Genomic DNA, 111623 nt, shown 5'->3' with positions numbered 1-111623 from the left:
ATGCATACCACCTTGCGGTATTGTTTCCGGCTCATGAACATTCGGTAATGTGTAGCGATTACTCGCCAAGAATAGATTTGAGCTTCTGCTTCTCGTCGTCCGTCAGCGCTGTCGCTTCCCGTTTTTGTGGCCGCTTGCGAAGCTGGAACGCCAGCACGACGCCACCGATCGCAAGCAGCGCGACCGGCATGCCCCATAACAGAATCGTATGCGCACTGAGACGGGGCTTCAGCAAAACGAACTCGCCATAGCGGGAAACCAGATAGTCGATGACCTGCTCATCGGTATCTCCAGCCTTCAGCCGTTCACGGACCAGGAGCCGCAGATCCTTGGCGAGATCCGCGTTTGAATCATCGATCGACTGGTTCTGGCACACCATGCAGCGAAGCCCGGCCGACAGTGCCCGTGCACGCGCTTCCAGGGCAGGATCGGAAAGAACCTCATCCGGATTGACGGCGAAAGCCGGCAACGCGGCCAGCATCAGGAAAATCGCCGCGATCACCGCTCTCATTCGGCCGCTCCCGCTGCTGTGGCTGAGGTTGCTGAGGCCTTCGTCCGCTTTGCCGGCGCTCCGACGCGCAGGCGCCGGTCGGAAAGGGAAACGAAGCCGCCCGCCATCATCACGAGCGCACCCAGCCAGATGCAAAGAATCCACGGCTTGTACCAGATACGCACGACGAGCTTGCCATCCTCCGTCTTGTCCCCGATCGACAGGTAGAGCTGGGAAAAGCCGAAGGTCATGATGCCTGCTTCAGTCGTCGGCATCTGACGGGCGGTATAAATGCGCTTGGCACTGTTGGTGTCCGCCACCTGCTTCCCGTCCCTGAACACCGTAAAATGCGCGACATCCTCGATATAGTTCGGGCCTTTGCCTTCAGACTCGCGATCGAAGCGGATGACATAGGCACCGTTGACGATTTCCTCGCCAACCTTCATTTCAAGAATGTGTTCGGTTTCCCAGCTGGTGACAATCACAATACCGAGAACCGAGACGCCAAGCCCCAGATGCGCAAGCGCAGTGCCGATTGCCGATCGCGGCAAGCCAACAAGCCGCCTCAGGCCAGTCGCAACGCCTGCCTTTGCAAACCCGCCCCTGAACCACAGGTCCGTCAATGCGCCGAGCACGAGGTACAGACCGGCTGCGATGCCGGCAATCGCCAGCATCGGGCCGTTGTCGCTTGCAATCCACACGACAATCCCCAATGCGAGCGAAACCACCAGCGCGAATCTGAGCTTCCGGGTCACCGCTGACATATCGCCACGCTTCCAGGCCAGCAGCGGCCCGAACGGCAGGACCAGGAACAGCGGCGCCATCAGCCATCCGAAAGCGATATTGAAGAAAGGCGCACCCACGGAAATCTTTTCGCCCGTCAGGGACTCCAGAAGCAGCGGATAAAGCGTACCGGTCAACACCGCCCCTGTCGCCACGACCAGGATCAGATTGTTGAGGACCAACGCGCCTTCACGCGATACCGGCTGAAACAGCCCTCCCGGTGCAAGCGTCGGGGCCCGAAAAGCAAACAGCGCGAATGCACCGCCGATGAACAGTGCGAGAATTCCGAGGATGAACACGCCACGCGATGGATCGCTAGCGAAAGCATGCACCGATGTCAGCACGCCGGACCGGACAAGAAATGTGCCGAGCAGCGACAACGAAAAGGTCATGATCGCCAGCAGCACCGTCCAGATCTTCAGCGCGTTTCGCTTTTCCATCACCAGCGCCGAGTGCAGCAGCGCAGTTCCCGCCAGCCAGGGCATGAAGGACGCGTTTTCCACCGGGTCCCAGAACCACCAGCCGCCCCAGCCGAGCTCGTAATAGGCCCAGTAGGAGCCCATCGCGATACCTGCGGTCAGGAATGTCCATGCCAGCAGCGTCCAGGGACGAACCCACCGGGCCCAGGCCGCATCGATCCGGCCATCGATCAGGGCAGCCACGGCAAAGGAAAAGCAGACCGAGAAGCCGACATAACCGAGGTAAAGCAGTGGCGGATGAATCGCCAACCCGAGATCCTGCAGGACCGGGTTCAGATCGCGCCCCTCGGCCGGCGCCGGCACCAGTTGCGGCATGGAGGCGGAGCGGATGAACGGATTTGAGGTCAGAAGCACGAAAAGCAGGAAGGCGGATGCAATCCAGCCCTGCACGACAAGCACATTGGCCTTCAGGGTCTTGGGAAGATTTTCGCCGAAAAGCGCGACCAGCGCAGAGAAGAACACCAGGATCAGGAGCCAGAGCATCATCGATCCCTCGTGATTGCCCCAGACGCCGGAGATCTTGTAGATCATCGGCATCATCGAATGCGAGTTCTCCCAGACGGTGACGACCGAAAAATCCGAAGTGACATAAGCCCAGGTCAGCGCCAGGTAGGAGAGCGCCACGAGCAGAAAGGTCGCAAATGCTCCTGTGGTGGCAACATCCATCAATCTGGAATCGCGGCGAAGGGTACCTACGATGGGCACAAGTGCCTGCACCAGCGCCGCAGCGAGGGCCAGAGCCAGCAGAAAATGACCGAGCTCGATGATCATTTGATGGTTTCCTTGCCGCTCAGCGTAACACCCTTTTCTTTCAGGCGGTCTGCGACATCCTTGGGCATATAGGTTTCGTCATGCTTGGCAAGCACGCTGTCGGCCTGAAAGACCGGCGGCGTTGACGGCGACAAGACCCCCTCAGTCACGACGCCCTGCCCTTCCCGGAAAAGATCGGGAAGAATTCCGGTATAGGATACTGAAATCGTACCGATCGTATCCGTCACTTCGAAGGTCTCGTGCATTCCCTGCCCGCGCGTCCAGGAGCCCGGCTTGACCAGACCACCCAAACGAATTCGCGTTCCAACTGGAACTTCAGCCTTTTGCAGGTCGGAAGGCACATAAAAATAGGCGACCGACTGACTGAAAGCAAACATGACAAGCAGTACCGCAGCCATCAAGAATGCCACGCCACCGCCAATCAGTGTCAACCGCTTCTGCTTCCGGGTCATTGGCTGGCGCCCTCCGCTGGCAATCCCATTTCCTTGGCAAGCGCGATCAATGCCTTGCCATTTTCGCTATCGGCCGGAAAGACGGCCAGCCCACGTTTCAACGCATCTGCCGCCTTGGCAGGCTCATTGAGCACGCCGTAGGACCGGATCAGCCGTTGCCACCCCTCGAAATTGGCAGGATCGTCCTTGAGGCGCGCATCGAGGCTTTCGACCATGGTGCGAATCATCTGGTTGCGATCTTCGGCGTTCATACCCGACGCGGCCTCGATATCGGCCGCATCCGGATTGCCAGGTGCCTTGTCGCCTTGCACGCCCGAACGCTTGGCGTTCTCCAGTTGAACGCTGACAACCTCGCGCCACGGCGCGTCGGAAGGCGCGTCCTTCAGCAGCGCTTCGAAGCCTGAAATCGCAGCGTCGCGCTTACCGGCCTGCGCATCGGCAAGCGCGATATAGAAGCGCGCGCGCGGATCTTGCGGATCCAGCTCAAGCGCCTGTTTGAATGCCCCCAACGCATCCTTGGTCACCTGTCCCTGAGCCCCGGCTGCCAGCGCCTCGCCGAGGCTGCCGTAACGGGCAGCATCGCCGCCAAGCGCCTTGATGGCATGCTGCCAGGCATTCGCTGCCTCGGCGGCGCGCATCTGGCGCATGTAGATCGGCGCCAGAAGTTCCCAGCCCTTGCCATCGCCGGGCGTCGCCGCAAGATGCGTCTCCATCTTGGCTATCAGGATGTTGATGTCCGGCTCGGCGCTCGTCATCCGTCCGGCAAGCGGTTGATCCGGTTCACCGGGGTTGCCCATCTTGTTGTAGATGAGGCTCCCGCCGAGCGGCAGCAGCAGACAGAGAAACAGCGCAAACAACAGGGCGGCGGGCCGCGGCGCATGGCCGGCAGACGTGCCGGCGCTTTCATCGGTAGCCGCAATCAGCCTGCGGGCTATTTCGCTGCGAGCCTGATTGGCCTCGGATGGACCGATCAGGCCGGCCTTTTCATCGCGGTCCACTTCGCCCAACTGGTCTCTGTAGACTTCGGCATCGTTCCTGCCATCGGCAGATTCGATCTTCCCCGCGCGCAGCAGCGGCGAGGCAATCATTATGGCGGTCAATGCCGCAAGCATCAGGGCAACAATCCAGAACATGGTGTTCGACCCACTAAATGATCGTGTGTCGCATTCCAATGCGCCAGATCAAAGATAACGCAAAATTGAGGCGTTTGGCCGCAACAATCAGCTTAGCGGCGTCCACGAGCCATTCGCGTTGCGGCAGGCAGCCCCGCGCCCCGTCAGCGGCGCAGCGCCCTTGACCGTGATCGTATGGGTATACTGGCGGCAATTCTGCGACCCCACCTGATAGGGAACGGCTGCCATCACCTCTCCGCGGGTGCCGCCGTCACCTTCCCAATTGACCCTCTGACCGCTGGGCGAGGATTCGAGCGCCTTGTACTCCGCCTCGAGCGCGCGACCGCGATTGCTGGCTGAAAGTTTCAGGCCGGGCATGCGCATCGCCAATCCGCCACGCAGCGACTGGATATAATACGCCGCATTCTCGGGCGTTCCACTTGAACCGTCATCGCCTGCAGCATCCGCAATTCGTTCGCCGGTCTCATCAAGACGCGAAGAGCCCGACGTCGTGCTGCAGCCGGCGGCTATGGAGACCAGGAAAAGTGCGCCCAGCAATTTTGTTCGATGCACGATGCCCCCTTCGGATATCATTATTATTCATGTGCTTGCGGCAGCTTCCATGTGATTGCCAGATGGCAGCAATATGGCGGCGCCGCTCACACTCAGTAGCATACAATCTTCTTGTTCGGAGTGACAATAAAACAACTCATGTCGCCAATGCGGGAAGGATGAGTTCCGCTCTCAGACCGCCGCCCACTGCCCGCTCCAGGGTAAACGCCCCCTGGTACTCCGACACAATCTCAGTGACGATCGAGAGCCCCAGCCCCGTACCGGGTTTACTTTCATCGAGGCGCTTGCCGCGTTTCATGGCCTCGGTAATTTGCTCGGGGTCCAGACCCGGTCCGTCGTCTTCGATGATTAGCAGCGCCCAGATCTTGCGGCCCGGATCGGCCCCCTTCGTACCAGCAGGGGCCGGCCCCGCTTCGATCCTGATTTTCCTCTTGGCGAACCGGCTGGCATTTTCAATCAGATTGCCGATCGTTTCCTCCAGATCCTGCGCCTCCATTGCCAGCTTCAGCCCCTTGGGCTCTACACTGAGGTCGAACTGCTTTCCGGGATTGAGCTTGCGCATGACGCGCACCAGACGCTCGAGAACCGGGCCGACTTCGGTTCTTGCCAGAATACTTTCGCGCAGTGCGGCAATTCGTGCCCGGTTCAGGTAGGACTGGACCTGAACCTGCATGGTTTCGGCCTGACTTCGCACCAGTGTTCCATGCGGATGTGCCATCTGGCCGGCGTCGTTGAGCAATACGGCAATCGGCGTCTTCAGCGAGTGGGCGAGGTTACCGACCTGCATGCGGGCACGCTCCATGACGCGCTTGTTGCTTTCGATCAGTGCATTGACTTCATGGGCAAGCGGCTGGATTTCGCGCGGCAGGTCCTCGTCAAGCTTTTCGGCCTGGCCGTTGCGAATTCGGGTCAGGGATTGCCGAACCCGGTCGAGAGGCCTGAGCCCCAGCAGAATGACCAGGGCATTCAGCACGAGGGAGCCCGCGCCGAACAGGCCGAGCGCCAGATAGAGGCTTCGGTCGAAGGCCGCCACATCATCTTCGACAACCGTGTGGTTGCCTATCATCCTGAAGCGCACGACGCGGTAAACCGGATCAGGCGCATTCTCGGGGTCAGTGATCGTATCTTCGTCCGCCGGCTCTTCGTCGAGGCTGATTTCGGCCTCCGCCACCCGGACGGGATTGCCGGAACTATCCTCCGTTGCGTAGTATCGTTCGAAACGGGGATTGAACGGAACCACCGCGTTGGGGACCGTCGGAACCTCCACATTTTCATAACTCGGGGAGGAAAGCGCCTCGGTCTTGTAGTCACCGAGCGGCAGGACCTGCCAGTACCAACCGCTTGCCGGCTGCTGGAAACCCAGTTCGCTGAGTTGAGGAGATCCAGTCAGTTTCTTGGTCGCCGGGTCAATCGAGACCGAGTTTATCGCGGAGAAAAGTTGCGCCCGCAACAGGTCGCGAAGGCTCTTCTCCGCGCTCTTCTCATACAAGGTCGAAATGACGACGGCCATGATGACGACGCCGATTGCCGACCAGATGGTCGTATAGATCAGGACTCGGGCGGTAAGGGAGTTCAGCCTATCCATTTGAAGGCGGCTGGATGCGATAACCGAGGCCACGCACCGTTTCGATCATGTCGACGCCCATTTTCTTCCGCAAACGGCCGACGAAGACTTCGATCGTATTGGAATCCCGATCGAAATCCTGATCATACATGTGCTCGACCAGCTCTGTGCGCGAAACCACCTGACCCATATGATGCATCAGGTAGGAGAGCAGACGGAATTCATGGGAGGTCAGCTTCAGCGTTGAGCCCTCTACGGTTACCTTCGAGCTCTTGGTGTCGAGCCGGACCGGACCGCAGCTGATTTCCGACGTCGCGTGGCCGGCAGCACGGCGGATCAACGCCCGCAACCGTGCCTGAACTTCTTCCATATGGAAGGGCTTGGTGACGTAGTCGTCGGCGCCCGCGTCGATACCGGCAACCTTGTCGCTCCAGCGATCGCGCGCGGTGAGGATCAGCACGGGCATTTTCTTGCCCGCTTCGCGCCATTTCTCCAGTACCGTGATGCCGTCCATCTCTGGCAGACCGATATCGAGTACGACAGCATCGTAGGGTTCGCATTCGCCGAGATAGTGGCCTTCCTCGCCGTTAAAGGCCTGATCGACCACATAGCCTGCTTCCTTCAACGTATCCGTGAGCTGACGGTTGAGGTTTTGATCGTCTTCGACAACGAGTATGCGCATATGTCTGCCTTGCCTGCCTCTAACTATTGACGGTTCAGAAATCCATCGGGATACGAAGTCGTACCTTCTTTGGGCGTCCCTTGGCATTGATGACGAGCACCGTTACCGCGCATACCGGGCGGCCATTGCGGGCCGGTCGGACGGAAAGCAACTCGCCACCGGTCATTTCCACGGCCTGGCGGGCGGCCGTATTGCAGCCGCCGCGCACCTCATGGTACGCCGCCTCGGGCGCATAGTCATCGACCGACAGCGATTGCCCGGTTGCCGGGGAAACAAGCAGACCGACCGCAATCAGCGATGTTATCAATCTTGATGCCATTTCAGTATCACGAATCCCGTGAGGTAGCCTAACTTGGGGCCATCTTTAGACAAGCGACCCTGAATGGCAAATGAATGTCCGGCAATCCCTTAACATTTCGGTCTACGGGAGGCTCCCCCTCCAGCAAAATCAGCCGAGCCTCCGGTCCGCCGTCATGCGACCGTAAATCGCGATGAGGCCGCCGGTCGCACCCGATAGGGCAACCAGAATGTCTGCGAGTTGCGTCTGGCTTTCGCTTCCCAGTTCAATGCCGCCGGCTTGCAAAACGCCCGCGGCAATGGCGATGAGTGAGCCCCACACGGTTTTAGACTGATACCAGTATTTGGTCGTGTCCATGAAATGAGCCTTTCCTGAAAATACCCTCGAAAATCATGCCTTGAAAAATGCTCCCTTCTGCAGGCCTCGCATGGTGTTGAAAGCAACGATGCACCAGATAAGGCCAAGCGCCGTCACCAGAATTGCACCCAGGACGGCAATCGGAGGGAAGGAAAATGCGTGTCCGAGCCGCAGCGTGGCGACCGAAAAGACGCCAAGCGGGAAGGTGAAGCCCCACCAGCCGAGATTGAAGGGCATGCCACGTTTGATATAGCGGGCTGTGAAGGCAGCGGCGAGCGAGAACCACCACAGGCCGTAGCCCCACAGAAGAACCCCGCCGAGCAGTGCTGCGCCCGAAAATGCCGCCGCCACCGCAGCCAATCCGTTGGAAGACAGAACGGCCGGCGATACGTCGCTGAAAACCAGCAGCGCCAGCGCGCCGGTTCCGATCGGCCCGAGAGACAGCCAGCAGGAGGCCGCCATGGTGGCCTCCGGCAATTTGTGCAGTGCCAGGCGCACGAACAGGATGACCAGGATGCCGAGCGCAATCGGAACACTCAACGACCAGAGCAGCAGACACAGCATCAGAATGGTCATCTGCATGGCCGGATCGGCGATATGGGGAATGAGCAAGCCGCCACTGACCGCCGCCACTTCGCTTGCCACGAGCGGCAGCAGCCAGACCGCGGTCATCTGCTCCATGCTGTGGGACTGACGCGTAAACATCGCATAGGGAACGATCAGGCCACAGGCGAGCGACAGGCCGACATCCAGCCACCACAAGGCATGGGCAATATCGATCGCGACCTCGCCAATGCCCGGCAGGCCAAAGATCATGAAACCATTGACGATGGTTGCGAGGCCCATCGGAATGCAGCCGAAGAACATCGACATGACGGGATGATGCAGGAGCTGCTTTGCTTCGTCAAAGTGCCGGAACCAACGTGCGCAAAACAGCAGATAACAGAGAGAAAACAGGGCAATATTGAAAAGCCAGAGATATTTTCCAACCTGCCAGGCCAGAGGCATTTCGGGAAATTGCGAAAGCGCGATCGACAGGATGCCGGTGCCCATGGTCGCCGCAAACCAGTTTGGTGTGAAATACCTGATCACCGCCGGCAGACCTAGCCTTGCAGGCTTCCAGGTGGCAGTGAGCGTAGCGGACAGGCGATGCATCATGGGACAACTCATTGGGGTTGATATGCCCTGATGCTACCGCCTCCTTTCGTTCATCTCCATCGCATAATTTACATCATTTCATTCGACAAAATCGAACGATTATGACATCAATCCATTGACCTTTACCTGGAGGATCCATGACCCTCGATCAGTTGCGCATATTTGTCGAAGTTGCGGCGCGCCAGCACATCACCAAAGCCGCAGCCGCACTCAATATGACGCAATCGGCGGTGAGTTCGGCGATCACGACGCTCGAAAACCGGCATGGCGTCAAGCTGTTTGACCGCATCGGGCGCTCCATCGTCCTGAACCAGACCGGTCGGCAATTCCTGAAGGAGGCGGAGGCGGTGCTCGCCCAGGCGCGCGTCGCTCAGGCGATGCTCGACGATTTCAGCGGCCTGATGCGTGGCGAACTGTCCATCATGGCGAGCCAGACCGTTGGTGGGTACTGGCTGCCGCCCCGTCTCGTGCACTTTCATAAAACCTATCCCGAAATCACGCTCGACATCCAGATCCGCAACACCGAGGAAACTGCAGATGCCGTCGAAGCCGGCCACAGCGAAGTGGGCATCGTCGAGGGACTCGTCGACAGGCCCGCCCTCGCCTCCAAGATTATCGCCACCGACGAGATGGTGATCGTCGTCGCTCCCGGTCATCCCTGGGCAACGGCGCTCTTTCCGTCGATCGATCTGACTGATAGCGCCTGGGTGCTTCGCGAAGTCGGCTCCGGAACCCGCCTCGCGTTCGACAGATTGATCGAGCGCCACATGATCGACCGGGCCGTGCTCGATATCGCGCTCGTGCTGCCGAGCAACGAGGCTGTTCTGGTTGCCGTCGAAGCCGGTATCGGCGCCACCCTTGTTTCCCGCAGCGCCGCGTCGGCGCCATTGCGCGGTGGCCTGCTGTGCATCGTCGACTGGCCGGCCATTCCACGGCCCTACTACCTGCTCCGGCATAAGGAGCGCTATCGTAGCAAGGCGGCTTCGGCTTTCGAAACCATCGCCGTGGAGATGCCAGAATTCGAGGGCTTTGCCGTCAAAGGATGACTGTCCTTTCCGCCGCAATACCCAGGGCGACCCTTGCCCCTTTCTGCCGCACCCTGAAAGACACCGACGCCTGCATGCCGCCGAAATCCGCATGCTCCATGCCCTGCGTGTAGAGAACGTTGCTGGAGGCAACCGAAACGGTCCGCACAACCGCGCCACCGCCGAGCAGTTCCAGCCGATAGGTTTCGTTGGGCTCATCGAGAGCAATCTCGTCGCCCTCCCAGGCATCCGCGCCGATACGCGCCCTTCTCACCCAACTCAAGGCGATATCGCCTGTCGGTTTTCGGACAGCGTCGAGATGGGCTGGTGCGAGCGGCATCTCGGCTCTCATTCCGCCGGCAAAGGCTATTGGCCCAACTTTGCCGCCTGCAGAACCAAACGCTTCGGCAATCCAGTTGAGCGTCAGACCGGCTTCGCTGGTTTCAAGACCAAGCGGGGTAATAGACTGATCGAGCACAACCAAGGGCGCCCCGGCCACGGTGCCAGCCGCCATCGCATCTTCCGTTCCCGCAATGCCGCGCAACAATCCGCTCAGGTTCCAGACATTGGCGGACACTTCCTCCGCGACCCTGAAGCCGATGATCTCCCATTCGCCGTTCTCTGCGCGAACAGCAATGCGATTGGCGCCGTTCATTTGAGCGAGTGCCGAGACGGAGGACAGCCCGCCATAGATCATCCGTACACGAATGACGTTTTTCCAGTCAGTGACTGCTGTCGGACCAGGCTCAAGGGCCATCTGCAGCCGGCCCGTCCTGGCCGGTCGCGTGACCACCGCGCGCTTGTCGTAATTCTCACTCTCGGCCGAAACCGAAAGCGCCGATCGCCTCCAGGGTTTTGCGGTAACGGCGGCACAGGCAAAATCGATGGCCGGGCCGTCGCGATATCTGGCCAGATCCATGAAATGCAGCACCGGCGCATAATCCTTGTCGCCGCCGCGGCCGGTCCGGCGTCTCTTGCGGCCGGTATAGTCGCCCGCGCCATCGCCGGAACCAACCTCGCGCGCCTCGATCTGGCGCATCGCGCCATCTTCAATTCGCGTGATCAAAAACCGTCCGTCGGGACCATCGTAGAGAGAAACCACATCGCCGGGCTCATATTCGATCGCCGACGGAGAAAGCGCAAACGAGACCTGCCGACGCGAAAGCCGGTGATCCCGTAGCAGGCCCTCTGCCATCTGGTTTGCGGCGTCCTCGTCGAGCACACCCGGCAGGCCTAGCCGTAGCACCCGGTCGTTGGCGAGCTGCAGCCGTCGCGAGCGCGCGCTTGCATCCTGATATTCGTTGACCTCCGACTGGTAGTCCACGATCGCCTCGCCGGCGAAATCCCCATCCTGGCCGATCATCTCGCTCCAGCGCACCTCGTCATCGGCATCGGCAAACACGTCGATGATTGCAGCCGGCGACGACAGCAGGCCGCGCGACTGGAAACGCAACGTTCCATTGATATCGGTGACGTCGAGCCGGAAGGCGGTCACAAGCGGCGCGAGCAGGTCCCGCGCCGAGGCCTGCCCGCCCATCACATAGCCCTTGAGGTCCCCGGATACCCGCGAAACATCGAAATCGGTAATGCCGTTGTCCTTTAAGACCGCCGCGATCACGCTCGACAGCGTGCCCGCGCCCAGACGACCATTCATCCAATGGCCCCGCGCCCAGTTCACCCCGTCGGCATAGAGATCCTCATCCTCGGGGAAAGCCGGCCAGGCACGCGCATCCCATGCCCAGACGAACAGATGGTCCGGCGCCACCATGCCGGCCGGCGCATCGCTGCCTGACCACCATTCGTGATGAGCTTCGAGGAACCGCCGCTGCATTTCGTCGGATCGCTTGCCGTCGGAAAAATGCGGTCGCGTCGATTCCGACGACTTGCGGTCGATAAAGGCGTTCGGCTGGTTGGCGCCGCGTTCGATGGCCGGGCAGCCGACTTCGGTAAACCACACCGGCTTCATCGCCGGCGTCCAATCGGTCGGGGAAGCTCGTTCATGGCCATCGACACGATCGAAATGCCGGTGGCTCCACCAGCCCTCGATATCCTTGTAACGGAAGATCCAGGGCTTGCCCGCCAAACCGTCCGTGATGGCCGTGCGATTGCGCACTGACCGGGCGTTGCCCGAGGCATAATACCAATCGTACCCCTCGCCGCTCGCGATGGCGGCTTTCAGCGCCGCCTTGTCGTCCGCCAGCCGCGCCCCATCCGGATTGACGCCGGTGAAATCGTCGTCACGGAAATCGGCCAGCGGCATATAGTTGTCTATACCGACGGCATCGATGGCGTTGGACGACCACAGCGGGTCGAGGTTGAAAAACACGTCACCCGTGCCGTCATCGGGATGATAGCCGAAATATTCACTCCAATCGGCAGCGTAGGTGAGTTTCGTCGCCGGTCCGACAATGCCGCGCACGTCGTCGGCAAGCGCAACCAGCTTGCTTATGAAGGGAAAATTACCGGCGCCGTTTCGAACCTGCGTCAGACCCCGCAGTTCGGAGCCTATGGCGAAGCCGTGCACCCCACCGGCCGCTTCGGCGAGCAATGCGTAGTGCAGGATCATCCGCTTGTAGCCTTCGTCGCTGCCGGAATAGCTGACGGTCTCGCCGGCTACGTCAAAGTCCCCAACATCGACATCGCCGAAGAAGGCGTTAATCTGTGTTTGCGCTTCGGCCGACTTGTCAGCACTGCCGGCACGACCCGGCGCCGGATGGCAGGTGATGCGGCCGCGCCACGGATAGCTGGGCTGTTCGTCCGCGCCTTCGGGATCGGCGCGACCGTTGTCCGCAGGGATATCCATCATCAGCAACGGATAGAGATGAACCTTGAGGCCGCGCGCCTTGAGGTTGCGGATCGCGGCAACAACGCTGGCATCGTTGGGTGTTCCCCCATAGGCCGGGCCGCCGCCTACCCAGGAAATTTCATGCGCCGCCGCGCGCGCATAACCGGCAACCTGCCAAGGCGTGCTTTCATCGTCTCGGGCAGACGTTTCAACCCCCGGCAGAATCCGGCAATGGCCGGCACGCAAGTCGGTGCCGAACCAGGAAACCACCAGCGCCACGCGCTCGAGGTTGGGGCAAACCGCCATCAACTCGTCGATGGACGCGTCCCAGTCCGTCGCCTTGTAAAGCTGGTTGCGGTTGATGATGCGCGCCGATGCATCGCCAGTCTGCTCTTTGACCTTGAAGGGACTGTAGCCGTGCTCCGTCGCGCCGGGAATGATGGTGATTGCCCTGATCCGGCTTTCGAGGCTGCCGACGATGCGGATCACCTCGAACTGCAGCACGGGAATACGGTTACCGTAGAGATCAAGCGGCAAGCGCTCGAACACCACATAGGCAAGGCCGCGATAGGCAGGAACGCTGCCCGCCCCCTGCTTTGCCTCGATCAGCGGGTCCGGCTCCTGGCCTTCGGTGCCGCGATACAGCCGCATCTCGATTGCCGTCAGATCGATCTCCTGTCCATCCGCCCAAACGCGGCGAATGGCGGCGATCGGGCCCTCGCAAAGGCCGACGGCAAAATTGGCGAAATAGCTGAATGTTTCAACGCGCGGACCGGTTGCCTTGCCGCCGGAGCGCTCGACCGTTACCTCTTCCTCGAAACGCGTCGCCCAGATCAGCGTGCCACCGATGCGCGCCGTGCCATAGACGCGATTTATCGCGGTGCCTTCCTCGGCGCCCGAGATGCGCGCGGTCGGCAACCTTGTGCCGTCGATGGTGGTAAAACCGGCTATGACGCTCCGGTCGATCAGATTGCCGGCAAGCGCGCCAGCCGCACGCCCGATCATTGCGCCGACAGGACCGAACAAGCCGCCAAGCGTCGCGCCCGCTGCCTGCAGGATAAGAGTAGCCATGTGAGTTTCCGCTGTTGATGGAACCGGTATGCGCAGATCGGACACCAGACATGATATCGGGCTTCTTGCCGCCGACGGCAGGAGGAACTATATCGCTGGCGTGAGGACGACCTCCCCCAGATGGGCAACAAACTCGGGACGACCCGAATACCCGTTGGGGTAATGAAATGCGCACGACTTCCGACCGCATCCGCCATGCGGTCAGCTTCGAAATCATTGGCCTTGCACTCATCACGCCGCTTGGCGCGTGGGCATTCGGCCTGCCAGCCGCCGACATCGGTGTCGTGGGATTGGTCGGCGCGACGATCGCGACATTGTGGAACTACATCTACAATCTCGGCTTCGACCATGCCCTGCGGCATTTTTCGGGTACCACGGAGAAGACGTTGCCCACGCGCGTCGTGCATGCGGTGCTTTTCGAGGGTGGTTTGCTTGTGGTGCTCATGCCGCTGATCGCCTGGTACCTCCAGATCAGCCTGATGGAGGCTTTCGTCATGGATGTGGCATTTGCCGCTTTCTACCTGGTCTACGCGTTCGCCTTCAACTGGGGCTATGACCGCGTCTTTCCGCTGCCGGAGTGGCAAACAGCGGCAAGTTAGGCAACCCGCAGATCGTCAAGCGGTAGCGACGGGAAACCGGAACGCCGCCGCGATCCGCCGTTGCCAACTCGTCACCAATGCCGATTCGATGACGCCCGCTTGCTCGTAAGCATGGATGAAGTGCGTCGCGTCGCTCAGAATGCCAGCATGTTTGGCCGCCATGCCCTCGCGCCAGCGGAACAGAATAAGGTCGCCGGCCTGCATCGCGGACGGTGAAACTTCCGCTCCGCAGTGCCGCCTGGCCGCTTCGATCAACCGTTCCTCGCCTGAGCGTTCCGCCCAGTCCATGCCATAGGGACCCGGATCTTCCGGCTCGCGGCCATAGCATTGTCGCCAGATCCCCCTGATCAACCCCAGGCAATCGCAGCCGACGCCCCTTGTCGCCCCCTGATGCCGATAGGGGGTACCGATCCAGCTGCGGGCAATGGCGACGATCTCATTCATAGAGCGGCGCTCCATCGTGTTCGGTCTCGCCATCGGCATAGGCATAGGTGAAATCGGCGCCGGGGATATGTGGGAACCCGCGAAAATTGGCGACATTGTCGAACTTGCTCCGGCAAGTGTCGATGCTCTTGTCGCAACCGGCAATGATCTTGAACGTATCGCCGTTCGCCGGCTTTGCGGGCACCGGCAGCCAGAAGACCAGCGTCACCGCGGCGTTAGCCTGCACATGACTTTCGATGTCGACCGAGACGCCGTCATTGACGCCGCTGGTGAAAGTGAGCATGCCATAGCGAAAATACCCGTTGGCGAACTCTCCCAGCCCATGCACGGTCATCCTCGAAAGATCTGGAGCGGAAGCCACGGTGCCCGTCGCCCTGAATGCGTTGGCGTTCTTGCCGCAACGGCCATCCCCGAACGCGGCATCGCACCGATGCCCATAAATCCGCCCCCTCGTTTGCGACAGCTTGTGGGCCACGCTGCGCAGTTCGGCGCGAAAATGGCTTTCCGAGCGGGTGATCTCGCCGATCTCCTGCACCTTCAGCATCGTGTGCTGGCTGGGCTGGTCCCAATTGACGAGAAACAGTTCGACGCGCGCGCCATCATACTTTCCGGCCGCGATATCCTTGTCGGTGATGGCGTCGGACGAAAGCGCGCCCACCACGTCTGCGGACGGCGCGGCAAGTCCGCTTAAAGCTTCCCGGTCGCTTGCCTGGTAGCCGCTTGCCGCCTGAAACATCGTGGCGTCGAACGTCAAATCATGATCGTGATCGGTAAAACCGAGCACCACGCCATCACGGCGCGTCAACCGCCAGGCATGGCACAGCGTGGTGGCATCCTCGGCCAGATGGGCCTTCAATCCTTCGCCGATAGTCTTCATGGCATGATCTCGATCAGCGGGATGGATGGGATACGGCCTGCGTCGAACGCATTGAGGTCGATCTCGATGCGGTCGATGTCGAAGCGCACCGGCACGTCGAAATGAAACCCTGCCCGGATGACTGCGCCATCCGGCGGCGTGGCGGCAACGCTGAACGTCACGAGGCCCGTCGATGGATCGACGGCGAAGTCGTCGATACCCGAGACCACATCCCCAACCTCCATGACAACCGTTTCCGCCACCGGCTTTGCAATCACTCTTTCCGTCGCCCCACCCGCGTCTTGATAGGTCTTGCGCAGCTGGAATATTCGCCTCTCGCCGTTACCGGTGCCAAGATGCTGGTCGGCGGCAGATATTTGCTGCTGCGGACCGCAGGACTTGAAATCGACGGGATCGGTGAATCGGAAGCCGTAAAGCTGGCCCGCACGCGCCTCGAAAAAGGCCTGGACCTCGTAGAGATCGACGACCGAGCGCAAACCGGAGCCGACATCGTAATGCCGCCGCGCATCCTTCCAGCGTCTGTTGCGGCTCTCGCGCCCGTTGGAGAGCGAAACGATATCCGTTCGCCGCGATGGCCCGCCCGACGTGCCGAGCGCCAGCCGGAGCGGAAATTGTACTTCATGAAAAGAGGTCATGGGATGAAAAGAGGTCATGGACTTCCTTTCAGATGCCGCGCCGGCCGCGCCCGACGGCGCGCGTCAGCATGGCGTTGATCTGGCCTTCCGAGCGCCGGAAACTCTGGGCGTCGGCGGCCTGGACGTTGAAGACAACCTGTATCGGGCCACCATCGCCGGCACCCGCGACGCCGAGCCGACCGTCGGGACCGCGCCTGAGCGGCATGATCGCCTCGGCGCCCGCTTCGCCCATCACACCTGCCTGCCCGCCGGCCATGGCAAAATGGGTCGGGCTGTCGACTACGCCGCCATTGGCAAAGCCCACGGCATTGCTCAGCGAACTGGTCAGGCCCGAAAACATCGAGGTCAGCGAATTCTCCAGCGGCTTCATGCCGGCATCAAGCGAGATCGAGGAAAAACGCGAGGCAATGCCCTGCAACACCTCGGTCAGGCTGTCGCCCTCCAGCACGGCCCCCTTGAGGGCCGAGGTGATCGCCGACCCGAAGGAGCGCGAACGCGCCTCCAGATCGTCGAGCACCACTTTCAGCTGGCTTGCGCTTTCCAGCGCGTGGTCGATTTCATCGACTTCCATGTTCCGCTCCTTGTCTGGGCTGATCCGGCCAGAGCGTCATCAGCCGCTCCAGATTTGCGCGATCGAAAGCCAGGCGCTGCGACATGCCAGCCGAGAGCGCTACGAGTTCGACTGCCGTCATCGACCAGAATTCATGGGGTGCCAGCCGCAGCAGGCCGAGTCCGAAATGCAAGGCCGCGCCCCAGGGGAAAGGCGGCGGACAGGCATCGGTCAATCGGCCGGCTGCGGCTGGGGAGGGTTTTGCTGTTGCGTCTCCGCATCCTCAGGAAAAGCCGCCGCGAGCAGCCGGGCGGCAAGCCGCACAGCCCCCTCTATGCCGCCATCGACGCACATATCGGCGACGTCCTCGTCTACAGTGATGTTGCCGCCACCGCGCAAGCCGGCCGCGACGATGGCGATGATCGCCGAGGTGCCGATGCGACCCGTGGCGAACCGCGCGGCCAAGTCGGCGATGTTGTCGACGCCCAGCGCTGTCTCAAGTTCGGCAAGCGCGCCCAGCGTCAGGCAAAGGATTCTTCGCTCGCCGTCGATGATCGCTTCGATCTCGCCGCGCCGGCGGTTGGCCCGGCCCGCCATCAGAGCACCCCGAAAGCCGGCTGGCCGGCCGATTCCAGTGCCAGATCGAACATCACCTCGCCATTGTGCTGGCCGGAATATTCCAGTGCGGTGATCTGGAATGGCCCGGTCACCGTGCCGAAATCGGGCACGACGATCTGCCAGTTGAGGATCGAACCGCCGAAGAAGGCACTTCGCACGGTTGCGTCGGAAGCCTGGTCCTTGAAAATGCCCGAACCCGACACCGCCGCACGCTTGACACCCGCGCCCTCCAGCAGTTCACGCCAGCGGCCGGCGCTTTCGGCATCGGTGATATCGACGGCAGACGTGTTGAACGCGAGCCGGCGCGAACGAAGCCCCGCAACCGTCTCGTATGTCGTGCCGTTATGGATCTTGAGAAGCAGATCCTTTCCCTTCTGGGCAGTCATGATCGTTCCTTTCGGAAATTCGGAAAATGAAAAAGGCGCCACGAGGGGCGCCAAAACGTGTTTGCAAACGTTGCCGCAGGCTACTCCGTCACGGCGCGGAACCGCATCTCTGCGACGAAGGCCTTTGTCCGGGCCTCGCGCCGCACCCGCGTCGAGACATGCCGCAGGTTGATCAGCATGGCCCCGTCCAGCAGCGGCGCGGCATCGTGCAGCAGCGCTCGCACCCTGCCGGCCATCGTCTGAACCTGCCTGCGCCCGTCAGCGGTGGGCCATGCCTCGATGGTGAGGAAATGTTCTTCCGTCTGCGGTCCGAAATCCCGGCTTTCCAGCTCCGCGATCACCAGATAGGGCATGCTCCGGCCGGTCATCCGCCGGTCGGATATGCCGTCGGCACCGACGATCGCCAGAAGTTCGGCATCGGCGGCAAGCACAGCGAACACAGCCTTCTGCAGGGCATTTTGCGTATCCGCCATGATCACACCTCTGTCACACGGCAGACGAGGTAGCGGCCGCTCTCGTCGGGATCGTGGAGCGTGCGGATGTCGAATATCCGAGTTCCCTTGCGGAAGCGCTGGCCGGGCGCGATCAAATCCGAATGGCGGATCCAGATGCGGTGGGTCACCGTCTGTCTTTCTGTGTGGCCAAGCTCCTCGATCTCGGCGCCGACCGGCTCGATCCGCGCCCAGAGCGATGCCGTAACGGCATGACTCAACGTCACCCCACCCTGCCCGTCCGGCGTCTCGACCGCTGACTCAAGGTCAAGCCGCGCCGTCAGCTGCCCTGCATCGATAAATGTCAGCAGCATCTCAGAGCCTCTTCATCAGGAAGGGTGCGACCAGCCGCTCATATCCCTCCGGGACATCAGCCGGTTGTTGATCAGGGGCAACCGCGCCGCGGAACTCGTACATCCGCGCGACATGGGTCAGCATCGCCCGCTTGAGCGCATCGGGCACATCGGCGCCGGTATCCCCGAAGCCTGCAGTGAAATCGATCTCGATGCCGTTGAGCGGCTCGCCTGGGACCGGTCTCTGCCTGAGATAGAGCCGGGCCGGCCGCGCGTTGCCGTCAAGCACATGGCCTGCGAGACTGATGATCGCTTCCTCGCCGTTTGCATCGAAGACGCGGATCTCGTCGATGGCTTTCACCGGTCCACGCGCAATCTCGACGATGCCGCTTTCCGGCCAGCAAACGAGATAGAGTCGGAATGCCTGCGCGATCAACGCCAGACCCGTCGTCCGTTCGAGATGTTCGCGAGCGGTGCGGAGCAGGCTTAGGAGGAGATCGTCTTCATCGCTGCCGTCGATACGCATGTGCGCCTTCACTTGGGCAAGCGTCAGCGGCTCCGCAAGCGGCGGATTGGTCAGGGCATAGGTCATTTGAGCTCCCGATATGAATGGAAGACCCCTCCCCAACCCCTCCCCAAAAGGGAGGGGCTTATCGGCCGCACCGCGTTGCCCAATGGTAACGTCGCACCTGCTGCGACGTTGGCTGTTGAGCGAGGCGGGACGACTTGGGAGCCCCTCCCTCTTGTGGGGAGGGGTTGGGGAGGGGAAACTCTACAATCTCAAAGCGTTGGGAGGATCAGCTCGCCGCGAACTTGATCAGCTTGATCGCCTCGAAATTCTGCACCCCGCCGCCGACGCGCTTGGTGGTGTAGAACAGCACATAGGGTTTGGCCGAATAGGGATCGCGCAGGATGCGGACGCCGGTGCGGTCGACGACGAGATAGCCGGCGCGGAAGTCGCCCACGGCAATCGCGTAGGCGTTGGCGGTGATGTCGGGCATATCTTCGGCTTCCGTCACCGGAAAGCCCATCAGCGAGGCCGGCTGGCCCGGCGTACCCGGCGGCTGCCAGAGATAGTTGCCGTCCGCGTCCTTGAATTTGCGGATCGCGCCCTGCGTCGTCCGGTTCATCACATAGGTGGCATTCTGGCGATGGCCGGCCTTCAACGCATAGGCCGCATCGATCAGCACGTCACAGGGGGCCGAGGAGCCGAAAGCGCCGGCCGATCCCGTGGCGATGTAGCCGATATTGCCCCAGCTCCAGCTGGCATTGGCGACGTTGGTGTAGGCGAGAAAGCCCTTCGGCTTACTGGTGCCGTTGCCGGAGACGAAGGCGATGCCCTCCTGTTCGGCAAAGGCGATATCGACTTCCGAGGCGATCCAGCTTTCGATGTCGACGGCGGCATCGTCGAGCAGGCCTTGGGTCGCCGCCGGCATTGCATAAAGCTCCATCGTCTCGAAGGACAGTTCCGCAAGTGCCGGCGTCGTCGTCTCGGTGCGGGCGCCGGTTTCGGCCACCCAGCCGGTGGTCAGGCCGGCAAGCGCAAACGGCTTCTTCAGCACATGGCCGGACACCTGGCGGACGGTGGCAAGCGAACGGATCGGCGAGACCACCGACAGGCGGCGGCCGATTTCGGTATCGGTTTCGTTGGGCACGAGATAGCCACCATCGGCCGCCGCCCCCGTCGAAAACGCCTTGCTCTCCACCTCGCGCAATCCTGCCTCGTCGCCGCGCCGGATATAGGCCTCGAAAGCCGCCTTGTGCTCCATCGCCTCGAAGGAGTTCGCCTCGCCGCGCCCAAGCGCGGGTCGCGCCTTGCGGATGACGAACTGGTCGATCACCTTCTTCTGCTCGTCGATCGCCTTGTTGATCCGATCGACCTTTTCGGTGGTGATCACATCGGCGGTAAGCTTGCGCTCGATCTCGCTGAGGCGACGGTCATTGGCGTCCTTGAACGCTTCGAACGCGCCCATGAAGCCGTCGAAGGCATCGGCGATCGTGTCCGGCACCGCCTTGATTTCCGGCGCCGAGGTCATGGTGTCCTTATGCATGTCTCAAAATTCCTTTCGACAACAAAAAAGGGCCAGCCGGCCCCAGGGATGCCGGACCGTACCGGCAGAAAATCAATGCAGGCTAGAGCATTTTGCAGCCAAACGCCTTCGTTTGGCGTCCAACAAAATGCGGCAAAACAAAGACTTAGAGCGCTGTTCTGATTCCATCAGAACGCAAAGCGCTCTAAGGGATCAGATCATCCGTCGTGTCGCCTCGACGATGCATGAAAGCAGACGCGGATCATGCGCGGCACGCAGACGGTGCGCCGGCGCATCCTTGACCTCGCTGATACGTGCGGTCGGCAACATCGGGAAGGTGACGACCGAGATCTCCCAGAGGTCGGCCTCGAGGATTTGGCGGATGCCGGTTTTCGGTTCGGATTTCGCCCGCACGGTCTGGAAGCCGATCGACAGGCCATCGAGCGCTCGGGATTTCATCAGTTGGTGGACTTCGCGAGCACGGGAGACGCCCTCGGAAAGCACGCCCTCGACATAGAGCCCGCGCCCGTCCTCGCGGATCACCCGCCAGGCGCCGATCGGCTCGGCTGGATCGTGCTGGAAGAGCATGCGCACGCCGCCTGCCCCACGCCGCGCAAGCGACCGAAGGAAGGCGCCGCGCTCGACCCTGTCCTTGCCCAGATCGACCTCGCCGAACAGGCTGGCATAACCTGAGAACACGCCCGCCTCGGTCAGCGTCTTCAGTTCGATCCGCGCGAACTTCCGCTCGCGACGGGCTATGATGGCGTCAGCAGTCATGGAAATTCCCTTCAACATCAGTAATCTGGGCGCTTGGCGAAAAAAATCTAGCGACCGCAAGAACGATCAAGCGGGTGTTTTTCCATCCCGCTAGATTGAACAGGTCGAAACGAGAGAAACGGATGAACATCATCGAGAACGCGATCTGGCAGGTCGAAAGCAACCTCCGCAGGCCGATGACGCTGGAGGAAATCGCCGCCGAGTGCCGTGTCACGCCCTCATACCTCACCCGTGCCTTCGCCGCCGTCACCGGGTCGTCGCTGATGCGCTATGCCCGTGCCCGGCGGTTGACGGAGGCGGCCCGTATCCTGGCTCTCGGCGTTCCCGACATCCTCAGCCTGGCGCTCGATGCCGGCTATGGATCGCATGAAGCCTTCACGCGGGCGTTCCGCGAACATTTCGGCACGACGCCGGAGAGCGTTCGCGACGCACGCCGAACCGGAAACCTCGAACTGACGGAGCCCATGATCATGGATGCCACCCCGGAAATCACCCTGGCCGAGCCCACTTTCGAAAAGCGCACCTCGATGCTGCTCGTCGGCCTTGTGCAACAGTTCCAGATGCAGAATATCGGCGCGATCCCCTCGCTCTGGGAGAAATTCAATGCTCATCACCGCCAAATCCCCAATGTCATCGGCACCGCGGCCTATGGCGCTTCGCTGTCGTTCTCCGATGAAGCCGGCTGCGAATACATGTGCGGCGTTGAAGTCTCCGACTTTTCCGACGTTCCGCCAGAGCTGACCGGCCGCACGCTGCCGGCGGCCACCTATGCGAAATTCCGCCAGCCAGGCCACATCACGCTGATCCGCGCGACGATCGGCACAATCTGGAACAGCTGGTTGCCGAAGTCCGGCTACGAGCCGCACGAGCAAGCGCCGCTGATCGAATACTACCCACCGAAATTCAACTCCGAGACAGGTGCGGGCGGGTTCGAGATCTGGATCCCGGTCAAGACAAGGTAACGTGTCTTTGCATCGATCGCCCGGAGGTGGTATTTCTTGAAACAAGCTACCCCGGGTGGGCGGGCATATGGGGACAGGATGCGTTACCTTCGTTGCATCACCGGTTTTGCGGTTGCCATCTGCGCTCTCGCCGCTCCGGCGGGAGCGACCGATCTCGACGACCTTTACCAGTCGGTCACGATCGTCACCGGCAACGACGAAAGGAACCGCCCGGCTGGCTTTCGGGACTGCCTTGATCGCGTGCTGGTCCGCGTCTCGGGCGATCAGCGGCTACCGACACTGCCAGCAATGGCCGAACCGAGAGCCCATGCGGGCAGCTTCGTCGCCTCCTTCAGCTACCGGGACCGGCTTGCCGGTCGGCCCATCCACGATGAACAGGGTACCTATGACCGACCCCATGACCTGACCTGCAGATATGAGCCCGCCGTAATCGATGGCCTGCTTCGGCAATTGGGCAGCCGGCCCTGGCGTGCGGACCGGCCGCCTCTCAGCATTTTTCTCAACGTCAACCGCGGCACGACGACCTACGCGGTCGACCGCGATCAGCAACGCGACCTCGCCATGCGGCAGGCTTTCGAGCAGGCTGCCACGCCGCTCGCCTTCACCGTCGCCTTTCCGACCGAAGCAGAGATAAAGAGCACGCTGTCAGCATCGAGGCGCACCCGTCCCGGCGATCTCGAGCCATCCGACATCCCGCCGGCTTTCGCTACGCCGGTCATCGGCCATCTCACCTGGAGCGACAAGGACCTTGGCTGGGTGGCGCGGTGGGAAATCGGCAACGGTGCGGCTCCCATCACCTGGGAAGTGCGCGGCGTCAATTTCGACGAAGCGTTCCGCGTCGCCATTCGCGGCGTCGCACAGATCCTGTCCGGCAACGGTGATCCACCGGCATTCGCCAGTGCGGGACGGTAGTGCGAAAGCGGCATCCGCCGTGTTTGGAGCCGGCCGATTTCAAGTCCGCCGGTTTTCCTTCTCCCTGCCCGCCCACTTCTCGCCCAGTCGCTGCAGCAGACCCAGCCCCCACCAGGAGCAGAGGCTGACAGCCGCCGCTCCCGAGAGCATGATCTCCGAGCCGGAAAGCGAGCCTGCCAGCTCGAGGCGCTCGGCAAGCATGGTGCCTGTCGGGCCGCCAAAAATCATGCCCGATATCACCCCGGTCAGGAAACGACTGGCCGCTTCTCGGCGGCCGCGTGGCAGCATGTAGACGAGCGAGATCGCCGCCCCTGCCGAGGCACCGATCGTCCGCTCCATCCAGAATCCGGCATCACCCGAAAAGTCAGCCATTTGTTAATACCTCATATTTATCATAGAGATAGGTCATGTCTTCAGCACAAACGCCGGCAACCGCCAGCCGGTCACCTCCATTTACGGGAGGATCAATTGATTTGCTGAGTCTTTCGAATCGCTTGGCGCGGTTTCTTCAAAGATTGAGTCACCGCTGTGGGAGGTTGAGTCAGCCGGTTTTCCAGCGGATTCTCTTTTCCTCCGCAAACACCTGAACTTTCAATGTTTTTGGCCGTCGCGCCCTGCCCCGTCATTGCATGCGAGGGGCCGCGCATTGGAAAAGCTAATCAGCCCGGCTGGACAAGCCATTGCAAAGCCTGCACATTCCCGCGTCACATCGCATTTGGGAGTTTATTCATGTCCTCGTTTCCCGTCATAGACCTCGCCGCCTTCGAAGCAGCCGATCCAGAAAAAAAGCGGCAGATGGGGCGGGAGGTGGACCTCATCTGCCGCGCATCCGGTTTTCTCGCGGTCAAGAACCACGGTATGCCGGATGAAGTGATCAATGGCGTCTGGACCCAGGCGCACGATTTCTTCGACCTGCCCTATGACGCCAAGGACAAGTCCAAGGCCCCTTTCCCCGGCTATCCCTATGGCTATCTCGGACCGGGCGCCGAGGCGCTGGCAAAATCCAAGGGCGTCGATTCACCTCCCGATCTCAAGGAAAGCTTCAATGGCGGTCCCCTCACCATGCCACCCGGCCTGACCGACGAGGAAGCGCTTGCCTTTTGTTACGCAGCAACGATCTGGCCGGATGACCCGAAGGGCTTCCGTCCTGCCTGGGAGGCCTACTATTCTTCCGTCACCGATCTCGCCGCCCGTATCATGCGTGTTTTCGCCGTGGCACTGGAACTGCCGGAGGACTATTTCCAGTCCTATATCGGCGCGCCGATCTCGGCTCTCAGGGCGCTTAACTATCCCGAGCTCGACGCTCCGCCGCCGGAAGGCCAGCTGCGCGCCGGCGCCCATACCGACTATGGCAGCCTGACAATCCTGCTTCCGCAACCCGGTTCCAAGGGTCTGGAAATCATGACGCCGGAAGGCGCCTGGCGCGAAGTGCCGCCGGTCGACGGCGCCTTCGTCATCAATATCGGCGACCTGATGGCCCGCTGGACCAACGACCGCTGGGTGTCGACCCTGCACAGGGTCGTCAACGTCTCGCCGGAGGAAGGCGGCCTCAAGCGCCGCCAGTCGCTGGCCTTCTTCCACCAGCCGGACTGGTTCGCCTCTATCGAGACGCTGCCGTCGTGCCTGGCCGAAGGCGAGGCGGCGAAATACGAGCCGGTGCTGTCAGGGCCGTATCTGATGGGCAAGTTCAAGAAGACGGTGATGTGAGGCCGCCTGAGATACCCCCTCTGCCCTGCCGGGCAGAGGGGGTGCCGTCAAGCAACTCCATACCCCACCGCCTCCCTCTTCTCGGCATCGCTGAGAAATGCCGCAGCCCCCACCCGCGCCCAGAGCGCATCGCGCTCCAGCGACAGGCCGGGCACCTGATCGAGGTCGTGAGACAGAGTCAAAGTCTCGCCGTAAATCCCTGAAAGCCATGCAGAAAGCGCCGTCGCCGTACGGCCGATCAGCGGCAGAATGGTCAACCGCCAGAACGCCCTGTTGGCCTCGGCGTAGTTGGCGTAGGTATTATCACCCGGCAGCCCGAGCAGCATCGGCGGCACACCCAGCGCCAGCGCAATGTCGCGGGCCGCGCCATTCTTGGCCTCGATGAAATCCATCTCGCGGGGCGACAGTCCCATCGTTTTCCAGTCGAGCCCGCCTTCGAGCAGCATCGGCCGGCCGGCGCGCGCTGGTCCCGAATAGCCCTCGGTCAGTTCCGCCTTCAACCGCTCGTACTGGTCAGGCGAAAGGTTGCCGCCCTCCTTCGGCTGGTAGACGAGCGCACCGGAAGGGCGAGCTGAATTGTCGATCAGCGCCCGATTCCAGGCACTTGCCGAATTGAACAGATCGAGTGCGGTGACCGCAGCCGAAAGCGGCGGATAGCCGCCATGATCGTCGAGCGGATGGAAAAGCTTCAGGTGCAGGACTGATCCCTCGCCAAGCGCCGGATATCGCCGCACGCGCCCGCCGATCCGGTATTCGAACGTTTCCGGCCAACCGTCGCCGCCTTCGAGGATTCGCACACGATCGGGGCGAAGCAGGTGCATCTCGGCAAGCCGGGTGCCGGCACGGACCGGCAGCAGGAAGGCGTTACCGGAAATCAGCAACTGCCCGTACAGCGCCTCGAGGAATTCCGAGCCACCCTGCCGACCGTTGGGGCTGGCCAGAAGCGCACGACCCTCATGCTCGGGTTGCTCCCGGCCATCCACGGCCAGTAACCACGGTACCGAGGCTGCGGCTTCCGCCACCAACCGGATCGCCCGATGGGCGATCGGATTGCGCATAAAGCCCTCGCGGGAAAGGGCGGCATAGCTTTTCTCCGCCCAAGGCGTGCGACTCTCCGCAGAAAACGCGACGAAGCCGCCGAAGGCCTTGGCCTCGGACACGGGGGATCGATCCGCCGACGCCTGACGGCGCGGCAGCCTGAATGGAAATTTCATCGTCATCTACCCTTGATCTGGCGTGCCATGACCAGCTAACGCTGTCGGCACAGCAACAATCGAATTGCACCCGAAAACGGGCCTGCCGGAAGGCAGCGCATGTATCGGAACCATCGGGAAGGAGGAGCCGGATGGCAGATTTCATTCATTCACATCAGAACCTGGCGAAAGGCGATATTGTCGTCGTGCAGTGCTCGCACCAATGCAATATCCTGCTGCTCGACGATGCCAATTTCGCGCTTTATCGCAAGCGGCAGAAGCACACCTATTTTGGTGGCCACTATACCCATTTCCCGGCAAAGCTGGCTGTACCGGCAACTGGCCACTGGAACGTCGTCATCGATCTGGCGGGCAGGCAGGCGGCCATCCAGCATGCGATCAGCTATATAAGGAACACGCCGGCCAAGGGCTGAGGCGCCTAAGCCTGCGTCAGCGGCACGCGCACGGCCTGATCGACATCGTAGTCGGCAGCCATGCGGATCTCCCGGATCGGCCGCACAACGTCGATGGACTTCTGGTAGAGCGGATCGGCCTTGTAGGCGGCCAGCGCCGCCTCGTCGCGGAATTCACCATAGACGACGAGATCGACCTGGGTCCCGAGCTGGTCGGTCTTCACATTGGTGCCGATCTCCAGCACTTGGGCATGCGGGCTGGCGGTCAACAACGACAGTCCAGCGCGTACGGCCTCTATGTCCTGGGGGTCCCGGGCGGAGAAGAACACGATGTGGCGGATCACTTGTATACCTCGGTCAACAATTCCGGCCCGCGCCTAGCACGCTGGCCGCGCAGCTTCAACTGCGCTCATGGTCGCGGCCACCAGCGCGGCATGAAATGCCTGCCCGTAGCCTCCGATCAGATTGGACCGGTCCGTGCCGTTGACGACCCGCCGTGCGCCCGACCAATCGCCGCGCAATCCATTGAAGAAATCGGAAAGACGGTGGCCGGTGAACATTCCGCCCTGCATGCCGGCAAACAGGATTTTTATAGCGACATTCATTTCCATTGCCCGTTCGGGACGGGCCACGAGATCGATACCCACGGCGCCGGAAAGCCTGGCGTAATTGGCCTTGTGGGTCAGTTGCACCAGGCCACGCCCGAGCCAGGATTTACCCTCCGCATCCTTGCGCCAATAAGGATCGCGCACCTGGTTCAGCCGGCCCTTGCGCCAGGCGAGGTCGAGATTGCGGATCGCATCTTCATCCGTGTCGGCAAATGTTTCGCGCACCGGCTGCATCGTCCGGCCGGTTTCATGAAAAGCTGTTGCCAGCATATAGGCGAGACAACGCAGATCACCGTCCGGGTATGTCTTTTCCCACTTGTCGAGGATAGCCTCGATACCTGCGACTTGCGACCGCGAAAGCTTGCCGCCGAACAAGCGGCTGCGCACGGCGCTGTAGAACTTGGCGCGATTCATCAATGATGTCCTTGTGTTGCGGGAAAAACCTCAAAAGATGTTCAAAGGCGGAACCTGACGCCGCCTGCCACGTTTAGCCTTGGTTCCCATAAGGAGTTGAACAATGGCAGACCCCAGAATCCAGGAAATCCGCGACACCGTCGACGAGCAGCTGGCGCAGTTGCGTGCCCAGGTCGCGACACTGACCAAAGCCCTGTCCTCCCGAGCTCGGGATGCCGCCGAGCAGGCAGGCGATACGGCTGACACCGCGCGCGGCCGCATCGGCACGGCAGTCGCCAGTGCCAGGCAGCAGGGTCACAACGTGGTCGAGGCCGCACGCGAAAATCCGGGAGCAGCAACCTCAGCACTGTTGAGCGCCGGCCTCATTGGCCTTGCCATCGGCTATCTCCTCGGATCGTCGGCAGAAAGCCGCGCGTCGGAGCGCGGCCGCCACTGGCACTGGTAGAGCTTCGCTCACACGCCCCGCACCCTAGGCTCGCCATGACCGGCGAGCATCAAGGCGGTCAACGCCCAGACGAGCGCATCGAGCCGGTCGGGCGAGCCACCACCGGAAAGGCCATCGGGGCCGAAATCGCACATTTGGTCTTCCAGTGCGGCGAAGGTCCCGGCATGTGCCACCCGCCCCTGCTCATAGAGCGCAGCGACCGGTTCGGCGCGCAGGAATTTTCCCCGCGTTGCCCTGACCGTGGTCGCCGGCAGGTCAGCATCGATCGAGCGCAGGATTGCCGTCACCATGTCGCCGCCCTGGTTGACCTCCGCCACGACACGATCGGCCTGGAAGCGCCGGAATGCGCGGACCACCCCATTGCCCCATTCGGCGGGCGAAGCATTGTCAACCGAGAGATCCGCCAGCACCACACCCTTGCCGGTTGCGTCCAATCCTGCCACGACGATGCCGCAGCAGGAGCCTGACGCCTTTTCCGCCGCGGGAGGATCCACCGCCACGACGATACGGCCGATAGGTCCGGGACTGCGCACCCGCAGCCGTTCCAGCATGTCGCGGCTCCACAAGCCATCTTCGCGGTCGGCGATCAACTCGCCATCGAGTTCCTGTCGCCCCAGGCGTGTGCCACCATAGCGCTTTTCGACCGCCTCGATGAAACCGGCGGCAAGATTGTCGGCATTGGCGCGCGTCGAAATCCGGGTCACCACGGTGCCGGAATCGGCGATCAGCGCCCGGATCAGTGGAACGGGTCTCGGCGTCGTCGTCACCATCTGCCTTGGGTGGCTGCCGAGCCTGAGGCCGAATTGCAGCATGTCCCAGGTCTCCTGCGCATGCTTCCATTTCGCCAGCTCGTCGCACCAGGCATAATCGAATTGCGGCCCGCGCAGGCTGTCGGGATCTTCCGATGAGAAAAGCTGCGCCACCGAGCCGTTCGGCCAGACCAGCCGCCGGCGGGTGATTTCGAATTGCGGCCGGAAACGGCTGGCAATGCGCCAGATGCCGGATATGCCGTCTATCATCACCTCGCGGGCATCGGCGAGCGTTTCGGCCACCAGCGCGAAGCGAACAGGCACCGATGCGGTCGAAGCGATGCCATGCACCCATTCGGCCCCGGCGCGGGTCTTTCCCGAGCCCCGACCACCGAGCATCAGCCAGGTGCGCCAATCTCCAGCCGGCGGTTTTTGTTCATGCCGCGCATTCAGCTTCCAGCCATAGTGGGCCAGCGCAAGGTGGCGACAGTCGAGCTGACAGACGGCGACGGTCTTCAGTTGCTCTTGGGCTTTTTGGGAGAGATGCCCGGGAGCAATCGAAGGAGACGGCTCCCGGGAGACCCCGAGATGTTCCGTCGCCCCACGCAGGCGACTGAGCCCATTCAAATGCGACATCAGATCATCCACATATGCATTGGCAAGATCGTCTGCTTGCCCCATGGCTTTTGCCGATTGCCGCGCCTCAGCCAGGCGACGTGTGCGAGCGCTCTGCGGTGCCTGAGCAAGATCCGGGCGGCCCCCTGCCCGCCGCTGCGTCGCCACCGCGTTGCCCGGCCATTGCCGAGGCAAGCTCGCGGGCTCTGGCCTCGATCTTTCGCTCGATGCCGGCAAGCAGCTCGTCGTATGCAGCCTGATCAAAATTCTGCTCAGTGGCACGTTCGCGGTCATCGGCGAGGCTCCGTTGCAGGCTGTCGATCTTCTCGAGCGTCCGGACGATGAGCGAGAGGGCATCGTTGGCCGACTTGATATCCGCCTTGGCAATCTTGACGGTGCTATCGTCGGCTGGCCCCTCAAGCAGTTTTTCAGCATCAATGCGGATCTTGCGGAAGGCCTCGAATTGCAACCGCATCTCCACCGTCATCTGGTTGAGAAGGTCCTGCAGCGCCTCTGCCTGCGTCGGCTCCGCGGCGGCTTTGGTTTCGATCAGGATCCGGTTTGCGGCTGCGCCCGCGCGCGCATCGGCCACTCGAACGTCCAATTGTGGATGCACGGGCATGACCGGCCATGGCGAGACCATAGCCGGATCGAAGTCGATCGGGTTGAACATGGAATATATTCCTGATTAAAACCTATCAAATAGACGTCCAGACGAGATTTCCGCCCCGCCAGCCGGCTTTGTCAGCCGAATTTATCGGATCATGACATAAACATAACAAAGCACCGTGACGCCGTCAAGGATTATTTTCCTATATCTAGATTTTCCTGATTCCAGGCGCGCAGCCTGCGCAGGTGCAGGCCCACAGCTACCAGAAATTTACGCGTTCTTGGTATCAGCCGGTTATCGGGCCACGCCCATCCGATCATACCAATGGATTTACACAATGAAACTTTTGCCTGCCGTCACCCTGACTCTCCTTCTGCTTCCCGGCGCCGGCCAGGCGGAGGATTTTCCTGCAGGCCGCTGGGTATTTTCCAGGGACGAGAGCATCGCGAGCCTGGTCGAAGCCGGCAAGAGCAAGAAGGACGCCGAAATGGGCGCGGACATGTTGCGCGAGGCAACGATCGATTTTACCGAGGAATCGGTGCGGATCGACCTGACAGAAGGCTTCATGATCCAGAAATGCGGCTGGGAACCAAACGACAAGGACGAGATCATCCTGACCAATTGCCTCGACAGCGACGGCAAGCCGGTCAAGGACGATGGCGCCAAACGCATCGACTGGATGGATGACGAAAGCCTGCATGTCTACGAGGCAGATGGCTCAAAGGTGATCTTCCGCAAGAAGTAGCCTACAAACCGTCAGATGCCGGCCAGTTCGCCGCGACGTTTTCTGTTGCCGTCAGTCCATCGTCATGCTCGAATCGTCGCCTCCATGGAGGCGGCCCGCATGACCCACGACGAATTCGCGGCCCTGGCACTTTCTCTCCCCGGTGCGGTCGAAAGCGCTCATTTCGGCACGCGCGATTTTCGCGCGCCCAGAATCTTCGCCACCCTCCCCGCGCCGAACCGGGCCGCTCTGAATTTCCTGCCCGATCAGCAGGCACTGATGGGCGAAGTCTATGGGGCCCTGTTTGCCGCCATTCCCAACAAGTGGGGAACTCGGGGCTGGACACATCTTCATCTCAAGGATTGCCCACACGATGTTGCCGAAAGCGCGCTGACCATGGCCTGGAAGAACGTTCAGCCCAGGTAAAGCGCTGCCGGCCGCTGACGCAGCCGTCAATGCCGCGTCGACCAGGCAAACCAGAGTGCCACGACAACAAGACCAAGCGAGAGCACGCGGCGCGTGATCATTGCCAGCCGAGGCTCGGCCAACAATGGCTGCACCTGGCCGGCCAGCAGCACGATGGCTGCATGCACCAGCGTTGCCACCAACACGTATCCGGTGGTGAGGACCCACGTCTGGGGCGCGAGCGGGCTGGTTTCGACGATGAAAGCTGGCAATACGGCGATATAGAACACCGCTGCCTTGGGATTGAGGAGATTGGTGATCAGACCGCGAATGAAAGCCCGGCTATCTTGCGTCCCCTCGCTCGACGTGTCCCGCTCGCCCCGCCAACCGTCCCATGCGAGATAGAGCAAGAAGGCGATCCCTGCCCAGCGCAGGGTCTGGTAGATCAGCTGTGATGCATTGATGATCTCCGAAACGCCCAACGCACCGGCAATGCCGAGAAGCGCCAGACCAAGCGAGATGCCGGCGACGGCCCTGAGCCCGCGCGCCTTGCCTTCCGACAGCGTCAGGATTGCCAGCCAGGTCATGTTGGGACCCGGCGTCAACTCGATCAGCAGGCTGGCCAGAAGAAAGGGTAGCAGTTGCGGTGCGAGTTGAAGACCCGGCATGAATTCGATTGCCCCTTGCAGCGGGAAACGGGCAGACCTACCCGACCTGCAAAAGTTTCAACACAAAGCTGCGGAGAACTCCAGCCGGATCGCCTGTCTTTTTGCCGGACACTGACATGGACGCGAAGAAAAGAGCCACCTCAGCCCTTGGTCGGCCAGTCGACCTCGTAGTCCTCGTAATCCTCGAAATCGACGTCCTTTTCATTGACGGTGCGGCCGCGCACGGAGATGCCGGCGGCATGCACCGTTGCGGGGTCGCCGGACAGCAATGGGTGCCACCAGTAAAGATCGTGACCGTCGCGCACCAGCCGATAGCCGCAAGTCGGCGGCAGCCAGGTCAAGTTTTCCACCTCATCGATGGTCAGGCGGATGCAATCCGGCACATGGGTCTGGCGATTTTCATAGTCTGAGCAGCGACAGCTTTCGGGGTCGAGCATGTGACAGCGGATATTGGTGAAGACGATCTCGCCGGTATCCTCGTACTCCACCTTGTTGAGGCAACAGCGTCCGCAGCCGTCGCAGAGGCTTTCCCATTCCGCGTCGTTCATTTCCCGCAACGTCTTGGTTTTCCAGAAAGGCTGCGTATTTTCCATTTTTTTGTTGTTCATTCGAATGTTATAGAAGTCTGAGCCTGTTTTAGGAACTTCGAATTCCCAAAATCGCGAGTGAAGTGCCCATATGAGTGATGAACCGCAGAAAGACAAGAAGCCGCGCCTGAAGAAGCATTTCTTCCTCAGGATGGACGCCTGGCTCGATTCCACCCTGTGGAATGCCGGCTTCCGCTTCGTCGATATCTGGGAAGACATCACCATCTTCTTCCGCAAGTTCCGGGTCAAGGGCTGGAAACGCATTCCGGTCGAACTGACGGGCGAAGCGCTGACATGGGGATCGGTGGGCATGGTCGTCATGCTGGCTCTCGCCAAGCCCGCCTTCGAGATCGCCAAGAGCGACTGGCGCAAGAAGCAGGAATTCGCCGTCACCTTCCTCGATCGCTACGGCAATGTCGTCGGCCATCGTGGCATCATCCATGAGGATTCGGTGCCGATCGACGAGCTTCCCGACCATCTCGTCAAGGCCGTGCTGGCGACCGAGGACCGGCGCTTCTTCGACCATTTCGGCATCGACTTTCTCGGCCTGACGCGCGCCATGACCGAGAATGCGCGCGCCGGCGGCGTGGTCCAGGGCGGCTCGACATTGACCCAGCAGCTCGCCAAGAACCTGTTTCTTTCCAACGAGCGGTCCTTCGACCGCAAGATCAAGGAAGCATTCCTGGCGTTGTGGATGGAAGCCAACTTCTCCAAGAAGGAGATCCTGTCGCTCTATCTCGACCGCGCCTATATGGGCGGCGGCACGTTCGGAGCGGCGGCGGCGGCACGCTTCTATTTCGGCAAGGAAATCACCGACCTGACGCTGGCCGAATCCGCCATGCTGGCCGGTCTGTTCAAGGCGCCGGCGAAATATGCACCGCACGTCAACCTTCCCGCGGCACGCGCCCGCGCCAATGAGGTGCTGACCAATCTGGTGCAAGGCGGGCTGATGACCGAGGGCGAAGTGATCGATGCGCGCCGTCACCCGGCCACCGTTGTCGACCGCAACGCACGCGAAGCGCCTGATTTCTTCCTCGACTGGGCCTATGACGAGACGCTGAAGATCGCCAAGACCTATGCGGATCACTCGCTGGTCGTGCGCACCACGATCGACATGGGACTGCAGCACGTTGCCGAACAGGCCGTCGAAACCGGCCTCAGGCAGTATGGCGAATCCTACCATGTGAAACAGGGTGCGCTGGTCATGATCGAAAACGGCGGCGCCGTGCGCGCCATGGTCGGCGGGCGCGACTATGGTGAAACCCAGTTCAATCGCGCCACCAAGGCGCTGCGCCAGCCGGGCTCGTCCTTCAAGGTCTACACCTATGCACTGGCGATGGAGAAAGGCTTGACGCCCAACTCCATCGTCGTCGACAGCCCGGTCACCTGGCGCGGCTGGTCACCACAGAACTACGCTCGCTCCTATTCGGGGCGGATCACGATCCTGACGGCGATCGCCAGATCGATCAACTCCATCCCGGTCAAGCTCGCCAAGGACCTGATCGGCACCGAGGCGATCTCGAAAGTCGCCAAGGACATGGGCGTCGAAACCCCCATCCGCACTGACAAGACCATCCCGCTCGGCACATCCGAAATGACCGTCATGGACCAGGCGACCGGCTATGCGGTGTTTCCCGCCGAGGGCATGACGGCGCGACGCCACGGCATCACCCAGATCATGAACTACGATGGCAGGGTGCTCTACGACTTCGCCAAGGACGCAGCGCCGGCGAAGCGCGTGCTGACGAAGCAGGCAGCCGACTACATGAACCAGATGCTCAGCCAGATTCCCTATATCGGCACGGCCAGGCGGGCCGCACTCGACGGCGGCATCGTGACTGCCGGCAAGACCGGAACCACGCAAGGCTATCGCGATGCCTGGTTTGTGGGCTTCACCGGCAACTACACGACGGCGGTCTGGTTCGGCAATGACGACTACACATCGACCGAGAAGATGACCGGCGGCTCGCTGCCGGCCATGACGTTCAAGCTGTTGATGGACTACGCCCACCAGGGAATCGAACTGAGACCCATTCCCGGCATCGAAAACCCGCTGCCGAAGGACATCGATCCGAAAGTGGCGGAGGCAGAAGCCAAGAAAAAGGCTGAGAGCGCCGCTGAAACCGACCTGCCGAAGTTCATACGGCCGCGCACGCTGACGGCTGCATCCACACGGCTGATCCGCACTATCAGCGAGAAACTGCGGACTGCGACACCGCTCAAGCGCCCGGACAAAGTCGCAGAGGCGGGATAGAACGCCGCCTCACATCGACATCGGACCGCGCGGCCCCAGGCCGGACAGCAGGGCCGTCAGTTCCGCCTGACGGCGCGTGCCGGTCTTGGCCATGACCTGCTTGAGATAGGAACGCACGGTGTGGATCGAAAGTTTCAACGTGATGGCAGCCGTCTCCAGCGTCGCACCAGAAGCGATCTCACGCGCCAGTCGCGCTTCGCCGGGGGTCAGATCGAACAGGCCGCTAAGAACCCGCATATCGGGCGGACCGACCTCCCCGACCGTGGTGGCGATTATTACAGCCAGGCTGCGCGAAAAGACGTCACGCGCCATGCGGCGGACCGGCAGGACGTGCAGGATCGTCGCTGGTCTCCCCTCTTCGGCGGCGATTGGAATGGACTGAACCGACGGCGCGTTGCCCGATTTCAGACGAGCCAGCGCTTCCTCCATCATCGCCAATGCCGCAGGTCTCGCAATCAGCAGTTTGTCGGCGGCACCGGTGGAAATCTGCGGTGCCATTGCCTCCATTTCCGCGTTCATCGCCACAGCTTGCCCGCTGTCGCCGATCACAACCGCCGGCAGGCCGACAAGCGACAGCGCCGACGTGACCGTCTGAGCATGCTGAAACGAAAGGCGAGAAGACATCAAGGCAGCGCGCGCGAGATCAGGTTTCAGACGATTGAGACGAGCCATATCTCTGTCCGAGAACGGATCCGATGTGTCTGTCTTGGTGATATCGAATATCAGCGCATGACCGGAGGGTTCCTGGATCGCGCATCCGGCGGTCCATTTCAGCCCGTTTGGATAGATGAAGGCGCGAAATACGGGATCGTTCTCCAGTTCCTCGGCCGTCATGATATCTGTGTCGCGTGTGAATATGCCCGGCGCCATTGCCAGGGTGCGCATCGGCCGAACGTTCTGAAACCGGAGTTCGCTGGCAGAAAATTCCTCGAAAAGCGCGCGCGCGTTTGCGGTCGATATCCATCGGTAAGACTGGTCGGGCGAAACCGTGAAGATTGCGGCGGAGAATGCCTTTACCTCTCCGGCCAGCACGCCACACGTACCCTCCCATAACTCGGGAATGATAGCGGCTTCATAGATACGATCGATTACAGACGGCGAGCTGGGCATGATTCCTTATATTCGCGATTGTTAATTTAAAATTATCCCTATCGCCAACCGGCTGTGCGAAGTCAATGAGACCTTATGCTCAGTTGTCGTTTTAGCACAATCTGCGATACACTGAGATTTCATTCGCTAATTCCCGGCCAGCCGCGATAACCCTTCATTAACCATGTCCTGCAAGGATTTAGTCACCATCATCCGATGGCAAATCACTGCTCGAGGAATGTAATTCATGCCAGTTATCACCATCGCCAACACCAAGGGTGGAGCTGGCAAGACCACAGCCGCAGCACTGCTTGCAGTGGAACTCGCCCATTGCGGATACAAGGTCACTGTTTTTGACAGCGATCCGCAACACTGGTTCAGCCAATGGTATGAAACGGCGCGCCCGACAGGGGCGATAACCCTCGTCAACCATGTCACGCCTGCCTCGCTGGAATGTCACATCCGCGAGATGGACAGGGCAACGGATTTCTTCATCATCGACCTTGCCGGCGACCGCAATCAGCTCACAGCCACCGCGCTCGCCCTCTCCAATCAGGTGCTGATTCCCGTCCAGGGCTCGGGGATGGATGCCAAGGGGGCAGTGAAGATCCTCGACCTGATCGACCAGATCCGCACGGAAACCGGCTACGAGATTCCGCATTCCGTGCTGCTGTCGCGCGTCAATCCCCTGGTGACCACCCATTCGCTCCTTGCCGTCAAGGGTCTGCTCGCGAGCCGCGGCGTCAACGTGCTGGCAACGCCGGTGATCGAGCGCGCCGCCTATCGCGAAATGTTCGACAAGGGCGTGACGCTCTACGAACTCGACCCGCAGAAGATTTCAAACCTCGACAAGGCGCAGAACAATGCGCGGGAACTTGCCGCCGAAATCATGCGGATGATGCCTGTGCGGGTGATCTCCTCAGGCAGCAGTCGCCGCAGAGCGTTCGGCTGGGGCCGGGCTGCGTAAAACGCTGGCGGCAGCCAAAGGGAAGCTGTAGAGCAGAGCCTTCGTCGATAATGTGAAAGCTCTCGTCATGCTCGCCTGGACACTTCTGGATACGGCCAAAATCCCCGGTGGGGAAGAGACCTTGCGGCTGAAAAAGCGAGGCCACGAGTTCTCGATCATGCTTGGTGCCAACGAGTTGATGAACAGTCGCCTGAGCGGATCCGAGGAAGCGCTTGCCACGTTCGCCTGCGAGAAGATCGCGGCACACAAGGCGCCGCGCATGCTGATTGGCGGGCTCGGCATGGGGTTTACCCTGCGCGCGGCCCTGTCGAAGCTTCCGGAAACGGCTGGCGTCGATGTTGCCGAACTGGTGCCGTCGGTTGTGGCCTGGGCACGCGGGCCAATGGCCGAGATCCACGGGACATCGCTTACCGATCCACGCGTCTCGATCATCGAGGACGATGTCGGCGCGGTGATTGCAGCGGCGAAAGGGCGCTACCATGCCATCCTGCTCGATGTCGACAACGGCCCCGACGGATTGAGCCGCCCCTCCAATGACAGGCTCTATGACCTCAATGGGCTCGCAGTTACGCTTACGGCATTGGCGCCTGGTGGCGTCTTGTCGGTGTGGTCGTCCGGGCCGGATCCGAAATTCACCACGCGCCTCAAGCGCGCCGGCTTCAGTGTCGAGGAAAAGCCGATCCGCGCCAATGGCAAGACCGGCGCCCGCCACATGATCTGGCTGGCAACGAAACCGGCTGGCGGCTGACGACCAGGGTGTTGCCGGCCCTGTCATGTGGGACAGTCCTCGCGCTCAGATATCGAAATTGCCCTTGTGGATATCGCCGATGAACTCGGGACCATAGGGCGTATTATCGCCGAGCCGGACAACGAACCAGCTGTCGGTATCATTGGTGTAGGTCTTGATTTCCGATCCGTTCCTCATCAGGTGGATCTGGGCATCCGGCGCCATCAGGTAGAATCCACTGTCGAGGGTGACGTCCAGATCGCTGGCAACGATCTTCTTGATATTCAGCGCTGTCAGATCGATCGTGTCGGCGGCGGTAAGATCGGTAAAGTCGAAGCGTGCGGTCAGCCCTTTGTGGTCCAGCACCTGCGAAGGATCTATGCCCGGGGCGAGCCGGATCTGCACCGTGTCGGCGCCGGCGCCGGTGACGATGTCTATGGCATCCTTCTGCAGCTTGTTGATGGTCAGCGTCAGGTCGTCGGCCTTGCTGGACAATGTGATGCGCTCGAACTGGTTGAGAACCAGCGAAACCTGACCGTTGACGTTGCCTGTCAATTGCATCCGCTCGACATTGCGGATGTCGAAGGAGCCGGCCATGTCGATGATCACCCTGTCGGTGCCGGCATTGGCGGCCTCGACGATAACGTCGTCATTGTTGCCGCCAACGAGCGAGGGATTGGGTGTCGGGGCCGGCGGGATGCTCTTGGAAAGGGGCGTCAGGAAATAGGTATCGTTGCCGGTACCGCCTTCCAGCCGGTCGTTTCCGGCCCCGCCGATCAGCCGGTCGTTGCCCAATCCGCCAGCTAGCGTGTCGTTGCCGTTGCCGCCGTTGAGGATATCGTTGCCGCTGGCGCCGTTCAGCAGATCGTTGCCGTGGTCGCCATCGATCCGATCGTTGCCGTCGCCACCATTGAGCATATCATTGCCCGCCAGGCCCGATACCAGGTCGGCGCCCTGCTGGCCCCGGATCGCATTGTCCCTGTCGTCCCCGATCAGCAGGTCGTCATCGTTCCTGCTGCTGTCAAAGACGGTGCCGTCGCCGCTGATGGCGCCATCCGAACGGCGTACGAAGAGCACTTCCTCTAGGTGGGTACCAGCAAGCTTGAATTCCTTGACGATCGCCTCGATGGCCGGCTGCAGCTGATTGTAAATGTCGCCGGTCAGCTGGGCGCCGCCGAGGGCCGCCGCCTTGGCTACTGCGGCTGTCGGGTCGTATTTCTGCTCATATGCCAGAATTGCGTTGCGCTGGCTCTGGAAACCGCGCGCCACATTTTCAGCCTCGGCGTAGTCGACATTGTTCGGATCGTTGTAAAGCTCGAACGTGTCCGACTGCACATAGCGCCGCATGGCCGTCTCGCGCCGGGCCACCGCATTGAGGTCCGAAAGGTTGGGTGTGTCGTAGCGCATTTCGAACCAGGCCTGGAAGCGATCGCCGTAGACCAGCATCTGCTGGAGGATGTCCTGAACATCCGCCCCTTCGAAGGCCACCGAGAACACCGCGGCACGTTCTTCCGAAACGGGAATTCCCGTACCCATCCAGTTCAATGTGCTTTCGGGCACCACTGCGAGGGCATCGAGGACGCCGCGCATTGCCCGAACATCGAGAAACTCGAAGTTCCGGTAGATATCGTTGTCGTCCATCACATCGTTCAGGCGCTGCTGAAGCTTGGCCGTCGTATCGTTGGGATGGGCGCCATCGATGGCAACGTTCCAGAGCACCTTGACAAGATTGGTGGTGTAGTCGGCGCCCAGCACACCGCGTGCAATGATTTCGAAATCAGCAAAGGATGTCTTCATGTTGAAGCCGATGCCGATGAACGGAAGATTGTTGGCATCGACATACGGTTGCTTGCTGGTGCCCCAGACAGCCGTCATCACATCCATTCGGAAGCCATTGTAGCTGGCGGGATTGCCGCTCCAGTCGTCATACACGATAAAAGACATGTCGGGCTCCGATTGAACTGTCGCCGGCTGATCACCGGCGCACTCGATGCAATGGAAGGCGCCCCCCGCTACAGAAAAGGCCCATTATTGAAAGCGCCTTTATTTCAAACTCGTCTTTACCATAAATCCAGGCGTTACGGAACGCCGGTCGGTAGTAAGAGCGCTGTGCGGAAATCACCTCTTTCGACCCGCCGCCTGACAGAAGACCTTGTCCGGTCATATGGCAGCGGGGCATCGATGCCAGCCACTCTCTGCGGCTTTTGTTTCGCCCATATGTCTTCACTCCCGGCTTGGCACGGCACAAGCTCGCCAAAGCAGCATCCTGCGGCGTCCCACTCGGCATTTTCGCAGCGAGAAACCGCGCAAAGCGCAACCGCCAACATTCCCCCCGCCCGGAATCAATGATATCGCTGGCAGTCACGACCAGCCAGAAAGCCCGATGCGCCCCTGATGTTTCGCCTGCCCCTCCTCGTCGCACTTGCCCTGCTGACCGCCTTCGGGCTGGGCATAGGCTCGGCCGTGATGATGCTGAACGCCTCATCCGGCTTCGGCTCGATCCGTATTGGACCATGGGCAGCTTTCCCGCAGGCACAGACGGCCGCCGCCGACCCTTATGCACAATCGCACCGCGCGCGCGCCGGGCGGTTGCTGTTCGGTTCGGCGGAAGGACTGATGTTCCAGGCCGATGTCGACGACGACGGCCGCAGGCTATCGGCTTCCTGCACATACGAGATGAGCGGCCAGACGCCGCCGGCCCGCTTCTGGACGCTGTTTGCCGCCAATTCGGAAAACGAACCGCTCGATCCGGGCGATGATCTGCCTTCGGCTTTCAATGCCTGGAACGTGTTGCGACAGGCCGATGGCAGTTTCCGCATCCAAATCTCGGCAAACGCCCAGCCCGGCAACTGGCTTGCGGTCCGCCGCGGCCGGCCATTCCGCCTGGTCCTGGCGCTGCTGGACACGCCGACGGCCGGCTCCTCCGGCGTGCTCGACATTGCCATGCCGTCGATCAGAAAGGTAGGCTGCCCATGATGATGCGGCCGGCGCTTTTTGCCATCGCCACGGGTCTGTTGGGTGCCGCCGTGCTGCACCTGATCATCATCCTCGCCCTGCCCGCCTTTACCGGACTGGACGCCTATACCCGGCTGAGCTCCTATGAAAACGAAGACCAGTTCCTGATATTCAGCGACAAGCGCGACGAAATGGGCTTTTCCAATGGCGATCCCTACCTGCGGACCGCCGCCTGCCTGATCTCCGTCGAGCAGCAGCCGGTGCACCTGCTTGCCGAAGGCAACGTGCCCTTCTGGTCGTTCTCGGTCTACGATTCCTCCTCCAACGAAGTGTTCTCGATGAACGACCGCTCAGCGACGGGCGGCGAACTCGACGCCATCATCGCCTCGCCGGCCCAGCTTGCCGCGATCCGCAAGTCCAACCCGGACGTGATTTCGCAGAGCGTGCTGATCGAGATGCCCCGCCCCGAAGGCTATGTCGTGCTCAGAACGCTCGCCCCGTCCCAAAGTTACGACAAGGCCGCCCAGGATTTCCTCGCCGACGCAAGCTGCGAAAGCTTCGAGCAGGAGTAAGGGCTGGGCAAATCTCGGGAAAATCCGGGCATTTGCACGGATGAGATAGGGATAGGCACGTGGCGGACTGGAAAGGCGTCATTGCGACAGCCCGGGTAGAGAGAATCGACCGCTGAGAAAATCGGCCAGTGCCCGGATTTTCGTCTTTGACGCGGCCTCCTCAATACTGAACCAGCGCCGCCGCCATTTCTTGTGCTCCGGCCATGGCGCGAGCGTTCCCCGCACGTGCAGACCGAACAGGCTGATGACGCAGAGCCGGTTTACGGCATTGTCGGCCGGCTCCCAATATTCATAGTCTCCAATGGCATCACGACCGACATCGCCGGTCACGCCGGCTGCCCGGTAGGCCATTCGAGATGCAGTTTGCTGGCTCGTCGTCCCTTCGATTTGATCTCCAACGGGGATTGTCCAGCCCTCGTCGGCAGGACGTGTCACAAGCATCACCCTGACTTCCTTTGTCTTCGACAGTCTCCATGGGAGAACGCCGACGCGAGAGGCGGTTTCGTTCGAAACCATGAAACCCACATCGACTGAGTTGAGTATATTCACGGCAATCTCCATGCAGCGGCCGAGCGCGACCGACGTGTCGCCTCGGAACAGACGGTTTGACCCCCCATTTAATCGTTCAAGCAGCGGTCGGTCCCGGATCGTTGTCAGGGTCGACGTGAAACACCAGGGGCCGCTGTCGACGGAAACTCACGACATTCGGAGCATCATCCGGCATGTCGGCTTCTGATTTCGCGCCTGCGGTTCGTTCGGCTGCCTCGGGCTGGAACAGCACCTTTTCGACCGTCAGAACCTGCACGGCGCCATCACCCGGATCGACCTCGATCGCCTCACCCTCGGCCAGCCCGAGCAGGGCGAGGCCTTCGATGGAATGCACCGAGAGCGCGAATGGCGGCAGGTCCATTGGTGCGCTCCGGACCAGAAGCCGCGGCCCGCGGGACTGACCGTCGAGGCTGTAAAGCACACGGCTATCCAGGGTCACGACATCGGCTTGTATGTCTTCACGAAAGAAGATGCCGGCTTGGGCGAGTTTTCGCCGCAGGAGTACCGTAAGCGCACTTGGCTCTTCGCTGTAATGCTCCAGCATGCTCAACAGCACGCTGACATCCCCTGCTGTCAGTCGACAGAAGGCTTCTCTGGACATGGGTTGTCCTCCAGACCAATTGTTATCGGAATGTTTTTCGGGGAGGTTCCCCTGGTCGGGACTAGGCCTCGACCAGGGGCAGCAATCCTGCGACCAGGCGTCCCGAGCGAAGATAACGCAGCAATGGCCTGAGCCCCTTCACCATTGGTGGGCGACGAGCCATATCTCTCCCGAAGCAAGGTCCCATCACGAGAGCACCTGCAATCCCAGGGCGCGGCGCTTCATCTCACGCGCCACCAGCGAAACGTTCACAGACACCTTGAAGGAATAGGTATCCTCCAGCGACGTCGCTGATCTGGCGAGGCAGTGGATCGAACTGGGAAGAACGTCCCGCTTGTCCGGCAGGTGCGCGTGGATGTTCGGGCGGAAATCTCCTGCATCCAGATATCCGAGGGAGATGGAATCATAGACCGGCGCTGCCTTCAGTTTCTGCAGCGCATCGAGATAGTTCGGTTCTGCGCCATCATGGCAAGGCTCTGGAGCACCACCACCCAGCGCACGCGCCAGGTACGTCGGATCGGAACTCGGTCTCCTCCAGATGACAAACCGGTTCTGGACGATGTCGATATATTCATCGACGACGGGCACCGGGATCGACTCGATGGCAATCGGACTGAAAAACAGGAACGGATCCACCTCATCGGCATCCGGCGTCGGGCGGAACTCCACGAACCTCGAGATCGACGCGCAAACATGCGGCCAAAATCCCAAGGCTGCCGCCATTGTCGAGGGATCGATATTTGCCCGGCTGGAGAAGGTATGGAGGATCGCCAAGGCAATCCTTTCCTCCAGCCGAAGCATCACCTTGCCGCAGTCAACAGACCCGACCGGGAGATTGGCAGAGCGCAGCGCATCGATGAAATGCGGCATCTTGCTTTCGTCGCCGTCCAGCGCCAGCGCGAGGCTCTCCAGGCAAAATTGACCGGAATTCCAATTATTTACAGCAAAAACTTCATGCATATCGATGACCTGACCAATGCTCCCAGCGAACCGCTGCCGAGAGAGCCCTGACTCATGGGAAAGATGGATCACCCCGGTCGCGCCAACGCGCGGCCGGGTCAGGTTCCTGCTTTGAGACGCAGAGGCTCCCTGAGCGAATATGATCCTGTCATCAACATGGTTCTAAAGTAGACAGCGCACCACACGAAGTCAATCTGTCCGGCATGGAAGGGTGGCATCGCGTTGGAGAACGCGCGTACCGCCGCGAGGTTCAGAGTGGCGGGCGTTCAAGATGTTCTGCCGAAACCAGACAGCCAAGAGTAGAGACATGCCATCCGGCAGCATGTGAAAGCATACGTGGTCAGGCCGTCCGCAAGTCCACCGCATTTACCCTATGTTACCGTTACAAAGTTGACTCCGCCCGGCCATGCGCTCACCATCGCCGTCTGGAAACACTCCAGAATGGTTTTTCTTGCTGTAGCGCCCAGGACATGCCGGGTTTGTTCGCACATTTCTCTTGAACTCGGCGCGATACCTTATTCTTCGCACGCCATCTCTTCTCATTGAACTGAAGCAGAAAATCCGCAGTGCAGGCATTCGCATAACCGCACGCCCATCATCGAAGTTCAAGAATGCAACACGATTTCGCGTTTCGATGGCTCGCGCGGGTATCGCATCCACCTCAATGCTCACAACCTTAGGGAGAATTCTAGCCATGAATTCCATAGGTAAATTATGTTTCGGTTTGTTGGCATCCGCCTTCGCATCGGTGACGTTGCCCGATGCAGTGAGTGCCCAATCCCCGGAAAAACCCAACATCGTCGTCATCATGGGCGATGACATCGGCATATGGAACATCGGGGCCTATAACCGGGGGATGATGGCTGGCCGCACGCCAAATCTCGACAAGATGGCGGCGGAAGGTATGATTTTCACCGACTACTACGCGGAAGCAAGTTGCACCGCAGGCAGGGCGAATTTCATCACGGGGGAATTGCCGGTACGAACCGGCATGACCACGGTTGGTCAGGCGGGCTCGCCGATCGGGATACCCGCCGAGGCCCCGACGATAGCCACAGTGCTCAAGGACATGGGCTACGCCACGGGCCAGTTCGGCAAGAACCATCTCGGGGACCTCAATCAATTCCTGCCGACCAACCATGGTTTCGATGAATTCTTCGGCTACCTCTACCACCTGGACGCGATGGAAGACCCGGCGCATCCCGGCTATCCGCAAGAATTGCTCAACGTGGTCGGTCCGCGCAACATGGTCCATTCATGGGCAACCGAAGTCGACGATCCGACCGTCATGCCACGCTGGGGCAAGGTTGGCAAACAGCGGATCGAAGATGCAGGCACGCTGTATCCGAAGCGCATGGAGACGGTCGACGACGAAATCCAGGCTGCGTCGTTCAAGTTTATCGACAAGGCAAAGGCCGAGGGCAAGCCATTCTTCATGTGGCTCAATCCCACCCGAATGCACATCGTTACGCATCTGTCGGAAAAATACGAAAAGATGCGCAACTCCGAAAACGGCTGGACCATCCATGAGGCCGGCATGGCGCAACTCGACGACATCGTCGGGGCCACCATGCAGAAGCTCAAGGATATGGGCGTAGCCGACAACACCATCGTCATGTTCACCACCGACAATGGCACCGAGAACTTCACCTGGCCGGATGGCGGGCAAACTCCGTTCTACGGAGGCAAGGGCACGACCTACGAAGGTGGGTTCAGGGCTCCGGCAATCGTCTGGTGGCCCGGGCACGTACCGGCGGGAGCAGTCTCCAATGGCCTTATCTCTGGCATGGACTGGTTCCCGACCCTCGTTGCTGCGGCCGGAAATCCGAACATTGCGGTTGAACTCAGAGCCGGCAAGGAACTGAACGGCACGCATTACAAAGTCCACCTGGATGGCTACGACCAGACCAGCCTGATCTCCGGCAGTGGACCGTCCAACCGGCACGAACTCTGGTATTTCGCCGAAAGTACACTCGGAGCGGCGCGTATCGACGACTACAAATATACCTTCAAGGAACAGCCGGACGGCTGGCTGGGTGACACCATCACCCTGGGTGCTCCGACAGTTGTCAATCTCCGTCTCGACCCGTTTGAACGCACCGCCTTTATGAAGGGTAATACAGGCTCGCTCGAATACTTCGAATGGTACAAGTTCGAGTTCTGGCGCTTCGTGCTGGTCCAGCAGAAAGTCGAAGTGCTGGCAAAGACCGCCATCGAGTATCCTCCGATGCAGGCGGGTGCAAGTTTTGGCCTGAGTGCCGTAAAGGCGCAGATCGCCGAGGCGATGCGGAAGCGCGGCGGGCAGTAAGGCTCTGCCAGCCGGTTGCGGTGGGCGGTCCTTTCGGACCGCCCACGATTATCGTGGCGTGACGTCATTCCGGGCGCCGGCCACGGGCATGGTCATCCCTGGGGCTTTGCAACCGGAAACGACCACTTGCCGTTCAGGATTTCCTTCCCTGGCTTGTAAAGCCGCACCATGTAGTTCCAGCCTTTGGTGATCGGCAGGCAATTGGCGATCTTGCCATCGCATCCGCCGAACTGAATGTTCACCGAACCGTCGCCCTCTTTCTGCGCCGTAGTGTTGTTGAGCGTGTAGGCGTTCAGCGGGTTGGGTTGATAGTAGCCATTCGCGTCGTAGACGCTGACCGACCAGAAGCCGTCGACGGGAACATCCCCGACCTTGAGTTTGTATATGGTCGTACCGTCGTTCTTTTCAGGGGTGACGTTCAGATAGGTCGCGTCCTTCTGCGGGTTTCCGCCCCATGCAGATGCCGAGCCGATCAGTCGCCGAACCGGATCCACCTCCCCCTTCCTGCCGAACATGCGGTTGGTGTCGGGAAGCGTCGCGGCAAGCTCCAGCAGCGCCTTCCTGACTTTGGCCTGGCTTGCCTGATCCCATTTTGGAACTTCGAAACTGCCCGACGCCTTCTGTTGCACCTTGATCGCATCCTGCAAATCATGCACCTTCTTGACATCTTCGGAGTCCTGCGGATTGACGAGCGTCCGGATCCCGATGAGTACATAGCGGGTGCCGATCTTCTTCTTCGTGAAGATGTACTTCCCCGGCCTATAGGCCACCAATTGCGTGTACTGGTCTTCATCGATCACCTGCATCGACATGAAGCGTTTGCCCGCCTTCGGCAGCGTGATAGTCACGGGACCCGCATCGAGATCGAAGACGGCAGCCGAATACAGCGTGTCCCGGTTCGTCCGGATCACCTGTTGCTTGTCAATCGGGCTGAGTTCGCGATGGTGCTTGAATTTCCCGAAGCCATTGTCCTTACCGACGTTTCCAAAATAGAGGTCGCTTTCGGCACGGGTAAAATTGTCCGGCGTGACCGGGATGACATCGCCATCGGGGCTTTGGGCACGTGCGATACCACCGGATAGCAGCACAATCATTGCAGTTGCTGTGATGAATTTGGTCAACATATGATCATCCCTTCCAAATCAATTCGTGCGTTCCAGAGCCGGGGCTTTCCATTGGCCATCCAGCGCTTCGGGTTTGGGCCAATACAGACGCATGACCATGAAGAACGGTCCGGCAGGTGCCGGCAGCCAGTTCGCTTCCATTTCCTTTCCAGGCGTCTCGTGCTGGATATGCAGCGTGATGCCACCATCGGCATCCCGCTTGAGGTTGGGCAGCATCGGCGAGTTGATCAGATAGCGGTGGAGCGGATTGGCGCTCAGCAGGCTGGAGGGCAACTCATAGAGCGTGAGCGACCAGAACGCATGGACGGGGGGAAGCCCGTCGGGTCCGAAGCGCACTGCGTAGCGATTGCCGGCGCCATCGATCTTGCCACCCTTGGCATCGACGAAATAGACAGGATAGATCGCCTCCTCCTTCGAATTTCCGTAGATCCCGAGGACGGCGGACGCCATCCGGTCCATATATCTGCCATTCAGAAAAGCCCGTGTACCGAATCCGTCGGCGCTGGAGCGCTTGCCCGTGTCGAGTTCGGTTTTCTTGTACTCATTGAACGACGTCCAGGCATCGGCCATCCCCGCCTCGACCGCCTTTTGCAGCTCCGGAGAAAGCGCCTTCGGATCGAAGGTCTTGCCCGCACGGATGTTCAACCGTGCAAAGCGCTCCATCATCTCCTTTTCCGACGGATTGGTGGGGCAGAACTGCAGGATGTAGTTGAGAAGGCTGAAGAATTGCGGCGACGTCCGTTCATCGCCTGGGCTCAGCGGCTTCATGAAGTCAATCTTCGCCGCGGCAGCGGGTGCCGGCTTGCCCAGAAAAGCGGAAAGCGGCTGGACGCTGTAGCCGGCCTGTATCTTCTTGACGTTTTCAATGTCCGCCGGATCGAACAATTGCGTGCGGTACAAGAGGAAAGCGAACTCCGTTTCGCATCGGATCACGTCCTTGACGCCGGGGGGTGTTTCGCCACTCCAGTTCGGTCCGGCCAGCATGTAAGTCCCGGCGCCGTCGCCGGTGGCCCGGCTTCCCAGATAGGCAAAGTTGAACGTGTACATGTCGATGAACTGGACCGAGTAGTACCTGCCCTTGTCGACTTCAGGCACTGTGAGCACCAGGGGCTCGGCGCGCAGGTCGGCGCCGATGAAAGAATACGGCGTGTCCGAGTTGGGCGTCTGGATGGCCTTGTCGTCGGGCGTGTAGACACGCGCCGTGTTGTGAAGCGCATTCCAGGCACCCTTGTATTCGGGATCGCCGGTATCGGCGAAATAGGAGTATTGAATGCGATAGCTATCGATCAGCGGAAAGCCATAAATATAGGCTTCCTTGGCGATGGCGCGGGCTTGTTCTGGCGACAGCTCAGTGTTCGCCTGCAGCATTCCGGGCAGCAAGGGGGACAGTGCTACGCCTGCTAGAAGGGTCCGTCTCGTCAGCATTGGCAATTCTCCAGCTATGCTGGAACAGTGAACCGATGCCTAAAGGCGATTCCAAGTAACGTTACGGTAACATGGGTGTAAATTCATCGGGCGCGGCCGCTGGCCGGAAACGTCAGGGGCCGCCATTTGAACGACAAAACCGCGCCGGCTGAAATCTCATTCATCGAATTCTATGGCCACGGTCCAGCGGAGGTTTGGATTGAGGCGCGTGCGAGAAATGGTGTACATGGCCGAGGTGCGTACCAGCAGCAAATTGCCAGCAAGCCTGCGAGGAAAAAAGAATGACTGACTGCCCTTGCGGCTCAAGACGAGAATACAGCGCTTGCTGCGCGCCCTACATCGCCGGAAAGCCCGCCCCGACCGCCGAAGCGCTGATGCGGTCGCGCTATAGCGCCTACACGATCGGGAACTTCGACTACATCGAGAAGACATGTACCGGGCCTGCGGCCCTATCCTTCAACCGCGCTGAAGCGGAGCGCGCGCAACTGGGCACCGAGTGGCTCGGTCTCGAAATCAAGAAGACGCAACAGGGTCGGGAAAGCGACACCGCCGGCACGGTCAAGTTCCTCTTCCGCTATCGCCATCATGGCCAGGAATTCTCGCATCTGGAGACGTCAAACTTCAGGCGCATTGACGGTTTCTGGCTCTATCATGACGGTGAATTCAAAGCCGCGCCAGCGCGCCCGGATCGCGCCGGCAGGAACGACCCCTGCCCTTGCGGATCAGGAAAGAAATACAAGAAATGTTGCGGCGCGGATCTTTGAACGGGTAGAGCTTACTCCTCGGATTCACATTGCCAGGCATCGCTCAGAGACTGGGCGATCAGCTCGGTCGAACCGGTGGAAAGCTTGTCCGGATGGGCATCGATGTACTTGCAGAGGATCTCCTGCATCTGGCCGAGATTGGCGCCGTAAGGAATGCAGATGCCTTCCGTGGTCTGCTGCAACTGGGCAAGGATGGCGCGCTTGCCTTGCGGCGTCTTTTCCTGTTCGTAGCCGCGCGCCTGCGCGTTGGTGTCGCGTTCCCACTTGTCGGTCCAGCCGGCAAGGTAGCCCAGGAAGATCGGGCTCTTGGTTTCGCAGAACTTCTTGATGTCCTTGCCTGTATAGAAATCCGCCACAGCGGGCTGCCAAAACGACAGAGCCAGAACCACCGCCGCCAATCCACGTCTCAGCATCCGTCCACCCCGTGCTTCGCCGGGTCCCCTGCCCGGCGGCTCACAATAGTTTCAAAATACCTGCGATTGCAATGGCAGGTTCACCCATCCGGAAAGCTGGCGAGGAATCGGCACGAAGGCGCGTGCGCTTCAGATTTCGTAATCGGGCGCGACGGTCAGCGAGGCGATGAACTTCTTGGTCCGCTCGCGCTCCGGCGCGGAAAATATCCGCTTCGGCGGGCCACTTTCGACCACCACGCCACCATCGAGAAAGATCACCTTGTCGGCCACGCGCGATGCAAGCCGGAGGTCGTGGGTGGCCATGATCATCGTGGTGCCTTCGCGGGCCAGCCTCGACAGCACCTCCACCACCTCCTCGGCCAGTTCCGGGTCGAGCGCCGAGGTCGGTTCGTCGCAGAGCAGCACGCGTGGTGACGGCGCCAGAGCACGGGCAATGGCGACACGCTGCTGCTGGCCACCCGACAGCGTCGAGGGCCAGGCATCGGCCTTGTGAGCCATGCCGACCTTGTCGAGCAATTCCATGGCGCGAGCGCGCGCGACTTTCTCCGGTTGCTTCAGCACCGTCAGCAAGCCTTCCATGACATTGCCGAGCGCGGTCTGGTGGGGAAAAAGCTGGAAATTCTGGAACACCATGCCTGTCTGGCGGCGCAGGCGCTGGATCTCGTTCCAGCCGACCTTGCGGCCGGGGGCGAATTCGAGCCTGATGTCGCCGATGCGGATGGCGCCCGATGTCGGGATTTCCAACAGGTTGACCGAGCGTAGCAGCGTGCTCTTGCCGCCGCCGGAAGGGCCGACGAGCCCGGTCACCGTGCCTTCGGCCAGCGTCAGGCTGATATCCTTCAGCACATGATTTTCGCCAAACCGCTTGTCGATATGGGAAAGCTCGATCATGTCCGCGCCTCCAGAAAGCCGCCATAGCGGGCAAAGCGCGCCTCGAGCCTGACCTGCAGCGCCGACAGAACCGAACTCATGGCAAGATAGAGGATCGCCGCTTCGATATAGAGGATCAGCGGCTCGTAACTGGTGGCGACGATGCGCTGGGCGGTCTGGAACAGCTCCGGCACGGTAATGGCGGCGGCGAGCGAAGTATCCTTGACCAGCGAAATGAACGTATTGGACAGCGGCGGCACGGAGACGCGCGTCGCCTGCGGCAGGATCGTCCTCCGCATCGCCTGGCTCCAGCTCATGCCGATAGAATAGGCCGCTTCCCACTGACCGCGCGGCACGGACTGGATGGCGGCGCGGACGATTTCCGAGGAATAGGCGCCGACATTGAGCGTGAAGCCGATCAGCGCGGCCGGAAACGCATCGAGCAGGATGCCCATGCTTGGCAGGCCGTAGAAAATCACGAACAATTGTACCAGCAGCGGCGTGCCGCGGATGATCCAGACATAGAAGCGGGCGATCATCACAAGCGGCTTCGGCGCAAAAAGCCGTGTGATCGCTGTGAGCAGCCCGAGCGACAGACCGAGCACGAAAGACATCAGCGTAAGCGGAATGGTGAAGATCAGGCCGGCCCACAACAAGGGCACAAGCGAATCCAGCATCAGTTGAAGCCAAGGCGGCACGGCGGGTTCTCTCGACGAAAAATGCGTTCCGGAGGATCCGGAACGCTTGATGGTTGGAACTTACCCCTCCCCAACCCCTCCCCACAAGGGGGAGAGGCTCCCTTGTTGCATCTGGCACGCCAAACACTCAGCATCTGGCTCGGAGAGGTTCAGTTGAGGCAAACGAGCCCGGCAGCTTAAGCCCCTCTCCCTTGTGGGGAGGGGTTTGGGGCGGGGGCTTGAATTACTTCGACACGTCCTGGCCGAAATACTTGTCCGAAATCTTCTGATAGGTGCCGTCGGCCTTGATGGCTTCCAGCGCCTTGTTGATCTCGGCGACCAGGTCGGCATCGCCCTTGCGGACGATGATCCCGGAATAGTCGGCATTGGCCTGCTCTGCAGCGATCTTCACCGGTGCATCGGGCTTGTGCTTCTTGAAATCGAAGAAGGACAGGCTGTCGTTGATGGTGGCATCGGCGCGGCCGGTCAGCACCAGTTGGATCGACTGGTCGAAGCCATCGGTGCCGACGAGTTCGGCACCCGAGGCTTCCGCCAGCTTACCGAAATTCGAGGTCAGCGACTGTGCCGACTTCTTGCCCTTCAAATCGGCAAACGTCTTGATGCTTTCGTCGTCGGCGCGCACCACCAGCACTGCCTTGGAGGCAATGTAAGGTTCGGAGAAATCATATTTCTGCTTGCGGGCCTCGGTGATGCCAACCTGGTTGATGACGGCGTCGTAACGGTTGGCGTCGAGACCGGCGATCAGGCCATCCCACTTGCCTTCGAGGAATTCCGGTTTGACGCCGAGCTTTGCCGCGACCGCTTCGCCGATCTCGACGTCGAAGCCGACGAGCTTGCCGCTCTGGTCATGATAGGTGAAGGGCGCGTAGGTGCCCTCGGTGCCGATCTTCAGCACACCGGCCGCCTTGATCGCATTGAGGTTTTCGCCCGCCTGGACGGGAAGAACCACGGCTGCCTGCAGGAGTGCCGCGCCGATGATGACCTTGACCCAGTTCATGTTCATTCTCCATTTCACATGTTGTCGTGGAGTGATGAATAGCAAATGCAACAGCAAAAGGTTGCGTAGGAAACTGCGCGAATATTCGGCAAATGCGAATATTTTTCTCATTTCATATGGATTTAGGGGAGAAGACTTTGGGCCGGGCGGGAACCTCTGTCCAGGGCTACTGCGGCGTCTTTATCTTGAAGCCGCGGAAGTGCTTGACCGACGGATCGAGCTTTTCGCACTTCTTGTCACCGTTCATCGCTGCAATGTGATCGCCGTCATCGCTCAGCACATAGAGGTCGTCCGAACCGATCATGGCAAAGATCGCTTCCGGCTTCAGGTCGTCGTCCGAAGAAAAAACCATGATCCTTTCAAGCTTGCCGCCGGCCTTGCCGTCCCAGCGGTAGAGCGAGAAGTCGCTCTTGCCCGCGGCCGGCCCGGCAATGACGAAGTAGAATTTGCCGATCTTTTCGAGGCTGCGGATACCGCTCCCTTGCATATCGAGGAAAACGGGCGCACCGAGCTCGGCCGGTTTGCCGGCGATGACCTTGTCGGGGTTGAGGAGCGGAATGATCATCGCGCCTCGGTCGCCGACAGGGCTGCGCAGCCCGACATAAAGGCCGCCATCGGGTCCCTCCGCCAGCCCCTCGATATTGATGCCGCCCTTCTCGGGCGACTTCGTGGCTGCTTCCCTCAGACCGCTCGTGGCATAGGCCGGATCGGCCAGAGCCATGTCCATGAGTTGCTTGTAGGGTTCGCCGATGGGCTTGAACCGGTAGGCGCCGCGGGCAATCGAAACCTTCGTCGCGAACAACCGATAGCGGATCTCCTTGCGCTCTGCATCCTTGTTCAACCCGTGCGACGTGATCCACCAGAGGCGGTTGCCGATTCTGGCGCCGGCTTCGAGATCGGCCTCCTTGCCGTCACCGGCACCGAGAAAATCCGAAAGGTCCCGAGGCTTCTGCACCGCCTTGCCGCCGGAATAGCTGTAAACCCTCAGCGCGTCGGTGTTGTTGTCAGCGATTACGAAGTGGTGGGCGTCAAGGGCAATTCCGGCCGACGCATCACAGACCCCATCATAAGTCGTGAGCTTTTCGTCGCCGGCGGCATATGTGGCGAGCCCGAGACAAGTCAGCGCTGTACCGGCGCGTATCCAACCCTTCGCAGAGAACGTCATAGCCGCCTCCCCTAATCCGAATGGAGACGAAGAATAGCATGACCAGCGGCTCACTCACAATCTATGCGAGATGGTGGCGGATTGTATTTGGCACCATCCGACACGCGGCTCACCGGGCAGCTAGGCCGGAGGCTAGAAGGCAAAGACGAAATCGCCCGCATCGATTTCATTGCGGCCGGTGTTTTGCAGGATCAGCCGGTCGCCTCGGCCAAAATCCACCCAGACATCCTGTCCATGGACCTCGATGAGCGGCTTAAGCGCTGCGAAGCTGGTGACACGCGCAAACCCGGAAACGTCTATGATATCCGACATGTTTGCGAAGTCGCGGATCGTGTCGATCCCGTTGCCCTTTTGAAACTGAAAGTGGTCCGCGCCACCACCGCCGATCAGGATGTCCCGGCCCGCTCCACCATTCAGGAGGTCGTCACCGCCCAGGCCCTTGAGAATATTGTCCCCTTTGTTTCCGGCAATGAGGTTCGTGGTGTCGGTGCCGGTGCCATTGATGTTCCTGGCACCCAGCAGCATCAGTTGCTCGACATTGTCAGTCAGAACGTAGCTGGCCGTGGATTTGACCGTATCCATGCCGATGTCGAAGGCTGTCTCGATCAGTTTGTCCGAGCTTTTGTCGGTTATCAATGTATCGCCGCCGTCTGCGCCGTAGATGCCGCCGTTGATCTTTCCGCCGCGGTTGTCGATGACATCGTTGCCGGCATACAGATACACCGAACCGCGGATGTAACCGTCGTTGATCACGGTATCTTTCCCCACGCCGCCATCGATGCCACGGGCGCCGCCAAGGCCGATGATCGATCCGTGATTGACGGTTCTGGTCGACATGCCGCCGACGCCAGAATTCAACAAGACGCCAAGCGACGAGGCGAAAATCTCGCCGTCAGCCTGGTTGATCAGTGTGCTGGCGCCGTAAAGGGTCACGGCGTAGTCGCCGTAGATCCGACCGCTGTTGATTAATGTACCCATGCCCAGGGTAACGCATGCGCGCGCATATCCCTGACCGATCAGTTCGCCATGGTTTTCGATGCGAGCGTTTGCCCCGTCGGCATAAAGGGCCTGGCCGCCGGTCACGAAAGCTGAATCGCCAAGAATGAGGTGCGTGTTGTCACCGCTGATCCTGATCGCGGTGCTGGTATTCAGCCCCTGTCCCGGAAGGGCAACGATCTGCCCGTAGATCTTGATCGTATTGTCACGGCTGCCTGCGTCTTCGACAAGCGCTATGCTGCCGTCCCCGCCGACACCGATACTGCCGTTGCGCGTAACCAGCAGCAGATCGCCTGAACCGTCGAGCGTGCGCGTGACGGCTTCAGCTTCATTGACCACGAATTTCGACATGATTGCATCCCTCCAGTCTCGGTTGAACGGGCAATCTGCTGACGGAAAGCGCTGCTTATGACTGCGAATGGCGATGCGTGGTTTCAGGCGATGCCGGCCAGGCCGGCGCTATGCTGCGAACTCCGTTGGCTGCAGATGCGCAAAATGCTCTGTGCTACCGCGAAGTCATGCGCCTCGCGGATCCGGCGATATAATTCCACCATAAATTGAATATTGTCGAGTGGACAAATTTCAAACTGCGCAGGACAACTTTTCAGTCCCGGGCCGATGTGTCAGCCCGGGCCGGAGCCGCAGCCACATGTTAACGTGCGTGGCGCGGGCCCTCAGTCCTCCAGCCCGCCGCCCGGCTTGCGCTTCGCACCCGACAGTTCGCGGCTGGCGATCTTCATCAGGTTGTCGCCGCGGCGCAGGAAGCGACGGCCGACACGTGTGACGATCGTGCCGTCGGTGGGCGACAGGACCTGCCGGTCACCAGATACATCGCCCGGCGTGGTGACGATAGTGGCGAGCAGGTCGCCCTTTTCGACAGTTTCGCCATATTCGCGTTCGAACAGCACCATGCCGGCCGCGGGCGAATTGACCATCTGCACGAAGTCGAGACCCGCCACCGGACCGTCGAATTCCTCGCGGCGGATCGGCGCGCCGGCAATGGCACCGCGGCGCTGCAGGAAGGCATAGAGGCCTTCGGCATCCATGCGGCCGAGCACCGGATCGACATCGGCGGTACCGCGGAATTCCATGGTGATCGAGATGCGGCCTTCGGCCCAGTGCTTGCGGTTGCCAAGCGGACCGTGTTCCCAGGCATAGGTGACGGAATCCTCGAAGGCCGAGCTATTGCCGTCCGACAGCAACACGGCCTCGAGCCCCATGCTTTCGGCAAGGTCGGTGGCCTGAGGCCAGTAGGCTTCGTGAACATAGGTATAGAGCTGGCTCTCATCGTCGCAATGCAGGTCCAGCATCAGGTCGGATCCGGTCGCCATGTGGAGCAGGTGTCGCTTGAGCTGATCGACAGTGCTCAGGTTTTCCAAATCCGAGAGCAGGCTCTCGCGCGCTTCAAGGCCGACATGCGGGTAGTCCCTGTTGAAGTTGGCGCGCGAAGCGAGGTCGAAGCGACCTTCCATTTCGCCATTGATCCATTGCGCCGCACCGATGGGATTGGCGCGTGGCACGATGGTGATGTCGCCGAGGATCTCCCCCTTCGCCTCAGCCGTCTGCAGCATCGGCACGAGGAAATGCAGTGCCGCGACGCCGGGCAGTTCGCCGGCATGCAGTGCCGCCTGCATGTAGACCTTGGGCGCCTTGGGGTCCTTGCCGACGACCTTGAGCACCGGAATCCGCCACTCGGCGCCCGGTGTATCGCCGGCAATCACGATTTCGGTCTTGTCCATGGTGCTCCCCTTCAATTCGATTGGTGAGGATTGTTAGCCCGATTTCAGGGTGCACGTCCATGCGGAATTGCGACAAATTACACATTTGTAGAATTGCGCGCGAGCGTGAAGAAAGTTCTCTTCGAGCTCAAAGAAAGGAAGAACCCCTCCCAAACCCTCCCCACAAGGGGGAGGGTTTGGGAGGGGCCTTCAATCCGGGAGGTTTGGGAGGGGTTTTCAATATCCTCGAAGGTTCATTTTTAAGAGAATAGTGCCAGTCTGGCTTGGCTGAGGATGGGGAGATCGGTGTTGTGGCCGGCATGGTGTCGCTGGCGCTTATTGCCTGATTGCTGACGCTGGTTCCGACGGAGGCGGCAGGGCGCGCCTATGCTGCCTATGGTGGCATCTATATCGTCGCGTCAATTGCATGGCTGCGGCTTGCGGAAAACAGAAGGCGGGACGCTGGGACTTGCTGGGCGCCACCGTGTGCCTGGTGGGCGCTGCGATCATCCTGTTGCCGGTTCGTGGGTGAACTCGCCATGCCAACCGAGCAAAAAGGCAGCTCCAACCGGGCTAGAAATTGCGGCTTCTTTCAGCCGATCATGGACGGCAGGGCTGCCGTCGAAATGGATCAGTGCTTCTTGCGCTTGATGCCGCCTGTACGCTTGACCGGCCGGTCATCGGCACTGCTCCAGCGCTCGTAGCGGACGCCGGTGAACAGCAAAATCCGGGCTTCACATGGCTCGCTTGGTCGTTTCGGTTGTCGGGCGAGCCTTTCATCAATTCTAATAACTTCTGCCATTCTCATCTCCATTGAACTGGATTGAGACGGATGATCTGAGAACTATCTCATCCTGCCTGGGCGGGCAGACGCTTCCCGAACCCTCGGGTTCCAGGACAGTTGCGTCTTTCTCCTTTCGTCAGCCGTCCCCTGGTTTGTAACCGATTTCGAGACGGCGGCCTGTTACACACGATACATGCTGACGCGCTAATATTAATAGCGTCTTATAATCTAGGATCAGATCATGGCATAGTTAACACCTCCTAAACAATTTGCCTATAATTTTCCAAAAGGCCTAGTTTTTGCGTATCCGGGTGTTTTTGTGTCAGACAGATTTCGAGAATTGGAAACCCCGCAGATGGCGCGGACGAAAGATGTGGTGCTGATGGCGACCGTGTCGAGCTTCGAAAACATGGTTCACCCAAGCCGCCACGAGCTCCGGCAGTTCGCCGAACTGTTCGAGCCGGTGTTTCGTGCTTCGAGCATGGAGGCGCGCCGCAATGCGGTTGCGGCACTTTCCGGTTGCCCGACCATGCCACGGTCGGTCGCCTGGTTCCTGGCGACCCAACCCATCGACATTGCCGCCATTTTCATCGGCCGCTCTCCGGCGCTCGACGACGACACGCTGATCGCGGTCGCCCGTACCCATGGCCCCACCTATGCCAAGGCGATCGCCGCGCGCGAAAACCTCTCGGTCAAGGTGGTGGATGCGCTGGTCGCCCTGCATCAGGGACAGGAGCAGGACCGGCGCGACCCGGCCGACCTGCCCGACTCCGCCATCGCGCTTGCCCGGCTTGCTGCCATGCGCGAGGAGCAGCTTCGCCAGACGATCAAGGCGCTCGTGCAGCGCGATGCGCTGGTGCGCACTGAGGAAGGCCCGGAACAGGACGAACGCGTGCAACACGCCCTGCTGATCCGCTTCGCACGACTTGGCGATGCACACAGTTTTGCGATCACGCTCGCCGATGCAATGGGATCAAGCCACTGGCTATCACAGCGCATCATGCTCGACCTCTCCGGTTTGCAGCTCGCCACCGCACTGATTGCCATCGAGATCTCGGCGGCCGACGGCGAATTCATGCTGGCCAGATTTTATCCGCATCTCAAGGAAATGCGCGGAGAGATGCCGCGTGCCGCCACATTGTGGGCCAGCCTCGACGCACACGACTGCGCCGACCGCGTCCATGCATGGATGCGCGCCGACGACTACACGCAGGGCAAGACGGACGACGCGCACGCAGCCAATGTCAATGATGCCGTTGCGGAACCAGTACAGCGGCCGGCCTTTGCGCGGGCCAGGAGCGCAGCGCGGAGGTAGCGCAAACGCTGAACCCTGACATCCATTCTCGGGAGTAGAGACAAAAGAAAACCGGGAATGGCGCAGGGGAGAGCCATTCCCGGTCCTGGGGTCGTAAACTCAAGAGCCTCAGAAAATCCTGAGGTGGCGAAACTCTTCATCCGCCTGTGTTTCCCGGTTCGAAACGATAACCGATGAAGCAAATGTGGCGATGAACATCACCGAAATCAAGCTGGCGAAAAGGCCGAGTGCGAAAGTCATGGTTCCCATCCTGTCCAGGTGAGCGCCCTGCTGCTGGCGAGCCGCGCTCCGTTATGCTCTACACGGCGCAACCGCCTGATTTATTCGGCTTCTGTCCGCTTGGTCGTTCGATGCAGGGACCTTCGCACACGGATGTTTCGGGCGCGTTGCCAAACATGGTGAACAATGTTTCAATTGTTTCTAAAGGACGATTTTCCACGACAACCCACGGCACGAAAGCCCGGCGGAACAGCGGTTTCGCCGGGCTTTGGCTGATCTGAAAAAAATCATAGGCCGACAAAGAAATCGGTCGCGTCGAGGTCGGACTTGTCCCTGTCGCGCAGGGTCAGACTGTCATCGCCAAAGCGGATGACCAGGTCGTCCCCCTTGACCTTGACGTGGTTGGCGATCAGGTCGGCAATCTCGAAACCACAAAACTTTGGTGCCTCAAATGAAAATGAAATCCATCGCATCCAAATCCGTCTTGGCGATGTTCTTGATAAGCAAACTGTCACTGCCGGCCTCGATGAGGACGTCATTGCCTTGCTGGTGGGCATGATTGTTTATCAGGTCGTTGAAGCCGGCAATCGCATTCCAGTGCGAGACGTCGATGCGATCGCTTCCATCGGTGAAATCCGCGATCACATCCCTGCCGTCGCCGGTTGAAAAATGGAAGGTGTCAGAATCGAACCCGCCGAACAGGATATCGTTGCCCTTCTTGCCGGAAACATCGTCCACGCCGGCCTTTCCCCGCAAGACATTGTCGCCCCCGTTGCCGAAAAGGTCGTCGCCGTCAGCGGTGCCGTTGCCGTCGATATCACGGCTGCCCAGCAGCACCAGCCGCTCGACATTGGCCGACAGCGTGTAAGTGACGGTGGAGCGCACCGTGTCATAGCCGGCGCTGCCGCCGTTCTCGAAAAGCTTGGTTGCGGCCCTGTCGACGATCAGCGTGTCGTCGCCGGTGCCGCCGCCGATGCGGTGATCGACCTTGCCGCCGCGATTGTCGAACAGGTCCTTGCCGCTGCCAAGATCGATCCGACCGAGGATTTCGCCATGGTTTATCACCGTTTCCGTGGAATCCTGCGTCTGAATGGCAAAGTTGCTGCCCTCGATCGTGCCATCGTTGAAAATGTCGAGATCGCTCGACGGTTCCGTGTTCGCGGACGCTATGCCGATGAAGCCTTTGATCGAACCGGTTGCCGCGATGCGGATCGTCGTGTCCGTGCCGTCTGCCCAGATTGCCGCAAAACCGTTGCCGGATTGAAGGATCTCGCCCCTGACAATCAGCGTGTTGTCGGTAAAACCGTCGCCGATGAATATGCCGTTGGCGTTGGTAACGATCCGAGTGAAGCTCGTACCGAGGATATAAGTCTCGCCGCTCTCCTCGATGTCAAATTCGGTGTTTCCCGAGCGAATGAAAATCGCCATGATCAATCTCCAGTTTGGGCCAGATGCAGCCGAAATGGAAACAGTTCTGTTGGTTGCACAAGGCTTGAAAGCCGGTTGACGCGATGTCCGGCCGGCTCCGGATCATGCTGTCATGCACTGCAACGCTTCGATTGGGTCTATTCGTCTCAAGCCCCCGGCTTATTCACGCCGGGTGCGAGGGGAGAAGCGAGAATACACGCTTTCAGCCGGCAGGTCAGGTGGGACCGTGCCATTCGTGCACCAATGTCGAAAACCTGCTGGCTTTCAGCTGCCGCGATAGGTCGAATAGCCGAATGGCGACAAGAGCAGCGGCACGTGATAGTGGGCCGCCGGATCGGCGATGCCGAACCGGATGGGCACGATGTCGAGAAACAGGGTGTCGGGGAGCTTCTGGCCGGTCGTTTTCAAATAGGCGCCGGCATGAAAGACCAGCTCGTAGGTCCCTTTGCGAAAATCCTCACCCTCGAGAATCGGGCCGCCATCTATGCGGCCGTCGCCGTTGGTGCGCACCGTCTTGAGGTAATCACGCACCTCATCCTGGATGCGGAAAACGTCGATCATCACGCCCTTTGCAGGGATGCCAAGAGCCGTATCAAGAACATGTGTCGTCAGACCGCTCACAGCACAACTCCAGAAACAATATAGGACAGGGGATAGAAGTATTCTTCAAGATTATGCTCCGGACCGGAGCGATCGACAACCAGAAAATCACTGGTTTCGCCAAGAGCCATCAAGGGATGATGCCAGATATTCGCGCGGTAATTGATCCCCTGATCGCCACGAGCAAGAAAAACCTGAGGCAGACCGGGTTTTCCGCCTTCATCCTCGGCAACCACCACCAGCCAGGGCCGGCCACTCAGCGGCTGGAAACTCTGGCTTCCGTAGGGATGGCGCTCCATCATGTCGATCGCGTAGGGCAGTGCGCGCGGCTGGCCGCGGAACAGATTGAAGATAACTTCCGCCCCATCGCCTGATGCCTCGGCCTTACCCAGCGCGTGATAGCGTTCGGTGGTGCCGGAATTGATGAGCCGCATCGTGGCCGGATCGGCTTCGATGACATCGCCGAAAGGCGCGAAAACCGCCCTGCTCAAAGGCTCGATGGTAAGGGTCTGGGTCATGCAAGGTCCTGTTTGGCGTTTCGGGCGCCGCGACGGCGCATCGCACGGTGCGCGCCGGGATCCCGAATTCGTGCCGCAAGCTATTCAATCGGGCAGCGATGTCAATCGCATCGATCATCGCCCTTGACGAAACGATTTTTCGTATCATATGATACGCATCAACAGGGAAAGGTACTCGTCATGCCAGCGCTACGGGATTTGCAACAGGCGATGCCAGATAAGACACCCGTGGTGGTTGAGGCGGTGAGCCGCGCTGCCGATCTCTGGAGGCTGAAAAACGCCGAGGCAGCCGCCTTGTTCGACGTGCCGCTGGCGACCTGGAACAGAATGAAGGCCGGCCAGTTCCGCGGCACGCTGGACAGCGATAAACTGATGCGGGCGAGCCTGATCATCGGCATCTTCAAGGGACTTCGCCTGCTGTTTAACGGACCATTGGAATATGGCTGGCCGAAAACACCCAACAAGGGCCTCCCCTATTCAGGCCGCATGCCGCTGGCCTACATGATCGAGGGCGGCATACCAGCGATGATGAAGGTCCGCAATCATATCGACGCGCTCCGGGGCGGCATGTGATCCCAATCTCAGATATCAACGAGCCCGGCACCATCCGGCTGATCCCGACCGCCTATATCAAGGAGCCGGCGCTCACACCGCTTTGCGACAACGACGAGGCTCGGGATTTTCTCGAAAAGCTTGAAGGCCTCACATCGTCTCGGCTGTCGCCGCCCGCAATGCCTGACGGCGTGGATCCGGCCGAACTGCTCAGCGAGGCATCAGGCTACGGCTATACCTATGTCAACGCCGCGTTCTGCTACGTCAAGCCGGGCGGCAACCGCTTCAACGATGAACGACGCGGCGCGTGGTATGCCGCCATCGGCAACAATACGACGATGACTGCCCGGGCAGAGGTGGTCTTTCACCTCACCCGTGAACTGGACAACACCGGCGTCTACGACAACATCACCGCCTACCGCGAGGTTCTGGCCGGTTTCATGGGGCCGTTCCATGATGTCAGGACGATCGAAGACGCTGTTTATCTCGGCGCGGATACCGCCATTGCCTATCCCGCCGGCCAAGCCATGGCGCGGCAAATATTCAGAGCAGGTGGCAATGGCATCGTCTATCCCTCCGTTCGAGCAGCGGGCGGCACCTGCCTTGTCGCCTTCCGTCCACATCTTGTCCAGAATATCAGGCTCGGTGGGTCGGTGACATTTCGCTGGGCGGGCAGCCGGGAGCCAGAGATTTTACACGGCTGACTACAGCGCGATGCTGCATGCCCCTCACCCTGGCCCTCTCCCCGCGAGCGGGGAGAGGGAAACAGAGAGGTCGCCGCTTGTCCCTTCTCCCCGCCTGCGGGGAGAAGGTGCCCGGCAGGGCGGATGAGAGGCGATAGCCACGCGTGCTTTGACGCCTGTCACGGACTAAATCGGCTGACATCGCCAGGCCACAGCGGCCGACCGTCAGAACGTCATCGCCTTCAGCCTGAGCGCGGCGATCTTCTCCACCTCGCGGCACGCCGTTTCGAATTCGACCGGGCGGGTGTGGTGGATGCGGTTCTCGAAGGCATGCAGGATCTCGTCCTTGCCCAGCCCTTTGACCGCAATGATGAAGGGAAAGCCGAACTTGGTCTGATAGCGGGTATTGAGGTCGGTGAAGCGGGCAAACTCCGTTTCGCTGAGGCGGTCCAATCCGGCGCCGGCCTGCTCGTTGCGGCTATCGTCGGTCAGTTCGCCGGCGACCGCCAGTTTTCCTGCAAGATCGGGGTGGGCGCGCAGCACCTTGAGCCGCTCATCCTCGCTTGCCAGCCGGAATTCAGTCGAAAGCGCAGCGTGAACATTGCCCGCGTCGAGTGCGGCCGGCAGACTGCCCTTGTCCCACGCCCGCTCGGCGATCCAGGCGGAATGCTCGAAAACACCGCCGAAGCGCGACAGAAATTCCGACCTATCCATATGCTCGCTCCCGACCTTCTTCAAAACTGGTGGTGATTTGAGCGCCAAGCAGTAGCGCCGGCGCAGGGGCTTGTCGAGCCGCTTTTCAGGCAATGATGTCGCGATTTTCCGGTCGACAAATCGCCCCGCAGAACCGGAAAAATCTGCTGCTGCGGCTACAGGTTCATGTCGAAATCCGCCTTGCTGATGTCTTTCCTCGCGACATCCAGAAGCGTCAGCGTATCGCCGCCGCCGAGATCGATGATCACATCGTCGCCGGACTTCCTGATGTCGACAATATCGCCCCGATCGATATCGAGATAGTCCTGCCTGTCGCGACCGCCACTGGCGTCGAAATCGGCGATGACATCCTTGCCGCTGTTTCGTTGAAAAATGAAGATGTCCGAACCCGCCCCGCCCCGCAGGTGATCGTCGCCACGGCCGCCATCGATGATGTCGTCGCCAGCACCAGCATGCACCCGGTCGTCGCCCGCACCCGAGCTTATGTAGTCGTCAAGAGACGAACCTGTGAATTCGTCGTCTCCGCTCAGGAGCTTTCTGATGAGCTTTTCAACGCCGTTGGCCGACACCAGCAAATCATGCAATTGCGCGGCATCGAACTTGCCGGCCTCGAGCGTCAGCATCGGCGAACCGTCGCTGTTGTTGAAGCTCACCACCTTGACGGTGCCGCCGGTTACCTGCCCTTCCTTGTAGGTCAAACCGGCTCCAAACAGGACGACCTCCGAATCGTTGCGGTGATCGATGAAAATGGCGTTTCTCGCCGTCTGATTGGCATCAGGCAGGACAATGGATTTCTCGTCGTAGATACGCTCCAGCCTGCGATAACCGCCGAGCAGGTCGGTGCTCTCGAGCCTTGCCATAAAATCTCCTCCATCGAACCGGTCCGATTGGTTATTGGCAACAAAAGACCGCCCCCGACATGTGTCGACGACGGCGCTTCCCATAAAGCGTGGCAACGCTTCGCGCGCACCGTAAGTTGAAGCCCACGGTGCGGTCAATTGCGTGTCTGCCTCAAATACCGATCATGGCTAACGAATGGCAATCGGATCCTTGTGGGGAATTCCGTCCCCGGATTGGGACAAAATTCCCTGCCGGCGGTATCGAAGCGTTTTGGCACCAGACCTTGTCAAGGTCCCGCCTCCACCCGCCCGTAACCCAGCAGGAGGCGCGACGGGCCTGCGCAGCTAGATGCAAATAAAGAATTCTTGAAATGCTTTCGACGTGACCGCGAATGGCCGCGGCTTGTTACTATCAGTGGCATCTATACAGCTTTTATATGTAAATTTTCCTTGTGCAATTCTACCGCTAATATTAGCGTCCACCCCAACTGTTGAGCAGTTCTTTTCAGTTTCAGGGGGCGTATCATGAGCATTACGTCAAGTGCGGAAATACTGGTGTTGGGCGATTTCTTGAACCAGTCCCAGCCGATCGTCATTTCCAGACCGGCCGTGGGGTGGATAGTCGCCTGGACGTCCTGGTCCAACCCGGCCACCAACAGTGACGGCTTCTTCAGCCAGAGCTACAATGCCGATGGCAGCACGAACGGAAATGTCGTAAGGCTGTTGTCGGCCACATTATCGAACGAGAGTTCCGCCGCCCTGACGACAAGCGGCAACATTGTTGCGGCCGGCACCATGACTTACGACCCGGTCGGAGATCGGGGATGGGATGTCTATTCCCAGGGTACTCCCGTCAATACCTATTACACGGGCAGGCAGAGCGACTCCTCCATCGCCGCGCTTTCGGATGGCGGCTGGGTGATCACATGGACATCGGATGCCCAGGACGGCGATGGCGGCGGGATCTACCAGCAGCGATACACATCCGCAGGGGCCAAAAGCGGCGCGGAAAACCGGGTGAACACGGTCACCGCCGGTGGGCAGACCAACAGCGCAGTAACAGAACTTTCCGGCGGGGGCTGGGTCGTCACATGGACGTCATCAGGCCAGGACGGATCGGGCATTTACGCGCAGATATACGGCTCGAACGGCGCCAAGATCGGTGGTGAGCGGTTGATCAACGCCACCACCGCCGGAGACCAGACGGAACAGGCGGTGACCCGCCTTGCCAATGGCGGCTTCCTGGTGACATGGACATCGCCCGATCAGGATGGCTCCGGCATTTACGGTCGCATCTACGACGCCAGCGGTTCGCCCGTAGGTGGCGAATTCCCGGTGAATACCAGTAAGGTGGGCAATCAGTACGATTCCGACGTCACGCAGCTTGCAGGCGGCGGCTTCGTCGTGACATGGACCGACGATATCAAACCAGGGTCCACGACCCCGTCAACGGATGGCTATTGGGCCGGCGTCTTCGCCCAGGTGTTCAATGCCGACGGCAGCAAGAACGGCAGCGAGATACAGGTCAACGTCACGACCGCCGACAACCAATGGGAGCCATCGGTCGCGGCTCTCGATGACGGCGGATGGGTCGTCGCCTGGCGAGCAAAGGGCAACGGCGGTTACGATATCTATCAGCGGGTGTTCCACGTCACCAACGACGCCCCCACCGGCACCGACAAGACGATCGCGTTCGCCAACAGCAGCCAGACCCACAACTTCACGCTGGCCGATTTCGGCTACGGCGATGCGAACGGCAACCAGCTTGAATCGATCATCATCACGACGCTTCCGGATAAAGGCACCCTCACCCTCAACAACGTCGCGGTCACCGCCGGACAGGTGATCGACGCGAGTGAGATCGGCTTTCTGCTCTTCCGGCCCACGGGCGGCACGACAGGCAAGTCCCTGGGGCAATTCACCTTCCAGGTCGTCGACGACGGCGGAACGGCGGGAGGCGGCAAGAACACCGACCAGACACCGAACACCATTTCCTTCACGCAGCCCTTCAACGAAGCTCCCGCAGGCAAGGACAACGCCTTTGCGGTGAACGAGGACGGGCAAAAGACATTCGACACTGCCGATTTCGGCTTCACCGACAGCGATGGCGGGACCTTGAAGGCGATCATTATCACCACCTTGCCTGCAACAGGTAACCTGAAGCTGAATGGCGCTGCGGTTTTGCCCGGCGACGTGATAGCAGCCGCGGATATCGGCAAACTGGTCTGGACCCCGGACATCAGTTCGGCACAAGCCGGCAGCGATGCCTTCACCTTCCAGGTCCAGGACAATGGTGGCAAGACCAATGGCGGGCAGGATACCGACCAGTCACCGAACACGATCAGCTTTACAATCGGCGTCGTCAACAGCGCCCCGAGCGGCACTGACAAGACGCTGTCGTTACTGGAAGACGGCAGCTACAGCTTCACGGCTGCCGATTTCGGATTTTCTGACCCCGACGATCCGGCCGCGCCAAACCGCTTTGCCGCCATCAAGATCGTGGACGGCACTTATGCCGGCTCCATTGCCTTTCGGGGTCAGCAAGTCCACCTCGATGACATTATCGCCGTGGCCGATCTTGGCGACCTGGTCTACACGCCTGACAAGAATTACAACGGCACCGGGTTGACCCTCAAATTCGCCGTCGTCGATGACGGCGGCACCAGCAACGGCGGGCAGGATACCGACCAGTCGCCCAACGTCCTCACCATCAACGTCTCGCCGGTCAACGACGCTCCGGAAGGCACGGATGCGCAATTGACGGTGAATGAGGACAAGACATTCAAGTTCTCGGCCGGCACGTTCGGCTTTTCTGACCCGGCCGACGACGGCGCCCACCATTTGAGCCAGGTCGTCATCAACGATATCAAGGGCAAAGGCGATTTCATGCTCGGCCGGAAGGTCGTTCTTGAAGGTCATACGATCGACGCGGCCGATCTGGCTTCGCTGACATTCAAGGGAGACAAGAACGGCTTTGGGGACAAATATGCGTCGCTGACATTCACCGTCTACGATGATGGTGGAAAAAAGAACGGCGGTACGAACGCGGATGCCACGCCCAACACGCTTGTCTTCAAACTGACCGACGTCGTGGACACGTTCACGGGCGACAACGGCAACGACAAGCTCACCGGCACCGCCGGAAAGGACATCCTCACCGGCAAGGGCGGCGACGACACGCTCAAGGGCATGGCCGGGCCAGATACATTCGTCTTCAGGAAGGGCGACGATGCCGACATTATTCTCGACTTCAACGCGAAGGGCGCCACACACGACATCCTCGATATCAGGACGGTTTCCGCCATCGCCAACTTCAAGGATCTGATGGCCAACCACGTCGATACGGTGAAGGGCGGCGTGGAGATCGACGGTCTGAATGGCGACACTATCACCCTGCAGGGCGTGAAGCTCGCCGACCTCGATGCCGGGGATTTCCTGATTTGAAATGAGAGCGCGGCCGGGAATGGCCGCGCTTCCGTACGCCCCCCTATCACGCCGGCTTGTGGTGCTCGTGCCAGTGACGGGCAATGTCGATGCGCTTGGGCACCCAGATGTGATCGTGGTGCAGCACATATTCGATGAAGCGCCGCAGCGCGGCCGCGCGGCCCGGACGGCCGACAAGGCGGCAGTGCAGGCCTACCGACATCATCTTCGGCGCGCCGGCACAGCCTTCCTGATAGAGCGTGTCGAAGGCGTCCTTCAGATAGGTGTAGAACTGGTCTCCGGAGTTGAACCCCTGGGGCGTGGCAAACCGCATGTCGTTGGTTTCGAGCGTATAGGGAATGATCAGGAACGGCTTGCCGTCCGGCCCCGGCACCCAGAAGGGCAGATCGTCGGAGTAGTTGTCCGAGGAATAGAGAAAGCCGCCCTCCTCCATCACCAGCTTGAGCGTGTTGATGGAAGGCTTGCCCTGATACATGCCGAGCGGGCGCGCACCGGCGACTTCGGTGTGCAGGCGCACCGCTTCGAGGATATGCTTGCGCTCCTCTTCCTCGGAAAAATCCTTGTATTCGAGCCAGCGATAGCCGTGGCTGGCGATTTCCCAGCCCGCCTCGTTCATGGCGGCGACGGCTTCCGGGTTGCGCGCCATGGCGAGCGTTACGCCATAGACGGTCACCGGCACGCCAAGCGATGTGAACATGCGGTGCAGCCGCCAGAAGCCCGCACGCGAGCCATATTCGTAGAGCGATTCCATATTGAGGTTGCGCTGGCCCGGCCAGGCGGCGGCGCCGACAATCTCCGACAGCAGGTTTTCCGAGCACGGATCGCCATCCAGGATGCAGCTTTCGCCACCCTCCTCGTAATTCAGCACGAACTGCACGGCGATCCTGGCGTCACCGGGCCATTTCGGATCGGGAATGTTGCGGCCGTAACCAACGAAATCGCGCGGGGTTTTGAGATCGAGCATGCCATTCACCTTCCATGTTATTCTGGCGGAAAACTAGAAGCGGAAACAATGTTTGTCGAGGGTGCCTCGGTTTCGACCCGCGCGCAACATGCATTGCTGATATACGCCGGTCCTGCCGATTTTCTATTCAACACGCCCAACAAACAGGTTATCACCTCGCCTGATTGCACTGTTTTTTGGCATAGCATGCGAAATGGAGAAAAATTTTGGTCAGCGTAGATGAGAAACTTGAGCCGATCCTCAACGAGGTGCTTCAGCGCAACGCGGGTGAACAGGAATTCCACCAGGCCGTGCGCGAGGTCCTCGAAAGCCTCGGCCGCGTGATCGCCAAGCGCCCTCACTACGCCGACAACGCGCTCATCGAACGCATCTGCGAACCTGAGCGCCAGATCATCTTCCGCGTGCCATGGGTCGACGACAAGGGCCAGGTCCAGATCAATCGCGGCTTCCGCGTGCAGTTCAATTCGGCGCTCGGCCCCTACAAGGGCGGCATCCGCTTCCACCCCTCGGTCAATGTCGGTATCATCAAGTTCCTCGGCTTCGAGCAGACCTTCAAGAACGCGCTGACAGGCATGCCGATCGGCGGCGGCAAGGGCGGCTCGGACTTCAACCCGCGCGGCCGTTCGGATGGCGAGATCATGCGCTTCTGCCAATCCTTCATGACGGAACTGCATCGCCATATCGGCGAATACACCGACGTGCCGGCCGGTGACATCGGCGTCGGCGGCCGCGAGATCGGCTACATGTTCGGCCAGTACAAGCGCCTGACCAACCGCTATGAAGCCGGCGTGCTGACCGGCAAGGCGCTGTTCTACGGCGGCTCGCGCGCCCGCAAGGAAGCCACCGGCTATGGTGCGACTTATTTCGTCGAGCGGATGCTGGCCACCAAGGGCCATACATTCGAAGGCAAGCGCACCGTGGTTTCCGGGTCCGGCAACGTCGCCATCTACACGATGGAAAAGGTGCTCGAATTCGGCGGCAAGATCCTCGCCTGCTCGGATTCCAACGGCTATATCGTCGATGAAAACGGCATCGACCTCGATCTGGTCAAGGAGATCAAGGAAGTCCGCCGCGAACGCATCTCCGAATATGCGCGGCGCAAGGGCACCGGCAGTCACTATATCGAGAACGGCTCGATCTGGGACGTTGCCTGTGATGTCGCCATGCCGTCTGCCACCCAGAACGAGTTGACCGGCAAGGATGCCAAGACGCTGGTGAAGAACGGCGTGATCGCTGTGGGCGAAGGCGCCAACATGCCGTCGACGCCGGATGCAGTGCGCATCTTCCAGGATGCCGGCGTGCTGTTTGCGCCGGGCAAGGCGGCCAATGCCGGCGGCGTTGCCACCTCGGCGCTGGAAATGCAGCAGAACGCCTCGCGTGACAGCTGGACCTTCGAGCAGACCGAAACGCGTCTGGCCACGATCATGCGCAACATCCACGACACCTGCGCCGAAACCGCAGACGAATATGGCGCACCGGGCGACTACGTGCTTGGCGCCAACATCGCCGGCTTCGTACGCGTTGCCGAAGCCATGGACGCACTCGGCGTCATCTGATCGACGACAGCTGCCCGGAAAGCGTGAAATTTTCGGGCAGCCCTTCGGGCTCGCGTCCCATAGCGAAATCCACCGCGCATTGGCCGAGCCGGTGCGCCATGCCAAAGGAAATCTTGAAGCCGCCGGTCAGCGAAATGACGTTGGGATGGTCGGCAACCGGCCCCACCAGCGGATCGCGGCCGATGGATTTGGGCCGGATACCGGCCCAGCGAGCGACAACCTCTGCCCGCGCCAATGCCGGCACCAGCGCGCGGGCCTTTTCCAGCACATGATCGAGATGTTGGTCCGTGGAAAGCGGATCGGCGTAGTGGTTCTCGCTGGTCGATCCGACGGCTACATAGCCGTTCTCGTGCGGCACGATATAGATCCCGTCGAGAAAAGCCACTGGCAGCGCCGGATCGATATCGGACCGCAGCATCGCCGCCTGCCCCTTGACGCCCTGTCCCAGCGGTTTTGCCAGCGGCGGCAGAAGGTTTTCCAGCATCGGGAAACTGTCGACGCCAGCGGCAATGAAGGTGTGCGAGAAGGTGATCGTTGAGATTGATGACTGCCCCTCATCCGGCTGCCGCCACCTACTCCCCGCAAGCGGGGCGAAGGGAATTGTGGCACGGTCAGCACTCCATTGTCCCCTCTCCCCGCTTGCGGGGAGAGGGCTAGGGTGAGGGGCAAACGCCGCAACCTCTGCCCTGCCCTTCGGCGCATCCAGAGATGCTAGCGCCGCGTGCTCAATGAGCCGCACATTGGGCTGGCGCTCAAGCCATGCTTTCAAGAGCGCCGTGACCGCGCGCGGCGCAGCACGGGCCGCCAGCGTATCGTTGACATAGCCGCCTTCGCCGAATTCCGGCGCGATGTAATCGGCGACCGGCGGGGTATCGCTGACATGCCAGAAAAACCTGATATCGCCCTGATGCCAGTTGTTCAGCGCATCGGCCTGATGGCGAAGCGCGATGGCTTTCAGATGCGACTTCGGCAACGGTATGATGCGGCCGGAGCGGCGAAAGGCGGCGCTGAGCCCGGTCGCGGCCTCCAGCACGGCAAGTTCCTCCGGTAGGCCGACCAGCGCATCGTACTGAAACTGCTTCTTGGCGTCCCAGCGATCCGGCATCCAGGGAAAAAGCGCGCCGAGCACGCCGCCGCTGGCGCCGCCGCCGATCTCGCCCGCGTCCACCAGGATCACCGACAGCCCGGCCTGGGCGGCCTTGACCGCCCCCCACAGCCCCATGATGCCGCCGCCGACCACAAGGATATCGGCTTTCGATTGACCTGATAGGGAAAGGGATTTATCGCCTGAACTCATGGACAAGGGTTCGAACACTTCTCAACAACCGATCCTCGAATGGATCGACGGCGATATGCCCTATTCGACCGCCTTTGGCGATCATTTTTATTGTCGCGAGGACGGGCGGGCCGAGTGCGGCCACGTGTTCCTGACGGGCAATGGCCTGCCGGACCGGTGGAGCGACGGTGCGGAATTTTCAATCGGCGAGCTGGGCTTCGGCACCGGACTGAACTTCTGCGAGACATGGCGGGTGTGGAAAGACGTCAAACCCGAAGGCCACCTCCACTTCACATCGTTCGAACTCTATCCGATGGACCGCGACAGCATTGCAAAGGCGCTGTCGCGTTGGCCTGAGATCGAGGCCGAGAAGCAGGCGCTCATTGCTCGATGGCCCGATACGCCCATGGGCGAGGTCCGGCTCGAAATGGCCGATGATGTGACGCTGACGGTCGTGTGCGGCGATGCGCTGGCAAGTCTTGGCGCCTGGGATACGCTGTTCGACGCCTGGTATCTCGACGGTTTCGCGCCCTCGCGCAACGCCGACATGTGGTCAGAAGAGCTGATGCGAGCCGTGTTCGATCACACCCGGCAGGGCGGCTCGTTTGCCACCTATGCGGCGGCCGGATTTGTCCGCCGCAACCTGATCGCGGCAGGTTTCGATGTCTCGCGCCCGCCGGGCTTTGCTGGCAAGCGGGAAATGCTCTCCGGCATCAAGCGCTGACATTCTGGCATTCAGAAATTGAACGCAAAGTCCCCGTCATCGAGCACGCCTGCAGCGCCCTCGACAACGATCCGCTGACCGCCGAGGTTAATCCATGCGTCGCCGCCCTTGTTCTTGATCGTCAGGTCGGTGAAGTCGTCAATGCCGCCAAAAACCCGAAAGGCGATAATGTCCTCGTCATCGTTGTAGTCCTTGATCGTATCGATACCATCGCCCTTGGAAAACGCGAAGTAATCGACGCCAGCGCCGCCGAAGAGACGATCGCTCCCCCGGCCGCCGGTTAAAAGATCGCTGCCATCCATGCCCTTGAGAATGTTGTTGCCGGCATTGCCTGTCATGAAGTTGTCCAGTTCGTTGCCGGTGCCATTGATCCTGGCCTTGCCGAGCAGAACCAGATGATCGAGATTGGCACCGAGCGTGTAGGTCACCGTTGAATTGACTGTGTCCTCGCCTTCATCGGCCTGTTCGATAATGTCGACCTTGGTGGAACTGACGAAATATCGGTCGTTGCCGCCGTGGCCGTAGACCGTGCCCTTGATCTCGCCATTGCGGGTGTCGAGCCGATCGTCGCCGATACCCAGATCGATGTCGCCGAGGATGCGGCCATGATTAACCAATCTGAACTGCTCCGACTGAACCTGGATGGCGTAGTCGGCGCCCTCGATAACGCCACTATTGACGATTTTTACATTGCCTTCGACGACAACGCCGATTTGCGAACCAGAAACATGGCCACCCCTGAGATTGCTGATCATGCCATCGCCAATGTGGATGCCGAAAACGCCCTTCATCTGCCCGCTGTTGACGATCCGCAAGCTCGCCGATTCCCCGCTGACGGCGAATCCCGAGGCGTCGATGATGCCCTTGTTGACCAACGTCGCATCATTCCCGTCGAACCCAAGGCCGATGACCGCGCTGACAGTTGAATCGGTCCCAACAGTCACCGTATTTCCATCGCCAAAATCCGCAACTCCGAAACCGCTTGCATGGTTATTGGTGATGTCGCCGAAGACATTGATCGTGTTGCCGGTCCTGCCCGCGTCAACGAAGATCGCGTAGTCGCTGTCGACGCGGAGTTTGGCACGCTCGGCGAGAATCCACGTGTCGTTGCTCTTGTTGATATTCCAGGTGGTGATACGATCTCGGTTTACAGTATGCGTCGCCATGGTGATGCGAGCTCCAATGAAGATCTGAAAAGGAATGCAAAATATACCGGCCGATGCGGCCCATCTCGGTGTAGCTTGCCCGCCAAAGTCGAAAATAGCAAGCATTCGCCAAAAACGATACTCATACCCCCCGGCTGGGCGGCATATCGACTGGGATTGCAGGAGTCGGCGCCAGCATGAGCGCCGGCAGCGGGGACAGGCTGCCCGCTTGCGTTCAGGCGGCGCACGACCACCCACGGCCGGGCGGCAGCTTCGCCACCTATGCCGCTGCGGGATTTTCGGTGGAGCGCCGGCCGGTTTTTGCAGGAAAATGCAAAATGCTGTGCGGGAAGCGCCCGGCCGGAGGCCGGTGCTCGCTACGATCAGATGAAATAGAAATCCGAATTGTCGAGGACGGATTTGTCGATCCACTCGATGATGATGCGCTGGCCATTGCCGAGTTCGATCCAGACATTGCCGCCGGTTTCGGCGCCCTGCTTGATGGTCAGGTCGTTCACATCCGAGAAGCCGAAATTGTAGATTCCGATATGGTCCTCGCCGTTTCCGAAATCGTTGATCGTATCGACACCCTCGCCGGGAAAGATCATGAACTCGTCGGAACCCGCGCCGCCCCGGAGCGCGTCGTCGCCGGCCCCACCCCGCAGGTCGTCGTCGCCCGCCATGCCGATCAACTCATTGGCCCCAGCATTGCCAAAAATCTGGTTCGAGCTGTTGTTGCCCGAGCCGTTGATGTCGGCCTTGCCCTTGAGAACCAGATCTTCGACATTGTCGGGCAATGTGAAACTGACGGTGGAGATGACGGCGTCGTTACCGCCATCGAAATTCTCGACAATCGTCATGTCACCGCGGACATAGTAAGTATCGTTGCCGGAGCCGCCTTCGACCGATCCCTGAAGGGCACCCCTGCGGCCATCGAAAATGTCATTGCCGCCGCCCAGCGCGACATCGCCCTCGATGTGGCCGCGATTGATGATGTGGCTGTTGGCATCGCCGTCCCGGATGGCAAGCGTCTCTCCGGTGATGAGGCCGCTGTTGATCAGCTTGCTGTCACCCGCAGACAGCTCGACGCCGATCGCTTCACCCCGGATCTCGCCGGCGCTGGCATTGCGGATGACGCTTTCGCCACCCGCCTGAACCGCGGTTGTGGCATGGATTACACCCGAATTGGTGAGCGAAAAGCCGTTTTCGGTCCGGATACCAAGGGATGCTGCGTTGATCGCGCCCTTGTTGACGACCGCCATGTCGTCGCCCTGGCTGTGGATGCCTGTAACGGCCCTGATATCGGCCGTGCGGGCGATGACGATGCGCGTCGCAGAAGCGCTATCGTGGATTGCGATCCCATCGGTGCCGGTCGCATCGATATCGCCGTTGATCAGCAGGCGATTGCGGTCGTTGCCAGCCGCCACGACAATCGCGGGCTCCGCATCGATCTTCGCCCGTTGGTCGAGCGTCCAGGTCCTGTCATCGCCCACGATGTTCCAGGTCGATGTGCGGTCTTTTTTCACTGATGTGGCAGCCATGCGATATCTCTCGTTGAATCAATGAATTATCGGGCATTCGAGTGGTCGACGCATGTTTAGACACATGCGCGCCACAACGCCAGAGTGCATTTGAACCAGAAAAGGAACGACCAGGCAGGCTCCCGCCTCAGCGTTTTCGGGGCCGATCAGACAACCAGGGAGAACAGGAAGTCGGTTGCGTCGAGGTCGGTTTTCAGGGTGTCCTCGATGACGATCCTGTCGCCGTTGCCGAGCTCGATCCAGACATCGCCGTCGGTTCTGGCATTCTGCTTAATCGTCAGTTCGGAAAAATCATCGATCTTGGCAAAACCGAGAATCCCGATCTTGTCGGTGCCGTCAGCATAATCCTTGATCGTGTCGACGCCATAACCGGGGCGGAACAGGAAAAGGTCGCCTTCCGTGCCGCCAATCAGGATGTCGTTGCCCTTGCCGCCATCGAGAACATCCGCACCTGCCTTGCCGTCGAGCTTGTTGTTGCCGGCGTTGCCGGTGATGGTGTTATCCAGTTCGTTGCCGGTGCCGTTGATGGCCTTGCCGGTCAGAACGAGTGCCTCGACATTGGCAGCGAGCGTGAAAGAAGCGGAGGATCGGACGGTGTCAGTGCCTTCGCCAACCGCCTCGATGACGCTCAACTTGGATGACGTCAGATAGGTGTCATCACCGTCGCCGCCGGTCACCGTTCCCCTGAAAACACCCATGCTCGTGTCGAAGCGATCGCTGCCGCCGCCCAGTGAGACCGCGCCTTCGATCGTGCCGGTGTTGATGATCCTGGAGTTGCCATTGCCATCGGCAATGGCAACTGGACCTCCAGCTGCGGCGATGAAACCCTGGTTGAAGAGCTTGTTGTCGCCGTCCTCAGAAAATTCGACAGCACCCGCGCCGCCGATGATCCTGCCGCTGGCCGTGTTCGTCACAGTGCTGTCGGCACCAGCGCTTACGCCTTGAAAGCCAGTGATCTCGCCAGAGTTGACGACCACACCGGCGCCCCCCAGGACGATGCCTACATTCGTAGCCACGATGTCACCGCGGTTGTTCACTGTGGCGCCATTCGACTGGAGGGCAACGACGCCCGCCCCAGCCATGATGTGCGACGTTGCGCCAATATTGATCGTGTTGTTGTTGCCGACGACATAGATGCCAAGCGACGCTGCTTCAAAATCCGGACCGGACGGAGTCTCTCCCCCGGTATTGAGGATATCGCCGTTGATGTTCAGCGTGTTCCGCTCGTATCCGGCAGCGACATAGACCGCCGTCTTGCCATAGACATGCAGCGTCGCATTCTCGGCGAGGTTCCAGGTGTCGTTATCCTTGTTGATGACCCACTGCTTGCTGCTGTCGGATTTGATCGTATGCGTCGCCATGTGTGCTCCATTGCTCAAAAGAAATGAAGAAATTATCGCGCGCACTTTCAGTGCGGTTGCGCTTCGAATTTACTCATTTTACGGCATGCATGCAACGTAAGGTTTCTGAGCAACATAGAACCCGGCGGGGAGGCTCATCCCGCCGGGACCATGCACAGCCGGTTCTTGCAAAGGAGACCGCTGTCAGAAAAGAAAATCCGACGTGGTCAAACTTGCCTTGTCGATGTTCTCGATCCGTAGCACGTCGCCATCGCCGAAGCGGATTGTGACATCGGCACCCTCCTGCTTTAAAAGGCCGCTGACATCGGCAAAATCGTCGATGCCCTTGAAGTTACCGAGATCGATCATGTCCATGCCGTCCTCGAAATCGCCGATGACATCCTTGTCGAACCCTTTCGAGAAAATGAAAACGTCGGACTGGCTGCCCCCCAGCAGACGATCATTGCCGGCACCGCCCTGCAGGATGTCGAAGCCCGCCATGCCGTTCAACGTGTTGTCGCCGGCGTTGCCGATCAACTTGTTGGCTACTGCGTTTCCAGTCGCGGACAGGCCGTTCCTGCCGAGCAGCGTGAGATTCTCGAAATTGGCACCGAGCGTCCAGGAAACTTCCGCCTTCACCACGTCGAACCCCTCGTTGATGCTTTCCATGAACGTGGTCTGGCCGCTGTCGACAATGTAGGTATCGTTGTGCTCGCCGCCATAGACGATGCCGCCGACCGTACCACCGCGCCCGTCGAACGTGTCGTTGCCCTTGCCGAGCATGACATCCCCGGCGATCTCCCCCCGGTTCCTGACTATGTCGGTCGTAATCTCCTTCGTCGCGGCATAGGCGGCATTGCCGCCGGTTATGGTTCCGGAATTGGTGAGAATGATGCGTGAACCAACCTCACCGATGCTCATCACGCCGATTTGGCCTGCTGTCATCTCGCCCTTGTTGATGATGCGCGCTGTCATGCCGGTCATCACGAAGCCGCCCCATCCGACCCCGTCAGTGACCACTGTTCCTTCGTTGACGAAGGTGGAATTTCCCATGCCCTGGGCTATGGCGCCAGACTGGCCGTAGATCATGCCCGTGTTCTTTATATAACTGTCTCCGAACGCCTGAATCCCTGCGGCGCCGCCGCTGATCTTGCCGTGATTGACGAGGTGAAGATCGTCGGCCATGGACATGATGCCCGCGCCTCCCGCGTCGATGCGACCGGATTTCGCGACGGTGATGTTCGCGCCCTTGGCAAGCGCCATTTCCTCGCCAAGGAAGATGCCGTGGCTGTCGAGAGCAGTACCGACGAGCCTGCCCTCGACGGTGATCGACCTGTTCTCGTGCAACGTCTTAGCGTCAATCGCGACCTGGCCGGCGCCGACGGTGATCGTCGCTCCCTTCTCCACGATCCAGTTGGTATCATCCTTGTGTGCGATGACCGGGCTTGTCCGGTCCTTCGAGATCCTTACGGTGCCCATGGTTGCCTCCTGATTTCAATGAGGCAGTGTTTATTCCGGCGTTGTTTCAGAAAATCCGCTCTTTAGTGTCATTTTTGTTTCAATTGTTTCAATTGCAACTTTCCTCAAATAACGCGCAACGTCTATCCGTCATGCCCTTGAAGATTGAGCGCGCGCGCAGATTGGAAATGCGGTATTTCGAGTCAGGGGCACGCCGCCTGGGTGGAGATCGGGACGTGGCGAAAAACGGAGACAGCGCACGGATCATCGTCGTCGATGACGAGGAGCACCTGCGCGAAATGGTGGCAGAATATCTGGCTGGCCAGGGTTTTGACGCGCTTGTCGCATCCGGTGGGCGCGCACTCGATGCCCTGATGGCAGAAGCGTTGCCGGACCTGATCCTGCTCGACGTCAATATGCCCGAGGAAGACGGCTTCTCCATTGCCCGGCGGCTTCGGGCACGGGGCAAAATACCCGTCATCATGGTGACAGCCGCAGACGATGTCGTTGACAGGATTGTCGGGCTGGAGGTCGGCGCTGACGACTATGTCACCAAGCCCTTCGATCTCCGGGAGTTGAAGGCGCGCATCCGCGCCGTGCTCAGGCGCACCGACGGAGCAGCCCAGCCCGCCGCCAACGGCCGCCCGATCCATATCGCGGAAAACGACATGCTGATACCGTTCGGCAAGCTGATGGTCGACCGGGAGGGGCGACGTCTGACCCATCAGGACGGAACGGAAGAACCGGTCACCTCCATGGAGTTCGACCTGATCGAAGTCTTCCTCGCCAATCCTTACAGGGTGCTCTCACGCGACCGGCTGCTTGAACTTGCGCATCGCAAGAATGACGATCCATTTGACCGGTCGATCGACATTCGTGTAACCAGATTGCGCAAGAAGATCGAAGAAGATCCATCCAAGCCACAGACAATCAAGACTGTGCGCGGAGCCGGATACATTTACTCGCCACCGAAAAGGGTCCCATGAACCCACCATTCGACATGACCGAGACCGGCGTACGCGAGCAGCAACTCGCCGACACCATCGCGCGGCTGGCCGAAAGCGAAGCGCTGCATCGCGCCATCGTCGCAACGTCTCTCGACTGCCTGATCATCGTCGATGGAGACGGTCGCGTGGTTGATTTCAACCCGGCCGCCGAGCGCCTGTTCGGATATAGCCGCGCGGAAGCCCTCGGCCGCGAAATCGGCGCGCTGATCGTTCCGGAAAAGTACCGTGCGGCCCATTATGCCGGCATGGCGCGCTATATATCGACGGGCGTTACCAGCGTCATCGGCAAGCGGGTGGAACTCGAGGCTATGACGCGTGACGGAGCGATGGTGCCGGTGGAACTGGCGCTGGCAGACGTCTCGGTCGGTGATACCAGGTTCTTCACCGCGCATATTCGCGATCTCTCGGCCGCCAAATCGGCGCAACTCGAGATCGAGCGGCAACGCGAAAGCCTATACCAGAAGGAGAAGCTGGCGGCGCTGGGCTCCCTGCTTTCGGGCGTCGCTCACGAACTCAACAATCCGCTGTCGATCGTGCTCGGCCAAGCCATGATGTTACGCGAAATGATCGGCCGGCAGGCGAATGCGTTTGCCGGCGGGCAGGATTTCACCGACCGGGCGATCCGCATCGAGACAGCAGCCAACCGCTGCGCCCGCGTCGTCAAGACATTTCTGGCCATGGCCCGCCAGCGCAAGGCCGAGCGCAACTACGTATCGATCGCGAAAGTGGTGGCAGATGCCGCCGAACTGCTGTCCTACAGCCTCAAGACCAGCGACGTGATGGTGGAGATCGAACTTGAGAAGGGCCTGCCGGAAACCTTCGCCGACGCCGATCTCATCCACCAGGTGCTGGTCAACCTGATCGTCAATGCCCGCCAGGCGCTGGAGGAAAAGGGCGGCGCGGACCGTAGGATATGGCTCTCGGCGACCCATGAGAGGGGCAATGACGCCATCGTCGTTCACATCCGTGATAATGGCGGCGGCATTCCGTCCAGCATCCGCAACCGCATTTTCGATCCCTTCTTCACTACCAAGCCGCAGGACCATGGCACCGGCATCGGACTGGCCGTGTCGCGCGGGTTGATCGAGGCGCATGGCGGCACGCTGGACCTGGCCATACCGCAACCCGACACCGGCGCAGAATTCGTGATCCGACTGCCGATTGCCGGCAAGAACGGCGCCGACATCGAGACCGTCGACAATGTGTCGTCGCACAACGCACCGGTTGTCCGAGCGCAGGCGCATGTGCTTGTTGTCGACGACGAACCGGATCTTGCCGAACTGATCGCCGAAATTGCCGGCGGACTTGGCTACAGGACAACGGTCGCCACAAGCGGACATGCCGCGCAGCGGCTGATCTCGGCATCGGAATTGCCCATCGCGGCAATCCTCTGCGATATCCGCATGCCCGATGGCGACGGCCCAGGTCTCTATGACTGGCTTTCAGCCAACCGGCCGGAACTCATGTCGCGCATCGGCTTTGTGACCGGCGACACGCTCGGCCCGTCGGCAGGGCGCTTCCTTGCGCGCACCGGATGCCCGGTGATCGAAAAGCCGTTTGCGCCGGATGATATCGCGCGTGTGCTGGACACACTCATCACCTGAGACAGCCTGACAGGTCCGAAACAATTGAAACAAAATTCCGTGTTGCCGGCAGTTCTGATGAAACAGTGAGCCTTCATGCTGTGTCCATCGATAGAAGGAACACAGCCATGGACGACAAGACGATCCAGATCCTCGAAGAGACATTCAGGGAATTCTCCGGCGGCGGACAGGAATCCGCAGCCTTGTTCTACGAGCGGCTGTTTGCGCTCGACCCCTCGCTTCGGCGCTTGTTTACGCATGTCGAGATGCGCACCCAGCATACAAAACTGATGGCAGCGCTGGGACTGGTGATCGCCAGCCTGCGCGATCTTTCCAAGGTCGTGCCGGTGCTGGAGGGGCTGGCGGTGCGTCATGTCCGCTATGGCGTCGAGGAAAGCCACTACCAGACGGTTTGTGCGGCCCTGATCCAGACACTCGCCATCAGCTTCGGCGACCGCTTCACCCCTCCGGTTCGCGCCGCCTGGGTGCTGGCCTATGGCATCGTCAGCGGCGTGATGATCGCGGCGACACGGCAGGCCGGAGCGGGCATGCAAGCAGCAGAGTGAAGCTGCGCCGAACAAGCAAAGGCGACCGGCAGCCGCGTCGATGCGGCCTGCCGGTCCCGGTCAGAACAGAAAGTCTGCCGCCGAGAGGTCGGACTTGTGCATGTCTTCGATTACCAGCCGGTTGCCGCCCGAAAAGCTGATCACCACATCATCGCCTGACTGCTGGATGTGGCTGGCGAGCTGGCGATAATTCGATACGCCGGACAGGTGGGAGAAATCGATGCGGTCCTTGCCGTCGGTGAAATCGGTGATGATATCGCGCCCGAAACCGTTGTTGAAGACGAAGATATCCGCCCCCCTGCCCCCGGCAAGCTGATTGTTGCCGCGATTGCCGGTGATGACGTTATCGAGAGCGTTGCCTGATGCCTCCATGTTGCCCTTGCCGAGCAGCTGAAGGTTTTCAATGTTGGCGCCGAGAGTCCAGGTGTATTTCGACTGGACAGTATCTATCCCCTCGCCCGCCTTCTCCCTGATCTGCAGGGGTATGCCGACGACATAGATGTCGTTGCCCTTACCGCCATAGACCGTGCCGGTCACCTCGCCCTTGAGCGAACTGAACCAGTCGTTGCCGCCGCCGAGCTTGACGTCGCCGAACAGTGAGCCGGTGTTGAGGATCTTTTCCTGGCCGTTGCCCGACTGCAGCACAAGGCCCGATTGCGTATAAACCGCGCCCGTATTTGTGAAAGCAGTCTCTCCCGTCGACGTGATCCGGATGGCGGCGTTCTTGGCGCCGAGGCCTTCCATGATGTGAGAATTGGTGATCAGCGCATCGTCTCCCGACACCAGGAACGCCGTCTTGCCTTTGACAATCGACGTGGTGGTGACGATGGCGTCGTCGCCGGCGATATGGATCGCTGTTCCGGCGGCGGAAACCGTACCGTAGTTGGTAAGACTCAGCCCGTCGCCCGACGACAGGATGCCGGTCTTACCCTGAATCAGGCCCGTTGTCTCGATCGATGCGCTGTTGCCGGTCGTGCGGATCCCGGCCGCTCCTGAGCTGATGATGTCGTCCGTATTGGTGATCGCCGCCTTTCGACCCGACGACAGGATGCCGTCCTTGAACGATTCGATATCGCCCGTGTTGTGAACGACAGCAAAGGCTCCGGAAACGACGACACCCGCGCCGGCGGTCGAGTGGAGCTCCAGGTTATTTTCCACGAGAACGCGGTCGCCGCTTGCGACGATGGCATCGGCGTAGGCCGAGATCGTTCCGTTATTGAAGATGTTGTCGCCAATCCCGGAGGTCACGATGACGGAGCCCGCAGTCGACGTCATGATGGCCGCGCCGTCGTCGTTGCGGATGATGTTGCCTGCGCCGGTGAACTCGAGGCCCGTGCCTACCGTTTCGAACCGGGCCATGTTTTCGAACGTCACGCCGCCGCTCAGGGCCACGATGCCCTTGCCGCCGCTCTCGAACAGGCCAGTCGAATTGTCCGTCTTGTCGATCCGGATCATGGCTTCGCAATCGGCCAGGCCGACGGCGCCGAGTTGCATCGCGACCGGCCCGTTGACGGACCGGAGCGTGCCGACAATGGTCAGAGACCATCCGGTGACGTTTCCGGCTGCATCGACGGCGAGCGCGCTCGTCTCAACCGTGACGTTCTCCTCGATCTTCCAGACCTTGTCGGAATCATCGATGGTGATGATGGTGTTCTGGTTGGTATAGATATTGCCCATGGTCGCTCCGGCATCGCCATTGCGCCGGACGACGCAATGACCCGCAGTGTTCAGATCTTCAGATCAGGTTCGGCGCCGCCTTCCACTGCAACGTCCACCAGATCCGAGACCGCCTCCGCCTCGAGCTCCACCACCCATAGATCGCTGTCGAACCTTGCTTCACGCGCAAGCACTTCATCAATCGCCCCCGCCTCGGCCTTTTCGATACGGATCTCGAATTGGCGGCCGCTGGGCTTGCCCTCGCCGAAGTACGCTTGTGGCGCCGGGGCATAGAGTGTTTCCAGTCCATCGCGAAAACGCTGCCGGATGAAGATCGCGCCGGCTTCCATCGCCCCCTTGCGCTCGATCGCGGCAAAGCCGCCCGATGAAAACACCCGGCGGACAAGAGCGGAAACGAAAAAATCTGAGGTAACGCGCATGGCCTGCCATAGAGCCGCAGGGGCTCAAAGTCAAAGTCCGGTTCAGATGGCGCCGATCGACTGAAGCTTTTTCAGCACCCGTTCGGACGGCTCTCCCGTCACCGGCAGCCGATAGCTCTTTTCAAAATTTCGGATTGCGGTGCGGGTGGCAGCACCTGCCACGCCGTCGACCTTGACATTGGCATAGGCGAGACCGGACAGCGCCTTCTGGATCTTCATCACCAGTTCCACCGGAGCATCCTTTTGCGCCTTCATTGGCGTGGGAACATCCTGGGCGGAGGCGCGGATGAGCTCGGCGACATCGTCGGCCCTTCGTGCCGTACTCGCCGTCTGGTCCATCGACGGTCTTTCGTCCGGAATGACGGCGACGGCCTGGTCGATATTGCGGATGCGCGCAAGCAGCTCCTTGCTCGGTTCGCCCGTCATCTCCAGCCCCTCGGTCTCCTGGAAGAAGACGATGGCCGATGTGGTCCTCGGGCCAGTCAGTCCGTCTGCCGGCCCATCATAGAGACCGCGGCCAGCCAGCGCTGTCTGTATGTCGCGCACGAGCGGCGAGGCCGACGGAGTTGCCGGCCTGGCGGCATCCGCGGCATTGTCCTCGGATTGGCGTTCGATGCGGAACGTGGTGACGCCAGGATCGCTATCGTCGGCACCGGCTTTGGAAACCTTGACCGGCGTTACGCCGTCAGCTTCGAAAGCGCGGGTAGCCAGGAGCGGCGCGGGATGATGCTTCGGCTGATACCAGAGGGCATTGGCTGCGACGAAGGAAAACACCACGCTGAAGCCTGCGACCCCGCCGAGCAACCTCGGATGACGGGCGATCTGCGCGCCGACCGAGTGCAGCATGACCGCGACCGTCGAAGGCCCCTTCTTTTTCTTCACGCTCCGTTTGTCAGGCGATTTTCGCTTGGACGCTGCCATGGCGGTTCTCCCCTGTTTCCAGTTCAATCCCCTTATCGCGCAGGCGTGGCGGAAACTCGACGGTTTCGCCACCGTTGTCGTCCTGACCATCGAGCGGCAGGGTGACTGTAATGACCGTTCCCGCCCCTTCTTCGCTTTCGATGGCAAAGGTGCCGCCGTGAAGCGCAACCAGCCCCTTGACCAGCGCAAGGCCGAGCCCCGTGCCGTCGTAGCGGCGGGTATAGTCGTTCTGGACCTGCATGAAGGGCTGGCCGATCGATGCAAGCCTGTCGGCGGGAATACCGATACCGGTGTCGCTGACGGCGATCTTTAGCAAACGGCCTTCCGCCACAGCATCGATGGCGACCACGCCGCCCTCAGCGGTAAACTTGATGGCGTTGCCCGCCAGGTTGATCAGCACCTGCTGGACTGCCCGGCGATCGGCAACCACCTCCTCCAGGCCGCGGGCCACACGTGCGGTCAGCACCACGCCCTTGGTCCTGGCCTGCAGGCCCAGCATCTCGTCGACGGTACGGATCGCATCGGCGATCTGGAAAGGCTCCTTGACCAGATCGTAGCGGCCCGCTTCGATCTTCGACATATCGAGCATGGTGTTGACGACTGCCAGCAGGTGATGGCCGGACTGATTGATCAGGTCGACATATTCCCTCTGGCGATCGTTTTCCAAGCGACCGAAATACTCGCCCTTCAGAATGTCGGAGAAGCCGAGAATGGCATTGAGCGGCGTTCTCAGTTCATGGCTGACGGCGGCGAGAAACCGTGTCTTGGCATCGTTGGCGGCCCGCGCCTGCAGGTTCCAGGCGTTGGCCTCCCCCTTCAGCGCCGATTCCTCGCTTCTGTCACGTGTCTGGGCGAGAAAGCCGGCAAAACTGCCGTCGGCAGCATAGTCCGCCGACATCTCGATGCGCACCGGGCGATAGCCGCCATCGATGCTGCGGACAGCGAAGAGCAGGTCGGTCGTCGTGCGCCGCGCACCTTGGCGCAACTCGTCGATCGCGCTCAGCCAGGCAATGCGGCCGCCGAGATGAATCTGGTCGATAAAGGCAGTGCCGTCGGCATGAGTGGCTGCGAAACCGAATGTCCGACGGTCGGCGCCATGGGCCGAGATCACTCCACCCGCTGCGTCATGACGGGTAATCAGGCCAGGCAATTGATCCAGCGGGTCAGTTATGGGAGCCGACACCTGGCGTACGGCAGCAGCCTGCCGGCGAGGCAGGAGGTCGCGGGCAGCGACGCAGCCCACCACACTGACGGCCAGAATCGCAGACGCTGCGGGCAAAGCGGAAGACCAGGCCTGGCCGGAACGAATCATAAGGGAAAGGGCGAAAGCAGAAGCGGCAGTGGCGGCAGCAACATCCAGCGGAAGCAAGCGCGAACGATCAGGCACGGCGCGCGCTGTGCGGCTTCCGGCACGGGCTCCTTCCAGTAAGGAAAGTGCTTTCGCAGCGATGTTACTCAATACTCTCAACGCGACCGGATCCATTTCCAAGGGCTTCATGCCGATGTCTGGAAAATCGCATTCCGGGCTTAAGGAAACGATAAAATGCCCCCGCCGGAAGACCCAAAACGGCCCCGTATTTCCTAAAACGGCACAGGTTCGGCGAACTTCGGAAATCGTGGTTAACAGGGCGTAACCGCTTGAAAATCCTCATTTTGGTACAGTCTGTTAACATTTGCGGCAAGCCCATCCGGCGCAAGTGCCTGCAACCTCAGGGCCACGCCGCCATCATCCTTAACAACGATGGCTCGAATTCGAATAAAAACTGGGAAAAACCCCATACAAATGCCGATCATTCAAATTTTAGGCAAATTTGATGTGAATCGTCGTGATTGGCTGAAGGGGTTGTTGGCGCATCGCTCCTATTGTCGCCTCATCCGAACCGGCACAGATGCCGCCAACAACAGAACCGGAGCTCCGGCTCCGATACACGACACAGGCAAGGTTGAGACAATGTGGTTTTTGATCCGCGGCGTTTTCTGGTTTTCACTGGTGCTGGTGATGCTTCCGATTTTTGACCAGGAGGCGGCCACCCGCCTGCAGAGTGAAAAGGGCGTTGAACTCACCGATGCGCTCGGGGCCGCCGCCGGCGCCATCTCCTATGTGGGATCGATGTGCAGCGAAAAGCCCGATGTCTGTGCCCGTGGCGCCGAAACCTTCACGGCGCTGGGCAGCCGTGCCCGCGAAGGCGCCCGCGTTGCCTATACCTATCTCGATACACAGTTTGCCGATGAAGCGGCGACGGCGAAGGCCGATCAGGTGCTGACCGGTTCCGTCGTCGCCAAGGAGCAAGCCATCCGCATCCCCATTCCCGAGCCCCGCCCGCAAATTTGAGGCTCCGACGTTTCTGACTGCCCCTGCCCACCAGGGTTCCGACCCTGAACTTGTCATTCCTGACACGCCGCAAAGACCCCTCTTTGCGGCGCTTTTTTTGTGCGTGGCTCACGGGCGCACCTTTGATGTTCCATGCGAATGTTTCGTGCCGCAGAAACAATTGAAACAAAACTTTTGCCGTTGAAACATCTGGCTGCGCCGTCCTTGCCAGTAGTCAGGCACTCACACCATCAAGGCGGACACATGCTGCAGATTCACCCAATCACTGGCGAAATTACCGTCGCCTACTCCATGACCACGTCTGATACCGCATACGTTCTTGGGAAGAATGCATCAATCACCACGACCAGCGCCGACGCGCTCTACCAGGCGAGTGGCGTCAGCAACAATCTTGTCGTGGTAAAGGGGCACATCGCTGGCGGGACCGCCGATCTCGACTCTGCAGTGACGCTTTCGGGCAAAGACAGCGAGATCAGGATCGGCAAGACGGGTGCGATCGGGGCAGACACGGGCATTGAGCTTGGCGGCTTCGATCAACTGGTCGTCAACCACGGCAGGATAGACGCGAGCGGATTTGGAATATGGGCGCAGAGCAACGGGACGATTGAGAATTACGGCCGCATCAGTGGTGATCAAAACGGGTTCATCTCCGGTGGCGTTCATTCGGTCAGTGTTTTCAATGGCGAAGGCGCGCGCATCACGTCTCAGGTCGCTGCCGTCCAATTCAGCGGCACTTACGACACCGCTTCACACTTCACCAATGAAGGCCTGATCGACGGCCCTTGGGCTTTCTCCTCCGCATATGGGAACGAGACGGTCATCAATCATGGCCGCATGAAGGGTTCGATCACTATGGGCGAAGGCAACGACACTTTCGACAATCGCGGCGGCAGCGTCGACCACGAGATTTCCGGCCAGAAAGGCGATGACAGGCTGATCACGGATGACGCCAATGTTCATCTCAAGGAGGAACTCAACGAGGGAAGCGATACAGTCCTCGCAACGGTGAGCTACAAACTGACGCCGAATGTCGAAAATCTCGTCTTGCGCGGCAAGACCGATATCAATGGCATCGGCACTGATGCCGACAATTCGCTTACCGGCAACAACGGCGACAACCGGCTGAAGGGTCTTGCCGGCTTCGACTCTCTGAACGGCGCTCGCGGCAACGACATCATGACCGGCGGCGCCGGGGCCGATTTGTTTCTCTTTGCAAAAGGCGGCGGCCGAGACGTGATTACCGACTTTGCCAGCGGGGCAGACCACATTGACCTCGGCGGCCAGGATGTCATCGCTGATTTCAATGACATGATCGACAACCATGTCACCGCGTCGCATGGCGATCTGGTGATCCATATGGGCAAAGACACGTTGACCCTCGAAGACACTGACATCAAGGATTTGAGCTGGCAGGATTTCTACTTCTGACAAACAAAAGAGAAGGCCGATCAGGTGCTGACCGGTTCCGTCGACGGCAAGGAGCACGCCATTCGCATCCCCGAGCCCCGCCCGCAAAGCTGAAGCTCTGACGTTTCCGACTGCCCCTGCCCACCAGGGCTTCGACCCCGAACTTGTGATTCCTGACACGCCGCAAAGCCCCCACTTTGCGGCGTTTTTTTTTTGCGGGGCGGATCCGCCGCCGCCAATATTCCAGAATGACGATGCCTTCGACCTCGAAGAGCATGGGGTCAATCGCAAGCTTGGGGCCGGGAATCTGCCTCGCGCCGAGACCATGAATAGTCGTCATTTCCTTGATGATACGGCACCGGATCACCCCGGCATTCTGCGCTAATGCCGTGGGCATCGGGGGGACTGCCGCGCCACGGCTCCCGCCTGTGCCCCAACACGCTATGATTTCCGCTCGCGCCAGAAGCGGTCATTGCGGTTGACTTCGCGCCAAGCGTCAAATCAGTTGAAAAGGCTTGAAACGCTTTGATCCCTGGCCGTGCGTGCGAGGGCCTCGCCAATCAATGGCGCGATAATGATGCGTCGGATATTGGAGGTCTGACGTTGAGCTTCGGTTTCGAGAATGGAATCGGTCACGACCAATTCCTTGAGGTTGCTGGCACCGATACGTTCGCAGGCACCTTCGGAAAGTACACCATGGGTGATATAGGCCGAAACCTCTTTGGCACCAGCTTCCAACAAGGCTTCAGCCGCGTTGATCAGTGTCCCGCCGCTATCTACGATGTCGTCGATCAGAAGACAGCTTTTCCCCGACACATCACCAATGATGTTCATGACTTCCGACGCTCCTGCGCGGGGTCGGCGTTTGTCGACGATTGCAAGATCGGCACCAATGCGCTTGGCGATGGCGCGAGCTCGCGCCACGCCGCCCACATCGGGCGAAACGATCATCAGATTCTTCGTGTCGTAGTGCTCCTCAATGTCGCGGGTCATCACGGGCGCTGCGTAAAGATTATCAGTCGGAATGTCGAAAAAGCCCTGAATCTGATCGGTATGGAGATCGACCGTTATAACGCGGTGGACACCTGCACCAGCAATCATATTGGCTACCAACTTTGCCGAGATCGGAGTGCGGCCAATGGCGCGACGATCTTGACGGGCATAGCCGAAGTAAGGGATTACGGCAGTGATACGGCGGGCAGATGAGCGGCGCAGCGCATCAGTCAGGATAAGCAGCTCCATGAGATGGCCATCGGCTGGGGTGCTTGTTGACTGGAGAATATAAACGTCTTCGCCGCGCACATTCTCATGAAGTTGAACGTGGATTTCTTGGTCGGCAAAGCGCTTGACCGTACAGTCTGTGAGGGGAAGATCTAGGTAATTGGCAATGGCTTCGGCAAGGGGGCGGTTGGAGTTACCGGTCACCAGCTTCATTAGCGCGATCCTGTTTCAAGGAGCCTACGGGAACAAAGATTTGTGTTCGCAGGCACCTTTAGAGTATGGCGCGTGGAATCACAACTAAGAGTTTCGTTTTTTGCTAAATGGCCGGTTTGGGCCCACAAGCGGACGCTCAACAGCAGCAGGTACGCGCCCTTTGAGCAGTCTTTAAACTGACCGCGAGGTTATCTCGAGCATGGGGTGTCGGAATCTCGTCTAGCCAATCGTCTTCAAGACAGACAGCGATGGAGAACAACGATGACCATTACGATTACCGCCTTTGAACGGTCGCCCGATGGCGGCAAGGGCCTGGCGCGTGACATGCGCGTTCGCTGGGCGCTCGAAGAAGTGGGCCAGCCTTACGACGTTCGTCTTCTTTCGTTTAAAGCGATGAAGGAACCCGCGCATCTCGCGCTTCATCCGTTCGGGCAGATTCCGACCTATGAAGAAGGCGATCTCGCCCTGTTCGAGTCGGGGGCGATCGTGTTGCATATCGCGGAGCGCCATGCGGGCCTGCTGCCAGACGATACAAATGCCCGGGCGCGCGCGATCAACTGGATCTTTGCCGCACTCTCCACGATGGAGCCACCGATCGTTGATCGCGAAATCGCCAGATTCCTGGAGGGCGACAAGAGCTGGTACGAAGAGCGCCTGTCCATGGTCCTGGGCCGCATCCGCAAGCGGCTGAGCGACCTTTCCGCTCGTCTTGGCGATGCCAACTGGCTTGACGGCGAGTTCAGCGCCGGTGACCTTCAGATGGTGTCGGTGCTGCTGAGGTTGAAAGGATCAGGTATGCTGGACGAATATCCGAATCTCTCCGCCTATGTTGCCCGCGGCGAAGCGCGGCCCGCATACAAGCGTGCTTTCGACGCTCAGTTGGCGGTTCTCACCGCCGCATCGACCGGCTGACAAAGGTCCGCCCTGGGCCAACACCGGACATTGTGGCATTTGCAAGCTTCCCTATCTTCTGATCACGCTACCTTACGGTAAAAAACATACTGGGCTGGGAGATACTCGTTTGTTCGAAGATCAGTCGTTCAGCATCCCCGTCGATCAAATAGAATGCCGCCTTTCAGGTGACTTTCACCTACATGCCGCTGTGGAAGAGATTAGAAAATCGAATTGGGAGGTTCTCCGCACCAATCGACCGTCAGCCTTCGACGGCGTTTTATTGCGCATGGCATCTCATCAACTTGAAGGTGGGCGGCTAACCCTTTCTACAAGTCGCACTTCCTTTTCCGCTTACATGGCTACACGCCATCCTGAATTTTATGTCGAGAACACGAAAGCGGCGCGCGCCGATCCTCTCGGATTAACAGCAATTGTGCTAACCGCAGACGACCACGTAATTGTCACAAAGAGAAGTCTAACGGCCGATCAGAACCCAGGTGGTCTCTATTTCGTCGGGGGCTACGCTTGGCCCGGTGCCAGCGACGGCCTTGTTGACCTCTTCAATGAAGCCGCACGCGAAATAGAAGAGGAAATCGCAGTTGTTGATATCGCTCGATTTGCATCGTTTGCTATCGGTCTCGCGTACGACCCGGTGTTCTGCCATCCAGAATTGTTTCTGTTAATGCCTAGCAAATCTACTGCGGCTAACATCCTGACGGCGGCAGAACATGCGCCAGATCGGAATGAAGCATCTCAACTCCTCGCCTATCCCATAACCGATATTCTCGATGAGAATGGCCCGTTGGTGAGCATGCCAAAGACGTGGAGTTTCATCAAAGCAAGGCATTTTCTCCACCAGCATTTGATCTAGTTTGCGGCATCCACACGAAATGCAGGTGGCACATACACGGACCGCGACCTTCCTCGTTCCTTATCTGGCAAACCGACGCGCACCCGCCACACATAGGATGACCGCCACCGTGACGGCGAGCATCCCCCAGGTCACGGATTCGTGCAGCAGGGTTGCGGCCAGCGCCAGTCCGAAGAATGGCTGGAGAAGTTGCAATTGCCCCACTGCGGCAATGCCACCCTGTGAGAGACCACGATACCAGAACACAAAGCCGATGAGCATGCTGAACAGCGAAACATAGCCGAGGCTGATCAGTGCTGGAGTCTCGATGCCGGGGAACGTTGGGGGCATGTAGAAAATCGTTATGGCGATCATCAGCGGCAACGACAGCACAAGCGCCCAGGAAATCACCTGCCACCCGCCGAGCGTTCGCGAAAGCTTGCCACCTTCGGCATAGCCAAGCCCGCAGACGATAATCGCTGCCAGCATCAGCAAATCGCCGACCGGTGATGCCGCAATGCCCTGCGCCAGTGCGAAACCGGCCACCAATGCACTGCCCAGAACGGAGAACAGCCAGAAGGCTGGCTTCGGTCGCTCTCCGCCTCGGAGCACACCGAAGAGCGCTGTCGACAGCGGCAGCAGACCGACAAAAACTATGGAATGCGCGGAGGTGATATGTTGCAGTGCCAACGCCGTCAGCAACGGAAAGCCGACCACGACGCCCAAGGCGACGATGGCCAGCGACACGATCTCGCTCCGGCTTGGCCATTTCTGTTTCAGCAGAACGAGCAGGCCAAGGCCCAGAATTCCGGCGATAGCCGCTCGCGCAACGGTGAGGAAAACCGGATCGAACTGCATCACCGCCACGCGCGTGGCAGGAAGCGATCCGCTGAAAATCACCACACCAACAAAACCGTTGATCCACCCGGCTGTTGCCCGATCCATCATCCACTCCCTCATCAACGCGCTGCTTATCGGACATGGCCGTTGGTATTGCCAGTGACAGTATGATACAGTTTTCAGAAACTGTTATGGTCGATGGAGCAATACAGATGACTGAGGACGCTGCAGGACGCACCCGAATGTCGGTGGTCATGGATACCATCAGACAGCGCATAGCAGGCCGGAGCTTGACGCCCGGCGCAAAGCTTCCGTCGGTCAGAGGGCTTGCCTTGACGATGAAGGTGTCGACCTCGACGGTCGTCGAAGCCTATGAGCGCCTGGTTGCCGAAGGCGCGATCCTGTCCCGACCCGGTTCCGGATTTTACGTCGCCAACCAGGCAGCCCCGTTCGCGCTGGCAGAGGTCGGACCAAAGCTGGATCGCGCAGTCGACCCGTTCTGGATCTCGCGTCAGTCCCTGGAAGCCGGTGATGGGGACCTCAAGCCGGGTTGCGGCTGGCTCCCGCCCTCATGGCTGCCAGAGGATAGCGTTCGCCGAGCCCTGCGGACGTTGTCGCGTGCCGATGGGTCAACCCTGGCCGACTACGGCTCCCCACTCGGACTGCCTCCACTCCGGCAACTCATTGCCCGACGGATGGCCGAACGCGGCATCGAAGCATCGCCAGATCAGATTATGCTGACTGAATCCGGCACACAGGCCATCGATTTGCTGTGTCGCTTTCTCCTCGAACCCGGCGACACGGTGCTGGTCGATGATCCCTGCTATTTCAACTTCCATGCGTTGCTGCGCGCCCACCGGGCAAAGATCGTTAGCGTGCCGTACACGCCGGCAGGCCCGGACATACAGGCCTTTGCAACAACGGTCGCGGAGCATCGGCCACGTCTCTACATCACCAATTCCGCTATTCACAACCCGACCGGGGCAACTCTTTCCCCCGTGGTGGCCCACAGGGTTCTGAAGCTCGCGGATCAATTCGATCTGACGATTATCGAGGATGACATCTTCGCTGAATTCGAGCACACGCCAGCGCCGCGCCTGGCAGCGTTCGACGGGCTCGACCGCGTCATTTACATCGGCAGCTTTTCGAAGACCTTGTCGGCGTCGGCGCGCTGCGGGTTCGTCGCAGCCAAACCGCAATGGATCGATGGCCTGACCGATCTCAAGATCGCCACATCATTTGGTGGCGGCCGGATGACCGCGGAACTGGTTCTGAACGTATTGAGCGACGGCAGCTATCGAAAGCACCTCGAGACCATCCGACATCGTCTCTCGCTCGCAATGAGCACTGTTTGCGCCAAACTGAAAAACCTGGGCGTGACACCCTGGCTGGAGCCCCAGGCCGGAATGCTGCTCTGGTGCCAACTGCCTGATGGCATCGACGCTGCGGATGTCGCACGTGCTGCCTTGGAACAAAAGATAGTGATGGCACCAGGAAACGCATTCAGCTTGTCGCAATCGGCCACGAACTTCATGCGCTTCAACATCTCCCAGACTCTCGATCCCCGTATCTTTGACGTGCTCGGCAATATTCTGAAGGATCGGCGACATTAAACCCACGAGGGTTCCGACCCTAAACTTGTCGTTCCTGACACGCAGCAAAGCCCCCTGTTTGCGGTGCTGTTTTTGCCGGCGGCAAGCGCCTCAAACTGTCCATTTGGGGGAATAGCCAGAGGCAGTTGCTCGCCCAAAAGTGGACCATGGGTGTCAGGCAAGATCGCGCCGCACACGAAATGCACAAGACATAAGTGCAACGATAATCCTTTTTGTTGTAGCGCTTGTTTCTTCTTGCTATAGTAGATTTTATTATCATATGCTAATTCTCCAGGTCGGGAGGGCATGACATTGGCAGGCGGCCGATTCAGCCCGAGGAGCAACATTTCGCTTGGAGGTTAGGATGGATATCACTCGTCGAGCCGTGTCGATCAGCGGCCTTGGTTTGCTTGCCACAAGCGGTCTCTCACCGGCACATGCCTTCGACGATCCGTTCCTTGATCCTTTCGAGGGAAAAAGCGATTTCTGGCTGGCGGTGGAAGCCTACACCTAGGGCTATCCGCTGGTCACGATGGAGATGACGCGGCGGGTCATCACCAATGTATCCAAGCTTAAGGGTACCAAGGGACCTATGGGCCAGATAATCAAGTTACGTGAATATCCGGACGCGTCCTTTACCGATGTCACCGCGCCGAATGCGGACACCCTCTACACGTCGGCATTCATCGATGTCGGCAAGGAACCATGGGTTCTGTCGATCCCGGAAATGAAGGACCGGTATTTCCTGTTTCCCATGCTGGACGGATGGACGACCGTCTTCCAAGTGCCCGGGAAGCGGACGACGGGTGACGGAGCGCAGACCTACGCGATCACCGGTCCCGGATGGCAAGGCCAGCTGCCTGAGGGCGTTACCGAATACAAGTCACCGACAAGTATCGTCTGGATCCTCGGGCGCATCTATTGCTCGGGAACACCAGAGGACTACAAGGCGGTTCATGAAGCACAGGACCAGTGCAAGCTCGTGCCGCTCAGCAGCTATGGCAAGGACTGGACCCCGCCGCGCGGCAAGGTCGATCCCAAGATCGACATGAAGACAGCCGTCCGCGAGCAGGTCAACCGGATGGATGCGGTCGAGTACTTCACGCTGCTGTGCGAACTGTTGAAAACCAATCCGCCCACGGCGGACGATGCAGAGATCGTCGCGAAGATGGCTGAAATCGGGATCGTTCCCGGTCAGGATTTCGACAAGAGCAAGCTGGATGCCCGTTTCATCAAACGGATTCCCGAAGTTGCCTTCGCGCGCATCATGATGCACTTCAAGTTTAGCGACGGTGATATCAAGGATATCAACGGCTGGGGCTACACGACCAAAACCGGCATATATCGAACTGATTACCTGCAGCGTGCGCTGATCACCGCGGTCGGCCTTGGGGCCAACCGTCCCGAGGATGCGATTTATCCGACGTCGACGAAATCGAAGGATGGACTTTTCGCCAGAGCCTACAACGGCAAGGACAACTATGTACTGACCTTTCCAAAAGGAAAGACGCCGCCTGTGAAAGGGTTCTGGTCTATTACGATGTACAATGAAAAGTACTTCTTCGTCGACAATCCGATCAATCGCTACTCAATCAGCGCGCGGCAGGACCTGAAGCCCAACTCCGACGGCTCGATTGACATCTACATCCAGAGCAAGTCGCCTGGTGCCGAGAAGGAAGCAAATTGGCTTCCGGCACCGAAGGGCAAGTTCATCCTGATGATGCGGCTTTATTGGCCCGACGACAGCTCGCCGTCGATCCTGGATGGATCATGGGTCATCCCAGCCGTGAAAAAGGTGGGGTAGTCGGCAGCACCCAGATTGGTCCCGGTCCCGGCCCAAGGCCGGGACTTTTAGTTTGAGCCTTCAGTCAGCGCCCCCGAAACGGCAATCATAATGTCCGCCTTGAGCCACGAACTCCCGCCAACCGCATCTTCTTCGCGAGGCCGTTGCTTGCAAATGGCAGACACGCGTTTCGGTTCAAATTTGCGGTTTGCTCGTCGAGACGCTTTCAATGACGCGGCAGATTGCCTATATGGCAGGTAGTACAAGGACTGAGCCATGGCATCGATCGACCAGATACTCGAAGATTTCGCTTACCTCGAAGAGTGGGAAGACCGCTACCGCTATGTGATCGAACTCGGCAAGGCGCTGCCTGATCTTCCCGATGCCGACAAGACTGACGAAAACAAGGTGCGCGGCTGCGCCAGCCAGGTCTGGCTGGTGACCGACACAGGCGACGGTGCCGACCCGACGCTGGTGTTTCATGGCGATAGCGATGCCCATATCGTGCGCGGGCTGGTGGCGATCGTGCTGGCGATCTATTCGGGTAAACGCGCCTCAGAAATCACCAACCTTGACGCACTCGAGATCTTCCGCGGCATCGGGCTCGTCGAGCACCTTTCGGCACAGCGCGCCAACGGCCTGCGCTCCATGGTCAACCGCATCCAGCACGAGGCTGTCGCCAGGGTCGCGGCGTAGACCGACTCCTGTTATCCGACAAGATCCGGCCGGTATCCCTCATCACCCCAGGCATGGCTTTGGCGCGTCCGGCGCGGAGCGGGATTGTAGTGGCGGTGCAACTGCTGCAGCGCCGTCTTCAGCATCAGCTTGGCCGATCGCGCCGGCCACTGGCGTTCCCGCTCTACGGTTTCCAACCCCTTCTCGAAGCAACAGACATCGAGCGCCACGCCCGCCAGTTCCGGCCCCATCGCCTCGACTGCGCGCGACACCCGCAGCCGTGCCGCCAGCACGCTGTCCTTCATCTCCACGCCGGCACCGGGGGCGGCGCGCGTCCTGTTTCCCAGCCTCGGCTCATAGCTCGGGGTGATTTTCGGCTGCAGATTGGCGAACTGAAAATCCTGCGCCAGCCTGTCACCGGCCGACAGCGCATCGGTGGAAAACCAGACCTTGCCCGTTCCATCCCGCAGACGCGAAAGGGCGGCAAGCGGCGAAGCGCTGGAATTCAGCCGGACATGCCTGGCGCCATCGGCGTCCGCAATACGAACAACTTCGATACTCCTGTGCTGATCGAGAAAGGCTTCTTCCCGCGCAGCCAAAAAACGCCGGAGATACGGCCTGGCCTCGGATGTCGCAAACAGCTTTGCGTCGCGTACCAGGACCAGACCACGCGTTGCCGCTTCCGCGATCACCGTCCCGGCAAGAACGAGTTCACCACGACCGGGCCTTGCCAGCCGGCATTTTCCGTCCGGCCGGGCTTCGATCCGGCAACCGGCACTGCCAATGAAACGCAGCAGCCGGGCTATTTCCTTATTCATGGTATTTCCTCCGGACATTCAGGAGCGATGCGCGACCGGGCAGTAAAGCCCACCGACAATGCGTTCGACCGTGCCGATCAGCCGGTCGTAGCCCCGGTTGTCGCGCCGATCCTCGACGCGCGCGCAACTGTGGCCGACCGTCGTCCGGTCCTTGCCGAAGGCATTGGCGATTTCGGTCATCGTCAATTGCAGGACCACGTGGCAGACATACATGGAGATCTGCTGGACATGGGTCAGAGCGAAACGCTTGTCGCGTGCTGACGCATCCGGCTCGCCGATCAGTTGCACCATCTCATTGACGATCGAGCCCACTGTCCGGCAAACCGAGCGTACGGCCAACGCGCGACGCCGGCCCGGCATCGTGGCGCGACGCTCAATTTTTAACACATCCGAAGGGGGGACCGCCGACATGCGCCACGCTTGGGATCGACTGACGAGGCGGCGGTCAGGATCGCTTAAAATCGGCACATCAGGTTGTTGCTGGCTCGGGGAAACTGGCAAATCTGTTTTGCGAAAATTGCTGGTCATGCAACGTCTCCAGAAATAGGCTTATATTCCTATATCTAACTCCATCTCATGCAAATTCAAAGTAGATTCTTACAACCCATCCGGGATTTCAAACCGAAATCCATACTAAACCGCTGAAACACAATAGGATTTTTTTCTTACTTCAACGAAAAAAGGCAGCCCTGTCGGGCTGCCCTTTTTGAAAATTCAACCGTCTGGAACTGGCTTCAGGCGCGCTTCTTGCGGCCCTGGCCCAGACCCATTTCCTTGGCCAGACGCGAACGCGCTTCCGCGTAGGCAGGGGCAACCATCGGATAGTCCGCCGGCAATTCCCACTTTTCGCGGTATTGTTCCGGTGTCATGCCATAGTGGGTCATGAGGTGACGCTTGAGCGACTTGAACTTCATGCCATCTTCAAGGCAGATGATGTAATCGTTGTGTACGGACTTCTTAATCGGCACGGGGGGCTTCGGCTTTTCGACAACCGGAGCGGGAGCTTCCGCAGTGGAAGTGTTTGACAGCGCGGAATGCACATCCGCGATTAGGGAGGCTAGGTCTCCAGCCGGAACCACATGGTTTCCGACATAGGCCGCTACGATCTCGGCCGTCAATTCAACGAGCAGCTCCCTATTGCCTGCATTCATTGCATCGTTCATTTCTTTCTCCTGACTGATCAACTTGCCCTGCTCCGTTGCATTTAACTGCATCGAAGCGACCAATTCGTAGAGCCCACCGGGAGAAAGACCTAACTAACCTGTACCAGCACTACCCCTAATGCCAAAACAGCTATCTTTCTCATCAGCTCTCGCGACACCATTTTCGAACAAACCCACATTCCTCAACAAAACCGCCTACCAATAACGAAATTGGGACACGCAGCTCACATGAATCCTGTATACAGTTCAATAATGAATCAACAATATGGCTCTACTTCCGCCGGATTAACACTTTTCGGCGCGTTGTCCAATATAATTTTTTGACATTTTCACAAGAGACGAAATGATCATCACTGCATCAGATGTGATTTCCAGAAATACCATTAACGAAATATTGACTAACCCCAACAATTTCCCCAGCCAACTTACCGGCGTTTGTACCGTCAATACATAAAACCCCTAAAAACCCATGGGGTTGTGCTTATAACCACATGATTTAAATCCGTCACACTATGCAAGTAAAAGTAAAAATTAGACAGGAAACAACAATCAAGAACTGTTGCGTTTATCAAGGTCCAACGGTTTTTCACCAGCCTTCAGCGCCGCCTTCGCAAGCAAGTGCGCAGCAATGGGCGCCGTCAGCACGAAAAACACCAGTGTTACGAGACATTTGATCCATAAGACAGTATCAGCCGTTTGCAGCATCAGCGCGATCAGCAAAAGACCGGAGCCGGCGGTGCCGGCCTTTGAGGCTGAATGCGTGCGACTGAGCAGGTCCGGCAGTCGCAAAAGGCCGAGGGCCGCGATCAGCGAAATCAACGCTCCGGCCAGCATCAAGAAGGCGGTGACGGCCATGATGATCGAATCAGCCATCCCGGCTACTCCTGTCCGCACCGGGTTGTCCCTGGGCCTGCTCACTATCCGCCTCATTGCGGCCGGTCACGTAGATATACCGAGCAAATGCGGCAGTTGACAGGAATCCGACCAGCGCCAACGCCAGGGCGATGTCGATATAGAGGTCGAATCCGGTCTTTATGGCGATCAGCGCAATGAACCCGATGGCGATGGCGACAAGTTGGTCCAGAGCCAACACCCGATCGGCCACAGTCGGCCCGGCAATGACTCGAATGACGGTCAACAGCATGGCAAGCAGCAGCATCGCCAGACTGGCATGTACCGCCAGGGAAAAGAACGTTGCGACAGTCATGCGAAAGCCTCCCTTATCAGGCGCTCGAATCCCTCGGCGATATCGCGGCGGGCGGCATCTGGATCGGAACAGTCAATGGCATGCACGGTCAGGATCTTGCGGTCCGCGGACACATCGACGGTCAACGTGCCGGGCGTCAGGGTGATCAGATTGGCAAGCAGCGTGATCTCGAAATCTCGCGTAAGTGTCAGCGGGAAATGAAACAATCCAGGGTTTATCGACAGTCTGGGCGACAGAACCAGCTTGATAACCCTAAAAACCGATAGGGAAAACTCACGAAGAAAAACCAGAAGCAGCTTTAGCACCCTAAAAATCCGGATGCCGTAACGGAGGCTGCCTCTCTTGGGCGGAAACAGCGACAAAAGCAGCGCTCCGACCAGCAGGCCAAGCCCAAAACCACCGGCAGACCAGTGACCGGTTGCCGCCATCCAGACGACGGCGAGCGCAAGATTGGCTGCTGGCAACGTCATGGTTGTGGCTCCCCGAAGACGGACCGGATGTAGGTTTGCGGGTTCAGCAATCCATCTGCCGCCTGCGCCGAAACCACGGCCAAGGGCTCGGGCCACAGGCCGACGAACACGACGAGGCAGGTCAGCGCCGTCAGGACGCAGATTTGCAGGCCGGGCAAACTCACGGCCTCAGCTTCATCCGGCGCGGGCCTCCAGAAGGCAAGCAGCAGAATGCGCCCCGCCGCAAATGTCATCAGGAAGCCGGAAAGCAGGATCGTTGCTGCAATCAGCCAGCTTTCCTGGGCAAGGGCGGTGCGCACCAGCATCGCCTTCGGCCAGAAGCCGGAAAATGGCGGTAAGCCGGATATGGCGAACAGCAGCACCATGGCGAGCGCGGTCAACAGCGGGAACCGCCCATAAAGGCCCCAGACGCGGTGCAGGTCAAAACCGGCCGCCGCCCGACCGACCAACCCCGCGAGAAAATAGAGCGCTGCCATCACCACCATCGAGTGAAGCATGTAGAACACGGCGGCAGACAGGGCGTCTTGCCCGCCAATCGCCAGACCAGCCAGCATCACGCCGATACCGCTAATCACCCAATAGCCAAGCAGGCGCCTTATGTCGGAACTTGCGATCGCACCGATCGATCCGGTCAGCATCGTCAGGATCGCCACAGCCCAGATCAGTGGCCGCAGCGCCTCCCCCTGCTCCGGCATGATCATGACCAGGACCCGGAAGAGCGCATAGACGCCGACCTTGGTCAGCAAGCCGGCAAACAGCGCCGACACGGTGATGCGTGGGGTGTGGTAGGAGGCCGGCAGCCAGAAATTGACGGGAAAAGCTGCGGCCTTCATGCCGAAGGCGGCCAGATAGAGGGTGGCGAGTGTCATCAGCGGCAAACTGCCGTCGTCCGCCGCTACCTTGGCGGCGATATCGGCCATGTTGAGGGTGCCGAAAATGGCATAGATGTAGCCGGTCGCGATAAGAAACAGTGTCGTGGCGACGAGGTTCAACAGCCCGTATTTCATCGCTCCGTCGATCTGCTCGCGCTCGCCACCGAGGACCAGCAGGCCGAATGACGAGATCAGCAGGACCTCGAACCAGACGTAGAGATTGAAGATGTCGCCGGTCAGAAATGCACCCGACACCCCCGCCAGCAGAAACATCAGGAACGGGTAAAATCCGTATCGCCTTGTATTGGTGTCGATGTCGGACAAGGCGTAGATGCTGCCCGCCAGCGCAACCACAGCAGCCGTCAGAGCCAGAAGCGCACCCGCAACGTCGACGCTGAAGGCAATGCCGAATGGCGGCAGCCAGCGACCGAGTACCATGGTCATCGGCCCCTGGGTCGCGACATGCCACAACAAGAAGGCATCGAGCGCGACGAGGCACGCAAGTGCTCCGATGGCAACCGGAGTATGCCAATGGATTTGGCGGCGTATCATGGCAAGAGCTGCGCCCGTAACAAGGCAAAGCACGACCGGCAGGATCGCCAGCCAGCTTACGGCTGGAATGTCGGACACGAACACCTTTGCGAGGTCGGTTATTGCTTCTGTCGGCATGGCCAAAGGTCAGTACTCCAGCGGCGGCATCGGCAGATCCGCCGGCTCGGCAAAACGCATCGTTTCGGTATCGTCGGTGCCGAGTGACTGCCAGGCGCGATAGGCAAGAACCATCAGGAATGAGAAGAACGAAAAGGAGATCACGATCGCCGTCAGGATCAGTGCCTGCGGCAGGGGGTTGGCGGCATTTGCGGGCAGCGTATCCGTGCCGGAGATCACCGGCGGCACTTCGCGGGTGATGCGTCCGGCCGTGAAGATCAGCAGGTTGACACCGTTGCCGATCAGCGCCACGCCGAGCATGACACGAATGATATGGCGAGACAGCATGAGATAGATGGCGGCCGCAAAGAACAGGCCCGAGAGAACTGCAAACGAGGTTTCCATCAATCGTCCTCTCTTTCTTCCAGCGCGAGAAGAATGGAGGAAAACGCACCGAGCACCACAAGATAGACGCCGATATCGAAGGACATCACCGTCGACAAATCAATGCCTGCCACCTTGAACCACAGGCCCGTCATGTAGGGCACGCCGTAAAATGCCGACACCAGGCCTGATATGGCCGACAGCGCGAGACCGGCGCCTGCGATCGCCAGCGGATGGACTCTCAACAGCCTGCGCCCGGCTGTCACGCCGAAGGCCAGAGCATAGAGCGCAATGGCGGATGCGCCGAGCAGACCGCCGATGAAGCCGCCGCCGGGCGCGTTGTGGCCGCGCAGCATGATGAAGACCGAGAAGAGCAGCATCAGCACGGTCAGGAACGGCGCCATGGTGCGCAGGATCAGCGAGTTCATGAGCGAGCGCCCTCCTCGCTATCGGGATCGTTGAAGCTGGCGGTCGGTTTTGCGGCGCGCAACCGGACGAGTGCCAGGATCGCAAGACCAGTAATGAGGACCACGGCAATTTCGCCCAGCGTATCCGTGCCGCGGAAGTCGACGATGATGACATTGACGACATTGGCGCCATGCGCCAGCAGTTTGGAGTGTTGCCCGAAGAAGGTGGACAATTCGCCGTTGAACGGCACCTCGACCGCACGGAGCAGGAAAAGCGTAAAACCCACCCCGCAGGCCACGGCAATCGTGCCATCCATCAGGATCTGCGGCACCGAGCGACGGTCTGTAATCTCGACTCTGAGCCGGGTCATGATCAGCGCAAGTATGATCACCGACAGCGTTTCGACCATGAACTGGGTGAAGGCCAGATCCGGCGCGCCAAACAGAAGGTAAAGGACAGCCACAGCAAAACCCTGGATGCCGAGCGAGACAATGGCGGTCAGGCGGCTCTTGGAAGCGAGCACAGCAAACAGACCGATGGCGGCCAGGCTGATGAACGCGGCCTCATGGAACTCCAACGGAGCCGACCCGCGCGGCCATGCGGGCAATTCGCCAAACAACACCATCGGATAGAGCAGGCACAGCGCGATGATCGCAAAGGTGATCGTCAGATAGATTTCAAGCCGCCCCGGCTGCAGGAACCTGCCGATGCGGAAACTCAGCCGGATCAACCCCGCGACCGCCTGGTCGAAACCGCGATCCGGGCCCCAGCCGATAGCCCGAACGCCGGCGTCTACACTAGCACGGACCCGACCGAGCGCCAGAAGTAGGAAAACACCAATCAGGATCGTCAGCATCGACAGCGCAAAGGCAGTGCTGAGATGGGGGATCGCCGAGATTGCCACTGTGATCCGAGACCCGGCTATGGCGGATGCCATCGGCGACGAAAAATAGAGATGCAGCGCCGATGCGCCAAGACCGGCGGCCAAACCCAGCACAGCAAGCAGCACGGGGCCGGCCATCAGCAACACCGGGCCATCATGGGCGTGGTTTGGCGTCTCCACCCTCGCCCCAAGGAACGGTTTCAGCGCGATCGCAAATCCCGCAGCGAACATCAGCGCATTGCCGGCGATCGCCACCACAAGCAGCAGCGTCGACCAGCCACCGCCGATCAGTGCCTCATAGATCTCCTCCTTGGCCATGAACCCGGCAAGCAGCGGCACACCGCCCATCGAACAGGCGGCCAGCAGGGCGGCGGCGAATGTCAACGGCATGGCGCGACACAGGCCGCCGAGGCGGGTGATGTCGCGTGTTCCCGCCTCGTGATCGATGACGCCGGCGATCATGAAAAGCCCGCCCTTGAACAGCGCATGCGCCACAAGATAAAGCACCGCCGCCTGCACCGCTCTTTCGGAGCCGATGCCGGTCAGCATCACCAGCAGCCCCAGCGAAGCGACCGTCGTATAGGCAAGAATCAGCTTGAGATCGGTCTGGCGGACCGCCAGCAGCGCGCCGACCAGCAGGGTTGTCGCGCCGAACACCGGCAACAGGACCTGCCACATCGGCAATTCCGAAAACACCGGATAAAGACGCATCAACAGGTAGACGCCGGCTTTGACCATGGTCGCCGAATGCAGGAAGGCCGAGACCGGCGTCGGCGCTTCCATGGCATTCGGTAGCCAGAAATGGAACGGAAACTGCGCCGACTTGGTAAACGCCCCCATCAGCACAAGCAGCAACGCCACTTCGATCAGCCAATGCTGCCGCAACCCTGCGCCGCCTGCGATCAAACCGCCGATGTCTGTGACGCCAGCCATCTGGCCCAGCATCAGCAGACCGGCCAGCAGGAACAGCCCGCCGCCGCCGGTGACCAGCAGCGCCTGCAATGCAGCCCGCCGGGAGGCGACACGCGCATGATCGAAACCGATCAGCAGGAACGAGGTAATCGAGGTCAGCTCCCAATAGACAAACAGCATCAGCAGGTTGTCGGAAACCACCACGCCCAGCATCGCCGCTGAAAACATCAGGATGAAGGAAAAGAACCGCCCCAGATGCGGATGACCCTTCAGGTAGCCACCGGAATAGAGAACGATCAGCGTGCCGATGCCCGAGATCAGCAGCGCGAAGGTCAGCGACAGACCGTCAAGCCGCCAGCTGAAATTCACTCCGAGAGACGGCGCCCAGGCAAAGCCGCCGGATACCGCCTGGCCGGACGCGATCGGTGGCAAATGGCTTGCAAAGATCAGAAACGGCACCAGCATGGTCAGGGCGAGCGGCCAGGCTGCATTGTGCCCCAGGCGTCGGACCAGCAGAGGCGCGATAGCCGCACCGGCTAGCGGCATCCAAAGCCCCGCCGTCGTCACCCATCCTGCTGCCAGATCCAACAAACCACCCTTTCGCGTTCCACCGCACTTCGCGCGCAATCCCCAAAAGCGGCGTCGCTTATGGAAAGAATCGCGCGCAGAACGAAAGCGCTGCGGCATCCTTTGTGCGTCTCCGGCGACGCACGGCGCTGTAGGAATAGTTGCAGCAACGCTGATAAGCCAGCCGTAAATGCGATTTTCCCGCGAAAATCGGCCTGCGCCGATGCTCGCAAGCCGGTTAAGACCGACGATCCATAACGTCGGCGTGATGATGATTTGAAGCTGCAGCGATTGCAAATCCAGCCGTGAAAGCCCATCTTTGCGACACAGGAAGGAGAGCAAAATGACAAGCAACAACAGCCCCGCCCAGCCGTCGAAATCTGAAGAGGAATGGATGCATTGCCTGACACCGCAACAGTATCAGGTCACCCGCCAGGGCGGAACCGAGCGGCCATTCTCAGGCCCCTACTGGGACAATCACGAACACGGAATCTATAGCTGCGTCTGCTGCAAGACACCGCTTTTCTCATCGGATACCAAGTTCGATTCAGGCACGGGCTGGCCCAGCTACTTCCAGCCGGTATCAAACGACGTGCTCAAGGAAATCCGCGATACCTCTCATTACATGGTCCGTACCGAAATCCGCTGCGCCGAATGCGACGCCCATCTCGGCCATGTCTTTCCCGATGGCCCGCCGCCGACCGGGCTGCGCTACTGCATCAACGGCCATGCGCTCGATTTCAAGAAGGCTTGAGGCGGATCCGGGGCCGCTGCCCTAGGCAGGTGACTGTACGATCGTGGTCAGCACCGCGGCATAATGAACGCCTGCGGCTGCGACCACGAAACCATGCCAGATCGCATTCTGGAACCGCAGCCTTTCCCAAATGTGAAAGATCACACCCAGCGAATAGATGACGCCGCCGACGAGGATCAGCACCAGCGTCGCATGCGAAAGTTCCGACAGTAGCCGCGACGCGAGAAACACGCCGCTCCAGCCCATTGCCAGATAGAGCAGAATCGCCAGCCGGTCGAACCGGCCTGGCAACGTGCATTTCAAGGCAATGCCGAAGCCTGCCACGCACCAGATTCCGACGAGATTGGCAAGCACCACGCCATCGGGCAGGCAAGCGACCAGGAACGGCGTATAGGTCGCCGCAATCAGCACGAAGATCGCAGAGTGATCGAAGCGCCTGAGCAACCATTTTACCGGCGACACCGGCCAGATGTTGTAAGCAAAGGAAATGCCGAGCGAGGCGACAAGCCCGATGCCGTAGATCCAGGCCGAGACTAACGCGCCCTTGCTGCCCCATACGGTGGCATAGAAAATGAGGGCCGTGACGGCGATCAGTGCGGCAACCACGCCGATGCCGTGAACGATGCCATCCGCGATGATCTCGCGTTTATCATATCGCCAGACGATGTTGTCCGCTTGCGCCATCCGACCCCGCCATACGTTCGAATGACATTTAAGCCATGCGAATGCCGCAGGATCAAGACCGGACATTGAACCGGCGTCACGTTCCGCGAATGCAATCCTCGCAGAGCGCGGCATAAGGAACCGCCCGCAGCCTCGCTTCGGAGACCGGACCACCACAGCGCGGGCAAATGCCGAACGTGCCCTTGTCCAGCCGGGCCAGGGCGGCGTCAATCGCCTTCAGTTCAGCAGATCCCGCATGCCCCATGCCCTCCAGCATCTCGTCATCCTGGAGTTCCACGGCGCGTTCGGACCAATCCGCGCTGGCCGGCTCGTCGAGATCATCCTCGATCCTGCGCAGACGCGCCTCCAGCTCGACCTTCCGGGCTCTCAACACCGTTTCAAAGTCAGTTCTTTCCTGCATCCACGCCTCCTATCGCGGCAAAGTGTTCGTGTTTATCGATCCACCAGAACCGAGCAATTGGCGTGGCGAACAACACGGTCAGCTGTGCTTCCCAGCAGATAATTTGACAGATTGGGCCTGTGTGAAGCGATGATGATCAGGTCGGCCTGCAGGTCGTCAGCGGTGGCAATGATTTCGCGCGCCGGCGAGCCGATCCGCACGACAATCTCGGCGTCCGCATCACACCTGCCGCTCAGCAACTTCAAACGATCTTCGGCATCCTTGACACTGGTATCAATGAAATCCGGTGGCAGGTCGATGGTCAGATAACCCGGGATGTTTTCCGCAACGTTGAGTAGGACAATCTCGCCGCCGGCGTCGAGAAGCGCCACCGCCTTCCTGAGGATTTTCTCCCCTTTGTCCAGCTGCCCCATTTCAACCGGAACGATAATTTTCCTGTACATCGCGCAACCTCCTGAGCCTTGTAACCCGGTCACGTTTATCTGGCAGCAACGGCGCCGCCTTGACCACGATCAATGATACACCCGAATCGTGTACAGAGGAATTTGGAGCACACTCCCGCCATGCGGAATCGTGCTTAGACGCGCAGGTCGACGCCCAAGGCTCGAATGTTTTCGAGATCCTGCTCGTATTTCCGATCGAACGCAGCCAGCAGCGCGACATCGGATATCTCCAGACGCGGATTGGGGTCGTCGAACGGGAACGATCGGATCAGCTTGGCGAGACGCCTGAGTTCGCTCTGGGAAAGGTGCCCCTCCAGCTGGGTGATGACTTTCAGACCCTTGATGCTCAGCGACGGCAGGACCTCCCGACGCAACTCATGTTCGGGAACATTCAGGCGAACACCGGGCGCTAGAAGTGTCAAGGCACGGGCGGGATCATCACGCAACCAGTCGTAGGTCCACACGGTAAGCCGCTCTGGCCCGACTGCCCGGGCGATATCTGAAACGATTTCCGTCCATCCACGCATCGGCGGCGAGAAACGACCTTGGTATTTCTCGAATGCCGGCGCCTTGGCGCGCGCTGCCATTTGCAGCCATGACGAGGTCAGATACTCCGGATAGCGGCGTACGGAGATGAAATAATGCACGTCATGAGGGCGGAGCAAACCGTCGAGCATGGCGACACGGGCGCCGGCCCGCGGATAGAGCCTTCGGGTGACGTAGTTTGCCGAAATAAGCCCAAGCAGGTTCTCATCCGATAAAATGAATGTCTCGCCCTTCGCATGCTGCTGCAGCAATGCGTCGAGGCGCTTTCGCAGATAGGGCCGAACCAACGGGCGCCAGACCGGATCGAACCACGAAAGGCGATCGAATGCGTTGGTGAAGTGCTTGCGGATCGTCCAGATACCCGCATAGCCAATTCCTCCGGCGGCAAGCTGCGCGCGGTTTTCACTAAGCTGGCTCTGGATAAAGGTCGTCGCCGTTTTGTGGACGCCGAGGTGACAATGAATTTTCATATCGCAAGCATTCCGGCTGGCAAGCATTCTCGTCGCAACGAGCCTAGGTGGCAATGCTCTCCGATCAGGACGAAGGATTGTCAACAGCAAAAGAAAGGCCGACGTATCGGCCGGCCCTGGAATTCTGGTCAGATTACTGAAACCGCCAGAGCAACACCCTTTGGGACGGGCGCATTGCGTTCACTCTGGTCAGAACAATCTCAGGTCGCCTTCTTTGGCGCCTCTGCCTCGATCTTTGCCTTGAGTGCAGTCCGTTCGGCCTTCAGCGCTGTGAGCTTGGACTTCGCGCTGGCGATCTCGGCCTTCACTTCCTTCAATCTCTTCCTCGCTCCAGCAATATCCGCCACGTCATTTTCTCCCTGTGAATATCAGATGCAGCACTGCAACCTTGGAAAATTGTCTTCCATATTGCTTTCTCGCGCCAGCATGGCTAAACGCTCAGACGGAACATAGTCCAGCGCCTATGACGAAACAAGTGCGCTGTTGGGCGCACCGCCAACCGCCGCGAACGCAAAATCAAGCAGCTATGCGGCAGGTCTCTTAGGCAGGACTGAACACCAGATGTGCCGTATGTCTATCATACCGGAGAGAGGATGGAGTTGACCAACCCGGTCTCAGTTTTGCCCCCAAGCGTGCAATCGCGTCCCGGTTTCGTGTGCCCATGGCGCGTTGTCATCCTTCCCCTCCACTGTATATCTCCCGCCTGATTTTCATCAGCCCCAAGAGCTCATGGCAAAAATCACCTTCATCATTCTTGCGCATGAAAACGCCGAACTTGTCAGCGATCTGGCGCGACTTCTGACAGGCTTCGACGCGCATGCTCATGCCGTCATTCATTACGACCTAAAGTCGCCGGCTGCAGAATTCTCAAAGCTGAAGGAACAGTTCGCCGGATCCAACCGTGTGCATCTTGTCCGCGAGCGAATCAAATGCGGCTGGGGCGATTTCAGTCTCGTCGAGGCAACCCTGCGGGCACTGCGATTGATCCGGGACAAGCAGATCGATAGCGACCGCGTCATGCTGGTCAGCGGTGTGTGCATGCCAATCAGGCCACTCGCCGAACTGTCGGCCTTCCTTGACAGTCATCCGGACCGGGAATTCATCGAGGCGTACGATTCAAGCTGGGTCAGCGGCGGAATGCGTGAGGACCGTTACCGGTACCACCACATCTGCAACCAGCGCAACCATCCCGCGCTGTTCAAAAGCCTGTACGTGACACAGAAGACTCTCCGCCTGAAACGCAAGCTGCCGCCAGGTCTCGTGCCGAGATTCGGCTCACAATGGTGGACACTGACCTGGTCGCTGTGCGCCAGGATGTTGGACTTTCTCGATAGAAACCCCGGCATCTACAAATTCTTCAAAACGACATGGATAGCGGACGAGCTGGTTTTCCAGACTTTGGTGTACCATTTCGTGCCCCCGGGAAATGTGACTGGGCACAGCCTCACCTTCTACCAGTTCAATGAAGGGGGGCTGCCACTGGTGTTTTCCGACAGGCATATGCCGCTGCTGGACAGCATACCGCGTTTCTTCGCGCGGAAGATCGACCCCAACGCCAAGACATTGCGTGTGGAGCTGTCCCGGCGGGCTCTTCAGACCTCAAATCCTGCATCGCCACTCCTTGAACCGCCCGTCAAATGGCGGCTTCCGCGGCGCGAGATCGCGGCCCGGAAATCCGTGTTGGAGCCAGGCTACAGCCGCCTGTTTGCCAACAATGGCAAAGAAGATCTGCCCGAGAGCCTGCTCGAATATGACCGCAGCTTTGTCGTCCTCTACGGTCCGCCATCCGTTACAGAAGCGGTGACCGACCAGATCAGAGGTCTGGCGGGCTACACCGTGCTCGGACGGATTTTCCAGCCTGGCGTTGTCAACTTCGGAAACAATATCAAAGACTTTCATGGCTTGAGGCCCTGCGAAGCGGCAATCCGCGACAGCTATCCGGCCAACTACCTGCGCCGGATCTTCCTGCGCTGCGCGGGCATCCCGGTCTTTGCGATGTCGCCGGGCGACCATCCCGAAATAGAAGCGCATTTCCTCCGGTCGCCAAAGGCAGCGGTATTTGCCGTGGCGCCCAGATTTCCCGATACGACATGGCGGGACCTGTACTGGCTGCTTTGCGGCTCCAAAACGCCGGAACGAGCTCCGGATGATCGGCAATCCCTCAACACGGACTTCGATCAGCTCGATGGCCCTATCGACACCGATGTCGAGATCAGGAACATGCTGGACACCATTCTGCAGTCGGAACGAACACCGATCAGGCGTGCCGATCTCGAGGCGGATCTGGCCGGCTCACATGGAAATTCCGCGGCGGCAATCCTTACCTTGTATGATATCGCCTCGGCGGCCATGCCGGCAGAATTGGGCGACGCGCCCGGCGCTCTGCCGATAGAATGGCGAAGCAATCTCAACCTGCCCGAAAACGGATCAACGCCCTGGAAGATCATCCCCGACCTCAAGCTGCGTCCTCGACAGCCGGAGAGTTCAGGAATCCGGCATGAATAGATCAGACATCAATCCCGTGCCGGAAGACCTGCCGTTGCTATCGACACGGAGCAGCGAAACCTCGTTGCCGGAAAGAGTCACTCACAAACGCGGATTGATGCCATGAAAGTTCTCAATCTGATTTTCTGGCAGTATGTCGGCTTCTGGAAGTACGTCTATTACCGCCTCTGGATGCGGACGCGCATCGACAATACCGCCAACATCAGACGCGGGGACGTTTTGCTGCTGGCCTGCGACAACACGTGGGATGAGCAGGTCCTGCATTTCTGCGACTACTATCGCAGTATTGGTGTCAGCCACTTTCTCTTCATCGACCATGGTGCGGAGCAAGAATGCTCCAAGATCTTCGCAACCAGAGACGATGTCTCGGTTTTCTCCGCAGCGGGTGGCCTCAAGCGTGCAGGCGATGGCTACGAGTGGCGCAATGTGATTCTCAGGCGCTTTGCGACACAGAATTTCTGCTTGCTCGCCGACCCCGGCGAATATGTCGTATGTCCTTTTGCCGAGGAACGAAAGATCGGTGAACTGGCCGATTTTCTCAAGAACGAGAAAAGGGTTTCGCTGTTCGGAACCCGCCTCGATGCCTACGCCCTCGATTCGGATAGGGCCACTGACGATAACGCGCAAACGCAAAACCCTTTCGAGCATTGCTGCTACTTCGACAAAGACGGCTACTATCATAAGGATCTTGGCGATGGGGTCGCCTCGGTCAAAGGCGGCCTGGCACTTCGCCTTTCCCACAAGCCGGACCCAGCTTCGTCACCAAATCTCAATCGAGTGGTGGGCGTGTGGTGGCGCTGGAACTATTGTTTCCACGACCGCGGCAGGGTGCTCAGGCCGCACAAGCTGATGCGCCTTTTGGACTTGAAAGGCGCAGTCGTTGCGGCGGCTGTTTTCAGGTTTCCTCAGATCGCTGCCAGGAAACCGAGCATGACGAATGAAGCGATGGTCCGCATATATGGCACGGAAATCGCCAACACCGTTGCGGAGAACAAGACGCTGTATCACGAGGGAGTCAGTACACGCTACGACTCTTCGGCCGACCTTCTGAAAACCGGAATTATTTCATCAGGCGACTGGATTTAGTATTCCAGGTATTATCAAGAAAGGATCCTCAGTCATGTCACTTCCCAGCTTCATTTGCATTGGCGCCCAAAAGGCGGGGACAACTTGGCTGTATGAGATTTTGTCTCAAAATCCCGGAATATGGTTGCCCCCGCTCAAGGAAGTTCATTTCTTCGACCGAATGGGTGAAGCAGAGAGCGCCAAGGAAAAGCGCAGAGAACACATTCTCAAGCGAGCCCAGCGTCTCGAAAAGAACGGCGGAATCAAGGGATCGGAAGGTGCGGACGAGGCCCGGTTCCTGCGAAATCTGGTGGGCCAGGATGTCGGCACGGAGCAATGGTACCGAAAGATGTTCTCTCATCCTGATGCCACCGGCCGCGTCAGTGGCGAAATCACGCCCGCTTATCTGACATTGCCAGAAGACAAGATCGCCTATGCCAAGTCCCTGCTGCCCGACGCCAAATTCGTCCTGATCGTCCGGGAGCCGCTTGCCCGCGCGCTGTCGCAGATAAAGATGGAAGCGCTCCGATCGGGTGAAGCGCTAGACGATCCGGCATGGCAGCAACTGATCAGGCGGATAAAAAAGACTGACCGTGGAAACTACAGCGAGTTCATTCCCCGCTGGCAGCGCCTCCTCGCCCCGGAGCAGCTTCTCGTGCTCCCTTTTTCGTTGATAAAGACAGATCCGGCAGGGATGATCCGCACTATCGAGACTTTCATAGGCGCTCCAGCCTACGACAACTACAAGCAATTGACCGAGACCGTGCACCAGACGAAGCCGGTGGCCGTACCGGATTGGGTTTCTGAACGACTCGCAGCCTTGATGGAGCCTCAGAAACAGTATCTGATCGACACGTTCGGATTGGAGTTCTACGAAAAGACCGGTTAAGCGCAACGGCCCATGGCTCAGCCGCCGATGAACTCGATTTGCGGAAAGCGGGCGGCTATAGCCCTGAGATCGCGCTCATACGCCACCTTCATTTCCGCGATCACGTCTGCGGGCAACGGACTGAAAGCCTTGTAAGTATCGCCTTTCGGCAAAGCGCGCGAAATCGGCCCTATCAGGCCCTTCAGTTCGTGATGGGTCAGAATCTCACTTAACGTCTCAAATACCTGCAGGGCCTTTTCGGAGAAAGATTCACGGACCGGTCCTTCGGGAGCCACCAGAAAACTCGCGTCCTGCCCCAGCATTGCCTTGAAGACCTCTGGCTCAATGGTGCGGAATTTCGAAAAATCCCAAACGCAAATCCGCGCGTTCGGAAAAACTTCGACAACATCCGAAATCAACCCCATCCAGGTGAACTTCGACTTCTTGTACAGCGCGTGGTACTCGGAAAAGTGAAAGAATTCGCGGTGCCGTAGATACTCGCTATACATCGAAACGATCAGGGACGAGTACTCGCGAAGTCCAACAAAAATCTCGGGCGTGTCGATATCGAGCAATTTGGCGAACTTGCGCATCCGTCCCTTGGCGCCAGCGTAATAGACGCCGGATTTAACCAGGTCGCTCGGCATGCCCGGGATATTCTCCTCCGAGATCAGCACATCCTGTGTCTTGATATCCGACTTGAGCTCCGCGATGAACTTGGCGTTTGCCCGGTCTTTATCCTGCAGGTAGCAGCTGACGTTCTTGCGGAAGCTGTCCAGCGGGTCGTAGCGGATACCTCGCGCGGCAAGCGCATCAACATTGACGGCGAGTTTCTTCTGCATATAGGTCGTGGCTGTCTTGTGCGCGCCAATATGCAAAACCGTCCTTGGCATCCGAATCCCTTTCAAAGCAGTCGTTTCGATCGTTGAATTGGCTCTAATATGGGTGGCGGCTCTAAGCAACATCCAGAGGCGATCAGTATCCCGTAAGGGTGCGCTTGAAGCGCACCCAA

The 111623-nt window shown here is 59.9% G+C and carries 117 protein-coding genes and 2 pseudogenes (1 of these 119 only partly in view); 37 read left to right on the top strand and 82 right to left on the bottom strand.

All coding sequences use genetic code 11. From position 1 onward, the window contains the following. Positions 1-58: 58 nt before the first annotated feature. The 10 genes from JJB09_RS03545 to JJB09_RS03500 all read right to left on the bottom strand — a co-directional run bounded on the left by JJB09_RS03545 (position 59) and on the right by JJB09_RS03500 (position 8719). Complete coding sequence (locus tag JJB09_RS03545) at positions 59-511, bottom strand: cytochrome c-type biogenesis protein (protein WP_201653203.1); 453 nt, start codon at positions 509-511, stop codon at positions 59-61. Further along, entirely contained in the window at positions 508-2523 is a 2016-nt protein-coding gene (locus JJB09_RS03540) for a heme lyase CcmF/NrfE family subunit (protein WP_201653200.1), read from the bottom strand. The genes JJB09_RS03545 and JJB09_RS03540 overlap by 4 nt, the downstream gene beginning before the upstream one ends. Next, the gene (gene ccmE / locus JJB09_RS03535) at positions 2520-2975 is read right to left on the bottom strand and encodes a cytochrome c maturation protein CcmE (RefSeq protein ID WP_201653197.1); all 456 of its coding nucleotides are present in this window, start codon (positions 2973-2975) and stop codon (positions 2520-2522) included. The genes JJB09_RS03540 and ccmE overlap by 4 nt, the downstream gene beginning before the upstream one ends. After that, positions 2972-4108, bottom strand: coding sequence for a c-type cytochrome biogenesis protein CcmI (ccmI, locus tag JJB09_RS03530; protein ID WP_201653194.1), 1137 nt, complete (start codon positions 4106-4108; stop codon positions 2972-2974). The genes ccmE and ccmI overlap by 4 nt, the downstream gene beginning before the upstream one ends. A gap of 87 nt (positions 4109-4195) precedes the next feature. Continuing rightward, positions 4196-4687, bottom strand: coding sequence for a hypothetical protein (locus tag JJB09_RS03525; protein ID WP_425523682.1), 492 nt, complete (start codon positions 4685-4687; stop codon positions 4196-4198). Positions 4688-4796: 109 nt separating this feature from the next. Next, positions 4797-6245 carry a sensor histidine kinase gene (locus JJB09_RS03520; protein ID WP_201653188.1) on the bottom strand — a complete coding sequence of 483 codons (1449 nt, stop codon included), beginning with the start codon at positions 6243-6245 and terminating at the stop codon, positions 4797-4799. Beyond that, positions 6238-6906, bottom strand: a complete 669-nt coding sequence (locus JJB09_RS03515) for a response regulator transcription factor (protein ID WP_201653185.1) — start codon at positions 6904-6906, stop codon at positions 6238-6240. Before JJB09_RS03515 ends, JJB09_RS03520 begins: the two co-directional genes overlap by 8 nt. 34 nt (positions 6907-6940) lie before the next feature. After that, positions 6941-7225 carry a hypothetical protein gene (locus JJB09_RS03510; RefSeq protein ID WP_201653182.1) on the bottom strand — a complete coding sequence of 95 codons (285 nt, stop codon included), beginning with the start codon at positions 7223-7225 and terminating at the stop codon, positions 6941-6943. A 129-nt stretch (positions 7226-7354) separates the two neighbouring features. Next, positions 7355-7561 (bottom strand): hypothetical protein, encoded by a 207-nt coding sequence (locus JJB09_RS03505; protein WP_201653179.1) that lies wholly within the window; start codon positions 7559-7561, stop codon positions 7355-7357. A 33-nt stretch (positions 7562-7594) separates the two neighbouring features. Further along, positions 7595-8719 (bottom strand): TDT family transporter, encoded by a 1125-nt coding sequence (locus tag JJB09_RS03500; RefSeq protein ID WP_246748566.1) that lies wholly within the window; start codon positions 8717-8719, stop codon positions 7595-7597. A 137-nt stretch (positions 8720-8856) separates the two neighbouring features. On the opposite strand from JJB09_RS03500, the gene JJB09_RS03495 reads away from it, so the two are divergent. Then, a complete protein-coding gene (locus tag JJB09_RS03495; protein ID WP_201653174.1) occupies positions 8857-9765 on the top strand; it encodes a LysR family transcriptional regulator in 909 nt (302 codons plus the stop codon). On the opposite strand, the gene JJB09_RS03490 is transcribed toward JJB09_RS03495, so the two are convergent. Continuing rightward, entirely contained in the window at positions 9755-13600 is a 3846-nt protein-coding gene (locus JJB09_RS03490) for a baseplate multidomain protein megatron (protein WP_201653171.1), read from the bottom strand. The two genes, JJB09_RS03495 and JJB09_RS03490, sit on opposite strands and share 11 nt — an antisense overlap. Before the next feature lie 167 nt (positions 13601-13767). Between JJB09_RS03490 and JJB09_RS03485 the strand changes: the two genes are divergently transcribed. Then, positions 13768-14199: a PACE efflux transporter gene (locus JJB09_RS03485; RefSeq protein WP_201653168.1), complete on the top strand. Its 432-nt coding sequence runs from the start codon at positions 13768-13770 to the stop codon at positions 14197-14199. Between the two features lie 15 nt (positions 14200-14214). Here the strand turns inward: JJB09_RS03485 and JJB09_RS03480 are convergent, their stop codons facing one another. From JJB09_RS03480 to JJB09_RS03425, 12 genes are all read right to left on the bottom strand, one after another. Further along, positions 14215-14643: an NlpC/P60 family protein gene (locus tag JJB09_RS03480; protein ID WP_201653165.1), complete on the bottom strand. Its 429-nt coding sequence runs from the start codon at positions 14641-14643 to the stop codon at positions 14215-14217. Beyond that, entirely contained in the window at positions 14636-15520 is an 885-nt protein-coding gene (locus JJB09_RS03475) for a DUF2163 domain-containing protein (RefSeq protein WP_201653162.1), read from the bottom strand. The genes JJB09_RS03480 and JJB09_RS03475 overlap by 8 nt, the downstream gene beginning before the upstream one ends. Continuing rightward, positions 15517-16155 (bottom strand): TIGR02217 family protein, encoded by a 639-nt coding sequence (locus JJB09_RS03470; protein WP_201654150.1) that lies wholly within the window; start codon positions 16153-16155, stop codon positions 15517-15519. The genes JJB09_RS03475 and JJB09_RS03470 overlap by 4 nt, the downstream gene beginning before the upstream one ends. A gap of 28 nt (positions 16156-16183) precedes the next feature. Beyond that, positions 16184-16726: a phage tail tape measure protein gene (locus tag JJB09_RS03465; protein ID WP_201653159.1), complete on the bottom strand. Its 543-nt coding sequence runs from the start codon at positions 16724-16726 to the stop codon at positions 16184-16186. Further along, on the bottom strand, positions 16713-16898 hold the full coding sequence (locus JJB09_RS03460; RefSeq protein ID WP_246748565.1) for a phage tail assembly chaperone: 186 nt from the start codon (positions 16896-16898) through the stop codon (positions 16713-16715). Before JJB09_RS03460 ends, JJB09_RS03465 begins: the two co-directional genes overlap by 14 nt. A 38-nt stretch (positions 16899-16936) precedes the next feature. Next, a complete protein-coding gene (locus JJB09_RS03455) occupies positions 16937-17302 on the bottom strand; it encodes a gene transfer agent family protein (RefSeq protein ID WP_201653153.1) in 366 nt (121 codons plus the stop codon). Beyond that, the gene (locus JJB09_RS03450) at positions 17302-17709 is read right to left on the bottom strand and encodes a phage major tail protein, TP901-1 family (RefSeq protein WP_201653150.1); all 408 of its coding nucleotides are present in this window, start codon (positions 17707-17709) and stop codon (positions 17302-17304) included. Before JJB09_RS03450 ends, JJB09_RS03455 begins: the two co-directional genes overlap by 1 nt. Before the next feature lie 80 nt (positions 17710-17789). Further along, positions 17790-18182: a DUF3168 domain-containing protein gene (locus tag JJB09_RS03445; RefSeq protein WP_201653147.1), complete on the bottom strand. Its 393-nt coding sequence runs from the start codon at positions 18180-18182 to the stop codon at positions 17790-17792. A 2-nt stretch (positions 18183-18184) separates the two neighbouring features. Next, on the bottom strand, positions 18185-18514 hold the full coding sequence (locus tag JJB09_RS03440; RefSeq protein WP_201653144.1) for a phage head closure protein: 330 nt from the start codon (positions 18512-18514) through the stop codon (positions 18185-18187). 1 nt (position 18515) lies between these two features. Next, entirely contained in the window at positions 18516-19085 is a 570-nt protein-coding gene (locus JJB09_RS03435; protein WP_201653141.1) for a head-tail connector protein, read from the bottom strand. Positions 19086-19290: 205 nt separating this feature from the next. Beyond that, a complete protein-coding gene (locus tag JJB09_RS03430) occupies positions 19291-20544 on the bottom strand; it encodes a phage major capsid protein (RefSeq protein WP_246748564.1) in 1254 nt (417 codons plus the stop codon). 192 nt (positions 20545-20736) lie between these two features. Continuing rightward, positions 20737-21300, bottom strand: coding sequence for an HK97 family phage prohead protease (locus JJB09_RS03425; RefSeq protein WP_201653138.1), 564 nt, complete (start codon positions 21298-21300; stop codon positions 20737-20739). A gap of 122 nt (positions 21301-21422) precedes the next feature. On the opposite strand from JJB09_RS03425, the gene JJB09_RS03420 reads away from it, so the two are divergent. Together JJB09_RS03420 and JJB09_RS03415 are read left to right on the top strand one after the other, a co-directional pair. Then, a complete protein-coding gene (locus JJB09_RS03420; protein WP_201653135.1) occupies positions 21423-22262 on the top strand; it encodes an AraC family transcriptional regulator in 840 nt (279 codons plus the stop codon). A gap of 78 nt (positions 22263-22340) precedes the next feature. After that, positions 22341-23174 (top strand): DUF2066 domain-containing protein, encoded by an 834-nt coding sequence (locus JJB09_RS03415; RefSeq protein WP_201653132.1) that lies wholly within the window; start codon positions 22341-22343, stop codon positions 23172-23174. Positions 23175-23213: 39 nt separating this feature from the next. Here the strand turns inward: JJB09_RS03415 and JJB09_RS03410 are convergent, their stop codons facing one another. Further along, entirely contained in the window at positions 23214-23546 is a 333-nt protein-coding gene (locus JJB09_RS03410) for a DUF6107 family protein (protein ID WP_201653129.1), read from the bottom strand. A gap of 357 nt (positions 23547-23903) precedes the next feature. Here JJB09_RS03410 and JJB09_RS03405 point away from each other — a divergent pair, with 357 nt between their 5' ends. Beyond that, positions 23904-24881, top strand: coding sequence for an isopenicillin N synthase family dioxygenase (locus tag JJB09_RS03405; RefSeq protein WP_201653126.1), 978 nt, complete (start codon positions 23904-23906; stop codon positions 24879-24881). 47 nt (positions 24882-24928) lie between these two features. On the opposite strand, the gene JJB09_RS03400 is transcribed toward JJB09_RS03405, so the two are convergent. Beyond that, positions 24929-26095, bottom strand: coding sequence for a phage portal protein (locus JJB09_RS03400; protein WP_201653123.1), 1167 nt, complete (start codon positions 26093-26095; stop codon positions 24929-24931). 131 nt (positions 26096-26226) lie between these two features. On the opposite strand from JJB09_RS03400, the gene JJB09_RS03395 reads away from it, so the two are divergent. Beyond that, positions 26227-26508 carry a DUF1883 domain-containing protein gene (locus JJB09_RS03395; RefSeq protein WP_201653120.1) on the top strand — a complete coding sequence of 94 codons (282 nt, stop codon included), beginning with the start codon at positions 26227-26229 and terminating at the stop codon, positions 26506-26508. A 5-nt stretch (positions 26509-26513) separates the two neighbouring features. Here JJB09_RS03395 and JJB09_RS03390 read toward each other — a convergent pair whose 3' ends face one another. Then, positions 26514-26831: a Dabb family protein gene (locus JJB09_RS03390; protein WP_201653117.1), complete on the bottom strand. Its 318-nt coding sequence runs from the start codon at positions 26829-26831 to the stop codon at positions 26514-26516. 33 nt (positions 26832-26864) lie between these two features. Further along, the gene (locus JJB09_RS03385; RefSeq protein ID WP_201653114.1) at positions 26865-27509 is read right to left on the bottom strand and encodes a hypothetical protein; all 645 of its coding nucleotides are present in this window, start codon (positions 27507-27509) and stop codon (positions 26865-26867) included. Positions 27510-27612: 103 nt separating this feature from the next. On the opposite strand from JJB09_RS03385, the gene JJB09_RS03380 reads away from it, so the two are divergent. After that, positions 27613-27954, top strand: coding sequence for a hypothetical protein (locus JJB09_RS03380; RefSeq protein WP_201653111.1), 342 nt, complete (start codon positions 27613-27615; stop codon positions 27952-27954). Positions 27955-27962: 8 nt separating this feature from the next. Here the strand turns inward: JJB09_RS03380 and JJB09_RS03375 are convergent, their stop codons facing one another. Both JJB09_RS03375 and JJB09_RS03370 read right to left on the bottom strand, forming a co-directional pair. Continuing rightward, positions 27963-29339 (bottom strand): DNA-packaging protein, encoded by a 1377-nt coding sequence (locus JJB09_RS03375; protein WP_201653108.1) that lies wholly within the window; start codon positions 29337-29339, stop codon positions 27963-27965. Between the two features lie 67 nt (positions 29340-29406). Further along, the gene (locus JJB09_RS03370) at positions 29407-29991 is read right to left on the bottom strand and encodes a hypothetical protein (RefSeq protein WP_201653105.1); all 585 of its coding nucleotides are present in this window, start codon (positions 29989-29991) and stop codon (positions 29407-29409) included. Positions 29992-30265: 274 nt separating this feature from the next. Here JJB09_RS03370 and JJB09_RS03365 point away from each other — a divergent pair, with 274 nt between their 5' ends. Further along, a complete protein-coding gene (locus tag JJB09_RS03365) occupies positions 30266-30673 on the top strand; it encodes a hypothetical protein (protein ID WP_201653102.1) in 408 nt (135 codons plus the stop codon). Positions 30674-30772: 99 nt separating this feature from the next. Then, positions 30773-31078: an MmcQ/YjbR family DNA-binding protein gene (locus JJB09_RS03360; protein WP_201653099.1), complete on the top strand. Its 306-nt coding sequence runs from the start codon at positions 30773-30775 to the stop codon at positions 31076-31078. Between the two features lie 26 nt (positions 31079-31104). Here the strand turns inward: JJB09_RS03360 and JJB09_RS03355 are convergent, their stop codons facing one another. Further along, complete coding sequence (locus JJB09_RS03355) at positions 31105-31725, bottom strand: LysE family translocator (RefSeq protein WP_201653096.1); 621 nt, start codon at positions 31723-31725, stop codon at positions 31105-31107. A 140-nt stretch (positions 31726-31865) separates the two neighbouring features. Further along, positions 31866-32333: a YcgN family cysteine cluster protein gene (locus tag JJB09_RS03350; RefSeq protein WP_246748563.1), complete on the bottom strand. Its 468-nt coding sequence runs from the start codon at positions 32331-32333 to the stop codon at positions 31866-31868. A gap of 70 nt (positions 32334-32403) precedes the next feature. Between JJB09_RS03350 and JJB09_RS03345 the strand changes: the two genes are divergently transcribed. Continuing rightward, the gene (locus JJB09_RS03345; RefSeq protein ID WP_201653092.1) at positions 32404-34566 is read left to right on the top strand and encodes a transglycosylase domain-containing protein; all 2163 of its coding nucleotides are present in this window, start codon (positions 32404-32406) and stop codon (positions 34564-34566) included. Positions 34567-34575: 9 nt separating this feature from the next. Here JJB09_RS03345 and JJB09_RS03340 read toward each other — a convergent pair whose 3' ends face one another. After that, the gene (locus JJB09_RS03340; RefSeq protein WP_201653089.1) at positions 34576-35676 is read right to left on the bottom strand and encodes a helix-turn-helix transcriptional regulator; all 1101 of its coding nucleotides are present in this window, start codon (positions 35674-35676) and stop codon (positions 34576-34578) included. Positions 35677-35902: 226 nt separating this feature from the next. Here JJB09_RS03340 and JJB09_RS03335 point away from each other — a divergent pair, with 226 nt between their 5' ends. Next, positions 35903-36622 carry an AAA family ATPase gene (locus tag JJB09_RS03335; protein ID WP_201653086.1) on the top strand — a complete coding sequence of 240 codons (720 nt, stop codon included), beginning with the start codon at positions 35903-35905 and terminating at the stop codon, positions 36620-36622. 67 nt (positions 36623-36689) lie between these two features. Beyond that, positions 36690-37370, top strand: a complete 681-nt coding sequence (locus tag JJB09_RS03330) for a spermidine synthase family protein (protein WP_201653083.1) — start codon at positions 36690-36692, stop codon at positions 37368-37370. A gap of 45 nt (positions 37371-37415) precedes the next feature. Here JJB09_RS03330 and JJB09_RS03325 read toward each other — a convergent pair whose 3' ends face one another. After that, positions 37416-39293: a calcium-binding protein gene (locus JJB09_RS03325; protein WP_201653081.1), complete on the bottom strand. Its 1878-nt coding sequence runs from the start codon at positions 39291-39293 to the stop codon at positions 37416-37418. A 450-nt stretch (positions 39294-39743) separates the two neighbouring features. Here JJB09_RS03325 and JJB09_RS03320 point away from each other — a divergent pair, with 450 nt between their 5' ends. Continuing rightward, entirely contained in the window at positions 39744-40325 is a 582-nt protein-coding gene (locus tag JJB09_RS03320) for a DUF1214 domain-containing protein (protein WP_201653078.1), read from the top strand. A gap of 2 nt (positions 40326-40327) precedes the next feature. Further along, positions 40328-40876 carry a DUF1254 domain-containing protein gene (locus JJB09_RS03315; RefSeq protein WP_201654141.1) on the top strand — a complete coding sequence of 183 codons (549 nt, stop codon included), beginning with the start codon at positions 40328-40330 and terminating at the stop codon, positions 40874-40876. A gap of 78 nt (positions 40877-40954) precedes the next feature. Here JJB09_RS03315 and JJB09_RS03310 read toward each other — a convergent pair whose 3' ends face one another. From JJB09_RS03310 to JJB09_RS03300, 3 genes are all read right to left on the bottom strand, one after another. Beyond that, positions 40955-41425 (bottom strand): NUDIX hydrolase, encoded by a 471-nt coding sequence (locus tag JJB09_RS03310; RefSeq protein WP_201653075.1) that lies wholly within the window; start codon positions 41423-41425, stop codon positions 40955-40957. 76 nt (positions 41426-41501) lie between these two features. After that, entirely contained in the window at positions 41502-42026 is a 525-nt protein-coding gene (locus JJB09_RS03305; protein ID WP_201653072.1) for a GreA/GreB family elongation factor, read from the bottom strand. Positions 42027-42212: 186 nt separating this feature from the next. Then, entirely contained in the window at positions 42213-42986 is a 774-nt protein-coding gene (locus tag JJB09_RS03300; RefSeq protein ID WP_201653069.1) for a hypothetical protein, read from the bottom strand. 694 nt (positions 42987-43680) lie between these two features. On the opposite strand from JJB09_RS03300, the gene JJB09_RS03295 reads away from it, so the two are divergent. Then, positions 43681-45294 carry an arylsulfatase gene (locus JJB09_RS03295; RefSeq protein ID WP_246748562.1) on the top strand — a complete coding sequence of 538 codons (1614 nt, stop codon included), beginning with the start codon at positions 43681-43683 and terminating at the stop codon, positions 45292-45294. A 92-nt stretch (positions 45295-45386) separates the two neighbouring features. On the opposite strand, the gene JJB09_RS03290 is transcribed toward JJB09_RS03295, so the two are convergent. Both JJB09_RS03290 and JJB09_RS03285 read right to left on the bottom strand, forming a co-directional pair. After that, positions 45387-46418, bottom strand: a complete 1032-nt coding sequence (locus JJB09_RS03290; protein WP_201653064.1) for a DUF1254 domain-containing protein — start codon at positions 46416-46418, stop codon at positions 45387-45389. Between the two features lie 18 nt (positions 46419-46436). After that, a complete protein-coding gene (locus tag JJB09_RS03285; protein ID WP_201653061.1) occupies positions 46437-47843 on the bottom strand; it encodes a DUF1254 domain-containing protein in 1407 nt (468 codons plus the stop codon). 281 nt (positions 47844-48124) lie between these two features. On the opposite strand from JJB09_RS03285, the gene JJB09_RS03280 reads away from it, so the two are divergent. Further along, entirely contained in the window at positions 48125-48607 is a 483-nt protein-coding gene (locus tag JJB09_RS03280; protein ID WP_201653058.1) for a YchJ family protein, read from the top strand. A gap of 11 nt (positions 48608-48618) precedes the next feature. Here the strand turns inward: JJB09_RS03280 and JJB09_RS03275 are convergent, their stop codons facing one another. The 7 genes from JJB09_RS03275 to JJB09_RS03245 form a co-directional block, all read right to left on the bottom strand. Further along, positions 48619-49020 (bottom strand): Rap1a/Tai family immunity protein, encoded by a 402-nt coding sequence (locus JJB09_RS03275; RefSeq protein ID WP_201653055.1) that lies wholly within the window; start codon positions 49018-49020, stop codon positions 48619-48621. Positions 49021-49149: 129 nt separating this feature from the next. Beyond that, positions 49150-49911, bottom strand: a complete 762-nt coding sequence (locus JJB09_RS03270) for an amino acid ABC transporter ATP-binding protein (RefSeq protein ID WP_201653052.1) — start codon at positions 49909-49911, stop codon at positions 49150-49152. Continuing rightward, positions 49908-50588, bottom strand: coding sequence for an ABC transporter permease subunit (locus JJB09_RS03265; protein WP_201653049.1), 681 nt, complete (start codon positions 50586-50588; stop codon positions 49908-49910). The genes JJB09_RS03270 and JJB09_RS03265 overlap by 4 nt, the downstream gene beginning before the upstream one ends. A 223-nt stretch (positions 50589-50811) precedes the next feature. Further along, positions 50812-51585 carry an amino acid ABC transporter substrate-binding protein gene (locus tag JJB09_RS03260; protein ID WP_201653046.1) on the bottom strand — a complete coding sequence of 258 codons (774 nt, stop codon included), beginning with the start codon at positions 51583-51585 and terminating at the stop codon, positions 50812-50814. Positions 51586-51751: 166 nt separating this feature from the next. Further along, positions 51752-52750 carry a DUF3616 domain-containing protein gene (locus JJB09_RS03255; protein ID WP_201653043.1) on the bottom strand — a complete coding sequence of 333 codons (999 nt, stop codon included), beginning with the start codon at positions 52748-52750 and terminating at the stop codon, positions 51752-51754. Between the two features lie 132 nt (positions 52751-52882). Beyond that, complete coding sequence (locus tag JJB09_RS03250) at positions 52883-54097, bottom strand: calcium-binding protein (protein WP_201653040.1); 1215 nt, start codon at positions 54095-54097, stop codon at positions 52883-52885. 323 nt (positions 54098-54420) lie between these two features. After that, entirely contained in the window at positions 54421-55485 is a 1065-nt protein-coding gene (locus tag JJB09_RS03245; RefSeq protein ID WP_201653038.1) for a M14 family metallopeptidase, read from the bottom strand. A gap of 261 nt (positions 55486-55746) precedes the next feature. Between JJB09_RS03245 and JJB09_RS03240 the strand changes: the two are divergent. Beyond that, positions 55747-55996 (top strand): annotated as a pseudogene (locus tag JJB09_RS03240) (YnfA family protein); the annotation flags it as partial. 99 nt (positions 55997-56095) lie between these two features. Here the strand turns inward: JJB09_RS03240 and JJB09_RS03235 are convergent. Further along, positions 56096-56266, bottom strand: coding sequence for a hypothetical protein (locus JJB09_RS03235; RefSeq protein ID WP_201653035.1), 171 nt, complete (start codon positions 56264-56266; stop codon positions 56096-56098). Positions 56267-56603: 337 nt separating this feature from the next. Between JJB09_RS03235 and JJB09_RS03230 the strand changes: the two genes are divergently transcribed. After that, a complete protein-coding gene (locus JJB09_RS03230) occupies positions 56604-57563 on the top strand; it encodes a DUF2336 domain-containing protein (RefSeq protein WP_210341649.1) in 960 nt (319 codons plus the stop codon). A 108-nt stretch (positions 57564-57671) separates the two neighbouring features. Here the strand turns inward: JJB09_RS03230 and JJB09_RS26885 are convergent, their stop codons facing one another. From JJB09_RS26885 to JJB09_RS03210, 5 genes are all read right to left on the bottom strand, one after another. Beyond that, positions 57672-57803, bottom strand: a complete 132-nt coding sequence (locus JJB09_RS26885) for a hypothetical protein (protein WP_281431813.1) — start codon at positions 57801-57803, stop codon at positions 57672-57674. 266 nt (positions 57804-58069) lie between these two features. After that, positions 58070-58255: a hypothetical protein gene (locus JJB09_RS03225; protein WP_201653029.1), complete on the bottom strand. Its 186-nt coding sequence runs from the start codon at positions 58253-58255 to the stop codon at positions 58070-58072. Beyond that, entirely contained in the window at positions 58230-59210 is a 981-nt protein-coding gene (locus JJB09_RS03220) for a calcium-binding protein (protein WP_201653026.1), read from the bottom strand. The genes JJB09_RS03225 and JJB09_RS03220 overlap by 26 nt, the downstream gene beginning before the upstream one ends. 264 nt (positions 59211-59474) lie before the next feature. Beyond that, positions 59475-59831 (bottom strand): hydroxyisourate hydrolase, encoded by a 357-nt coding sequence (gene uraH / locus JJB09_RS03215; protein WP_201653023.1) that lies wholly within the window; start codon positions 59829-59831, stop codon positions 59475-59477. After that, positions 59828-60328 carry an ureidoglycolate lyase gene (locus tag JJB09_RS03210; protein WP_201653020.1) on the bottom strand — a complete coding sequence of 167 codons (501 nt, stop codon included), beginning with the start codon at positions 60326-60328 and terminating at the stop codon, positions 59828-59830. The genes uraH and JJB09_RS03210 overlap by 4 nt, the downstream gene beginning before the upstream one ends. 210 nt (positions 60329-60538) lie before the next feature. On the opposite strand from JJB09_RS03210, the gene JJB09_RS03205 reads away from it, so the two are divergent. Together JJB09_RS03205 and JJB09_RS03200 are read left to right on the top strand one after the other, a co-directional pair. Next, positions 60539-60901, top strand: a complete 363-nt coding sequence (locus tag JJB09_RS03205) for an antitoxin Xre-like helix-turn-helix domain-containing protein (RefSeq protein ID WP_246748561.1) — start codon at positions 60539-60541, stop codon at positions 60899-60901. Next, positions 60898-61584: an RES domain-containing protein gene (locus JJB09_RS03200; protein WP_201653017.1), complete on the top strand. Its 687-nt coding sequence runs from the start codon at positions 60898-60900 to the stop codon at positions 61582-61584. The genes JJB09_RS03205 and JJB09_RS03200 overlap by 4 nt, the downstream gene beginning before the upstream one ends. A gap of 204 nt (positions 61585-61788) precedes the next feature. On the opposite strand, the gene uraD is transcribed toward JJB09_RS03200, so the two are convergent. Next, positions 61789-62277 (bottom strand): 2-oxo-4-hydroxy-4-carboxy-5-ureidoimidazoline decarboxylase, encoded by a 489-nt coding sequence (gene uraD / locus JJB09_RS03195; protein WP_201653014.1) that lies wholly within the window; start codon positions 62275-62277, stop codon positions 61789-61791. 155 nt (positions 62278-62432) lie between these two features. Then, entirely contained in the window at positions 62433-63137 is a 705-nt protein-coding gene (locus JJB09_RS03190) for a calcium-binding protein (protein ID WP_201653011.1), read from the bottom strand. 504 nt (positions 63138-63641) lie between these two features. On the opposite strand from JJB09_RS03190, the gene JJB09_RS03185 reads away from it, so the two are divergent. After that, positions 63642-66560 carry an Ig-like domain-containing protein gene (locus tag JJB09_RS03185; RefSeq protein WP_201653008.1) on the top strand — a complete coding sequence of 973 codons (2919 nt, stop codon included), beginning with the start codon at positions 63642-63644 and terminating at the stop codon, positions 66558-66560. 46 nt (positions 66561-66606) lie between these two features. Here JJB09_RS03185 and puuE read toward each other — a convergent pair whose 3' ends face one another. After that, complete coding sequence (gene puuE, locus JJB09_RS03180) at positions 66607-67524, bottom strand: allantoinase PuuE (protein ID WP_201653005.1); 918 nt, start codon at positions 67522-67524, stop codon at positions 66607-66609. A gap of 206 nt (positions 67525-67730) precedes the next feature. Here puuE and gdhA point away from each other — a divergent pair, with 206 nt between their 5' ends. Then, the gene (gdhA, locus tag JJB09_RS03175) at positions 67731-69080 is read left to right on the top strand and encodes an NADP-specific glutamate dehydrogenase (RefSeq protein WP_201653002.1); all 1350 of its coding nucleotides are present in this window, start codon (positions 67731-67733) and stop codon (positions 69078-69080) included. Here the strand turns inward: gdhA and JJB09_RS03170 are convergent. Next, positions 69073-70377: an NAD(P)/FAD-dependent oxidoreductase gene (locus tag JJB09_RS03170; RefSeq protein WP_201652999.1), complete on the bottom strand. Its 1305-nt coding sequence runs from the start codon at positions 70375-70377 to the stop codon at positions 69073-69075. The genes gdhA and JJB09_RS03170 overlap by 8 nt on opposite strands. Here JJB09_RS03170 and mnmC2 point away from each other — a divergent pair. Next, positions 70376-71080, top strand: a complete 705-nt coding sequence (gene mnmC2 / locus JJB09_RS03165; protein WP_201652996.1) for a tRNA (5-methylaminomethyl-2-thiouridine)(34)-methyltransferase MnmC2 — start codon at positions 70376-70378, stop codon at positions 71078-71080. The genes JJB09_RS03170 and mnmC2 overlap by 2 nt on opposite strands. Positions 71081-71091: 11 nt before the next feature. Here mnmC2 and JJB09_RS26510 read toward each other — a convergent pair whose 3' ends face one another. The 4 genes from JJB09_RS26510 to JJB09_RS03145 form a co-directional block, all read right to left on the bottom strand. Then, positions 71092-72246 (bottom strand): calcium-binding protein, encoded by a 1155-nt coding sequence (locus JJB09_RS26510; protein WP_210341648.1) that lies wholly within the window; start codon positions 72244-72246, stop codon positions 71092-71094. A 362-nt stretch (positions 72247-72608) separates the two neighbouring features. Next, positions 72609-73766 carry a calcium-binding protein gene (locus JJB09_RS03155; protein WP_201652993.1) on the bottom strand — a complete coding sequence of 386 codons (1158 nt, stop codon included), beginning with the start codon at positions 73764-73766 and terminating at the stop codon, positions 72609-72611. A 146-nt stretch (positions 73767-73912) separates the two neighbouring features. Next, positions 73913-75127: a calcium-binding protein gene (locus tag JJB09_RS03150; RefSeq protein WP_201652990.1), complete on the bottom strand. Its 1215-nt coding sequence runs from the start codon at positions 75125-75127 to the stop codon at positions 73913-73915. A 183-nt stretch (positions 75128-75310) separates the two neighbouring features. Continuing rightward, positions 75311-76585: a calcium-binding protein gene (locus JJB09_RS03145; RefSeq protein WP_201652987.1), complete on the bottom strand. Its 1275-nt coding sequence runs from the start codon at positions 76583-76585 to the stop codon at positions 75311-75313. 215 nt (positions 76586-76800) lie between these two features. Here JJB09_RS03145 and JJB09_RS03140 point away from each other — a divergent pair, with 215 nt between their 5' ends. From JJB09_RS03140 to JJB09_RS03130, 3 genes are all read left to right on the top strand, one after another. After that, a complete protein-coding gene (locus JJB09_RS03140) occupies positions 76801-77550 on the top strand; it encodes a response regulator (RefSeq protein WP_343228977.1) in 750 nt (249 codons plus the stop codon). Next, a complete protein-coding gene (locus JJB09_RS03135; protein ID WP_201652981.1) occupies positions 77547-79175 on the top strand; it encodes a PAS domain S-box protein in 1629 nt (542 codons plus the stop codon). The genes JJB09_RS03140 and JJB09_RS03135 overlap by 4 nt, the downstream gene beginning before the upstream one ends. A gap of 107 nt (positions 79176-79282) precedes the next feature. Beyond that, complete coding sequence (locus tag JJB09_RS03130) at positions 79283-79720, top strand: globin family protein (protein WP_201652977.1); 438 nt, start codon at positions 79283-79285, stop codon at positions 79718-79720. A gap of 60 nt (positions 79721-79780) precedes the next feature. Here JJB09_RS03130 and JJB09_RS03125 read toward each other — a convergent pair whose 3' ends face one another. From JJB09_RS03125 to JJB09_RS03110, 4 genes are read right to left on the bottom strand one after another with little or no spacing between them, the layout of a single operon-like run. Beyond that, entirely contained in the window at positions 79781-81397 is a 1617-nt protein-coding gene (locus tag JJB09_RS03125; protein WP_201652974.1) for a M10 family metallopeptidase C-terminal domain-containing protein, read from the bottom strand. Positions 81398-81447: 50 nt separating this feature from the next. Continuing rightward, on the bottom strand, positions 81448-81816 hold the full coding sequence (locus tag JJB09_RS03120) for a DUF1491 family protein (RefSeq protein ID WP_201652971.1): 369 nt from the start codon (positions 81814-81816) through the stop codon (positions 81448-81450). Between the two features lie 42 nt (positions 81817-81858). After that, a complete protein-coding gene (locus JJB09_RS03115; protein WP_201652968.1) occupies positions 81859-82737 on the bottom strand; it encodes a peptidoglycan-binding domain-containing protein in 879 nt (292 codons plus the stop codon). Continuing rightward, positions 82709-84235 carry a sensor histidine kinase gene (locus JJB09_RS03110; RefSeq protein WP_246748560.1) on the bottom strand — a complete coding sequence of 509 codons (1527 nt, stop codon included), beginning with the start codon at positions 84233-84235 and terminating at the stop codon, positions 82709-82711. The genes JJB09_RS03115 and JJB09_RS03110 overlap by 29 nt, the downstream gene beginning before the upstream one ends. A gap of 453 nt (positions 84236-84688) precedes the next feature. Here JJB09_RS03110 and JJB09_RS03105 point away from each other — a divergent pair, with 453 nt between their 5' ends. Both JJB09_RS03105 and JJB09_RS03100 read left to right on the top strand, forming a co-directional pair. Continuing rightward, entirely contained in the window at positions 84689-85069 is a 381-nt protein-coding gene (locus JJB09_RS03105; RefSeq protein ID WP_201654129.1) for a DUF5330 domain-containing protein, read from the top strand. Positions 85070-85312: 243 nt separating this feature from the next. Beyond that, complete coding sequence (locus JJB09_RS03100) at positions 85313-86497, top strand: calcium-binding protein (protein WP_201652965.1); 1185 nt, start codon at positions 85313-85315, stop codon at positions 86495-86497. 480 nt (positions 86498-86977) lie between these two features. On the opposite strand, the gene JJB09_RS03095 is transcribed toward JJB09_RS03100, so the two are convergent. Next, entirely contained in the window at positions 86978-87910 is a 933-nt protein-coding gene (locus JJB09_RS03095; RefSeq protein WP_201652963.1) for a ribose-phosphate pyrophosphokinase, read from the bottom strand. Positions 87911-88171: 261 nt separating this feature from the next. Here JJB09_RS03095 and JJB09_RS03090 point away from each other — a divergent pair, with 261 nt between their 5' ends. Together JJB09_RS03090 and JJB09_RS03085 are read left to right on the top strand one after the other, a co-directional pair. Then, the gene (locus JJB09_RS03090; RefSeq protein WP_201652960.1) at positions 88172-88822 is read left to right on the top strand and encodes a glutathione S-transferase family protein; all 651 of its coding nucleotides are present in this window, start codon (positions 88172-88174) and stop codon (positions 88820-88822) included. A gap of 109 nt (positions 88823-88931) precedes the next feature. Beyond that, complete coding sequence (locus JJB09_RS03085) at positions 88932-89675, top strand: NUDIX hydrolase (protein WP_201652957.1); 744 nt, start codon at positions 88932-88934, stop codon at positions 89673-89675. Between the two features lie 60 nt (positions 89676-89735). Here the strand turns inward: JJB09_RS03085 and JJB09_RS03080 are convergent, their stop codons facing one another. After that, on the bottom strand, positions 89736-90599 hold the full coding sequence (locus JJB09_RS03080; RefSeq protein ID WP_201652954.1) for a DMT family transporter: 864 nt from the start codon (positions 90597-90599) through the stop codon (positions 89736-89738). A gap of 86 nt (positions 90600-90685) precedes the next feature. On the opposite strand from JJB09_RS03080, the gene JJB09_RS03075 reads away from it, so the two are divergent. From JJB09_RS03075 to JJB09_RS03065, 3 genes and pseudogenes are all read left to right on the top strand, one after another. After that, positions 90686-92107 (top strand): aminotransferase-like domain-containing protein, encoded by a 1422-nt coding sequence (locus tag JJB09_RS03075; RefSeq protein ID WP_201652951.1) that lies wholly within the window; start codon positions 90686-90688, stop codon positions 92105-92107. Between the two features lie 343 nt (positions 92108-92450). After that, positions 92451-93890, top strand: a pseudogene (locus JJB09_RS03070) (DUF1254 domain-containing protein). Between the two features lie 255 nt (positions 93891-94145). After that, positions 94146-94565, top strand: coding sequence for a SufE family protein (locus tag JJB09_RS03065; protein ID WP_201652948.1), 420 nt, complete (start codon positions 94146-94148; stop codon positions 94563-94565). 11 nt (positions 94566-94576) lie between these two features. Here the strand turns inward: JJB09_RS03065 and JJB09_RS03060 are convergent, their stop codons facing one another. The 10 genes from JJB09_RS03060 to JJB09_RS03015 form a co-directional block, all read right to left on the bottom strand. After that, entirely contained in the window at positions 94577-95362 is a 786-nt protein-coding gene (locus tag JJB09_RS03060) for a DUF6456 domain-containing protein (RefSeq protein ID WP_201652945.1), read from the bottom strand. 18 nt (positions 95363-95380) lie between these two features. Next, the gene (locus JJB09_RS03055; protein ID WP_201652941.1) at positions 95381-95773 is read right to left on the bottom strand and encodes a helix-turn-helix domain-containing protein; all 393 of its coding nucleotides are present in this window, start codon (positions 95771-95773) and stop codon (positions 95381-95383) included. Between the two features lie 323 nt (positions 95774-96096). Continuing rightward, positions 96097-96525, bottom strand: a complete 429-nt coding sequence (locus JJB09_RS03050; RefSeq protein ID WP_201652938.1) for a Ros/MucR family transcriptional regulator — start codon at positions 96523-96525, stop codon at positions 96097-96099. 549 nt (positions 96526-97074) lie between these two features. Continuing rightward, positions 97075-97398, bottom strand: coding sequence for a monovalent cation/H(+) antiporter subunit G (mnhG, locus tag JJB09_RS03045; protein ID WP_201652935.1), 324 nt, complete (start codon positions 97396-97398; stop codon positions 97075-97077). Continuing rightward, positions 97391-97732 (bottom strand): cation:proton antiporter, encoded by a 342-nt coding sequence (locus JJB09_RS03040; RefSeq protein ID WP_201652932.1) that lies wholly within the window; start codon positions 97730-97732, stop codon positions 97391-97393. The genes mnhG and JJB09_RS03040 overlap by 8 nt, the downstream gene beginning before the upstream one ends. Beyond that, complete coding sequence (locus JJB09_RS03035; RefSeq protein WP_201652929.1) at positions 97729-98202, bottom strand: Na+/H+ antiporter subunit E; 474 nt, start codon at positions 98200-98202, stop codon at positions 97729-97731. The genes JJB09_RS03040 and JJB09_RS03035 overlap by 4 nt, the downstream gene beginning before the upstream one ends. Beyond that, on the bottom strand, positions 98199-99743 hold the full coding sequence (locus tag JJB09_RS03030) for a Na+/H+ antiporter subunit D (protein WP_201652926.1): 1545 nt from the start codon (positions 99741-99743) through the stop codon (positions 98199-98201). The genes JJB09_RS03035 and JJB09_RS03030 overlap by 4 nt, the downstream gene beginning before the upstream one ends. 9 nt (positions 99744-99752) lie before the next feature. After that, a complete protein-coding gene (locus JJB09_RS03025; protein ID WP_201652923.1) occupies positions 99753-100127 on the bottom strand; it encodes a Na+/H+ antiporter subunit C in 375 nt (124 codons plus the stop codon). Continuing rightward, positions 100127-100534 (bottom strand): Na+/H+ antiporter subunit B, encoded by a 408-nt coding sequence (locus JJB09_RS03020; protein ID WP_201652920.1) that lies wholly within the window; start codon positions 100532-100534, stop codon positions 100127-100129. The genes JJB09_RS03025 and JJB09_RS03020 overlap by 1 nt, the downstream gene beginning before the upstream one ends. Beyond that, positions 100531-102855, bottom strand: coding sequence for a putative monovalent cation/H+ antiporter subunit A (locus tag JJB09_RS03015; RefSeq protein WP_201654126.1), 2325 nt, complete (start codon positions 102853-102855; stop codon positions 100531-100533). The genes JJB09_RS03020 and JJB09_RS03015 overlap by 4 nt, the downstream gene beginning before the upstream one ends. A gap of 364 nt (positions 102856-103219) precedes the next feature. Here JJB09_RS03015 and msrB point away from each other — a divergent pair, with 364 nt between their 5' ends. Continuing rightward, entirely contained in the window at positions 103220-103630 is a 411-nt protein-coding gene (gene msrB, locus JJB09_RS03010; protein ID WP_201652918.1) for a peptide-methionine (R)-S-oxide reductase MsrB, read from the top strand. A 21-nt stretch (positions 103631-103651) separates the two neighbouring features. On the opposite strand, the gene trhA is transcribed toward msrB, so the two are convergent. The 5 genes from trhA to JJB09_RS02985 form a co-directional block, all read right to left on the bottom strand. Further along, positions 103652-104314: a PAQR family membrane homeostasis protein TrhA gene (trhA, locus tag JJB09_RS03005; protein ID WP_201652915.1), complete on the bottom strand. Its 663-nt coding sequence runs from the start codon at positions 104312-104314 to the stop codon at positions 103652-103654. 76 nt (positions 104315-104390) lie between these two features. Beyond that, positions 104391-104714, bottom strand: a complete 324-nt coding sequence (locus tag JJB09_RS03000) for a TraR/DksA family transcriptional regulator (RefSeq protein ID WP_201652912.1) — start codon at positions 104712-104714, stop codon at positions 104391-104393. Positions 104715-104746: 32 nt separating this feature from the next. After that, positions 104747-105157, bottom strand: coding sequence for a universal stress protein (locus tag JJB09_RS02995; RefSeq protein ID WP_201652909.1), 411 nt, complete (start codon positions 105155-105157; stop codon positions 104747-104749). A gap of 134 nt (positions 105158-105291) precedes the next feature. After that, entirely contained in the window at positions 105292-106173 is an 882-nt protein-coding gene (locus JJB09_RS02990; protein ID WP_201652906.1) for a hypothetical protein, read from the bottom strand. Between the two features lie 200 nt (positions 106174-106373). After that, on the bottom strand, positions 106374-106520 hold the full coding sequence (locus JJB09_RS02985) for a hypothetical protein (protein ID WP_201652903.1): 147 nt from the start codon (positions 106518-106520) through the stop codon (positions 106374-106376). Between the two features lie 382 nt (positions 106521-106902). Here JJB09_RS02985 and JJB09_RS02980 point away from each other — a divergent pair, with 382 nt between their 5' ends. The 3 genes from JJB09_RS02980 to JJB09_RS02970 all read left to right on the top strand — a co-directional run bounded on the left by JJB09_RS02980 (position 106903) and on the right by JJB09_RS02970 (position 110632). Continuing rightward, positions 106903-108678, top strand: a complete 1776-nt coding sequence (locus JJB09_RS02980) for a beta-1,6-N-acetylglucosaminyltransferase (protein ID WP_201652901.1) — start codon at positions 106903-106905, stop codon at positions 108676-108678. Between the two features lie 102 nt (positions 108679-108780). Next, positions 108781-109764 carry a glycosyltransferase family 2 protein gene (locus JJB09_RS02975; RefSeq protein ID WP_201652898.1) on the top strand — a complete coding sequence of 328 codons (984 nt, stop codon included), beginning with the start codon at positions 108781-108783 and terminating at the stop codon, positions 109762-109764. A gap of 34 nt (positions 109765-109798) precedes the next feature. Beyond that, complete coding sequence (locus JJB09_RS02970; protein ID WP_201652895.1) at positions 109799-110632, top strand: sulfotransferase family protein; 834 nt, start codon at positions 109799-109801, stop codon at positions 110630-110632. Positions 110633-110649: 17 nt separating this feature from the next. Here JJB09_RS02970 and JJB09_RS02965 read toward each other — a convergent pair whose 3' ends face one another. Next, positions 110650-111504 (bottom strand): hypothetical protein, encoded by an 855-nt coding sequence (locus JJB09_RS02965; RefSeq protein WP_201652894.1) that lies wholly within the window; start codon positions 111502-111504, stop codon positions 110650-110652. 82 nt (positions 111505-111586) lie between these two features. Continuing rightward, on the bottom strand, positions 111587-111623 hold the final stretch of the coding sequence (locus JJB09_RS02960; protein ID WP_201652891.1) for a galactosyltransferase-related protein. 1391 nt of this gene lie beyond the right edge of the window; 37 of the gene's 1428 nt are visible here — the last part of the coding sequence; its start codon lies beyond the right edge, outside the window — the gene reads right to left on this strand; its stop codon occupies positions 111587-111589.

Origin of the sequence: Phytoamicus setariae (assembly GCF_016722925.1) — a bacterium.
GTDB lineage: Bacteria > Pseudomonadota > Alphaproteobacteria > Rhizobiales > Rhizobiaceae > Rhizobium_E > Rhizobium_E setariae.
The sequence above is the reverse complement of the archived record's forward strand: the minus strand, read 5'-3'. Positions and strand labels throughout refer to the sequence as shown.

Excerpts from the sequence above, each read along its gene's own strand:
- JJB09_RS03475 (WP_201653162.1), bottom strand. The coding sequence starts at position 15,520 with ATGAAGACTATCGGCGAAGGATTGAAGGCCCATCTGGCCGAGGATGCC.
- JJB09_RS03470 (WP_201654150.1), bottom strand. The coding sequence starts at position 16,155 with ATGACCTCTTTTCATGAAGTACAATTTCCGCTCCGGCTGGCGCTCGGC.
- JJB09_RS03505 (WP_201653179.1), bottom strand. The coding sequence starts at position 7,561 with ATGGACACGACCAAATACTGGTATCAGTCTAAAACCGTGTGGGGCTCA.
- JJB09_RS03280 (WP_201653058.1), top strand. The coding sequence starts at position 48,125 with ATGACTGACTGCCCTTGCGGCTCAAGACGAGAATACAGCGCTTGCTGC.
- JJB09_RS03050 (WP_201652938.1), bottom strand. The coding sequence starts at position 96,525 with ATGAACGATGCAATGAATGCAGGCAATAGGGAGCTGCTCGTTGAATTG.
- JJB09_RS03395 (WP_201653120.1), top strand. The coding sequence starts at position 26,227 with ATGGCAGATTTCATTCATTCACATCAGAACCTGGCGAAAGGCGATATT.
- JJB09_RS03320 (WP_201653078.1), top strand. The coding sequence starts at position 39,744 with ATGTTTCGCCTGCCCCTCCTCGTCGCACTTGCCCTGCTGACCGCCTTC.
- JJB09_RS03410 (WP_201653129.1), bottom strand. The coding sequence starts at position 23,546 with ATGGCTGACTTTTCGGGTGATGCCGGATTCTGGATGGAGCGGACGATC.
- JJB09_RS03245 (WP_201653038.1), bottom strand. The coding sequence starts at position 55,485 with ATGGACAAGACCGAAATCGTGATTGCCGGCGATACACCGGGCGCCGAG.
- JJB09_RS03510 (WP_201653182.1), bottom strand. The coding sequence starts at position 7,225 with ATGGCATCAAGATTGATAACATCGCTGATTGCGGTCGGTCTGCTTGTT.
- mnhG (WP_201652935.1), bottom strand. The coding sequence starts at position 97,398 with ATGGCTGATTCGATCATCATGGCCGTCACCGCCTTCTTGATGCTGGCC.
- JJB09_RS03350 (WP_246748563.1), bottom strand. The coding sequence starts at position 32,333 with ATGAACAACAAAAAAATGGAAAATACGCAGCCTTTCTGGAAAACCAAG.
- uraD (WP_201653014.1), bottom strand. The coding sequence starts at position 62,277 with ATGGATAGGTCGGAATTTCTGTCGCGCTTCGGCGGTGTTTTCGAGCAT.
- JJB09_RS03135 (WP_201652981.1), top strand. The coding sequence starts at position 77,547 with ATGAACCCACCATTCGACATGACCGAGACCGGCGTACGCGAGCAGCAA.
- JJB09_RS03130 (WP_201652977.1), top strand. The coding sequence starts at position 79,283 with ATGGACGACAAGACGATCCAGATCCTCGAAGAGACATTCAGGGAATTC.
- JJB09_RS03435 (WP_201653141.1), bottom strand. The coding sequence starts at position 19,085 with ATGACCTATGCCCTGACCAATCCGCCGCTTGCGGAGCCGCTGACGCTT.
- msrB (WP_201652918.1), top strand. The coding sequence starts at position 103,220 with ATGACAAGCAACAACAGCCCCGCCCAGCCGTCGAAATCTGAAGAGGAA.
- JJB09_RS03490 (WP_201653171.1), bottom strand. The coding sequence starts at position 13,600 with ATGGCTACTCTTATCCTGCAGGCAGCGGGCGCGACGCTTGGCGGCTTG.
- JJB09_RS03370 (WP_201653105.1), bottom strand. The coding sequence starts at position 29,991 with ATGTTCAACCCGATCGACTTCGATCCGGCTATGGTCTCGCCATGGCCG.
- JJB09_RS03295 (WP_246748562.1), top strand. The coding sequence starts at position 43,681 with ATGAATTCCATAGGTAAATTATGTTTCGGTTTGTTGGCATCCGCCTTC.
- JJB09_RS03405 (WP_201653126.1), top strand. The coding sequence starts at position 23,904 with ATGTCCTCGTTTCCCGTCATAGACCTCGCCGCCTTCGAAGCAGCCGAT.
- JJB09_RS03285 (WP_201653061.1), bottom strand. The coding sequence starts at position 47,843 with ATGCTGACGAGACGGACCCTTCTAGCAGGCGTAGCACTGTCCCCCTTG.
- JJB09_RS03340 (WP_201653089.1), bottom strand. The coding sequence starts at position 35,676 with ATGCCCAGCTCGCCGTCTGTAATCGATCGTATCTATGAAGCCGCTATC.
- JJB09_RS03125 (WP_201652974.1), bottom strand. The coding sequence starts at position 81,397 with ATGGGCAATATCTATACCAACCAGAACACCATCATCACCATCGATGAT.
- JJB09_RS03220 (WP_201653026.1), bottom strand. The coding sequence starts at position 59,210 with ATGGCGATTTTCATTCGCTCGGGAAACACCGAATTTGACATCGAGGAG.
- JJB09_RS03090 (WP_201652960.1), top strand. The coding sequence starts at position 88,172 with ATGACCATTACGATTACCGCCTTTGAACGGTCGCCCGATGGCGGCAAG.
- JJB09_RS03025 (WP_201652923.1), bottom strand. The coding sequence starts at position 100,127 with ATGGAAACCTCGTTTGCAGTTCTCTCGGGCCTGTTCTTTGCGGCCGCC.
- JJB09_RS03000 (WP_201652912.1), bottom strand. The coding sequence starts at position 104,714 with ATGCAGGAAAGAACTGACTTTGAAACGGTGTTGAGAGCCCGGAAGGTC.
- JJB09_RS03230 (WP_210341649.1), top strand. The coding sequence starts at position 56,604 with ATGGCGCGGACGAAAGATGTGGTGCTGATGGCGACCGTGTCGAGCTTC.
- JJB09_RS03155 (WP_201652993.1), bottom strand. The coding sequence starts at position 73,766 with ATGGCTGCCACATCAGTGAAAAAAGACCGCACATCGACCTGGAACATC.
- JJB09_RS03020 (WP_201652920.1), bottom strand. The coding sequence starts at position 100,534 with ATGAACTCGCTGATCCTGCGCACCATGGCGCCGTTCCTGACCGTGCTG.
- JJB09_RS03455 (WP_201653153.1), bottom strand. The coding sequence starts at position 17,302 with ATGGCGGGCCGGGCCAACCGCCGGCGCGGCGAGATCGAAGCGATCATC.
- JJB09_RS02970 (WP_201652895.1), top strand. The coding sequence starts at position 109,799 with ATGTCACTTCCCAGCTTCATTTGCATTGGCGCCCAAAAGGCGGGGACA.
- JJB09_RS03255 (WP_201653043.1), bottom strand. The coding sequence starts at position 52,750 with ATGACGTTCTCTGCGAAGGGTTGGATACGCGCCGGTACAGCGCTGACT.
- JJB09_RS03065 (WP_201652948.1), top strand. The coding sequence starts at position 94,146 with ATGGCATCGATCGACCAGATACTCGAAGATTTCGCTTACCTCGAAGAG.
- JJB09_RS03450 (WP_201653150.1), bottom strand. The coding sequence starts at position 17,709 with ATGACTGCCCAGAAGGGAAAGGATCTGCTTCTCAAGATCCATAACGGC.
- JJB09_RS03495 (WP_201653174.1), top strand. The coding sequence starts at position 8,857 with ATGACCCTCGATCAGTTGCGCATATTTGTCGAAGTTGCGGCGCGCCAG.
- JJB09_RS03170 (WP_201652999.1), bottom strand. The coding sequence starts at position 70,377 with ATGAGTTCAGGCGATAAATCCCTTTCCCTATCAGGTCAATCGAAAGCC.
- JJB09_RS02995 (WP_201652909.1), bottom strand. The coding sequence starts at position 105,157 with ATGTACAGGAAAATTATCGTTCCGGTTGAAATGGGGCAGCTGGACAAA.
- JJB09_RS03365 (WP_201653102.1), top strand. The coding sequence starts at position 30,266 with ATGAAACTTTTGCCTGCCGTCACCCTGACTCTCCTTCTGCTTCCCGGC.
- JJB09_RS03235 (WP_201653035.1), bottom strand. The coding sequence starts at position 56,266 with ATGGCAGAAGTTATTAGAATTGATGAAAGGCTCGCCCGACAACCGAAA.
- JJB09_RS03300 (WP_201653069.1), bottom strand. The coding sequence starts at position 42,986 with ATGCATGAAGTTTTTGCTGTAAATAATTGGAATTCCGGTCAATTTTGC.
- JJB09_RS03305 (WP_201653072.1), bottom strand. The coding sequence starts at position 42,026 with ATGTCCAGAGAAGCCTTCTGTCGACTGACAGCAGGGGATGTCAGCGTG.
- JJB09_RS03485 (WP_201653168.1), top strand. The coding sequence starts at position 13,768 with ATGCGCACGACTTCCGACCGCATCCGCCATGCGGTCAGCTTCGAAATC.
- JJB09_RS03345 (WP_201653092.1), top strand. The coding sequence starts at position 32,404 with ATGAGTGATGAACCGCAGAAAGACAAGAAGCCGCGCCTGAAGAAGCAT.
- JJB09_RS03360 (WP_201653099.1), top strand. The coding sequence starts at position 30,773 with ATGACCCACGACGAATTCGCGGCCCTGGCACTTTCTCTCCCCGGTGCG.
- JJB09_RS03355 (WP_201653096.1), bottom strand. The coding sequence starts at position 31,725 with ATGCCGGGTCTTCAACTCGCACCGCAACTGCTACCCTTTCTTCTGGCC.
- JJB09_RS03540 (WP_201653200.1), bottom strand. The coding sequence starts at position 2,523 with ATGATCATCGAGCTCGGTCATTTTCTGCTGGCTCTGGCCCTCGCTGCG.
- JJB09_RS03210 (WP_201653020.1), bottom strand. The coding sequence starts at position 60,328 with ATGACCCAGACCCTTACCATCGAGCCTTTGAGCAGGGCGGTTTTCGCG.
- JJB09_RS02965 (WP_201652894.1), bottom strand. The coding sequence starts at position 111,504 with ATGCCAAGGACGGTTTTGCATATTGGCGCGCACAAGACAGCCACGACC.
- JJB09_RS03075 (WP_201652951.1), top strand. The coding sequence starts at position 90,686 with ATGGTCGATGGAGCAATACAGATGACTGAGGACGCTGCAGGACGCACC.
- JJB09_RS03335 (WP_201653086.1), top strand. The coding sequence starts at position 35,903 with ATGCCAGTTATCACCATCGCCAACACCAAGGGTGGAGCTGGCAAGACC.
- JJB09_RS03040 (WP_201652932.1), bottom strand. The coding sequence starts at position 97,732 with ATGACTGTCGCAACGTTCTTTTCCCTGGCGGTACATGCCAGTCTGGCG.
- puuE (WP_201653005.1), bottom strand. The coding sequence starts at position 67,524 with ATGCTCGATCTCAAAACCCCGCGCGATTTCGTTGGTTACGGCCGCAAC.
- JJB09_RS03425 (WP_201653138.1), bottom strand. The coding sequence starts at position 21,300 with ATGACTGCTGACGCCATCATAGCCCGTCGCGAGCGGAAGTTCGCGCGG.
- JJB09_RS03205 (WP_246748561.1), top strand. The coding sequence starts at position 60,539 with ATGCCAGATAAGACACCCGTGGTGGTTGAGGCGGTGAGCCGCGCTGCC.
- JJB09_RS03185 (WP_201653008.1), top strand. The coding sequence starts at position 63,642 with ATGAGCATTACGTCAAGTGCGGAAATACTGGTGTTGGGCGATTTCTTG.
- JJB09_RS03225 (WP_201653029.1), bottom strand. The coding sequence starts at position 58,255 with ATGCGATGGATTTCATTTTCATTTGAGGCACCAAAGTTTTGTGGTTTC.
- JJB09_RS03270 (WP_201653052.1), bottom strand. The coding sequence starts at position 49,911 with ATGATCGAGCTTTCCCATATCGACAAGCGGTTTGGCGAAAATCATGTG.
- JJB09_RS03060 (WP_201652945.1), bottom strand. The coding sequence starts at position 95,362 with ATGAATAAGGAAATAGCCCGGCTGCTGCGTTTCATTGGCAGTGCCGGT.
- JJB09_RS03115 (WP_201652968.1), bottom strand. The coding sequence starts at position 82,737 with ATGGCAGCGTCCAAGCGAAAATCGCCTGACAAACGGAGCGTGAAGAAA.
- JJB09_RS03120 (WP_201652971.1), bottom strand. The coding sequence starts at position 81,816 with ATGCGCGTTACCTCAGATTTTTTCGTTTCCGCTCTTGTCCGCCGGGTG.
- JJB09_RS03515 (WP_201653185.1), bottom strand. The coding sequence starts at position 6,906 with ATGCGCATACTCGTTGTCGAAGACGATCAAAACCTCAACCGTCAGCTC.
- JJB09_RS03260 (WP_201653046.1), bottom strand. The coding sequence starts at position 51,585 with ATGAACTGGGTCAAGGTCATCATCGGCGCGGCACTCCTGCAGGCAGCC.
- JJB09_RS03520 (WP_201653188.1), bottom strand. The coding sequence starts at position 6,245 with ATGGATAGGCTGAACTCCCTTACCGCCCGAGTCCTGATCTATACGACC.
- JJB09_RS03150 (WP_201652990.1), bottom strand. The coding sequence starts at position 75,127 with ATGGCGACGCATACGATCAAATCCGACAGCAGCAAGCAGTGGGTCATC.
- JJB09_RS26510 (WP_210341648.1), bottom strand. The coding sequence starts at position 72,246 with ATGGCGACGCATACTGTAAACCGAGATCGTATCACCACCTGGAATATC.
- JJB09_RS03325 (WP_201653081.1), bottom strand. The coding sequence starts at position 39,293 with ATGTCTTTTATCGTGTATGACGACTGGAGCGGCAATCCCGCCAGCTAC.
- JJB09_RS03380 (WP_201653111.1), top strand. The coding sequence starts at position 27,613 with ATGGCAGACCCCAGAATCCAGGAAATCCGCGACACCGTCGACGAGCAG.
- JJB09_RS03275 (WP_201653055.1), bottom strand. The coding sequence starts at position 49,020 with ATGCTGAGACGTGGATTGGCGGCGGTGGTTCTGGCTCTGTCGTTTTGG.
- JJB09_RS02975 (WP_201652898.1), top strand. The coding sequence starts at position 108,781 with ATGAAAGTTCTCAATCTGATTTTCTGGCAGTATGTCGGCTTCTGGAAG.
- JJB09_RS03500 (WP_246748566.1), bottom strand. The coding sequence starts at position 8,719 with ATGATGCATCGCCTGTCCGCTACGCTCACTGCCACCTGGAAGCCTGCA.
- JJB09_RS03055 (WP_201652941.1), bottom strand. The coding sequence starts at position 95,773 with ATGTCGGCGGTCCCCCCTTCGGATGTGTTAAAAATTGAGCGTCGCGCC.
- JJB09_RS03110 (WP_246748560.1), bottom strand. The coding sequence starts at position 84,235 with ATGAAGCCCTTGGAAATGGATCCGGTCGCGTTGAGAGTATTGAGTAAC.
- JJB09_RS03465 (WP_201653159.1), bottom strand. The coding sequence starts at position 16,726 with ATGGAAGTCGATGAAATCGACCACGCGCTGGAAAGCGCAAGCCAGCTG.
- JJB09_RS03015 (WP_201654126.1), bottom strand. The coding sequence starts at position 102,855 with ATGCCGCTAGCCGGTGCGGCTATCGCGCCTCTGCTGGTCCGACGCCTG.
- JJB09_RS03415 (WP_201653132.1), top strand. The coding sequence starts at position 22,341 with ATGCGTTACCTTCGTTGCATCACCGGTTTTGCGGTTGCCATCTGCGCT.
- JJB09_RS03145 (WP_201652987.1), bottom strand. The coding sequence starts at position 76,585 with ATGGGCACCGTAAGGATCTCGAAGGACCGGACAAGCCCGGTCATCGCA.
- JJB09_RS02990 (WP_201652906.1), bottom strand. The coding sequence starts at position 106,173 with ATGAAAATTCATTGTCACCTCGGCGTCCACAAAACGGCGACGACCTTT.
- JJB09_RS03385 (WP_201653114.1), bottom strand. The coding sequence starts at position 27,509 with ATGAATCGCGCCAAGTTCTACAGCGCCGTGCGCAGCCGCTTGTTCGGC.
- JJB09_RS03480 (WP_201653165.1), bottom strand. The coding sequence starts at position 14,643 with ATGAATGAGATCGTCGCCATTGCCCGCAGCTGGATCGGTACCCCCTAT.
- ccmE (WP_201653197.1), bottom strand. The coding sequence starts at position 2,975 with ATGACCCGGAAGCAGAAGCGGTTGACACTGATTGGCGGTGGCGTGGCA.
- JJB09_RS03190 (WP_201653011.1), bottom strand. The coding sequence starts at position 63,137 with ATGGCAAGGCTCGAGAGCACCGACCTGCTCGGCGGTTATCGCAGGCTG.
- JJB09_RS03290 (WP_201653064.1), bottom strand. The coding sequence starts at position 46,418 with ATGTTGACCAAATTCATCACAGCAACTGCAATGATTGTGCTGCTATCC.
- JJB09_RS03400 (WP_201653123.1), bottom strand. The coding sequence starts at position 26,095 with ATGAAATTTCCATTCAGGCTGCCGCGCCGTCAGGCGTCGGCGGATCGA.
- JJB09_RS03445 (WP_201653147.1), bottom strand. The coding sequence starts at position 18,182 with ATGGCGGATACGCAAAATGCCCTGCAGAAGGCTGTGTTCGCTGTGCTT.
- JJB09_RS03375 (WP_201653108.1), bottom strand. The coding sequence starts at position 29,339 with ATGTCGCATTTGAATGGGCTCAGTCGCCTGCGTGGGGCGACGGAACAT.
- JJB09_RS03315 (WP_201654141.1), top strand. The coding sequence starts at position 40,328 with ATGCGGCCGGCGCTTTTTGCCATCGCCACGGGTCTGTTGGGTGCCGCC.
- JJB09_RS03095 (WP_201652963.1), bottom strand. The coding sequence starts at position 87,910 with ATGAAGCTGGTGACCGGTAACTCCAACCGCCCCCTTGCCGAAGCCATT.
- JJB09_RS03440 (WP_201653144.1), bottom strand. The coding sequence starts at position 18,514 with ATGCTGCTGACATTTATCGATGCAGGGCAGCTGACGGCGCGGCTTGAC.
- trhA (WP_201652915.1), bottom strand. The coding sequence starts at position 104,314 with ATGGCGCAAGCGGACAACATCGTCTGGCGATATGATAAACGCGAGATC.
- JJB09_RS03080 (WP_201652954.1), bottom strand. The coding sequence starts at position 90,599 with ATGGATCGGGCAACAGCCGGGTGGATCAACGGTTTTGTTGGTGTGGTG.
- JJB09_RS03545 (WP_201653203.1), bottom strand. The coding sequence starts at position 511 with ATGAGAGCGGTGATCGCGGCGATTTTCCTGATGCTGGCCGCGTTGCCG.
- JJB09_RS26885 (WP_281431813.1), bottom strand. The coding sequence starts at position 57,803 with ATGACTTTCGCACTCGGCCTTTTCGCCAGCTTGATTTCGGTGATGTTC.
- JJB09_RS03330 (WP_201653083.1), top strand. The coding sequence starts at position 36,690 with ATGCTCGCCTGGACACTTCTGGATACGGCCAAAATCCCCGGTGGGGAA.
- ccmI (WP_201653194.1), bottom strand. The coding sequence starts at position 4,108 with ATGTTCTGGATTGTTGCCCTGATGCTTGCGGCATTGACCGCCATAATG.
- JJB09_RS02980 (WP_201652901.1), top strand. The coding sequence starts at position 106,903 with ATGGCAAAAATCACCTTCATCATTCTTGCGCATGAAAACGCCGAACTT.
- JJB09_RS03030 (WP_201652926.1), bottom strand. The coding sequence starts at position 99,743 with ATGCCGACAGAAGCAATAACCGACCTCGCAAAGGTGTTCGTGTCCGAC.
- mnmC2 (WP_201652996.1), top strand. The coding sequence starts at position 70,376 with ATGGACAAGGGTTCGAACACTTCTCAACAACCGATCCTCGAATGGATC.
- JJB09_RS03035 (WP_201652929.1), bottom strand. The coding sequence starts at position 98,202 with ATGACGTTGCCAGCAGCCAATCTTGCGCTCGCCGTCGTCTGGATGGCG.
- JJB09_RS03250 (WP_201653040.1), bottom strand. The coding sequence starts at position 54,097 with ATGTCGAAATTCGTGGTCAATGAAGCTGAAGCCGTCACGCGCACGCTC.
- JJB09_RS03105 (WP_201654129.1), top strand. The coding sequence starts at position 84,689 with ATGTGGTTTTTGATCCGCGGCGTTTTCTGGTTTTCACTGGTGCTGGTG.
- JJB09_RS03100 (WP_201652965.1), top strand. The coding sequence starts at position 85,313 with ATGCTGCAGATTCACCCAATCACTGGCGAAATTACCGTCGCCTACTCC.
- JJB09_RS03420 (WP_201653135.1), top strand. The coding sequence starts at position 21,423 with ATGAACATCATCGAGAACGCGATCTGGCAGGTCGAAAGCAACCTCCGC.
- JJB09_RS03430 (WP_246748564.1), bottom strand. The coding sequence starts at position 20,544 with ATGCATAAGGACACCATGACCTCGGCGCCGGAAATCAAGGCGGTGCCG.